Genomic DNA, 115343 nt, shown 5'->3' on the forward strand with positions numbered 1-115343 from the left:
TTCGGGAGTGGACTTTCTGGTCAAAGCGGGAGTAATCGTTGAACAAATTGAAGTTTTAGAATAAATGAAATGAACATAATCGGAAATATAATGTAATTATCGTTCTGTGCATGAATTACATTTGACCGTTAAAAAAAAATGAAAATCTCCAAATGAAAATTAATTCGAAGTATTTTCCAATTTATATTTTCGCAGCCATTGCCTTTGGAATTCTTATTGGCGGATGGCTTAATTTTCCTAGTCAGAACCATTTTTTTGTTAAAAGTGTTTCGAAAAACAAACTCAACAAATTACTGGATTTTATAGACAATGAATATGTCGATAGCGTGAATACCGATACTATCATGAAGCACGCCATTGATAATATCCTTGGGCAACTCGACCCACATTCCATTTATATTCCGCCAAGCGAGCAAGTTGAAGTTGCCGAATCCATGAAAGGCGATTTCGTGGGAATTGGCGTGAATTTTTATATGTACAATGATTCTGTGGCGATTGTAAAGCCTATCGAAAACAGTCCTTCGGAAAAAGCGGGAATAAAAGCGGGAGACCGAATCCTGTATGCCGACAAAACAAAAATGTTTGGACGCAAATTGCCAAACGACAGCTTGTTTGCCAAACTAAAGGGGAAAGAAGGTTCTGAAATTGTGCTCACGATTTACAGAAAATCGGAAAACAGAAAACTCAAAATCAAAGTTAAACGAGGCGTTATTCCCATAAAAAGTGTCGATGCAGCTTTGCTTTTGGACGCTGCAACGGGCTATCTAAAAATAAATCGTTTTGCCGAAACCACCTACGACGAGTTCATGACCGGTTTGGATGATTTGAGAAAACAAGGTGCAAAATCCCTCGTGATCGATCTTCGGGACAATGGAGGTGGTTATATGGATGAAGCCATTTCCATTGCAGACGAATTTTTGAAAGACAAAGAACTCATCGTCTTCACGAAAAATAAAAAAGGGACCATAGAAAAAACATTCGCCACAAAAACGGGAAGTTTCGAAACTGGAAAAGTGGTTGTTTTAATCAACGAAAATAGTGCTTCGGCAAGCGAGATTTTGGCGGGAGCCATTCAAGACAATGATAGGGGAACCATTGTGGGTCGCCGTTCTTTTGGTAAAGGGTTGGTGCAACGCGAAATAGATTTCTCCGATGGATCGGCAGTGAGATTGACCATTGCCCGATATTACACGCCTACGGGACGTTCGATACAAAAACCTTATTCAAACGGACATGATAAAGATTATTCCAAAGAATCGGAATCTCGTTTTAAAAATGGCGAATTGTACTATAAAGACAGTATAAAAGCACCTAAAACCCTCAAATACAAAACTCCAAAAGGCAGAATTGTTTATGGCGGTGGCGGAATTGTTCCCGATATTTTCGTTCCGCTGGAGTTGGATCACGGAGACGATCCACACACGACTTATTTACTGCAATCGGGTTTTATGGGGCATTTTGTTTTCGAACAATTAGACCGAGACAGAAATGCTTTTAAAGACTTGTCTTTTGAAGAAAGTGTTGCTAAAATCAATGCCACGGATTTGTATTTCAAAGCGTTCCGAAAATATCTTTTAAAAAATGAAATAGATATAAAACTGGACAAGAACAAGTCCTTGGTCAAGCGCTATTTGTCTGCTGAATTTGCCCGACAATTATTCAATGAAGACAAGTATTATGAAATTGTGTTGAAAGACGATGCGATGATTAAGAGGATTTTGAAGAAAGTTTAGCAAAAGTTTTACTTCCTTATACTATCGTGAGCGTGAGTTTGAACGCCGTTATTCCATAAAGTAAGGATGTCGGTTGCAACGGCAGCGCCACTTCCGGCAGCAATTGCCACTTGGCTTCTCCAGCCTGCGAGAGTTCCTGTTGCATAAATGCCTTCGGCAACTTTGTGGTCAATATTTTTTAGCTGGATTCTTTGTTTTTCAGGTAGTGCTTTTTTGTGCGGTTCCACAAATTGGATCAATCCTTCAATCGCAAAAGTGTTGGCAGAACCAATTCCCACCACAATCGTTTTTGCTTTATAGGTGTTTTTGTTGGTGATGACTAAAAATTCGGGACACGAGGACGAAGGACGAACTGACGAAGTAAATTCACCTTCGATTTTCAGTACTTTCTCGTCAAAAATTTGGAAAATATGAGGATAAGTTTCAGATAAATGCTGGATGCTTTCAGACAATAAATCGGAACCTAATGTGCCAGGAGCAATCCCATAGCCATTGTTGATAAGGGCTTCCTGGAGGGAAGAATTTTTTTGATGGGCAATAATCCCGATTTTTTTGTCAGTGACAAAGGATTTGTTTTTGGCAGAACCCAAAACAAGAGCGCACGACATTCCAGAAACGCCACCGCCAATGATTAGAACGTCAAACATATTTATAGTTTGTCATTCATTTTTTCTTCAATATTTTTGGACATTTTAAAAATCAAAAGAATTAAGATGGCACAAACAGATGCTGCAATTCCAATGAAAGCTACCATACTATTCCCTTGAAGAGGATTTTTAAAATCCAACAGGCTAATGTTGAAAACAATTAGACCTAATGCCAAAAACACCAATATGTTAGTGAAGACTTTCATAAAATATTTTTTTGTATTGCAAAAAACAGGAAGATTTGACAACAACTCTTGTGTTAAAGAGTCGTTTTTAAAAATCAAAACTGCTTTTCAAAAATTATAACGGGTAAATGTATAAAAATTTATTTTAGACAAACAAACCTTTAACATTAGCGGCGAATAATTTAACAGCAATTGCCAAAAGAACCACTCCAAAAGCCTTTCGGATAACGCCCAAACCATTTTTTCCCAACATTTTTTCAATTTTTGCCGATGATTTCAAAACGATATAAACCACGATGAGGTTCAAGATGATGGCAATAACAATGTTCAGGGTTTGGTATTGTGCTTTCAAGGACAATAAAGTGGTCATTGTTCCAGTACCGGCAATAATGGGAAAAGCAATGGGAACAATTGAGGCAGAACCGGTATCTTCGTCACGATACAATCGGATGCCCAAGATCATTTCTAAAGCTATGAAAAACAACACAAAGGAACCTGCCACGGCAAAGGAATGGACGTCAATTCCTATGAGGTTTAAAAATTTTTCTCCAATGAAAAGGAAAACAATCATAATAAAACCCGCCACCAATGAGGCTTTTTCTGATTCGATATGACCGTGTTTGTTTCTCAAATCGACAATGATGGGAATCGTTCCCACTATATCAATTACGGCAAAAAGAACCATTCCCACAGTGGCTATTTCTTTAAAATCAAGTTCCATAACTTCGTGTTTTTGATGAGACAAAAGTATTGAATTTCAGGTGGGTAAAATAAAATTTAGAACATTTTTTCGGATAATTTGGAATAAGCAAACAGATTGTATTGATTTTACGGTTTTTTCGGTGCAATGAAAAAGACAAAGTTATTATAGTTGTTAAAGTCGTGAGAAACTCAAAATTTAACATTCAAAATTCAGAATTGAAAAGTATCTTTGCAAAATGTTTCAACTAGGAAAAACCATCGTATCGGAAGATATTCTTGAAAAAGAATTTGTTTGTAATTTATCGGCTTGCAAAGGCGCGTGTTGTGTCGATGGAGACGCTGGCGCACCGTTGAGTGAAGCCGAAACCAAAATCTTGGAATCAATTTATCCAAAAGTAAAACCATTTCTTCGCAAAGAAGGAATTGCGGCCATCGAAGCGCAGGGAACTTGGACAAAAGGCACCGATGGCGATCTTGAAACACCGTTAATTGACAATAAAGATTGTGCTTACGTCATCTTTGACGGGAAAACGGCACTGTGCGGAATCGAACAAGCCTACAATCAAGGAATAATCGATTGGAAAAAACCGGTTTCTTGTCATTTGTATCCTGTTCGCGTCAAAGATTTTACCGAATTTGCCGCAGTCAATTATGACAAATGGGACATTTGCGACGATGCCTGTTCTTTGGGCAAAGAACTGGAAGTTCCTGTTTATAAATTTGTCAAGGAAGCACTCATTCGAAGATTTGGCGAAGACTGGTATTTGGAACTCGAAAAAGTTGCCGAGGAATTAAAAAGTAATTCTTAAAACAATTTTAATTTTTTCTTTTCAAACCCTATGTTTTAGGGTGTTTTTTGGTTTTTATTATTTTAAACATTTGATTTACAGTAATTTATTATTTACTTAAAAAACATTCCAATTGTTAAAAACTCAACACGATTGTGAATAAGTTTGGCTTTTAATAACCACGATAATTCACAATCTTTGTAATCTTCGAAAAACATAATATTTCGTTAAAATTTCAAAAAAAACAAAAATAGCAATGTCACAAATAGAACCAATCTTACAAGAAAACAAGAATCGCTTCGTAATCTTTCCTATCAAGCACCAAGATATTTGGGAGTTTTATAAAAGTATGGAAGCCAGTTTCTGGACTGCAGAGGAAATAGATTTATCCCAGGATTTGAACGATTGGAACAATAAGTTGAGTGAAGACGAAAAATATTTCGTGAAGCATATTTTGGCATTTTTTGCAGCTTCTGACGGAATTGTTAACGAGAATCTGGCCGAAAACTTCGTGAATGAAGTGCAATATGCCGAAGCAAAATTCTTCTACGGTTTCCAAATCATGATGGAAAACATTCATAGCGAAACCTATTCGCTTTTGATTGACACTTACGTGAAAGATGAAGCGGAAAAAACACAATTGTTCACTGCAATAGATGTTTTTCCAGCCATCAAGAAAAAAGCGGAATGGGCTTTGAAATGGATCGAGTCGGATTCTTTTGCCGAAAGATTAATTGCTTTTGCTGCCGTGGAAGGAATCTTCTTTTCTGGAAGTTTTTGTTCTATTTTCTGGTTGAAAAAACGTGGCTTGATGCCAGGATTAACCTTTTCGAATGAATTAATTTCTCGTGACGAAGGTGTTCACTGTGACTTTGCCGTGCACTTGCACAACCACCATTTGAAACATAAAGTATCCAAAGCACGTATCAGGGAAATTATTGTCGATGCTTTGAATATCGAAAGAGAATTCATCACCGAGTCGATTCCAGTGAGTTTGATTGGAATGAACGCCACCTTGATGACGCAATATTTAGAGTTTGTTACCGACAGATTGTTGGTGGAATTAGGTTGCAAAAGAGAATACAACACCGCCAACCCTTTTGATTTTATGGACATGATTTCGCTTCAAGGAAAAACAAATTTCTTCGAAAAGAAAGTGGCCGAATACCAAAAATCAGGAGTTATGAATAATGATTCTGATGCCCAAAAAATTAGTTTCGACGCTGATTTTTAATTTTTTTGCCGCCAAGGCACCAAGCCACGAAGAAAATTATAAAATTAGATTTTACTTAGTATTTGTGTAAAGGCAAAACATTTAAACCATTAAGAAAATTAAGCGAATTAAGTTTTGCAGTATTCTTAATTTTCTTAATGGTTTAAAAAAAATGTTCACAACATTTTCGGTAGAACCTAAAATTAAGAACTAGTAATTTTAAGTACGAATTCCAAAGCCAAAAAACTTTGTGCCTTTGTGCCTTTGTGACTTCGTGGCAATAAACCACAAATTAATACCGGGATTAGTTTCCCAAAACAGTAATACAAATTCACCAAAACAGGAAAGGGATTTTCTGTTTTAAAAAACAACAAGATTATGTACGTAGTAAAAAGAGACGGCCACAAAGAGCCAGTAATGTTCGACAAAATCACGGATAGGATTAAAAAACTATGCTATGGTTTGAATGATTTAGTAGATGCCGTGAAAGTGGCAATGAGAGTAATTGAAGGACTTTACGATGGAGTTTCAACATCAGAATTAGATAATCTTGCGGCAGAAACTGCAGCTTCAATGACAATTGCGCATCCAGATTATGCACAATTGGCTGCCAGAATTGCCATTTCGAATTTGCATTCGAATACCAAAAAATCATTCTCGGAAACAATGAACGAAATGTATCATTACGTGAATCCGAGAACCAATTTGGAAGCACCTTTGCTTTCGGAAGAAGTGCATAAAGTAATCATGGAGAATTCCGAATTCCTGGATTCGCACATCATATACAATAGAGATTTCAACTACGATTATTTTGGTTTTAAAACCTTGGAACGTTCTTATTTGTTGAGAATAAACGGAAAAATAGTAGAACGTCCGCAACATATGTTGATGCGTGTTTCTGTTGGAATTCACTTGGACGATTTGAAATCGGTTATAGAAACTTACGACTTGATGTCGAAAAAATTCTTTACACACGCCACGCCAACATTGTTCAACTCGGGAACTCCAAAACCTCAAATGTCTTCTTGTTTCCTTTTGGCAATGAAAGATGACAGTATTGACGGAATTTACGATACATTGAAAAATACCGCTAAAATCTCGCAATCGGCGGGTGGAGTAGGACTTTCCATTCACAATGTTCGTGCAACGGGTTCTTACATTCGTGGCACCAACGGAACATCCAACGGAATTGTTCCAATGTTGAGAGTTTTCAACGATACGGCTCGTTACGTGGATCAAGGTGGTGGAAAACGTAAAGGAAGTTTTGCGATTTACATCGAAACTTGGCACGCCGATATTTTCGAATTTTTGGATTTGAAAAAGAACACGGGTAAAGAAGAAATGCGCGCCAGAGATTTGTTCTTTGCGATGTGGACTTCGGATTTGTTTATGAAACGTGTGCAGGAAGACGGCCCTTGGACATTGATGTGTCCAAATGAATGTCCAGGTTTGTATGACGTTCACGGTGAGGAATTCGAAAAATTGTACACCGATTACGAAAAAGCCGGGAAAGGTAGAAAAACCATCAAAGCGCACGAATTGTGGGAGAAAATTCTGGAATCGCAAATCGAAACCGGAACGCCATATATGTTGTACAAAGATGCAGCAAACCGTAAATCAAACCAGAAAAATCTTGGAACCATTCGTTCGTCGAATTTGTGTACCGAGATTATGGAATATACCTCAAGTGATGAAATTGCTGTTTGTAATTTGGCTTCACTTTCGTTGCCAATGTTTGTGGAAAACAAAAAATTCAATCACGAATTGTTGTTTACGGTTACCAAACGTGTAACCAGAAACCTGAATAAAGTTATCGACAGAAATTACTATCCTGTAATCGAGGCAGAAAATTCCAATATGCGTCATCGTCCAATTGGTCTTGGAGTGCAAGGTCTTGCCGATGCTTTTATTATGTTGCGTTTGCCTTTTACGAGTGATGAAGCCAAGAAATTAAACCAGGAAATTTTCGAAACCTTATACTTTGCAGCCGTAACCGCTTCGATGGAAATGGCAAAAGAAGAAGGACCTTATTCTACTTTTGAAGGGTCGCCAATTTCACAAGGAGAATTCCAGCACAACCTTTGGGGAATGAAAGACGAAGAACTTTCAGGACGTTGGGACTGGGCTTCTTTAAGAAAAGAAGTAATGGAACACGGGGTGAGAAACTCATTGTTGGTAGCGCCAATGCCAACGGCATCGACTTCACAAATTTTGGGCAACAACGAAGCATTCGAACCGTATACTTCCAATATTTACACCAGACGTGTGCTTTCGGGAGAATTTATCGTGGTGAACAAGCATTTACTAAATGATTTAGTGGAACGCGGACTTTGGAACGAAACTTTGAAACAAGAATTAATGCGTAACAATGGGTCTGTTCAGGACTTGGATATTCCGCAAGACTTGAAAGAATTGTACAAAACCGTTTGGGAAATGTCGATGAAAGATATTATCGATATGTCTCGTCAACGTGGTTATTTTGTGGATCAATCACAATCGTTGAACTTGTTTATGCAAAATGCCAATTACTCTAAATTGACTTCGATGCACTTCTACGCTTGGCAATCTGGATTGAAAACCGGAATGTATTATTTGAGAACAAAAGCAGCTGTAGACGCCATTAAATTTACTTTGAACAACGACAAAAAATCGGAACCAATTGAAGTTGCGGAACAAGTTGTTGAACAAAAACTACAACCTATTGCGGTTTTAAATGAGTCTGTTGAAATGACTCCAGAAGAATACAGGGCAATGATCGAACTGGCCAAAAATGCAGGTCCGGAAGATTGCGAAATGTGTGGGTCGTAATTTTTAGAAAATAGAATAAAGAGGAACAGCTATCGTAATGGTAGCTGTTTTTTTTTGCGGCAATTTTTACTTTATTGGGGCTAGTTTTCTCAGTTCTAAAATCATTTTTTTTGAAAATAATTCACTATATTTGAGTGAGTTATCTTTATAAAACGTTTTTCATGGGAATTAAAAATCTTCAAAATGGAAAATATGAAATTTACGATTACAGATGATTTATTGGCAACGCGAGGACAACGTTTTTTCAATTGCATTCTCGATTTATTGATTGTTCATACTATTTTGGTCAGTATTGGAACAACCGTTGCTATCATTGGGGATGTTTCCAATAGTTATGATTTAACCAATTGGGCTGAATCGACAACAATTATGGAAAGATTGTTTTTTTGGGTCGTGATGCTGTTTTTATACTATTTTTTATCCGAAGCTTATTTTTCCAGAACCTTTGCCAAGTATTTTACCAAAACAATTGTGGTAACAAAAGAAGGATTGAAGCCGGGTTATAAAGTTATTCTGCTGCGAACGCTGTGTCGTTTTATTCCGCTTGAAGCACTAACTTTTATGGGAAGTGACGTCAGGGGATTACATGACTTTTTTTCAGATACTTATGTGGTGCGAAAACACGAATTCAATCATAAAAAAGGAGTGGTCGCCTTTCCTTAGAAAAACAAACAAACAAATATAGAACCCTGTTAAATTGAAAACCTATCAGGGTTTTATATGCAAATCAGTTACTTTCTCTCCCCAATTTGTTGCCTCCACATCGCATAATACAAGCCTTTTTCATCCAACAAATCTTGGTGTTTGCCTTGTTCGATGATTTGTCCTTGTTCCAAAACGAATATCTTGTCAGCGTGCATAATTGTCGATAAACGGTGGGCAATCAATACCGTGATTTGATCTTGCTTGGAAGATATGCTGCGAATAGTTTTGGTGATTTCTTCTTCGGTAATCGAGTCCAATGCCGAGGTTGCTTCATCAAAAAGCAACAAGTGCGGATTTCTAAGCAAAGCTCTGGCAATGGACAAACGCTGTTTTTCGCCTCCTGATACTTTGATACCGCCTTCACCAATAGTGGTGTTTATTCCGTTTTCGGCACGCTTCAATAAATTTTGACAAGCCGATTTTCTCAAAACATCATTGATTTCTTCGTCGGTGGCATTTGGTTTTACAAACAGTAAATTGTCTTTTATCGTTCCAGAAAACAATTGTGCATCCTGGGTTACAAAACCTAATTGTTGTCTTAATTCGGTTAGGTCAATGTCTTTTGCATTTTTTTCATTGTAAAAAATTGCTCCCTCTGCGGGATTGTACAAACCGACCAGCATTTTGACCAAAGTGGTTTTACCACTTCCAGATGGTCCAACAAAAGCGATAGTTTCGCCAGCTTTTGCATCAAAAGAAATATTTTTTACGGCGTAAGAATTTGCAGTTTGGTGTTTGAATGAAATATTTTCAAAACGCAAATGATTGATGGCTCCAATAGTTTTAGGATTTACAGGCGTTTCTTCGCTTTTGGAATTCATTAAATCGGCAAAATTATCCATTGAAGCTTTCGTCTCGTTATAAGTTGCAATCACATTCCCCAATTCCTGTAGCGGATTGAACAAAAAGAAAGAAAAGAACAATAAGGTAATCAAATCTCCCGGTTTGATGATGTCATTAAAAATGAACATATAAAGTGCAAAAACCAAAGTAGTTCGCATAAAGTGGACAGTTGTGCCTTGTATGAAACTCAACGAACGAATGAACCGCACTTTTTTGAGTTCCAAGCCAAGTATTCTAATGGTTGTGGCGTTCAATCGATTGACTTCTTGTTCGGTTAATCCCAAGCTTTTTACGAGTTCAATATTTCGTAGGGATTCGGTCGTGGCTCCAGCCAAAGCGGTAGTCTCTCCTAAAATTTCTCTGGAAACTTTCTTGATTCTTTTGCCTAAAAACGAACTGATGAAAGCGATTACCGGAACGGTTGCCAGAAATATGGGTCCCAATAACCAATGAATGCTTATGGCATAAACCACGACAAATACGATACCGACTATTGATTGAAAAATTAATGAAATAGACAAGGTAATAAATCTTTCACAGTCGATTTTTACTTTTTGGAGCTTTCCCAGGGTTTCGCCACTTCGTTGGTCTTCAAAATCCTGAAAAGGCAGTTGTAATGCTTTTTGAATCCCGTCCGTGTACATATGCGCACCTGTTCGCTGAATGATGATGTTGGTAAAATAATCCTGGAAGTTTTTGGCGATCCTGGAAACCATTGCAGCACCCAACGATAAAGCAAGCCAGCCCAAAACAGCTTTGGTAAAGTTGAGTTGATTGTGATTGAAGTTGGCTACGCCAACACCGCATTCGTTAAGGAGTTTACCAATAATTATGGAATCAAACAAGGAAAAGCATTGATTTATTGTGGCCAAAAACAGCGCAATGTATAAAAGCGTTTTATGGTTTTTGATGTAGGTATATAAAATTTTCATGGAGAATGTTTTAAAGGGAATAATTCAAACTCAGTTTAGTAACTGAAGTCGAATTGGTGCAAATTTAGAAAATATATCGAAATATTTCGATATATTAAAAATATATTTTTATCTTTGCCCTATGAATACGAGTTTAAGCATAAAACAAGTCGAAAAAATCTCAAAAGCTTTGGGAGATCCTTATCGTTTGAAGATTATGAAAATTGTCAGCAATAGCGAAAGCTGTGTGCAATGCTGCGATGTTTCGGCGGAGTTTAATCTGGCGCAATCTACTATGTCGCATCATATAAAACAACTGATAGATGCCGATTTATTGATAGCGGATAAAGAGGGGCGTAACCTGAAATTTGTTGTCAACAAAGAAGTTTGTACTGCTTATGCCGACTATATCAACAGTTTAGTGCTTTAGCTTTTTTTTAATTAAAAATATCGAAATATTTAGATATTTAAATACTTAAAACAATCAAATTATAAATAAAAAACATGAAATGAGCATAACCAAAATTGGTCGCAAATGCCAATAATCATATGCGAATTACATATGACTGATAAAAAAACAATAAATATAAACATATGAAAAAATTACACAACAAAGTAGCCGTAATTACAGGAGGTAACAGCGGAATAGGATTGGCAACGGCAAAATTATTTGCAGAACAAGGCGCAAAAGTGGCAATAACGGGTCGTAACAAAAAGACCATTGACGAAGCGGTTTTCGAAATTGGGAATGCTTCGATTGGTTTGGTAAGCGATGTTTCGGATATTAATAATATTGACACCACCTACGGAACTATAAAAGATACTTTCGGGAAAATAGACGTATTGGTAGTGAATGCCGGTGTATTTATTGCCGCACCTTTAGCTGATTATACCGAAGAAATGTTCGACCAAACCAGTGATATCAACTTCAAAGGCGTTTTCTTCACGATTCAAAAATCTATACCACATCTAAATGACGGTGCTTCAATCATCATTACGGCATCTACGGTAGCCCACAAAGGGTTTGCAACCACGGCGGCTTATTCTGCATCCAAAGCGGCGGTTCGTTCGTTGGCAAGAACGTTGTCTGCGGAATTATTGGATAGAAATATTCGTGTGAATGTACTTTCTCCCGGTCCTATCGATACGCCAATATTTGAAAGAGGCGGTGCTTCCGAAGAAGAGGCCAACCAAACCAAAGCTTATTTTGCTTCTACGATACCCGCCAAACGTGTAGGAACTTCTGAAGAAATGGCTGCAGGATTCCTTTACCTGGCCTCAGATGATTCCAAGTTTATGATAGGTGGCGAGTTGTTGCTTGATGGTGGAGCAGCGACGCTATAAATTTGTTAGTTATTATTTAATTTTAAAAGGAGAAAACCCTAGTTGAATCAATCGACTAGGGTTTTTTAGTTATAAATTGTTGTCGTTAAACAGTTGCAATATTCTCAACGCTAACTCGCATTTGTTGTGCTGCAGCGACCATTTCGATTAAAGCTTTTTTGGTTTCGTCCCAATGTCTGGTTTTTAAACCGCAATCTGGATTAACCCATAATTGATTGACTGGAATCACAGACGCTGCTTTTTCAAGTAAGTGAACCATTTCTTCATTGGATGGAACACGTGGCGAATGAATGTCATAAACGCCGGGGCCTATTTCATTCGGGTATTTAAAATCGGCAAAAACATCCAATAATTCCATTTGTGAACGCGAACATTCAATCGTGATTACATCGGCGTCCATATCGGCAATATTTTGAATAATGTCGTTGAATTCGCTGTAACACATGTGTGTGTGGATTTGGGTATCGTCTTTTACCCCAGAAGCGGAAATTCTGAACGCTTTTATCGCCCAATCCAAATAGTTTGCCCATTCTTCTTTACGTAAAGGCAATCCTTCACGAATGGCAGGCTCATCAATTTGAATGATTTTGATTCCGGCTTTTTCTAAATCCACCACTTCATCACGAATCGCCAAAGCAATTTGAGTACAGGTTTCAGAACGGGGCTGATCGTTACGAACAAACGACCATTGCAGGATGGTTACAGGTCCGGTAAGCATTCCTTTTACCCATTTTGGTGTAAGCGATTGTGCAAATTCAGCCCATCTTACAGTCATTGGATTTGGACGGGAAACATCACCATAAATAACTGGAGGTTTCACGCAACGGCTGCCATAACTTTGAACCCAGCCATTTTTGGTGAAGGTAAATCCGTCTAATTGTTCGCCAAAATATTCCACCATATCATTACGTTCAAATTCTCCGTGAACCAAAACATCGATTCCGGTTTCTTCCTGAAAACGGATGGTTTCTTCGGTTTCTTTTTGAAGCAAATCATCATATTGTTTTTGACTCAATTCTCCTTTTTTGAATTTTGCTCTCCAGCTACGAACTTCTGTCGTTTGTGGAAAAGAACCAATTGTTGTCGTTGGAAACAAAGGCAACTTTAAAGCTTCAATTTGTTTGAATCTTCGAATTGCAAATAAATTTCGTCTTTTGTCATCACCATTTGTAATGCTGGCTACACGATTTTTAACTCCTTCATTATGAATTAATTTTGAAGTTTTACGGTTTTCATTTGCAATAGTGTTTTGTTCAAATGAAACAGAATCAACCAGGCTTACTTCGTCTAAAGCAAAATTTTGAAGCAATACGATTTCTTCTATTTTTTGTTTGGCAAAAGCCAACCATTGCTTGATTTCAGGAGTCAATGTGGCATCATTGGTTTCCAAATCTAAATCGCACGGACTGTGAATAAGGGAACAAGACGGAGCAATCAAGATTCGGTCTTTACCTAAAGCATCAGTCGCTTTTTTGATAGTTGCCAATGATTTTTTGAAATCATTTTTCCAGATGTTTCTACCGTCAACAACGCCAAGAGAAAGATTTACATTGTTAGCCAGTTTTCCTGAATCTAAAATATCGTCCAATTGAGAAGAACAACGTACTAAATCCAAGTGCAAAGTATGAACCGGTAAAGCCAAAACAGTTTCCAAATTCTCTCCAAAACAGTCAAAATAATTGGCTAAAATTATTTTTAATGAAGGGAAATTTTTGCTGATTTCATTGTAAACGTAAGTAATGGCATCGCGTTCTTTGTCGGTTAAATTCAATGCTAAAAACGGTTCGTCCAGTTGAATGTGTTCTGCTCCTTCGTTTTGTAATGCGTTAAGAATTTCAAAATATACAGGCAATAATTTTTCGATCAGATCAATTCTGTGGAAGCCTTCTTCTTTTTCTTTTCCAAGTAACAAATAAGTTACAGGTCCTATAAGAACTGGTTTTGTAGTGATTCCTAATTTTTTGGATTCCACAAATTCGTTGATTATTTTGGTCGAAAACAATTCGAATTTTTGGTTTTTTGTAAACTCGGGAACGATGTAATGGTAATTGGTATCGAACCATTTGGTCATTTCCATTGCCACTACATCTTGTCCTTCTTTTTGCGAACCTCTCGCCATGGCAAAATACAAATCCAAAGCGGAGTTGGTTTTGGCAATTTCGCTGTAACGATTCGGAATTGCTCCCAAAGTAAGCGTTAAATCCAACACCTGATCGTAGAAAGAAAAATCGTTGGACGGGATTAAATCGATTCCTGATTTTGCTTGTAATTGCCAGTTTTCCTTACGGATGTTTTTTCCAACTTCCAGCAATTCATCGGCAGAAATTTTTCCGGCCCAGTATAATTCGCTGGCTTTTTTAAGTTCTCTATTGCTGCCAATTCTTGGGTAACCCAAATTATTTGTTTTCATATATTTTTTGGTATTTATTACTGTACAAAGGTATTGTAATGGTTTTTTAAACTTTAATTTATCTTATAACTAAGTAAAATGATGTATATTTTGTAAATTTTACAGTAATTTGTATGGAATAAAGATTCTCAATTGAATTCAAACAGTAAAAAAAACTATGGAAAACTTGGACAACATCGATTTACAGATATTAAAACAACTGCAGGAGAACTCGAATATCAACACAAAAGAGCTGGCGAGCAAATTATTCCTGACGGTTACACCAGTTTATGAACGCATCAAAAGACTGGAACGGGACGGTTATATTATGAAATATGTGGCCTTATTGGACAAGAAAAAATTGAATTTGGGAATGACAGTCTTTTGTAACGTCAGACTCAAAGAACACGCCAAAAATGTGGGAAGTAATTTTGTAAAAGATATCGTGGCGCTGCCGGAAATCATCGAATGCTACAACATTGCCGGCGATTATGATTTTATGCTGAAAATTTTGGTCGAAGATATGTCGAGTTACCAGGATTTTGTAATGAATAAATTATCCACCATCGAGAATATCGGAAATACCCAAAGTATTTTTGTGATGGGTGAAATTAAGCATAGTACAGCATTGGCGATTTGATAAGTTTTAATGTGTTGATTTTCATCCAACTACTTTTTTGCCTAAAAATATTTGGGTTTGTGATTTTTTTCTAGCTTTCTATTTCATATTTTTGAGAATATATTTTGCTGATTTACTGTGATTTACATAACAGAATACATAACAGAACAGAATATAATTAAAGCCATAAAGCTTAAAAACTAACTACCAAAATTAATAAAAAATGCACCCAAAAAAGTTAAGATTCCTATCTGCAATTTTGCTTATTGTTTTAACAACCACAACTTCATTTGCCCAACAACGTATTGTGCAAGATATATCCAACAACAACTGGCAACTCTGGTTGGATCCAATAGCTCAATGGCAAAATGATGTCTTGTTCACTCCTCCAGTTGACCTTAAAAAATTGCCAGTAAATCTGCCTACAGGCGGATGGCAAGCACTGGAAAAAGGAGAAAGCAAAACAGTGCAACTTCCGGCAACGGTCGAAGAATTTCATTGGGGTTTGAACAAGAATTCTTTTGGAGTTTCAGGCAACTATTTAGGGATTTCGTGGTTTACGACCCAAGTGGATGTGCCGGCAGCAATGAAAGGGAAAAGAATTGTTTTGCATTTTGAAAGTGTTCGTTTCCGAGCCGAAGTATTTGTAAACAAAGAATTGGCGGGTTATGATTTAATCAACGGAACTCCTTTTGATGTTGATATTACCGATTATGTAACATTAGGAAAATTGAATTCCATAGCAGTTCGAATTACTGATCCAAACGGGAATTTTGATTGGAGAGACAGTTCGAATTATATGTGGGGCGATTATCGCACTAACCCAACACACGGTTTTGGAGGAATTACCGGGAAAGTTAGCATTGTTGCAACTGAAAAGGTTTTTGTGAATGATGTTTTTATTAAAAATAAACCAAGCTTGAACGAAATTGATGCGGAGATTTCATTGACCAACAATACATCGGCCACTTTTAAAGGGAATGTTCTATTGGAAGTCAACGAAAGAAAAACAGGTGTGTCAGTTTGGTCAAAAACCTATCCAATTGAAGCTGTTAGTGGAAATAATGCTTCGCAATCTTTTACCGTTAAAGTCGATAATGCAAAGCTTTGGGACGTGGACAATCCCAATTTATACGTGCTGAAAACCACGATTAAAAAAGACAATGTTGTAAAGGATATTGTGGAGAAAAAGTTTGGTTTCCGTTGGTTCGAAGTCAAAGACATTGAAGGCGACAAGCAATTTTACCTGAACAACAAACGAATTGTGGTAAGAACGGCAATATCTTGGGGTTTTTGGCCAGTAAACGGAATTGCTCCAAGCGATGAATTGGCCAAAAAACAAATTGCCGATGCCAAAGCCATTGGTTTAAACATGCTAAATTTTCACCGTACCATTGGCCAAACCAATGTCTTGGATTATGCAGACGAAATGGGTTTACTTTATTATCAAGAGCCGGGAGGAAATCAATTTCCGGCCAATCAATTCAATCCCAAGAATGAGTTGGAAAAGAAACAAGCCGATTTTTATTTTGCAGCTCGTGACGAGAAATTCTTTAGGATGATAAAACGTGACCGAAGCCATCCTTCATTGGTTATTTATAACATGCACAATGAAAGAGGAGCGGAGCCACAACAAAAAGACAGTTTGCAAATGCAGGCAGGACATAAACTCGACCCAACCCGAATAATGACTTACAACTCCAGCAATGGGGCAATAAAAATAGGGCCGGATACCCGTTTTAAATTGCATCTTTTACCTTATGACAATCAATTTTATAAATACGGTTGGTTTGACCAGCACCACGCTGGCGGTCCAGGCGTATATCATGATAATTTATACAACAACCCTAAAAGCTATGGAAAGTTTACGGATCATAAAGATGAGATTATTTATTATGGAGAAGAAGGTGCAATAGGAACGCCTCCAAGATTGCAATTAATTCGAGATGAAATTCTTAAAAGAGGCAAAAATATTGGTTGGGAAAGCGATGATTATCTAAAATGGTATGATGCTTATGACAATTTCTTGAAGAAAAATGATTTCGAGAAGTCATTTCCAAACGTTGACAGTTTGACCAGACAAATGGGAAATGTCGCTTTCTATTACCAAGGAAGGACTATTGAAAACATACGAATCAACAACACTATTGATGGTTATGCAGTAAACGGTTGGGAAAGCATGAAGCTCGAAAACCATTCGGGAATTGTGGACAATTACCGGAATCTTAAAGGCGATGCCGATGTAATTGCCCGTTACAATAAACCTTTGTATGTTGCCGTGAAATTAAACCACAAAGTCTTGTCTGTTAAAGATACGACTACGGTCGACTTTTTTATTGTGAACGAAAAAGACGTAAAAGGAGCATACGATTTAAAGGTAAAAGCAACAAATAACAAGAAAGAAACGGTTTGGACGAAAACAATTCCTGTTACAGTTAGTGGAGGCATCAAATATGGAGAATTATTGTCTTCCGGAAATAAATTCGCCCCAGAAACGGAAGGTTATACAAAGATAACTGCCGAATTGGTATCGAAAGACAATAGTGTTATTGCAATGGGAAGCGATGAATTATTTGCCGTAAAATTAAACAAGGAAAAAATGGCTTCCAATATTATGGTTGCCGATACTACGGGAGTTATTGGAAAATATTTTGATTCCGAAAAAATAAATTTCAAAAATTATAAAAGTGGTAATCCTTCCGGAAATTGTTTGGTAATTGGAGCTTTCAAGCCGCTTCAAACCGGAAATCCATTGGTGACGGATCTTTTGGAATGGGTAAACAACGGAAATACGATCGTGGTTGTGAATGACATCGATACTTGGGCAACACATTTTGCCAAAAAAGAAGCTGCCGATTACCGAGGTTTCAAAACATTGGGAACGTCTTGGTACGGTGGAAATTACTTTGTAAAGGACAGCAAATGGTTCGAGGGATTGCCGCAATCTTGTGTGTTCAACTGGGAATACCAATGTTTTGCCGCATACAACAGAAACAGGATCGGGCTTCGGATGTTTAACGGCGAAACCATAGTGGGTTGCGTTTCCGATCACAAACAAGAGGTGTATTCTGCATTAAGCGTAATTCCACACGGAAGAGGGAAAATTATCCTTTGTGCATTGGATATTTTTGCCTGTATCAAAGAAAATGCAGTAGTCAAAAAAGCGGAAGGCGACGGAGAAAATGCAGCAATGAATACTTTTAACGTGTCGGCCAAGAATAAAGCGAATATTGTTGGACAACAACTTTTGCTGAATCTGTTGAAATAATTTTAAAGCCAGTTTTTTATAAAACAAGGATGTTTCTTTTATCTTTGAAACAAAATAAAATATCCAATCCGATGAACTGGGAACAACTATTGTCTTTAAAACGTCAAGGCGACACGAGCAAACGATTACGAATTGAACAAGACGACACTCGTTTGGGGTTCGAAGTCGATTACGATCGAATTATATTCTCGTCGGCATTTCGAAGTTTGCAAGACAAGACCCAAGTTATTCCACTTTCGAAAACTGATTTTGTGCACACTAGATTGACGCACAGTTTGGAAGTTTCCGTTGTGGGACGTTCGATCGGGAGATTGGTTGGCAAGAAAATCATCGAAAAATACCCGCATCTGAAGGAAGTTCACGGTTTTCAAGCCAATGATTTTGGAGCCATTGTAGCCGCAGCTTCCTTGGCGCACGACATCGGGAATCCACCTTTTGGACATTCCGGAGAAAAAGCCATTGGAGAGTATTTTTCCATTGGAAAAGGACAACAATACAAAGACCAACTTTCGGCCAAGGAATGGCAGGATTTAATCGATTTTGAAGGCAATGCCAATGGTTTTTCGGTGCTTACCGCGAGTCGTCCCGGAATTGAGGGAGGTTTGAGAATTTCCTATGCCACTCTTGGTGCTTTCATGAAATACCCAAAGGAAAGTTTGCCGAAAAAACCAACACAAAATATTGCCGACAAGAAATATGGTTTCTTTCAGTCGGACGCGGCATTTTTTCAGGATGTAGCCTCAGAATTGGGGATGATTCCAAACAAAGAGGGCAACGACATTGGTTTCGAAAGACATCCTTTGGCTTATTTGGTCGAAGCTGCCGACGATATCTGTTACACGATCATTGACTTTGAAGACGGAATCAATTTAGGTTTGGTTTCGGAAGATTTTGCCTTGGAATATTTAATCAAATTGGTCAAAGACAGTATTGATTCCTCCAAATACAACAGCTTAACGACCAAAGAAGATCGAATCAGTTACTTGAGGGCTTTGGCGATTGGGAGTTTAATCAATGATGCCGTGAAAGTTTTTGTCGAAAATGAAGAAGCAATTTTACAAGGGAAATTCCCTTTTGCCTTGACCGATAAAAGCAAATACAAAGTACAAATGGACGACATCATCAAATTGAGTGTCAAAAACATCTATCAAAGTCGCGAGGTAATCGAAAAAGAGATTGTGGGCTACCAAATTATTCAAACCTTGTTGGATAAATTTATCACGGCTTTCAACAATAAATTCGACGGAAATTCGTCCAATTACGACAAATTATTGCTGAAGATGTTGCCTGAAAAATTCTGGGAAGAAAAAGACGACTTGTATAAAAGGCTCTTGCATATTTGCCATTATGTTTCGCTTTTGACCGATGGAAATGCATTGGAATTGTACGAAACCATCAACGGCAGGAAAACAAACTAAGTTCTAAAAAGCATAAACCATTCCTATTCCGAGGGATTGTTTTAGCTGTAATACGGGGCCTTTGGCAACTTTTTCTCCGTCAATTATTTCGGTAGTTTTTACATCGTCGTCATAAATGGCGTGTGTTCCAATGTTGGCGCTTACATATTGGTTCACGACCAAATCAAATTGTAATTTCCATTCCACGTCGATGTTTCCGAAGTTGTTGGCATAATCAGAATACAAACTCAGTCGGTTTTCCATCGTGATATTTTTCCAAACTTCTTTTTTGTAGTAGTTGGTTACCAAAAAGCCGAATTCGGTTTTGGATTGTTTTCCTTTTGTAAGCATGTTTCCTGCCGAGTCATAAGTTGCCTTGGTTACTCCAAAAGCTCCTTTGTTGGCCAAGGTTTGGTCTAAAACCAGGGTGCTTTTCAATGTTACTGGCGAAATATAGACATCGAATTTCTTTGCTTTGTCGAAATAATCGGCACCGGCTCCAAGGAAAGTATAGGCTGGCGCAAATGGTTTTGAAATGGGATGTTCGGTGTCTGGATACTTATAACCGTTGGTAAATTGGGTATTGAAATTGAACTTGGCCGAATGATACCAATTTGAAGCTTCGTTTTTTCTGTAGCCAAAGGTGGAATTAATTCGAAATTCATCATCCGACTTTCTTATGGTTTGGCCGTCTTGCTTGTTAATGCCGTATTTAACGATTAATTCGTTGACCCATTTGCTTTTTTGTGTCGCATATATTCGGGTGAAATTCCCTTTAAACAAACCTGAAATGGAGCTTGTTCCCCCTGCATTCCAGTTGACAAAAGCAATTTCGGTCAAGTCAAGACCAACCGTATTTTTTTTTGCCCAAGCCGACACAGGGAATAAAGGGGGGTTGACGCGTGGTTTTATGACTCTTGTTGCCGTTATGGGAGTTGCAGTTGTTGTAATCGGGATGATTTCGACCACTATTGGAGTTAGGAGTTCGGTTTCCTCTTGGGAATAACTATTTATGGAAATTGTTAATAAAAAAAGCAGGAAGAACTTATGTAGTAATTTCATTATTAAGTATTTAATTTTAAAATGCGAAAATAATTCATTTCAATAGCCAGAAAAAATTGTTGACAGACTTTTAACGTCAATTTTGCAATATTGTTGTAATTCTCCAATAGTTCCTTGTTCAATGAATTCGTCAGGAATTCCAAGGATTTTTATTTTTGAAGTATAATTGTTTTTCGATGCGAACTCCGCAATAGTCGTGCCAAAACCTCCCTTGACAACACCGTCTTCAATGGTGATTATGTTCTCAAATGTCGCAAAAATAGAATGTAATAAATTTTCGTCCAGTGGTTTAACAAAGGCGAAATCGTAATGCGCGATGGTTTCTGGATTATCCATTTCGGCTAATGCCAAAGTCACGTTGTTGCCAATGGTGCCGTTGGACAAGACGGCCACTTTCGTTCCTTCTTTGAGACAATTTGCCTTGCCGATTTCAATTTTTTCATATGGTTTTTGCCAATCCAAAATTTGACCACGACCTCTGGGATAACGAATCGCAATGGGATGATTCAACCCCAATTGTGCAGTATATAAAATGTTTCGCAAAGCGATTTCATTTAAGGGAGAATATACAATGATGTTGGGAATACATCGTAAATAAGCCAAGTCGAAAACGCCGTGATGCGTTGCGCCGTCTTCGCCAACCAATCCCGCCCTGTCCAAACAAAAAATAACGGGCAAATTCTGTAAAGCCACGTCGTGGATGACTTGGTCGTAGGCGCGTTGTAAAAAAGAGGAGTAAATATTGCAAAAAACGACCATTCCCTGTGTCGCCATTCCAGCAGATAATGTGACTGCATGTTGCTCGGCGATACCCACGTCGAAAGCACGTTTTGGAAAAGCGTCCATCATAAATTTCAACGAACTTCCCGATGGCATGGCAGGAGTGATTCCCACAATTTTTTCATTTTTTTTGGCTAAATCCAATACCGTCAACCCAAAAACATCCTGATATTTTGGAGGAAGGTTTTCTTCTGATTTGGGGTGAATTTCTCCGGTTGAAGCATCAAATTTTCCTGGAGCATGGTATTTTACCTGGTCTTCTTCGGCTTGTTGCAGGCCTTTTCCTTTTGTGGTAATAAGGTGCAGGAATTTTGGGCCTTTTATTTTTTGTAATCGTTTTAATTCTTGGAGAACGGCAAAAATATCGTTGCCATCAATAGGACCTGAATAATCAAAATTCAGGGATTTGATCATGTTGTTTTTCTTTGGATTTTTTCCTTCTTTTACGGCAGTGAGATACTTTTTCAAGGCACCAACGCTGGGGTCAATCCCGATGGCATTGTCGTTGAGGATTACCAATAAATTAGCATCGGTAACTCCAGCGTGATTCAATCCTTCAAAAGCCATTCCCGATGCGATGGAAGCATCTCCAATAACTGCAATATGGTGTTTTTCGAAATCGCCTTTTAAATTGGAGGCAATCGCCATTCCCAAAGCTGCCGAAATGGAAGTGGAAGAGTGACCAACGCCAAACGCATCATAAACACTTTCGCTTCTTTTTGGAAATCCCGAAATCCCGTTGAGTTGGCGATTGGTATGGAAATTTTCTCTTCTTTCCGTCAATATTTTATGTCCATAAGCTTGATGTCCCACATCCCAAATCAATAAATCTTCGGGTGTGTTGAAAACGTAATGTAGGGCAATCGTAAGTTCAACAACGCCAAGACTGGCGCCTAAATGTCCTTCTTTTACAGCAACAACACCAATGATAAAATCACGTAATTCCTGTGCCACCTGAGGAAGTTGGGCTTCATCGAGTTGGCGTAAATCGGTGGGGTTATTGATGTGTTGAAGTAAATTCTTGGTCATAGGGCAAATGTACGAATTGAATTCCTATTTTTGTAATTATGGAAAACCCTTTCACCGACGAATATTTTATGAAGAAAGCCTTGCAGGAGGCGGAGATGGCTTTTGAAAAGGATGAAATTCCTGTTGGTGCTCTAATTGTAATCGACAATAAAGTAATTGCCCGAGGTCATAACCTTACCGAAATGCTCAATGATGTTACTGCCCACGCCGAAATGCAGGCGATAACAGCTGCTGCTAATTTCTTGGGTGGAAAATATTTGGTTGGTTGCACACTTTATGTCACATTGGAACCTTGCCAAATGTGTGCCGGTGCTTTGTATTGGAGCCAGATTTCTAAAATTGTTTTTGGAGCCAGTGACGAACATCGTGGTTTTATTACAATGGGAACAAAACTACATCCCAAAACAACAGTTGTTTCTGGAGTTATGGCAAATGAAGCTTCGGAATTGATGAAGCGGTTTTTTACGAAGAAAAGGAAATAGGATTTAGAAAAAAGACACAAAAAAACCGCCAATCTCACGAAAGGCGGTTTTTGTTTTTACTCAATAATAACATTCTTCTTTTTATCGTAGAAATGGTATTGTAAATACGTGTAAGCGTCACGCGGTATGATTTTTACCCATTTTTTATGTTCAAAAAACCATTTTGAACGTATTGATGGAAAACCTTTGGTAAGGTATGCGGCCACAAATGGATGTACATTAAGCACAACGTCATTGTGTGTTTTTAAAATGCTTTCTAAATCCAGGGCGATTTTGTCAATGATTTGAATTGGCGCTTCAATTTCGCCGCTTCCATTGTTTGGATCTTCTTCTCTGGTTTTGATATTGACTTCCGGTCTTACTCTTTGTCTGGTAATCTGGACTAATCCAAATTTACTCGGAGGCAAGATTTTGTGTTTCGCTTTATCATCGCTCATTTCTTCCCTCAGGAAGTCGAACAGGACTTTACGATTTTCGGGATTTGACAAATCGATAAAATCAATCACGATTATTCCGCCCATATCACGAAGACGCAATTGTCTGGCGATTTCAGCGGCCGCAATCATATTGACTTCCATGGCAGTGTCTTCCTGATTGGATGCTTTATTGGAACGGTTTCCACTGTTGACGTCTATAACGTGCAAAGCTTCGGTGTGCTCAATAATAAGATAAGCACCTTTACTCATGGAAACTGTTTTTCCAAAGGAGGTCTTGATTTGTCTCTCTATATTGTATTTCTCGAAAATTGGAGTGTCTTTTGATTGATAAAACTTGACAATCGATGTTTTCGAAGGGGCTATTTCTTGTAAATAGTCCTTCGTTTGGTTGTACAACTCTTCATCATCTATTTGGATACCGCTAAAGGTATCGTTGAAGACGTCCCTTAATATTGATGAAGCTCTATTGAGCTCTCCTAATACCTTGGACGGATGATGGGCGGTTGGTAATTTTTTACACATTGCAGTCCATCTCTCTATGAGGTTCTGCAAATCTTTTTCTAATTCTACTGTGCTTTTGCCTTCGGCTACTGTGCGAACAATAACACCAAATCCTTTTGGTTTGATGGATTGTACCAGTCGTTTCAAACGTTCTTTTTCCTTTTTGTCTTCTATTTTTTGTGAAATAGAAACACGGTCAGAAAACGGAACTAAAACAATAAATCTTCCGGCAAGTGAAAGCTCTGCGCTAATTCTTGGTCCTTTGGTAGATATTGGTTCTTTGACGACTTGTACTAAGATAGATTGATTGGCATTTATGATTTCTGTAATCGAGCCATCTTTGTCTATCTCTTTTTCAAACTGAAAGTTTTTTAGGGAGAAATCTTTTATTTTACCTGCGCTTACAAGTTTTATGAATTTCAGTTGGGAAGCAAGATTAGGACCCAGATCGTGATAATGTAAAAAAGCATCTTTTTCGAAGCCCACGTTTACAAAAGCAGCGTTTAGTCCGGCAACTGGTTTTCTTATTTTGGCAATAAAAATATCGCCAACCTGGAAGTTGCTCGTTTCTTGTTCTTTGTGTAATTCAATTAGTTTTCCATCTTTTAATAAGGCAAAATCTACGGCTTCGGAACTAGATCTAATGATTAATTCTTTATTCACTCTGTAAATTTTTATCTGTATTTTTAGAGAAAAGAAAACAGAATAAAGAAATTAGATTTTTAAAAAATCTGAAATCTGAAATCTGAAATCTGAAATCTTATTTACAGATGGATTAAACAATAATTTTAACAGGTATTGAACCCGGGAGGAAATTCAGTCGGCAGTGGGCAGTTTTCAGGCTGCAGTTAAAACTGCAATCTGTAATCTCTCATCTGCATTCTTTTTTCCAAATTTCAATGAACGTTTAAAAAGAAAAAAGTAGTTATAAACTACTTTTTCTTTTTGTGACGGTTAGCTCTCGCTCTTTTTTTGCGTTTGTGCGTTGCTACCTTATGTCTCTTTCTTTTTTTACCACTTGGCATAGTAGGGTGATTTTATGATTAATAAATTATTTTTATTTTGCTTCGTTATTAACTTTTACCCCTTCAACAAAAACTTTTGCTGGTTTAAATGCCGGGATGTTGTGAGCTGGAATTTTAATTGTGGTGTTTTTAGAAATATTTCTTCCAGTTTTTTCAGCTCTTGTTTTCACAATGAAACTTCCAAATCCTCTTAAATAAACATTGTCTCCTTCTTCTAATGAGCTTTTTACTTCAGTCATAAAGGTCTCTACTGTTGCTTGAACATCTCCTTTTTCAAGACCTAATTTTTCTGCGATCTTTGCAACGATATCTGCTTTCGTCATTTTCTTTCGTATTTATAAATGATATACTAATTTTTGGGTCTGCAAATATATGAATTAAAAAAACAATTATTCAAGCTAATTCATTAAATTTTAATCATATAAACTTTTACTTTTGTTAACTAATATTTAATGATGAATTTTTCCAATGTATTGATAAGATGGTATTTACAAAACAAACGTGATTTGCCTTGGCGAAAAACTGACAATCCATACCTGATTTGGCTCTCCGAAATAATGCTTCAACAGACCCGAGTGGCGCAAGGAACGCCATATTTTTTGTCTTTCGTGAGCGCTTTTCCAACGGTTTTTGATTTGGCCAATGCCGATGAAGAACAAGTTTTGAAACTTTGGCAGGGTTTGGGCTATTATTCCCGTGCTCGAAATTTGCACAAAACCGCTCAATATGTAGCCAATGAATTGTCGGGGAAATTTCCAGACAATTATAATGACTTGTTGAAATTGAAAGGTGTTGGCGAATACACGGCCGCCGCCATTGCTTCCTTTTCTTATAATGAAGCTGTTCCTGTTGTTGATGGAAATGTTTTTCGGGTTTTGTCCCGTTATTTTGACGTGGAAACCGATATTGCTGCGGCTTCCGCCAAAAAAGAATTCGCTGCTTTGGCTTCCGAATTGATGCCAAAAGATAACCCGGCGATTTTTAATCAAGCCATTATGGAGTTTGGTGCTTTGCAATGCGTTCCCAAAAGTCCCAATTGCGGCATTTGTGTTTTCAATACCAGTTGTGCTGCTTTGCAAAAAAAGAAAGTCGATCAATTGCCCGTGAAATCAAAGAAGTTGAAGGTCAGGAATCGGTTCTTTAATTATTTGGTGGTTGCTGATGACAATGAAAACACGATAATACAGAAACGAACAGCAAAAGGGATTTGGCACAATCTCTACGAATTTCCATTGATTGAAACGGATGCGCTGGAAGATTTTGATTTTATTTCTGCCAATATCCAAGAGGAATTTTTCAAAAACAACGCCGTAATAAGTATAGAAGATTGCAACGATAAAAGTATTGTCCATAAATTATCGCACCAACATTTGCACATCAAGTTTTGGAAAATAAAGGTTGATGGAACTATTGAGAACGGCGTTGATGCCGAAACCTTGAAAACATTTCCTTTCCCGATAGTGATTTATAATTTCATCGAAACGAATTAAATAATTTCTAAAATGTGTATCTTTGATATCAATCCCAACACCATATAATGAACGGAACATTAAATAAGGTTATGCTGATCGGTCATCTTGGAGATGAAGTCAAGATGCATTATTTTGATGGAGGAAATTGCATTGGAAGATTTTCTTTGGCAACAAATGAAGTCTATATCAATAAAACAACCAATGAAAGGATAACTTCCACTGAATGGCATAATTTGGTTGTGCGCAATAAAGCCGCCGAGATTTGTGAAAAATATTTGTCAAAAGGAGATAAAATTTATGTTGAAGGGCGAATAAAATCGCGCCAATGGCAGGCTGAAGACGGTTCTACAAAACACACCGTTGAGATTCAGGTTACCGAGTTCACTTTTTTGACCACCAAAAAAGGAAATGAAGACAACAAGTCAGTTCAAAGTCCCGAGATTGAAAAAAACACTAACTTTGACTCGCAAAATAACGGTTTGCCCATAAATGACTTGCCGTTTTGATTGTTTAACTAATCTATTTTAATTTGGACCCAGAGCCCAGTTTTCTTTTAGCATCTACTTTAGATACTAATTTGGTATTCGGATTTATCGCAATTTTTGCGTTGTTGTTTTGTTCTGCACTGGTTTCTGGTGCCGAAGTGGCGCTGTTCTCCTTGTCGCAAAAAGACATCGACGACACTTTGCAAGAGCATCCTTCAAAAGGGAAAATCATTTCGGAACTGCTGGAAAAACCCAAAAAATTGTTAGCCACGCTTCTTGTAGCCAACAATTTTATCAATATTGGAGTGGTAATCTTGTTTTCCTTTATTGGTCAAAATTTATTCTCGGCAATCACTTTGCCTATCTTGAAATTTATTGTCGAAGTTATTTTGGTTACTTTTTTAATCTTGTTGTTCGGCGAGGTTTTACCAAAAGTGTATGCCAGCAGAAACAATATCAAGTTTGCCAAATGGGTGGCTTATCCAGTTGTGGTTCTCGATAAATTGCTTTCGCCAATAAGTTTGCCAATGCGCAAAGTCACCATATATTTGCACAATAAATTGGGAAAGCAAAAGACAAATTTCTCTGTCGATCAATTGTCGCAAGCATTGGAACTCACGGACACGGAAGACACATCATCCGAAGAACAAAAAATATTGGAAGGAATCGTGACTTTCGGAAACACCGATGCCAAGCAGGTAATGAGTCCGAGAATGGATATTTTTGCATTGGAAATAGAAGAATCTTTCCAGTCGATTTATTCGAAAATAATAGAAAAAGGGTTTTCCAGAATTCCCGTGTACAGGGACAATATAGACCAGATAGAAGGCGTTTTGTTTGTGAAAGATTTGCTTCGACACATTGACAAGGACGAATTTGATTGGAAAACATTGATTAGAGAACCGTTTTTTATTCCCGAAAACAAAAAAATCGACAATTTGCTCAAGGATTTTCAAAACATGAAAAGTCATTTGGCCATCGTGGTGGATGAATACGGAGGAACATCAGGTATAGTTTCTCTTGAAGATATTATTGAAGAAATTGTGGGCGATATCAGCGATGAATTTGACGGAGACAACTCCAATTGTTCTAAAATAGACGACAAGAATTATCTTTTTGAAGGAAAAACAAACCTCAAGGATTTCTATAGAATTATCGATGTCGATGAAGAATTATTCGAATCGACAAAAGGAGAAGCCGAAACACTGGCTGGCTTTATTCTTGAAATTTTGGGAAATTTTCCCCAAAAAGACCAGAAAATCACATTCGAAAATTGCACGTTTACCATTGAAGCCGTGGATAAAAAACGCGTTAAACAAATAAAAGTCACCATTGAATAAACATAAAATGCCCAAAAAACAACTTGCTATTTTCGCGCTATTGGTCGTGCTGTTTTCAGTTTTTAGCTGTAAGGACGAAGTTTTGCCTAAGCCTTCGAGCTATTTACGATTGGATTATCCCGTGGCGGAATACGTGAATTTTGAAAATAAATGTCCGTTCACTTTCGAAATGAATTCCGAAGCGGTTATAAAAGGGGAGAAGGACTGTGGATTTACGATTACGTATCCAAAAATGAAAGCCACGATTTATTTGACTTACAAGCCGGTAAATAGCAATATAGACAAATTGCTTCGCGACGCCCAAAAACTAACTTATGAACACGTGATAAAAGCGGATGACATCTTGGAACAACCCTATTTGAATCCATCCAAAAAAGTATATGGCATGTTTTATCGGGTTGATGGCAATGCCGCCACGAATTCACAGTTTTACGTGACGGACAGTACCAAACATTTTGTGACGGGTTCCGTTTATTTCTACGCAAAACCCAATTACGATTCTATTATGCCGGCTGCAAGCTACGTTCGAAACGATATGCAAAGGTTGATGGAAACTTTGAAATGGAAATAAAAAAAAGCACTCTGAAAAGAGTGTTTTTTTATTGATTATTTAGATTCGGTTATCCATTTGTCGATTTTCTTTTCCAACAAGGCCAATGGCATTACGCCAGATTCCAAAACTTTTTCGTGGAATTTTTTGATGTCAAATTTGGCTCCCATTTTGGTTTCCGCATTTTTGCGTAATTCCTTAATTTTCAATTGGCCAATTTTATAGGATAGTGCTTGACCTGGACGTGCCATATAACGTTCGATTTCGGAAATAATACCCGCTTTGTTCATGGCTTCATTGTCCAATGAGTATTGAATGGCTTGTTCTCTTGTCCAGCCTTTGCTGTGGATTCCGGTATCAACGACTAATCGAATGGCTCTGTGCATTTCGCTGCTGAGCATCCCGAAATATTGATATGGGTCTTGATACATTCCTAGTTCTTTACCCAAACTTTCGGTGTACAAAGCCCAACCTTCGCCATAAGCACCAAACCAATTGAATTTTCTGAAATCCGGCAATCTGGCATTTTCTTGTTGCAATGAAATCTGGAAATGATGTCCTGGAATGGCTTCGTGCAGAAACAAATCCTCGTCGCGATAAATGTTGTAATCAGTAATGTCGGGGATTGGCACATAAAAAATTCCTGGACGGGAACCATCTGCGGCTCCTTGCGAATATTGTGCTGCGGCAGATTTTTCGCGGAAGGCTTCAGTTCTTCTGACTTCAAATTTTGTTTTGGGTTGAAGCGAGAACAGTTTGTCCACATTAGGTTTTACCTTGGCGTAAATTTTGTAGAAATTGGCAATAACTTCTTCAGGAGTTTTGAAAGGTTTTAACTCTGGTTTGTTGCGAACATCGTCAAAAAATTCTTTTAATGTTCCCTTGAAACCCACTTGGTTTTTGACTTTTTCCATTTCGGCATTCAATCGAGTTACTTCTTTTAATCCCAAGTTATGGATTTCATCGGGAGTCATTTCAGTCGTTGTCCACTGCTTTACATATATGGCATATAAATCCTTGCCAAACGGAAAACTTCCAAATCCGCTTGTCGTCCTAGATGCTGGAAGGTATTCTTTTTTCAAGAAATCAGTCATTTTTTGGTACTGGGGAATCAGTTTATCGTTGATGATAGCCGTGTATTTTGCTGTCAAATCTTTCTTTGTTTCATCAGAAAATGTCGCGGGCATCAATTTTATGGATGAATAAAAAAGGTTGTCTTCTATTTTTGGAGTGGGCATTCCTTCAAATTGCGGAATTAGTTTCTCCGTTAATTCTTTTGGTAAAACGATTCCTTTTGCCATTCCTTTTTTCATGTACACCACCGCCGAATCAATCCAAACGGAATATATGTCCAACCTTTTCAAGAAATTGGCATAATCTTTTTCAGTTTTAAATGGTTGTGCACTCGTTCCTCCGGCAAATTGTCCCATGGTTAAATGTGTCCCGTCAAACTGGGTGATTGGGAGTAGGTTCGTGGGTTGTTTCAATAATTTTTTTCCGACTACAACCTCCCATTTTATGATTTCGTAGCTGTTTTTATCTTCTTCGGATAATTGCGTTTCGTCGATTGTTTCCAATGCGGCTTCGTATTTGTCAAAAAAAGATGCTTGTGCCTTTCTATAACCATCAGTCATTTCGAACGGTAATTGATCGTTGTATTCGTTTTGACCGTATTGAGTGGCGTCAAGTGGGTTTAGTGCATTTTTATCGTCAAAATAGTTGTCCATAATTGACTTGAAATCTTGTGATTTCATTTCAGGTTTACAGTTTACAAAAAGCAGAGATAATAAAAAGATGGAGAAAAAAGTAAGTGTTTTTTTCATGATTTATTTGGATTGGTTAGGTAAAGCTAACTATTTATGGTTGATGTAACAAGTAAATTATCCGTGATATACTCTGGAGAAAACAATTTTAGCTTCCTTTATCTCCAAGACTTCGGCAACAAGCATGTCACTTTCGCCTTGAACGGTTCTTGTATATTCCATAAAAACCCGATTTTCGTTTGCCGTGAGCGAAGTAACTTTGTAATGCAAACTTGGTAGCTCTTCAAAAGATTTTTCCCACCAATCGTGCAGTGATTGTTTCCCTTTTACCAAACCATTTGTTTCCGGTTTTTTGATTTTCAGTTTTGGGCTAAAATGTTCCGCATCGTCATCATATAAAGATAAAAGCTGGTCTAGATTATGATTGTTGAAAGCTTCAAACCATTTATGGGCAATTGATAAATTCTTTGTAGATGTCATTTTTGTTTTTTTAAAATAAAATTCCCGCTTGAAAGGAGCGGGAATTTAAATTATTAATGAATTTATAAAACTTATACGTTTTTCAAATTGATGATTTCTTGTTCGGTAAGCAATCTCCAGTTTCCTCTTGGCAAATTCTTTTTGGTCAAACCTGCAAAAGCTACCCTGTCAATTCTCAAAACATCATAACTGAAATGTTCGAAAATAGAACGAACTACTTTGACGTTGGCCGATCTTAATTTCAGGCCAATTTCGCTTTTGGCTTCTCCTTCAATATAACTTACATCTTCCACAAAAACACGGTGTCCATCAAGAACCAATCCTTTTTGTATTTTTTCCAAGTCCTCGAATTTTAGGTTTTTGTCCAAAGAAACTTGGTAGATTTTTGATGATTTGTTGGTTGGTAAAGTAAACTTGCGAATCATGTCCGTATCGTTTGTAAACAACAAAAGACCAGTTGTGTTCTTGTCCATTCTTCCAACAGCTCCAATTTTTGCTGTGGTTGAACCTTTTACCAATTCCAGAACATTGCGATATTCCTGACCTTCGTCAAGTGCTGTCGTGAAGTTTTTTGGTTTGTTCAGCAAGATGTACACTTTTTTCTCAGGAGTCAAAGTTGCTCCGTCAAAATTCACTACATCTCCCGGTTTTACCATATATCCCATTTCGGTTACTGGAATTCCGTTTACCTTAACATTTCCAGATTGGATATAAATATCTGCGTCACGACGCGAACATACTCCAGAATTGGAGATGTATTTATTCAAACGAATTTCGTCTTTTACTTTAGGTCTCTTTGGTGCCTGATTTGGTTTTTTTTCTACTTTATCAGTAGTCGCTTCAGGAACTTTGTTTGTTGGTTTTACTTTTTTAGGACCTTGTGCCCTTTTTTGCATCGCAGGTTTTGGCTTGTTGGAGCTTGGTCTAGAACTGTTTGCCCTGCCGCCGCTTTTTTTATTATTGCCTTCCTTGTTATTCATATTTTTATTTTATTTATTTTTTATAGGTAATATGTAATTCGCAAATGCTCATTTCATAATATTCTATAATTTATGCAAAGATAGTTTTTTATTGCTTAATAGTTGATTGTTTTTGGATTAGGGTTTTGTAGCCCTGATGTTCAATTGCTTTCGCAATTGCCTCTTGTGGCGGGGTTCGCCACAAGAGATAAAGTGTACAGCAGGAAATGGCTCCTGAAAAACTAAATCGAACGCAACAATTTTTCGCCGTGCCACAACACGCTCGGATTGATGAGAATAATACAGAAAACACCCGCCACAATCAGGAATTTCAGGACATTGTGGAGCAATACATATTGTTCTTTAGTGTTGTGTTTCCACAAATGAATCAAGAAAAATATTAAAATTATCAGGCAGGAATAAAAATAAATGTCCATATAACCCACGTCGAAAATTTCGATTAAAACATAGATGGGAATTATGGTCGAAATGGTTAAAAACGTGATTATTTTCTTTGAAATCTCTTCGCCATAAATAATGGGAATGGTTTTGTAATCGTTGGCCAAATCGCCTTTGATGTTTTCCAAATCTTTGATCATTTCGCGAATCAAAAGCAATAAAAACAAGAAAGTGGCGTGACCAATGATGACTTCATACAGGTTTTTGTAATACAAAAGAATGGCGAAAAAAGGCAAAATTGCCAAGAGTGCCGCCGTTAAATTTCCAATTATGGGGTATTTTTTGATTCGGTGCGAATAATACCAAATCAAGAAAATGTAGGCCGAAAAATATAAAAAAGCACGCCAAGAAACGATAATGGCCAATAATGCCACGATGAAATTCAGCGTGAAATAGACATACAGCTTTGTTTTCTGGCTGACCAAACGGTCGAGCATCGATTTGTTGGGACGATTGATTAAATCTTTCTTGCTGTCGTAAAAATTGTTGATGATGTAACCTGATGCAATGGTCAACGAGGAGACAAAAACGATGATGAACAGGTCGAAATCGAGTAGGATGGACAAAGCTCTTTTTTCGGGAGCGAGGATAAAAATCGCCGAAAGATATTGGGCCAGAACGATTATCGGAATGTTGTAGCCCCTAACCACGGAGAACAAACTGACAAATTTCATCACTAAAAGTTTGTTCTTTCTGCTCAGCATTTTTTATTAATGGTTAGTCGTCAAGTTTCACAATGTCGTAATTATAAACTTGCTAATTTATTTTCAAATTTAGGATATTGTTTTTAAAATCAACTTGATTTTCCACAAAAAAACATTTGCAAATTCTTCTGGGAAGATATTGTTGAAAAATCCCTAAAAAACAGGAGTGTTTTCACTTGCCAATGGACAAGAATTCTGGTTTCATCTGATTGAAGATGTTTTTTGAAGGTGAATCAGGATAAATTATTTCTCGGAATGATAGAATTAGGAATCATGATTCTTTGGGTATGGTAACTGTAAATGTTGTCCCAATATTCATTTTAGAATCTACTGTTATGTTCCCATTAAGATTTTTAACAGCTTCTTTTGCCAAGTAAAGACCTAATCCCGAACTTTTGGTGTTGTTTTTGGTCATGAAAAATTTTTCAAAAATTTTGACTTGGTTTTCTTCATTAATTCCTATGCCATTATCTTCAATTTCCATTTTGTAAAATTCTCCCAGGTTGTACGTTTTAATTGAAATATACGTTTTTTCCTTTTTTTCGTCAGAATATTTGATGGCATTTGACAATAAATTAGTTAAAATAATTTTTAATTTCAGGCCGTCACTGTACCATTCGTCAACTGATAATTCTTTTTTGATGACGATTTTACGGGTGTCTTTAATATACTGTTGCTGGGCAATGATTTCATCTATAATTTTATTTAAATTGACCGGAGCAATGGCTGTTTTTTTTCTTTTATTTCTAGAAGAATCTATTATTTCTTTGATAAATTCGTCTTGTTTGTCAAGGCTTTCGTGCATCAGGTCTAAATAAGATTTAATTTGGTCCAAATCCTCCTCCTCTTTTACGATTTCTATTAATCCTTTTAGGGAAGCGATGGGAGCACGTAAATCGTGTGAAGCACTGTAAATAAATTTATCAAGTTCCCTGTTGGCCATAATTAAATTCCTGTTTTTATCATCTGTTTCGTCTTTCGAACGTCTTAACCTGTTAATCATTAGGAAGTAGTAAATACCGGTGCTGCCAATGATCATCAACGTAAAAAATATATTTGTTAGAAGAAGATATGTTTTAATCAAACGCGTGCCTTCACCAAGTGTATCGGAGAAATTTTGTTCAATTTTCGTTAATTTATTGGTGATGATGGTTGTCTGTTGAAGAATCTTTTGCTTGTCTTCCGGATTTAAATTATCGGCACTTATTTTTTTGTGGGCTTCATTTCCAACCGATGCCAATTGGACTATGAAATAATCTGCATTTTCCCATTCGTTGATGGCCTTTGCCAAGAAAGGCACGGAGTGGAAATACTTGAACAGCCATATCATGTCATCCAGGTCTTTCTCATTATTTCTACCGGCTCTAAATCCATTTTTGATGGTTTCTGTCGCATCGTTATTTATCAAGCCGATTCGTGCAATTTTATCTCCCTTCGGGACACTTAATTCTTTGTTGAATAATTCCCACTGAACTGGGTCTTTAGTAAAAAGGTAGGTGATAAGGTGTCTGGTTGCATCTTTTTGTCCTTTTGAATAATGGGATTCCCCATTTACATATGCTCTTGATGCCGACAAGATTTTAATGGTTAGATAGTTGATGACAATCAACGAGGAACAAGACAAAACAACTATAATCAAAGGAATGAAAATATTGCGAAGCTTACTATTCTTAAAGATATTTTTAGGCATATAGTTTTACGGGTATAAAAACAAGGAAAAAACTGACTAAAGATGGGGTTTTTTATTGATGCCGAAAATAGTTTAAGGTTTTTTTATTTTCATGATGCTGTTGTTTCTAATATTATGCTTAATGGGGATTTAACAAGAAATCAAATCGCGGTGCTTGATTCTGATAAATAACAAAACGAACAAACTTCATTGCAAGAAGTTGGTACTATTTGCCTAACATTAGAGAGGTTTCTGATTTAAGGGTGTGTGTTTAAAACTGATAAACCACTTCTAGTTTATAGTCTTTTAAAGCCAATCTTGCTTTTTCCAAGTCTTGGGTAAAACCTAGAATGTAGCCACCACCACCTGAACCGCAAAGTTTTAGGTAGTAATCATTCGAGTCAATTCCTTCTTGCCAAATGCCGTGAAATTGTTCGGGTATCATGGGCTTGAAGTTGTTTAAAACGACTTTCGACAATTTCTTGGTATTTTCAAATAAAGATTTCATGTCGCCACCCAAGAAACTTTCGACACAAGCATCGGTATGTTTTATGAATTGGGATTTCAACATCTTTCTGAAACCTTGGTCTTTCAGGTTTTCCATGAAAATATTGACCATCGGGGCGGTTTCGCCCACAATTCCTGAATCCAACAAAAATACGGCACCGTTTCCTTCCAAGCTTTGGGTTGGAATTCCGGTTGCCTCGATATTGTCTTTGGAATTGATTAAAATAGGAATGCTCAAATAACTGTTCAAAGGATCCAAACCAGAACTTTTTCCGTGGAAAAAAGACTCCATTTGGGAGAAAATCGTTTTTAGTCGCAATAGTTTTTCACGAGTCAAATTTTCCAGAACCGTGATTTTATGTTGGGCATATTTGTCGTAAATGGCAGCAACCAATGCACCGCTGCTTCCCACTCCGTACCCTTGTGGAATACTGGAATCGAAGTACATTCCGGTTTCGACATCATTTTTTAGGGTAACCAAATCGAAAGTGACCAATTCAGGTTGCTCGCTTTGCAAGTTTTCCAAATAAGAAACAAAACGTTTCAAATGGCCATTGGAATTTATGGCTTCGGCTGATGGATTTTCTTCTCTCTTCAGCGCGCCATTGTAAAAATTGTAAGGAATAGACAATCCTTTTGAGTCACGAATAATTCCGTATTCTCCAAAGAGTAATATTTTTGAGTAAAATAAAGGTCCTTTCATATTTAATTATCAATTAATAATTGACTTCCATCTCCAATTTCGTCACAAAGGTACTGACCATTTTGACAATAGCCAACTAATTCGTTCTTAATAAATTGAAGAACGCTTTCTTTAACATTTTCTGGATATAAAACATGAACGTTGGCACCGGCATCAAGGGTAAAACAAACCGGGGTTTTGGTTTCGTTTCTATATTTCCAAATCGCATTGATTATTTCCAGCGTGTTGGGTTTCATCAAAATAAAATACGGAATCGAAGTCATCATCATCGAGTGCAATGTCAAGGCTTCGCTTTCGACTATGGTGATGAATTCCTCCAAATTTCCGCTTTCGAAAACGTTGATTAATTTGTCCAGGTTTTCGTGTGCTTGTTCGAATCGTCTTTCGGCAAAAGGATGTCCGTTCATTAAATTATGGCCCACGGAACTCGATACTTGTTTTTCGCCTTTGTCCACCAACAAAATCGTGTCCTGAAAATTCTTGAAATTCTCGTGAACGACATTCGGAAATTCCACTCCAAACAAATCGGAGCTTCCTTGAATATTGTCGTGATTTCCCCAAACGACCATTTTTCCTTTCACGCTTCGGCAGGCACTTCCTGAACCCAAACGCGCCAAGAAAGAGGCTTTGTGATAAAAGTAATCTTCGGTCATTTCCGGGTTTAAAGCTTTTTCCAAACTCATCAAGTTCATTGCCAAAGCCGCCATTCCCGAAGCCGACGAGGCAATTCCGGAACTGTGTGGAAAAGTATTTTGGGTATCAATGGTAAAATGGTAATCTTTCAAGAAAGGCAAATAAACCAAAACTCTTTCGAAAAATTGCTGGATTTTTGGTTTGAAATCTTCTTTGGGTTTTCCTTCAAATAGCAAGTCAAAAGAAAAAGTGTCTGTCACACTGAGCGCAGACGAAGTGTGTTTTTTGGCGAAAGCCAATTTGGTTATCGTCTTGCAATTGTTCAGGGTAAAACTCACCGAAGGATTGGCTGGAATTTGACTGTCTTTTTTTCCCCAATATTTCACCAAGGCAATGTTGCTTGGAGAACTCCACTGGAATTTTCCAGTTTCAATGGAATGAGAATAGGGAGACGGAATAAAATCGTTTGCTGAAAACATCAATTAAAAATTTGGGCAAAGATACTGATTTCAGGGCATTCGGTTTAAAAAAAGTTTGACACGAATTACACCAATTGTCACTAATTTTTTCAAATTTAAAATGAATCACACGAATTTTATCTGCTTTTAAGAATTCGTGTAATTAAAACTGGTTGTAATTCGTGTTTGTTTAGTGTAATTCGTGGCTGAAATAAAATAAAGGCTTTGTGTATCGTTCAAAGTTTTGATTAATTTTGAAAAAAAAATTAAAAGATGAACAAGATTTCCAAAATTCTGGTTGTGGTGGTTACGTGTTTGGTTGTTGGGTATTTCTCCGGAATGGTTACCCGTTCGGCCATCACGACTTGGTATCCCACATTGACAAAACCGAGTTTTAATCCGCCCAATTGGATTTTTGCGCCAGTCTGGAGTACTCTTTATGTAATGATGGGAGTTGCGGCAGGATTGGTTTGGAATCGAATGGAGCAAGAAAAAGAAGTGGTGAAAAATGCCTTGGTTTTCTTTGCCGTTCAATTGGCGTTGAATGCCTTGTGGTCGTTTTTGTTTTTCGGTTTGAAAAACCCAATGCTGGCCGGGCTGGAAATTGTTATACTATGGTTGATGATTTATGAAACTTATTTAAAGTTTTCAAAAATCAACAAGATTGCGGGTTATTTATTTATTCCGTACTTGCTTTGGGTGAGTTTTGCCACGGTCTTGAATGCCAGTATTTGGTGGTTGAATAAGTAGTAGTTTTTAGCAATAAGTCATTCTTTAATAATCGGACTTTTTGCAATTTTTCAGTAACAAACCCCTTTGTTATTCAATAGAAAAAATCCAATCGACTTCATGTTTAATAATTTTTTCTGGGGAGAGTTTTTCGATTATAAAAACCCTGGAATTATAATGATTAAAAGGGAATGGAATTTTTAAACCGTTTTCTTTGGATTTTTTTACGTGTTCTGCATATTCATCCTTGATTAATTGGCCAGTTGAAATAGTCTTGATTTTTTTCAATGCAGAGGAGGAACAAGTGTCTGTTTTATGGATTTTTTTATTGTATTTAAATCTTTGTTTGTCGATATTAAAAAACAAGGTGTTTGAATCATAAATGATTTTTTTTCCTTCATTTAATAGTATATATCTAATTATTTTGGGGTATTTTTTTCCATTTTTTTCTAATGAATAATAATTGGTTTCTTGTGCTAAAGCAAGATTTGATATCAGCAAGGTTAAAAAAAGTATTTTTTTCATTTCCATTCAATTGTTTTCTGTTTTTTCAGGGTTTTAAATTCTGAAAGTATTATTTACTAAAAATTACTCGCCACAATAAACCCACTCGTCCAGGCATTCTGAAAGTTAAATCCACCCGTAATCGCATCTATATTTACAATTTCTCCAGCAAAATAAAGGTTCTCGTGCAGTTTACTTTCCATGTTTTTGAAGTTGATTTCCTTTAAATCGATGCCGCCGGCAGTCACGAATTCTTCCTTGAAAGTGCTTTTTCCGTTCACTTGAAAACTGGAATTGGTCAATTGGCTGACCAAGTTTTGCAGTTGTATTTTGGATAAATCAGCCCATTTGGTTTCTTCAGAAATATTCGAAGCCAGAACCAAACTTTCCCAAAGACGATTCGGAAAGTCGAAAGGGGATTTCTTTGAAACCGCTTTTTTGGCGTGTTCCTGTTTCAAATCTTTTAATATTTTTTCTACATCTTCGGCGTCAAGGTCATTCAGCCAATTGACGAAAATGGTAAACTGGTAATTCTTTTCGAACAAAATTCGTGCACCCCAAGCCGATAATTTCAAAATCGCCGGGCCGCTCATCCCCCAATGCGTGATTAGCAAAGGGCCGGTCGAGGTCAGTTTGGTGTCTTTTACTTTTACCGAAACTATGGCTGAAACGCCCGGTAGTTCTTTTATTCTCGAATCTTTGATGTTGAAAGTAAACAAGGATGGAACGGGATTCACGATGGCGTGACCAAAAGTTTGCAACATTTCCCATATTTTCGGGTTGCTTCCCGTGGCAAGAACTAGTTTTTCGGCAATGTAATTTTCTTTTTGGGTTTCAATTTTCCAACAGTTGTCTTTTTTGAAAATGGATTGAACACTTTGTCCGGTCAAGACTGCAATTCCGAGTTTTTGGGTTGTTTGGAGAAAACAATCGATGATGGTTTGCGAAGAATTAGAAACTGGAAACATTCGGCCGTCTTCCTCGATTTTGAGTTCCACTCCGTGATTGCTGAACCATTCCACGGTGTCTCCCGAGCAAAATTGGTGGAAAGGACCTCGCAATTCTTTTTCGCCACGCGGATAAAATTTTACCAATTCGTTGGGTTCAAAACAGGCGTGGGTCACGTTGCATCTTCCGCCTCCAGAAACACGAACCTTGGACAAGACTTCGCTGCCACGTTCAAGAATGGCTACTTTAAGTTTTGGATTTTTCTCCACGATATTGATTGCCGTAAAAAAACCCGCTGCGCCGCCGCCTACAATTATAATGTCAAAATTCTGGTTCATATTCTTTTTTTAAACCATTAAGGTCATTAAGATTTATTAAGTTTAGTCATCCGCCAATCTAGCAAAATATTCATTTACTAACGGTTTTGTAGATTTTGTTATATTAGTTGTATTGAAATTAATTAGTAATCCTTGTGGAATACTCAATAGCTTCATATAGGTCAATAATTTTGCCTCGTCAATTGGATGGAATTTTTCAACTGTTTTTAACTCGACTATAACACAATCATTTACTAATAAATCCAATCGCAATGGATTTGATAACTCTAGATCATAATAATCGATTTCGATATTAATTTGTTGTTGAACTTTGTATCCGTTTGTTTCAAGTTCATATTTTAAACATTCCTCATATATTTTTTCTAATAGACCAGGACCTAATTTTTTATGAACTTTTATTGCATAACCGATTATTGCATAAGACAATTGAGTTATTTCTTTTTTTGTCATAATTCAATTATTTAGGGGATTACTTAATTGCCTTAATTTTCTTAATGGTTTATAAAATCATATTCTATTTTTTCAAACCATTAAGTTCATTAAGAAGGTTAAGAACAATGCAAAACTTAATTTTCTTAATGAACTTAATGGTTCAAATGTTTTTTTTCTTGCTAGACAAAACAATCTTATTTTAATAAAATTATATTCTATCCGGGAAATCGGAAATAATTCCGTTTACGCTGAATGATTTTATTTTCTGGATGTCTTCCGGTTCATTGACTGTCCATGCAAATACTTGAAAGCCTTCTTCCTGCATTTGCACCGTCATTTTTTCGGACAATAAATGATAATAGGCATGCACTGATTTTGCATCAATGAATTTGGCGAAAGCAAAAGCAAGCTCCAAATCATATTCCGTCAAAACTCCCAAAGGGATTTCAGGATTCAGCAAATGGATGTCCAACAATGCTATCCAATCGAAACTTGAAATCAAAAATTGGTCGCGTTTCCAGTTTTTATTTTCCACATACGATTCAATCAACTTCACTACAGGTTTTGCCATTCCTTTTCCCTTGATTTCGACATTGATCAAACATTGCCGGTTTATCAAATCAAAAACTTCTGTCAGTGTTGGGATTTGCTGCGCCAGTTCGGCTAAAAGCCTCTGGTCATGTCCATTTTCTATCCGGAATGCTTTCAATTCCTGCAAAGATAGTTTATTTACAAACCCTTTGCCATCGGTAGTTCTGTCAATCGTTTCATCGTGAATCACTATTATTTCTCCATCGGAACTCAAATGTATGTCTAGTTCGATACCGTCAACTTTCAAATCAAGGGCTTTTTGGAAAGCAATCAAGGTGTTTTCGGGTTGATAGCCTTTTGCTCCGCGATGGGCAATTTTTAGAATGCTGCTCATTTATTTCAATTCTAACAGTAAAACTGATTTTGGTTCCAAAGTGATTTCCTTGGTGACATCTATTGTTTTGTCGGTCAAGACCTCTTTTCCGGTTTGAATTTTTCCCAGGTTTTCTTGGAAACGGCTCGTGTCTATAGTTTTTGGCTCGTCATTGTTGTTGATTAAAATCATTACACTTTCGGTGTCATTATGTCTAAAATAAACATAAGTATTGTTTTCTGGAATGTAATGCGTCATTTTTCCGAAATGAATTACTGGCTTTGTTTTTCTCCAATTGAAGAGCTTGGAAGTGAAATCGAAATACTCGTTTTGCCCCGGCGTTCTTCCTTCTTTGGTAAAAGCATTGATGGGATCGCCTTCCCATCCTCCGGGAAAATCTTGGCGAATAGCGGCATCGCCATCGTCCTTGTTTCCTGCCATTCCCACTTCGGAACCGTAATACAATTGGGGAATTCCTCTTACTGTGGCCAGCAATGTCATAGCCATTTTGTATTTTCGAATATCGTTGAGGTAAACGTGATTCAATCGATGGGTGTCGTGATTTTCGGCAAAAATCAATAAATTGTTTACGTTGGGATATAGAAAATCATTCGCAAAATTGTTGTAAATTCTAGTCATTCCGGTTTCCCAGTTGCCGTCTTCATTGAAAATGGTCAAAAGGGCGTCCGACAAAATAAAATCCATCACGCTGGGCAAATGCGAATTGAAATTTTGGATTTTCCCAATCGGACTGTCTTTTTGCCAATACGAAAGTTGGGCTTGATCCCGCATCGAAATTTCCCCGACGATGTTGAAATTTGGATATTCATCGGTGATGGCTTTGGTCCATTTTGTGATGGCTTCTGGATCGGCATAATTATAAGTATCTACCCTGAAACCGTCCAAATCGGCATATTCAATCCACCAAATGGCATTTTGTGTGAGATAGTTTAACACCAATGGATTTCGTTGGTTCAAGTCCGGCATCGTTGGCACGAACCAGCCGTCAAAACAGATTTTGGTGTCTATTTTAGAAGCATTAATATCGTGAACAAGAGTTCTTCTGTGATTGGTTTGGGTGTAATTTTCGAACTGGTTAATCCAGTCTTTGGTAGGCAAATCCTTGATCATCCAATGTTGCAATCCCCAGTGGTTGGTCACGTAATCCATTACCAATTTCATTTTTCGTTTGTGAATTTCCGAAGACAATCGCACATAATCTTCATTGGTTCCATAACGAGGGTCAATTTTATAGACATCGGATTGGGCATAGGTATGATAGGAGTAAGCAGTGTCGTTGTCTTCACAAAGTGGCGTGTTCCAGATGGTTGTCGCACCCAGTTCCTGGATGTAGTCCAGATGGTTGATGATGCCCTGAATGTCACCGCCATGTCTGCCTTCGGGCAAATCACGATTGTATTTTTCGTGGGTTAAATCGTTGGAATCATTGTCTTTTCTGCCATTCGAAAATCGATCCGGCATTATCAAATACATCATGTCCGAGGCGTCAAAACTTTTGCGTTGTGCCGAGTTTTCCCTGTGCTTTTTCAAGGAATAGTTTTGGGTAAAAGCCGCCGAATTGTTGCTTTTGAAAGTAAAAACAAAGTCGGATGCGGGACAATTTTTGGTGTCGATGCTAACGAAAATGTAGTTTGGATTTTCCGTTCTTTTCACATTAGTTATGACAATGGAATTGGAAACCGAAACCTGGTACTTTGCCACGTTCTTGCCATAGAACATAATTTGTAATTCCGGATTGTGCATTCCGGCATACCAAAATGGAGGTTCTATTCGTTCGATTGTCAAAAGAGAGTTGGGCTTCATAAATTTCGTTAAAAATCAAAAATACAAATATAAAAGTAGATTTTTCTTTGCAACCATTTTATTTTCACACAATAAACAAACAAAAACCCCATTCTTGCGAACAGGGTTAATTGTTAAAATAGAATTACAATTTTCCTTTTTTTATTCTTTAACCAAAATATAATACTGCCAAGGTTTTAAACTGATTTTTTGATCTTTTACAAAAGTCATTTTTTTGCCACTCATGTAATCCAGATAATTTCCTTGGATATCGGCTTTTGCCAATTGAAGTGCATTTGTCATATTGGCTAAATAAATGACTTTGTTGTTTTCGTTGCTTCTTTCGAAAGCCAGGATTTTTGCATCATCCGAAGTTGCAATTCGAGTGTAAGCTGCTTTCTTCTTTCCACCGTTAAGTGCTGGATTTTCATTTTTAAGTTTACCCAATTTTGCTCGCCATTCCCAATGTTTTCCTTTGGTTTTCGGAATGGAATCTTTTTCGAAGAATTTCAAACTGTGATTTAATCCATATTCGTCACCGCTGTAAATTAACGGCATTCCCGGTATTAAATAAGACAAGGCAGTCATTGTTTCTTCGGCATTTCCCAAGCGACTTTTCATAGTTCCGTTCCAGGAATTTTCATCGTGGGTATCTACAAAATTCATTAAAATATCATCGGTTGCATATTTTTTGGAAATCGCAACGATAAGTTTATCCCAATCGGCAACATTTTTTTTGCCTTGGGCAATGTCATTCATCGTGTGGTGAGCATCCCAAGAATAACACATGTCAAAAAGATTTCCTTTCATTAATTCTGGCTGCCAAGCTTCGGCAAGCATAAAAATATTTTTTTGTTTACGCAATTGTGAAACAGCATCTTGCCAAAAATCGTTTGGCACATTGCTTGCCACATCACAACGGAAACCGTCAATGTTTTCGTCTTTAATCCAATACATCATATCGGCTGTCATTTCAGCACGAAGTCCCTTGTTGTCATAATTCAAATCGGCTACATCATCCCAGCCCCAAGCTTTACCTGTTTCTGGATTTATAGGGTCAATAATCTCGCCTTTGTCATTATGGGTGTAATATTCAGGATGTTGTTTGATCCAAACATGATCCCAACCCGTGTGATTCGGAACCCAATCAAGGATTACATAAATGCCGTTTTCATGAGCTGTTTTTACCATTTTTCTGAAATCTTCTATCTTTCCAAACTCGGGATTTACTTTTGTGAAATCGGAAACAGCGTAGTAACTTCCTAAATATTTCGATTGTTCTGCTGCTGGCATTTCCGAAGCAAATTTGCTGTCATCACCACCAGTTGCTTTTCTTTTGGTTTGTGAAATGGGAAAAACAGGCATCACCCAAAGAATTTTTACGCCTAATTCTTTCAATTGAGGAATGTCTTTTGTAAACGCATTAAAGGTTCCTTCGGGAGAATATTGGCGGATGTTTACTTCATAAATAACGGCGCTTTCCTCCATTTCAGGTTGGAAAGCGGCAATTTGTCCTGTTTTTTCGGAAGAAGAAGTTGCTTTTTCTCCACTTTCTTTCTTGCAGCCAAACAGGGTTGTTAGGAGCAATGCTGATAAAAGTATTTTTTTCATGGTCTTAGTTTTTTAATTCTAAAATAAGAGCTGACTTTCCTTCTATTTCAATTTCATCTTTTAAATCAAATGATTTATCCGTCAAAACCTCTTTTCCGGATTTGAAATTTTGAATATTTTCTTTGAATCGACTGGTTTTAATGGTTTGTTTTCCAGGATTATTGTTGATGACAACCATTACGGTTTGCAATTCGTTATCGCTCGGGTCGTTGTGTCTAAAATAGACATAGACATTGTTTTCCGGAATATAATGCGTTGTTTTTCCGGAATGGATTACTGCTGCCGATTTTCTCCAAGTGAATAATTTGGAACTGAAATCGAAGAATTTTTGTTGTTCGGCGGTTCTTCCTTGTTTGGTAAAAGCATTGTTGGAATCGCCATCCCAACCACCAGGAAAATCTTTTCTAATATCGGCGTCGCCTTTTCCTTTGTCGCCATTCATTCCAATTTCGGAGCCATAATACAGTTGCGGAATTCCACGAACGGTTGCTATCAACGTCATTGCCATTTGGTGTTTTTTGAAATCGTTTTTATAAATTTCGTTAAAACGACCCGTATCGTGATTTTCGGCAAATACTAATAAGTTATTTGGATTTGGATATAGAAAATCGTTTACAAAATTGTCATAAACCTGAATCATTCCTTTGTCCCAAGAGGCATTATTTTCGTTAAAAACATTTCCGATGGCATCATGTAAAGTAAAATCCATTACACTTGGCAAATTAGAATTAAAACTTTCAATAGCACCAATTTTACTGTCTTTTTGCCAATACGACATTTGGGCTTGGTCGTGCATCCAAACTTCGCCAACAATATTAAAATTGGGATATTCGTCGGTTATTGCTTTCGTCCATTTAGAAATTCCAACTTTGTCATTATAGGAATATGTATCCACGCGGAAACCATCCAAATCGGCATATTCAATCCACCAAACGGCATTTTGTGTCAAATAATTCAGAACCAATGGATTCGATTGATTCAAGTCGGGCATCGAAGGCACAAACCAACCGTCCATACAATTTTTTGTGTCAATTTTGGAAGCATTTTTGTCAAATTGAGTCGTCATTCTGTAATTGGATTGCGAATAACCCGGAAATTGATGAATCCAATCATAAGTTGGCAAATCGTTGTACATCCAGTGTTTCCAACCCCAATGGTTGGTAACATAATCCATGATGTTTTTCATCCCGCGTTTGTGCAATTCGGACGACAGTTGAAGGTATTCTTCATTCGTTCCGTAACGAGGGTCAATTTTATACACATCCGATTGGCCGTAACCGTGATAGGAATGGTTTTCATCGTTGTCTTCACAAAGGGGAGTTGGCCAAAGCGCTGTTGCACCCAATTCTTTGATGTAATCCAGGTTTTTGATAATCCCTGCAATGTCACCGCCATGTCTTCCGCCGGGAATGGAACGATTTGCCTTTTCGTTGGTGTCTTTTGAACTGTCGTTTTTTGGATTTCCGTTGGCAAAACGATCGGGTATGATGAGATAAATCACGTCCGAAGCATCGAAGCTTTTGCGGAATTTAGAATTTTCTCTTCTGGATTTTAGGGCATAATTTTGAGTAAATGATTTTTTGCCATTTTTAAAAGTAAAGACAAAATCTTGAGCCGCCACATTTTTAGTGTCGATGGTTACAAAAACATAATTTGGATTCTCGGTTTTTTGAATGTTTTTGATAACCAATCCGTTTGAAACCGTTATTTGATTTTGTGCAATATTCTTCCCGTAGAATATGATTTGAACTTCCGAAAGATGCATGTCGCTCCACCAAAAGGGTGGTTCAACACGATCAATTTGGGCATTCGAAGCAAAATTGATGAAGAGTGAAAGGAGTAAAACGTATTTTTTCATTTTCTTGAATTTATAAAAAAGTCAGCATACGGTTGTAAACTGACTTTTGTAATTTATTTGCTTTCAACAATACTAATAGCATAACCACCACCAGCTGCAGAAGTAATGGAAAGTTTTGTTTTATTGGTTACTTTTTGCTTGGTGATTTTATAAGCTTGAGGATTTGTTTTGTAATCGGCATCTTTTGCATCGGCATAAATAGTTGCATCATATTTTTTTCCTTTTTCAAGAAAATCCAAACTTATTGTTGAAGTTCTGGGTTTAACACCATTATTGTTTCCAACAAACCAATTATTTGAGTTCTTGTCTTTTCTGGCAATGGTGAGGTAATATCCTGGCTCGGCTTCAAGATATTTAGATTCTGTCCATGCAACTGGAACATTCTTGATAAATTGAAAAGCATCCAAAAAACGATTGTAATTTTCAGGTAAATCGGCAGCCATTTGAAGCGGACTGTACATCACGACATACAATCCCAATTGGTTGGCCAAAGTGGTATTGACATGCGAGTTGTTGGCAGGATTTAATTTTGAGATGTCCATTTCAAAAATTCCTGGTGTGTAATCCATTGGTCCGCCCATTAATCTTGTAAAAGGCAAAATGGTGGTGTGATTTGGTTTAGAACCGCCAAAAGCTTGAAATTCTGTTCCACGGGCCGCTTCGTTGCCAATCATGTTGGGATAGGTTCTGCAAATCCCGGTTGGACGAACCGATTCGTGGGCATTCAACATTATTTTATATTCCGCAGCTTTTTCAACACAATATTGGTAGTGATTGATGATGGATTGAGAATAATGATGTTCGCCTAACGGTATAATGTTACCAACATATCCTGTTTTCACGGCATCATAACCGTGATTATTCATGAATTGAAATGCCTTGTCTATATGTCTTTCATAATTTCTAGTTGCTCCAGAAGTTTCATGGTGCATAATCATTTTTATTCCTTTAGATTTTGCATAATTTTTAATTTCAACGACATCAAAGTCTGGATAAGGCGTCACAAAATCGAAAACATAATCTTTTTCATGACCAAACCAATCTTCCCAGCCTACATTCCAACCTTCTACTAAAACGCCATCAAATCCGTGTAAAGCGGCAAAATCAATTGACTCTTTTACATGTTTTGTGTTGGCTCCATGTGTTCCGTTTGGTTTTGCTTTGGAATAATCCGTAACCCCTAATTGAATGGATGGAAAATCATTGGTATAGGACCAAGAGCTTTTTCCCGTAATCATTTCCCACCAAACGCCAACATATTTTACAGGCTTAATCCAGGAAGTGTCCTCAATTTTACAAGGGTCGTTCAAGTTTAATGTCATTCTTGAAGCCAAAACGTCGCGGGCATCATAACTGGCAATGATAGTTCTCCAAGGCGAAACGCTAGGTGCCTGGATATGTCCTTTGTTTCCTTGTGCATCAGGTGTTAAATGCGATTGGAAAACAAAAGTTTTATCCTCTAAATCAAGGTTCATGCATGAATAATTAATCAAGGCAGCTTCGTGAATATTGATGTACAATCCGTCATTTGCTTTCATCATCAGTGAGGTTTGAACGCCAGTATCTGAAAATTGCTTTTGTGAAGCATTGGAACTTACTGCACTTTTAAAAAGTTTTCTGATTTCGGATAATTTACTTTCAGTGTAATCGTATTCTTGGGTGTCATAATCGCCAGGAATCCAAAAAGCGGTATGGTCGCCAGTCATGGCAAACTCGGTTCTTTCTTCTTTGATGACAAAATAAATCAAGTCTTTTTGTTCTGGAAATTCATAACGGAATCCTAGACCCTCATCAAATAATCTAAAGCGTATAATGATTTTTCTGTTGGTTTCTTTTTGGTTAATGGTTACCGCAAGTTCATTATAATGATTTCTGATGGCGGTTTCTTCGCCCCAAACCGTTTTCCAAGTTTCGTCAAAAGTTGCCGATTTTGTATCAGATACGGTAAAATGATTCAATAATGAATTTTTATCATCTTTCAGTTCAAATCCTAATTTGCTTGGTTTTATTACCGCTTTGTTTTTATAAGTCAACGCATAGGTTGGCGTTCCATCGTTTAAAAGCGAAAAAGTCATGGTGAAATTTCCGTTGGGAGATTTTAATTCTTGGGCATTACATAATTGAAATACCAATAGAATAAAAAAACTGGGCAATAAATATTTTTTCATTTACAATTTATTTTAGGGTTACTAAAGTTTTTGGTTTTACGGAAACAGGTTCTCCATTGACAAAAACAGTCAGGTTTTTGGTTCCTTCCAGCTCAAAAAGTGTTTCTTCATGATTAACAGAAACCTTGAGAATTTGATTCCTGAAATTGATTTTAAAGGAATAACCAGTCCATTCTTTCGGGATTTTTGGCGAAAAATGAAGCGTATTGTCTTTTACCCGCATTCCGCCAAAACCTTCCACGATACTCATCCAGGTTCCCGCCATCGAGGTGATGTGGCAACCTTCTTCCACTTCCTTGTTGTAATCGTCCAAATCCAGTCTTGAAGTTCTTAGATAGAAAGTGTAGGCCATGTCCATTTTGTCCAACTTGGCCGCTTGAATCGAATGTACGCAAGGAGAAAGGGAACTTTCGTGAACGGTAAAGGCTTCGTAAAACTCGAAATTGCGTTTTAATTCTTCTGTCGAAAAGTGGTCTTCAAAGAAGTAGAATCCTTGCAAAACATCGGCTTGCTTGATGTATGGTGAACGCAGGATTCTGTCCCAAGACCATTTCTGGTTGATGGGTCTTTGGCTTTTGTCCAAGTCTTTTACCAAGACCAATTCCTTGTCCAAGAATCCGTCTTGTTGCAAATAAATTCCCAGTTCTTCAGATTTTGGGAAGTACATGTTGCCAGATACTTTTTTCCAATCTTGCAATTCGGCATCGGATAATTTTACTTTTTCGATGATTCTTTTATGGTCTGATGGGTATTCCAGCAAGACTTTCTGAATTTGGTCATGCGTATAATCGATGCACCATTTGGCAATATAATTGGTGTAAAAATTATTGTTTACGTTGTTTTCATATTCGTTTGGTCCGGTAACTCCAAGAATAACGAATTGGTTTTTGTCTTTCGAAAAATTGGCTCTTTGATGCCAAAAACGGGCAATTCCAATCAAAACTTCCAATCCTTTTTCGGGAATGTAACTGTAATCTCCGGTAAAACGGTGGTAGTTGAAAATAGCAAAAGCAATCGCGCCATTTCTATGAATTTCCTCATGGGTAATTTCCCATTCGTTGTGGCATTCTTCACCGTTCATGGTCACCATTGGATACAAAGCCGCACCATTTTTGAAACCCAAATTGATTTCTGCATTTTCAATGGCTTTGTCCAATTGATTGTAGCGATACGTCAACAAATTTCTAGCCACTTGCTGGTCTTTGGTCGCCATGTAAAACGGGATGCAATAGGCTTCGGTGTCCCAATAGGTGGAACCTCCGTATTTTTCTCCGGTGAAACCTTTTGGACCAATATTCAAACGAGAATCTTTGCCTGAATAGGTTTGGTTCAACTGAAAAATATTGAAACGGATACCTTGTTGCGCTTTTACGTCGCCGTCAATGGTAATGTCCGACATTTCCCAAATTTTGGCCCAAGCCTTAATTTGTTCTTCCAGTAAATTGTCATAGCCTTTTTCCAAAGCATTTTTTATTGCATTTTCAGCTCCAGAAAGCGTGTTTTCGTGATTCAAGGAAACGGTATAACCGCCTATTTTTTGGATGGAAGATTTTTGCCCTTTTGCAATAATGACATCGTATGAAAATTGAATTTTGTCGGTGCCGGTTTTGATGTTTGAAGGCGAAATGTTGCCATTTTTGCCATTCACCAAAATGGTGTTTTGCATAAAGGTCGTCACCTTAAAATGAGTTTTGAACGTTTGAGCCGTTACAAAAGCTTCATTTCCGGTTCTTTTTACATCGAGTATTTCCCAGAATTTTTCTTCCCAGTTGGTGTCTTCATTGGTTACTCCAGCGTCAACGTAAGGCTTGAAAACTATTTTGGTGTCCTTGTTTATGGCGGTGATTTCGTAGTTGATGACACCCACTTCGTCCAAATTCATGGACAGAAAGCGACGCACGTTTACGGCGATTTCGGTTCCGTTTTTTAATGTGGCTTCAAAAGAACGGTTGTACCAACCTTCTTTCATATTCAGTTCTCGGCGAAAGTTTTTAACTGCCGTACACATATTCAAATCCAGGTTTTCATCATTGATTTCGATGTCGATTCCTATCCAGTTTGGAGCGTTCAAGACTTTGGCGAAATATTTTGGATAACCGTTTTTCCACCAGCCCACTTTGGTTTTATCGGGATAATAAATTCCTGCGATATAACTTCCTTGAAAGGTTTCTCCAGTGTAACTTTCTTCAAAATTGGCTCTTTGTCCCATGGCACCGTTGCCAATGCTGAAAAGACTTTCGGAAGATTTTACACTTTCGGCATCAAATCCTTCTTCTATGATGGACCAATTGTCTGCTTTTATATAATCTTGGTTCATTTTTCTTTTGTTTAAAAGTTTCAAGTTTCAGGTTCTTTAAACTGAATCTTGAAACAAAATTTAATTTATCAAAGCGTCTATAAAGCTTTTATCCATTTGGGTAAAGTCTTTGAATAGATGTTTTGCTTCGTGCAATGTTTCTGCATCCCCAATTCCAATGCTAACCATTCCGCCGATATTGGCTGCCTGTATTCCCGCTACCGAATCTTCGAAAACTATCGAATCTTCTGGTTTGATGTTCAATAATTTGGCGGCAAGCAAGAAAACTTCGGGATCGGGTTTTGCATTCGAAACATCATTTCCGTCCACAATCGCATCAAAAAAGGGTAGTGTTCCCGTTTTTTCGAGAATGGGTCTGGCGTTTTTGCTGGCCGAACCCAATGCGATTAATTGATTTTGTTCTTTCAAATAGTTTAAAATCGGCATCACTCCCGGCAGGATTTCGCTTTCGTCCATATCGACTAAATAGGACAAATAATCTTCGTTTTTCTGAAGGAGCCATTTGTTTTTGTCTTCTTGCGAAGCTTCCACTTTTCCCAATCCTAAAATAATGTCCAAAGAACGCACGCGACTCACGCCTTTCAACAATTCGTTGTGTTCGTGCGTGAATTCAATTCCCAATTGATTGGCGATTTTTAGCCAAGCCAAATAATGGTATTTTGCCGTATCGACGATGACACCGTCAAGGTCGAATATAAATGCTTTTGTATTCATTGAAATGATTGTAATAATTTATTTAACTGTCGGAATGCTTTCCCTGACAAAAAACACTGCCAGACCTGCAATCAACATGGAGACTCCCGCGATTACTATGATTGCCATTGGAAAACCTCCAAACAAGGCAATAATGGTACTGCCTAACAATCCTGCGGCGATTTGTGGAATGGTGATCGTTGCGTTGAACAATCCCATGTAAACACCCATTTTGTCGGCAGGCAAAGATCCTGATAACATGGCGTAAGGCATTGCCAATATGGCCGCCCAAGCCAACCCCACTCCCGAAATGGATAGCAACAAAATGGTTTTGTCGTGGACAAAATACATCGAAGCCAACCCAATTCCTCCCATAAAAAGAGAAAAACTATAGGTTTTTTTTCTGCCGATTGATTTTGCAATTGACGGGATGAGTAATGAGTATAGTGCTGCAACGGCGCTGTAAAAAGCAAACAATACACCAGTCCAATCTCCGGCTTCGTTGAAACCAATTGATTTTGGGTCTAAAGCTTCTGCACCCCAAACTTGATTGGCGATGGCCCTGGTGGTGTAAACCCACATTAGAAATAAAGCAAACCAGGAAAAGAATTGCACGATTCCCAATTGCCAAAAAATCTTCGGAGCATTTGCAATCAATTTGAAGATGCTTGTTTTTTCTGTCACGGTTTCGGCTTCTAAATCGATGTCATTGTATTGTGCGTGTTCTTTTGGAGCATATTCCTTGGTTCTAAAAACAGTCCAAAGAACGGTTGCCAATAAAATTGCACCACCAATGTAGAAAGACCATATTACGGATGCAGCCACTTTTTCGCCGGCAGCAGGAACGTTTGCCACTCCGGCTTTGGCAAGAATCCAAGGCAACAAGGAACCGAAAACAGCTCCAAAATTGATCAAGGCACTTTGCAGCGAATAACCCAAATTTTTCTGTTCGTCGTTTACCATGTCGCCGACAAGGGCTCTAAAAGGTTGCATTGTAACATTAAATGAAGTGTCCATTAAAAGAAGCATCACGGCACCAAAAATTAATGGCGGCAGCAAATAGGTAAAGTATTCGGCATTGGGCATAAAAAACATGGCCAAAGCTGAAACAATTGCACCGAAAAATATAAATGGAATTCTGCGTCCAAGACGGGTCCAGGTTTTGTCGCTGGAAAGACCAATTATGGGTTGGACTATTAAACCCGCCAAAGGGGCTGCCAGCCAAAAATAACCAATGCTGTGAACATCGGCACCCAAGGCTTCCAATATTCTGCTGGTATTCCCATTTTGTAGTGAATACCCAATCTGCACTCCCAGAAATCCAAAACTTAGATTCCAGATTTGCCAAAAACTTAATTCAGGTTTTTTCATTATCGTATATTAAATGAATGTACGATAAGCGCCTTGCTTATCAAAACTTAACTTATTTTCGAAGTAAAGGTAAAAGTTTTGAATGCCGTAAATGTATAAAAGAATTTGGAATTTAGATTTTCAGATTTTTGAATATATTGACTTACACCCTACTACAACGAAATAGTTTGATAAGTTATTGTTTTTAAAGGCTAATTTGTTGATTCTCTTTCGATGAGGTGTGTTTCGATTACTATGGTTTTGTAGATTTCCTCCTCTTCGTCTTCCTCATTTTCGTCCTCTTCCGACTCCAATCTTTCGATAAGAGTTTTGGCGGCCATGTTTCCCATTTCTATCCCGTTTTGAGTCACGGTAGTGATGGATGGTGTTGAATATTTCGAAATAATTCCATCCGTAAAAGCAATTACGGCTATGTCTTCAGGAACTTTTATTCCCATTTTATTGGCTGTTTTAATAATCGTCACGGCAAATAGTTCGTTTACGGCAAAAACGGCGTCGATGGTTTTGTCTTCCAATAATTTTGCAATGGTAATTTCGCAATTGTCCACGTTTTCGATTTTTATGATCAAGTCTTGATCAAATGGCAATCCGTTTTCCAGTAATGCTTTGGTGTAACCGTCGGTTCTTAGTTTGCCAACACTCACGTAATCGACGGTGGTTACAAGGGCGATTTTCTTTCTTCCCTTGTCAATTAAACTCTGGACGGCTTCATAGGCGGCCAATTCATCGTCGATGATTACTTTGTCGCACTGAATATCGTCAGTCACCCTGTCAAACATAACCACGGGCATACCTTGATTGATTACTTCGGTAATATGGTGGAAATCTTTTTTCTGTTGGGTTTCCTTGGAGAGTGACATGATAAATCCATCGATGCTTCCATTGGCCAACATTTCCATATTCAGGACTTCTTTGTCAAAGGAATCATCCGATAAACATATGATGACGCTATATCCGTTTTCGTTGGCTATATGCTCGATTCCGTTGATAACGGTCGAAAAGAAATGATGCACGATTTCCGGAATAATGATTCCGATGGTTTTTGTCTTTCTGTTCTTTAGACTAAGCGCAATATTATTGGGTTTGTAGTGGTAGAATTTGGCAAAAGCCTGCACTTTTAGTCTCGTTTCTTCACCTATTTCCAAACTGTTTCTCAAGGATTTTGAAACTGTTGAGATGGAGACATCGAGTTCTCTTGCAATTTGTTTGAGCGTAACCTTCTTTTTCATATTGGGGATGTAATAAAAATCATTTTCGTAAAAAAGTTTCAAATAAATTTATATTATCGTAATTTTATGTCTAAAAACAGCAATAAAACAGAAAGTTTTCAACACTACCACGTTTTCGTAACCCATTTGGATTTTGCTTTTGTCGAGCGCTTATAAATTTATCTAATTTTGATACTCGAAGTAAAGGTAAATTAAATAAAAAACCTAATTAACTTAAACAAAAAGTATGAAAACAATTTACAAAAAGTTGTTATTTTTAATGTTGCTTCTGCCTTTTTGTGTTCTGGCCCAGAATACATTTAGCGGAAAAGTTCTTGATAAAATATCAGGACAACCTCTTCCGGGAGTAAACGTTAATGTACAAGGAAGCACAACTGGTGCTTCGACAGATTTTGAGGGAAAATTTAAATTATCAAATGTTAAGAAAGGCGATATAATCGTTTTTTCGTTCATTGGATATAAAAACGAAACTCTAGAATTCAACAACCAAACATCAGTAACAGTATCTCTAGAAGAAGATGCAAGTCAATTAAAAGAAGTTGTTGTTCAAGTGGGTTACGGTTCCGTTAAGAAAAAAGACGCTACTGGCGCAGTTGAAATTGTTTCTTCCAAAGACTTCAATAAAGGAGCCATGGTGTCTGTAGATCAGCTTTTGGCCGGAAAAGCGGCTGGAGTTCGTATTACCAATAATGGCGGACAACCAGATGCAGCACCAAATATCAGAATTAGGGGCGGTGCTTCTTTGAGCGCATCAAATGATCCATTGATTATCATTGATGGTGTTCCAATCAGTAATGAAAATCCTGCTGGTGTCAGTAACCCTTTGTCTTTGGTTAATCCAAATGATGTAGAAAGTTTTTCTATCTTGAAAGATGCATCTGCAACGGCTATTTATGGTGTAAGAGCTTCTAATGGAGTGATTATCATTACAACCAAAAAAGGAACATCTGGAGCTCCACAATTCAATTATTCGGCTACTGTGTCTGCAGGTAAAGTTGATGAAAACATCAATGTGATGAATGCTCAAGACTTTGTCAAGTTTATTCAGGAATATCATCCAACAAGAACAAACGGTTTGGGAATTGACGATTCTTCCAATACTTTGGTTGATGATTTGTCAACTCCGCAAATTGAAGGACGAATCATTGGCGACACCAACTGGCAAGACGAAATTTACAGAACGTCTATTTCTACTGACCATAATTTTAGCGCAAGAGCCAATTTGTTTAAAAAAATACCTTTCAGGGCTTCTTTTGGTTACAACAATACTCAAGGTCTTGTTAAAACCAACGATTATGAAAGATACAGTTATTCTCTAAAAATGACTCCAAAATTTTTGGACGACAATTTGAAAGTAGATTTTAATGCAAAAGGTACTTATGTCGACAAAAATTCAATCGATGAAGGAAGCGTTATTTACGGAGCAGTGGCCATGGATCCCACTAAACCCGTTTATGACTCAAACAGTATTTTTGGCGGATATTACCAAGAAACTTTGCTTAATGGAGGAAGAAACCAACTGGAAGGTGCTTCAAATCCATTGGCGTTATTGGAGCAAAGAGCAAGACCGGAAAGAGCACTTCGTTTTTTAGGAAACGTTGAATTTGATTATAAACTTCCATTTCTTACAGATTTAAGAGCAGTTGTCAATTTAGGTTTAGATGCTTCAGAAGCTAAAATTAGAGAACTTTATACAGACAATTCGATTGCTACTTACAGATTTAATCAAGGCACTGATCCTGCAACAAATTATGTGTTCAATCCCGGTGAAAATTACGAAGAAAATCAAACTTCTACCAATCAAACTATGGATGCTTATTTGGCATACAGCAAAAGTTTGACGGGTTTTGTGACCAAAGTAGATGGACAAGCCGGATATACTTATCAAAATTTTAAAACAGATGGTAATAAAGAAATTTACAGATACAATGACACAACGGGATTGAGAGAACTTGTAATTAATCCTAATAATCCAAACAACAGATATTATAGCCCTTTGAATTTGCAAGCTTATTTTGCCAGGGGAAATGTGGATTTGTTGGATAAATATTTGTTTACTGCAACTTTTAGGGCCGATGGATCATCCTTGTTTCAAAAAGACCAAAGATGGGGCTATTTCCCTGCTGTGGGTGCTGCTTGGAAAATCAAGGAAGAATCATTCTTGAAAGAATCCAATTTTGTGCAAAACCTTAAATTACGTTTAGGTTGGGGTAAAACGGGGCAACAAAACATTACGGGTTCTGCAGGATATTTCCCTTCAAGACCATTGTTCCAAGTAGGAAATGTCAATAGTCAATATTTACCGGGAATCAATACTTATTCAGCATTGGCTTTTAACCCAGATATTACATGGGAAAAAACCGCTAATTATAATTTGGGATTGGATTTCGAATTCTTTAACAAAAGCATTGTGACAGGTAGTTTTGATGTCTATAAACGTGATACAAATGATTTATTGGCAGTAGTTCCGGTTGCTCCGGGGCAAGGGCTTTCGAGTACATTTATAGACAATATCGGTTCTATTGAAAGTGAAGGTTTTGAAGTTAATCTTAATGTAAAACTAGTTCAACAAGAGAACTTCGATATGTCCATAGGAGGAAACATTGCATATAACCGCAGTGAAGTTACCGATTTGGAAGGAATTTCAGCAGTTCAGGCTACCGAAAGCGGATTGCCTACAGGAACAGGTCTCTTTTTGGGTTATCATGCGGTAGGTCATCAGCCTTATTCAGCATGGGTATTCCAACAGATTTATGATACTGACGGGCAACCCATTCCAAATGCTTTTAGAGATTTGAATGGAGACAATAAAATCGACAATGAAGACAGGTATTACAAAGCATTACGTCCGAACTGGACTTTTGGTTTCAATACTGCCATAAACTATAAAAATTGGGATTTAACCGCAAACTTTAGGGGTCAAATAGGAGGACAAGTATACAACTCCAGAATCACAACTATAGGTTTTACCGATAGGGCCATTCAAGGAACTTCAAGTGCATTGAATAATGTTCTTAATTTTTATGACGGTACAGCCAATCCATTGTTTAAAGATTTTAATGGAAACAGCACATTCTCGGATTATTTATTGGAAGATGCCACTTTCCTAAGGTTGGACAATATTACGTTAGGTTACAAATTTGGCAAGTTCATCAACAGTTCTTCTTTGAAAGTGTATGGCTCTGTCAATAACGCTTTTATTGTTACAAAATATTCAGGTCAAGATCCTGAAAATTTTAATGCAATTGACAATAATTTTTATCCAAGACCAAGAACATTTACGTTTGGTTTAAGTCTTGATTTCTAATTTCATTATAAAAATATCATGAAAAAATTTAAAATAAGTATAGTAGGAGTGAGTTTATTCCTGCTGTTGTTTAATAGCTGTTCGAATGATTTAGAAACCGAACCTAAAGTGGAGTTGGGGATTGATCAATTATTGCAGAAAGACCCAAATGCAATAAAAGGGTTGGTGTCTAAAATTTATGGTGCGTTTGCTTTATCCAGTTCAGAAGGTCCTGATAAATCTGACCTTGGTGCTGGTGATAATGCTGGTGAATCACCTTTTTTGAGAGGTATTGTCAATCTCCAGGATTTCACTGCCGATGGCATGAAAAACCGTTGGGGAGACAATGGATTGGATCAATTAACGACTACAACTAATTGGGATGAAAACAACAAGTTTTTCAGATATCTCTATAACAGGGTTTATTTCGTGGTTCCGCAGGCCAACAACTTGATTAATATAATGAATGATGTTAGTGTTCCCGATAAAGAACTTTACACTAGTGAATTGCGCTTTTTGCGCTCGTTGGCTTATTATTACATGATTGATTGTTTTGGAAAAGGTGTTATCGTGACGGAACAAGATTTAGGCAGTCCTGTCCCTGTTAAAGAATCATCAAGAGTAGAAATGTTCGAATATGTGGAAAAAGAACTGTTGGACATTGAAGCCAAAATTCCAATGACCAATGAATACGGTAGAGTAAACAAGTCAGGTGTGAGAATGTTGTTGGCAAAATTATACCTAAATGCCGAAGTATACACAGGGACTGCCAGATACAATGATGCCCTTATCTATACGGATAAAATAATTAAAGAAGGAGGTTATACATTGGCACCAAGTTTCAAAAGTTTATTTTCTGCGGACAATGACAAAACAGCTGCCAAAAACGAAATTATTTATGTCTTGATAGCTGATCCAATTGTAAGTCAAAGTTATGGTAACGGAACTTATATTGTGAACGGCAGCATGAGTGATGCAACTATGCAACCAACAGATTTTGGTAATCCTGGAGGTGCTGCAAATGCTTGGCAAGGACACAGGGCAACAAAAGCCTGGTATGGTTTATTTGGAAGTTCAGCCGCTGCTTTGGCTTCGTCTCCAGATGATAGAGGCAAGTTGTTTTGGACAAGTGGCCATAATTACGAAATGACAGATTACAAAGCCTGGGTTGATGGTTTTCCAAGCGTGAAATTTACCAACAAGAATTTCCAAGGCTCTTCTTCTCCAACCGCTTTTGCCAACACTGATTTTCCTTTATACCGATTGGCAGATGTGTATTTAATGTATGCAGAATGTGTGCTTAGAGGAGCAACAGCAGGGAATGCTAGCCAAGCATTGACATATGTAAATGCTGTCAGAAATCGCTCTAAAGCTTCTTCAATAAATGCAACGGATTTAACATTAAATTTCATCTTGGACGAAAGAGCAAGAGAACTTAATCTTGAGGGACACAGGAGAACCGATTTAATTCGATTTGGCAAGTTTACGGGAGGTTCTTATAACTGGCCATGGAAAGGCGGAGTTAAAGACGGAACAGCAATTCCTGACAGCTACAAATTATTCCCAATTCCTTTGACCGCTCTACAAGCAAACCCTAACTTAAAACAAAACCCAGGTTACTAACCTCTAATAAAATAAAACAATGAAAAATATTTTAAAAACAACAATTTTTGCCTTTTTGCTAATCGCATTAGGTTCATGTGAAAATGATATAGAAGCGGTGGCCACTCCTCAATCAGGAGCAAAACTATTGAGCCCGGCATCAGGAACCGAATTGGTTTTGATGCAATCAAGAGAGAATGAAGTCGTAACGACTTTAGTATGGGATTACAGTGATTTTGGAGTTGAAACAGCAGCAACCTACACTGTGGAAATTGCAAAAGCAGGTACTGAATTTGCAGCTCCTATTGCTGCTGGTACAACCACCGACAGGTTTTTGTCTTGGACTCATAAAGAACTTAACGGTTTGTTGTCTGCCAATGGATTTCCTCCTTTTGTGCAATCTTCCGTTGATGTTAGAATTAAAGCAGCATTGGGTACTGCCGCAAATGCAATCGTTCAATATTCTAATGTAATAATTTTGAAAGTGACTCCTTATACTAGCGAATTGCCTCAATTGGCAGTACCAGGAAATCATCAAGGTTGGAATCCTGTAACGGCTCCAAGAATTGCATCATCCGCTTTTGGAAAAACAGATTACGAAGGATATATTTGGTTAGATGGAGAGCATAAATTCGTTGCTCCAGATGCAGCCGGTGTATATGATTGGAACAAAGGACCAGATTATGGAGATGACGGAACATTTACAGGTAAGTTGGTTGAAAAAGACGAGAAAAACCTAACCGTTACAGCCGGATATTATTTTATAAATGCCGATACTAAAGCATTAACATACAAAGAAACCCGTACTGTATGGGGAATCATAGGCGATGCAACTCCTGGAGGATGGGATAATAGCACCCCAATGACTTATAACAGCACCACTAAAGTTTGGACTGTTACAGTTAACCTTACAGATAAACAAATCAAATTTAGAGCCAACAATGCATGGGATATCAACTACGGGGATACTGGAGCTGATGGAAAATTAGAATTTAATTCTCCAGACAACATAAAAGTAGCTGCAGCAGGTAATTATACTGTCACTCTTGATTTGAGTACACCTAGAAGCTACAAATACACTCTTACTAAAAACTAATTTTAGTTTCATTTAAAAAAAGGGCTGTTCAAAAAGACAGCCCTTTTTTTCTTAATACCAGTAATCATGAAAAAAATAACACTTTTATTCCTGTTTTTTTTGTCAATAAAAGCTTTTGCCCAACAGCAAACGGTTACTTACACCGTAAGCCCGGCTTCATTTGAGGAAACAACTGCCATAACTATTACCATCAACGGGAATAGTGTAAACGAGGCCACTTGGGGAGTTGTCGGCAATGCATTGTATATGTGGGCTTGGGCTTTCGACTTGAATGATACGACCCAAAAAGGAACACCGCTAAATGGAACTTGGAATGCTTCCGACGAAGCAAGTCGTTTTACCTACAATTCCATATCTGATACTTACACCAAAACAATAACTCCCACAACGTATTACAACACGACAGGAATTGGGAAAATTGGATTCCTGATAAAAGCAAAAGACGGTACAGGTGACAAAAAATCGCAAGACATCCTTGTTGAGGTAGGGTTGTTGAGCGTAAACTTGACTACTCCATTGCAAAATAGTACCAACATAGTTGCTTCAGGAGGGAGTTTGAACATCGCTGCAAACAACACGAATGGCGTTGCCAGCTATAATTTAAAAGCCAATGGGGTTTCCATCAACACAAATCCAAGCACTTCAAGCTATGCTTATTCTCACACGAATATCACGACGAATCAAAATTACGAGTTGGAAGTCACGCAAGGGCCTACAACAATAATAAAAAAATTCTCGGCAATTGTAAATCCTGGAACTGTGTCTCAAGCAATGCCTGCGGGTTTGGTTGACGGAATCAATTACAATTCGGGCGATGCCACAAAGGCGACTTTGGTGCTGGACGCTCCATTAAAAGATTTTGTATACGTGGCTGGTAGTTTCAATAATTGGCTGCCAACTACAACTTATGCCATGAAAAAAGACAATGTTTCGGGCAAGTTTTGGCTGGAATTGACGGGTTTGGTTTCAGGAACTAATTACACGTATCAATATTGGGTAGTCGACGAAACTCCCATCGCCAATACGCCCTCCGTGGTAAAAACGGCCGATCCTTATTCTACCTTGGTTTTGAACGAGGAAGACACATCGATTCCGGTTGGTAATTATCCCAATCTTCCTGCTTATCCCGCCGGACAAGAACGTGAAGTCACTGTTTTGCTGACCGGGCAAACACCTTATGCTTGGAGCACGTCAACAACCAATTTTGTAAAACCAGAAAAAGACAAACTAGTGGTTTACGAAGTTTTGGTCAGGGATTTTGATGCCAACAGAAGTTATCAAAACCTTATTGACAGAATCGATTATTTCAAAAACTTGAAAATAAATGCCATCGAATTAATGCCCGTAATGGAATTTGACGGCAACGAAAGTTGGGGTTACAACACCTCTTTTCATATGGCTTTGGACAAGGCTTATGGTACAAGTGCCAAACTAAAAGAGTTCGTGGATTTATGTCATCAAAACGGAATTGCGGTAATTCTAGACGTGGCATTGAATCACGCTTTTGGAAGAAACCCGATGGATAGAATGTGGATGGACGATCCCGACGGCGACGGCTGGGGAGGCCCATCTTCCGAGAATCCTTATTTTAATATGTCTGCCAGACATAGTTACAGCGTTGGAAATGATTTTAATCACCAACAACCCAGAACAAAAAATTATGTAAAAAGGGTAATCAAGCAATGGATAGAAGAATACAAAATTGACGGTTTCCGTTGGGATTTGACCAAGGGTTTTACCCAAAACTGCCCTTATACGGGAAGTTCAAGTGTTCAGGACAATTGTACCAATATTTACCAACAAGACAGGGTGGATGTCCTTAAAGAGTATGCCGATTATTCTTGGAGTTTGGATCCGACGCATTATGCTATTTTCGAACATTTGGGAAATGACAACGAAGAACAACAATGGGCCAATTACAGAATCGCCGAAACGCCAAGCAAAGGAGTGATGATGTGGGGCAAAATGACCGATAGATACAATGAATTGTCAATGGGTCAAAGCGGAGATAAAAACATCGAAAGAATGGGCTACGACAGCAGGGGATTTACCGGAAAAAGATTGATGGGATATGCCGAAAGCCACGACGAAGAACGATTGATGTATAAAAACCTGCAATATGGTCAAAGTTCCAATCCTGCCCATGATGTTAAGAATTTGAATGTGGCTTTGTCTAGAATGTCTGCCATTGGAGCGGTGTCGCTTCTGGTTCCTGGTCCAAAAATGATTTGGCATTTTGGTGAATTGGGTTGGGAAAAGTCTATTTGGACTTGTAATAATGGAACAGTAAATACGGATTATGATGGAGGCGTGCCAAGTGGTGATTGTAAATTGGACACAAAACCGCAACCACAATGGACGAACAATTGGCTTGGAGATGTAAATAGAAATAAAATCTATTTTGATTGGGCAAAAATGATTGCCTTAAAAACAACGGAGCCCATCTTTAATGCTACTATCACTGCTAACAGTGGTTTCGATATTCAGTCGGGAACTTACACGCCAAGATTGTTTATTTGGGACAATTCATTGCCTTCCACGCAATTGAAAAACATCGTGGTGCTTACAAATTTAGACGTGACAACCCAAAATGTCGTTCCAGATTTTCCTTATACGGGAACTTGGTACAACTTGATGGATAATGCTCCTGTTCAGGTGACGAGCACAACGGCAACAATTGCCATAGAAGCAGGTGGATTCAGGATTTATGGCAACAAATCCTCTTCATTGGGAACAGACAAGTTTGAAGTGAACGGTGAAATTTATTTATATCCAAATCCAACTTCGGATTATTTTAAGTTAAACACAAATAGTTCTAAAGTTGAAATTTATTCGATCACGGGACAATTGGTAAAAAGCTTTAATGCTAAACAGTCCAAAGAAAATCAGTTTTCTATTAGTGATTTGAATAAAGGAATCTATGTTGTAAAAGCACTCAACGAAAACAGTGAAGTTAAAGTGATGAAGCTGTTAAAGCAATAAAAAAATGCTGTAAACATAAAAAGGGCTGTCTAAATTTTTAGACAGCCCTTTCCTTTTTTATTATAATTTATTTCGTTTTACAATTTTCCATCTTTTATCTCTTCCACAATTTCTGGATTCAATAAAGTGGAGGTGTCTCCGAAGTTTGAGAAATCACCTTCGGCTATTTTGCGAAGAATACGACGCATAATTTTGCCGGAACGTGTTTTTGGCAAACCGGAAACGAATTGAATTTTATCCAACTTGGCAATTGGTCCAATATGGTCGGCAACGTGTTGGTTTATCTCTTTCATAAGATTTTCCCTGTCGCGATATTCTCCAGATTCTTTAAGGATTACAAAACCATATAAAGCATTTCCTTTGATGTCGTGCGGGAATCCTACAATGGCACTTTCGGCAACTGCTGGATGTTCGTTTATTGCATCCTCTATAGGGGCAGTTCCAAGATTATGACCTGAAACAATGATGACATCATCTACACGACCCGTGATTCTGTAGTAACCCACTTCATCACGCAAAGCTCCGTCACCCGTAAAATATTTTCCAGGGAAAGCACTGAAATAAGTGTCTTTATAACGTTGATGATCGCCCCAAATGGTTCTTGCAATTCCCGGCCAAGGAAATTTGATGCAAAGACTTCCCGTAACTTGATTGTCTTCTATTTCGTTGCGTTTTTCATCCATCAAAACGGCTTGAATACCAGGTAATGGCAAGGAAGCGTAGGTTGGTTTTGTTGGAGTTATAAAAGCAAGTGCCGAAATCAAGATACCACCGGTTTCTGTTTGCCACCAAGTGTCAACCAAAGGACAACGTTTTCCACCAACGTGGTCATTGTACCAGTGCCATGCTTCCTCATTGATAGGTTCTCCAACGGAGCCAATCACTTTCAAGGATTTTAATGGGTATTTTTGTATGTAGGACAGGTTTTCTTTTGCCAAGGCACGAATGGCTGTCGGCGCAGTATAAAATTGGGTAATTTTGTGTTTTTCGATGATTTCCCAAAAACGACTAAAGTCAGGGTAGGATGGTACGCCTTCATAAATTACGGTTGTGGCACCGTTCAATAATGGGCCGTACAATATATAGGAATGTCCGGTAATCCAACCAATGTCGGCAGTACACCAGAAAATATCATTTTCTTCATAGCTGAACACATTCTTGAAAGAATAAGCCGTGTAAACCATGTATCCAGCAGTTGTATGCACCATTCCTTTTGGTTTTCCGGTCGAACCAGAAGTATAAAGGATGAACAATGGATCTTCTGCGTCCATGATTTCGGCAACGTTATTGTCTGATGCTTCGTCTAAAAGGGGCTGCAACCATTGGTCACGACCTTCTTTCATGGTGATTGAAGCATTGGTTCTTTTAGCAACCAAAACTTTTTCAACACAAGGACAATTGTTTAGGGCATCGTCAATGATTCCTTTTAAATCGATAGTTTTTTCTCCCCTAAATCCACCATCAGACGTGATGACCATTTTGCTTTCGCAGTCGTTAATTCTTGCTGCCACTGCCGAAGCAGAAAATCCTGCAAAAACAACCGAATGGATGGCACCAATTCTGGCACAAGCCAATACAGAAACCGCCAATTCAGGTATCATTGGCAAATAAATACAAACTCTATCCCCTTTCTCTACACCTTGTTCGCGAAGAACATTGGCCATTTTGGAAACTCTCGCATACAAATCGTTATACGTAATATGTTGCGCCGCTTCACCTGGATTGTTTGGTTCGAAAATAATGGCTGTTTTGTCTCCTCTTTTTGAAAGATGTCTGTCAAGACAATTCTTCACGATATTTACCTTGGCATCCACAAACCATTGGATTTTGGCCTCGGCCATGTCAAATTCCATTATTTTTTCGGATTCTTGGTACCAAGTAAAGTTTTCTGAAGCGATTTTGCTCCAAAATTTTCTGGGTTCACGAATGGATTTATTGTAGTGTTTGAAGTATTGTTCTAGATTTTCTATTTTATAGTAACTCATAGTTGTTTTTTTCTAGTTTAAATGTCTTAATGTGTTGAGTCAACAAATTTAAAAACCTATCGCTATCGAATAGCAGATAGGTTGTATGGTAAAAAGAAGAAGTTTGCTTTATGTTTATAGAGGCAATACTTGTCTTCCTAATTTTTCATTGATGATTAAGGCAGCTGCTTCATAAAAAGCAAAAGAGCCACACAAAATACCTTCATATCCGGCAAAGGTATGAATGTTTTCGTTTCCAGTAAAACTAGCTATGGATAATAATGCAAAAAGAATTACCAAAGAGCCAAAAATAAGTTTTCCAATGGTGTTCCCCTTCAATGTTCCAATGAAAAAGGCCAATGTGAACAAGCCCCATAATCCTAAATAGAATCCCATTGAGGCACCGTCAGGTTTTGTCACTCCCGCCAAAGGCAATAGCCACAAGGCAACAAGCGATATCCAGAAGAATCCATAAGAAGTAAACGCAGACATAGCAAAAATATTACCTTTTTTCCATTCCATTATTCCTGCAATAACTTGTTGCAGACCGCCAAAAAATATTCCCATCCCCATAATCATGGCATTGAGTTCGAAGAATCCAGCGTTATGGATGTTCAATAAAATTGTTGTCATTCCGAAGCCAAAAAGGCCTAATGGTGCCGGGTTGGCTGTCGTGTCTTTGATAATTTGTTCCATAAATAGTTAAAAAATTAAAATTGGTTTTTTGGTTATAGTTAATATTTTTTTGGATTTTTTAAGCAAAAAACTACATTCGATTTGCAGTTAGTTCACAAATATATCAAACCTACTCGATTTTTTGAATAATTTTTTTTCTTTTTTGTAACTCTTGGTTCCGATGCTTGTTTTTAATGAATCAATACCTGTTTTTAATTCTTTTAAACTTAAAATTATAGTTAAAATAGCTAATGTTTGGTTGTTGTAGTGGTTAATGATTTTTTTGTCCTGATTTATTAAAATGATAGAAGCCTTGAAATTCATTTTTCAAGGCTTCTATTTTGAGAACAACTTCTGTTTTTATTTATTTAAATGCTGGAAAGTTGCCATCACACCGTCAATTTGTGCCAAAGCAAACATTCGACCGTGAAACGAATAGCCCGGATTGTATCCTTTGTCTTCGTCGCCCAACATCATTCGACCATGATCGACGCGCATCGGTAATTTTGAATTTTCAGTGTCAAATATTTTAACCAATTCTATTAAATGTCCACGTCCTTCAAGATGGGAAGCCTCGATGAAATTGCCTCCTTCCAAGGTTTCGGTGCTTCTTAGATGCACAAAATGGGTGCGGGAAGCAAATTTTCGGGCCAACTCGGGAACATTATTCTGTAAACCAGTACTCAATGAACCAGCGCAAAATGTCAAGCCATTGTGTGGATTGTCAACGGCATCCAAAATCCATCGAATATCTTCTTCGTTGGTTACAATTCTTGGTAAACCCAGCATTTGAAACGGTGGGTCGTCAGGATGAATGCACATGTTGATGCCGTATTTTTCGCAAACCGGCATAATGCGGTTCAAGAAATAACGCAAGTTTTCACGCAATTCATTCTTGTCGATGTTGTCGTAAACGGCAAGCAATCTGTTGAATATGGCCACCGGATTTTGATCTCCCGCTTTTATGTTTCCATTGATGAAGCCTTGCGTTTTTACAATGATGGTGTCTATCAATTGCTCTTTTTCGGCTTCGGTAATGGTTTTGTCCAGTTCGTAAACTTTGGCTAATTCTTCGCTGGTGTATTCCTTGTCGGCATCTTTTCTGTTAAGAATCAAGATGTCAAAATAGGCAAATTTGATTTTGTCGAAAAACAGGGTCGAAGTACCGTCTTCCAATTTGTATTCCAAGTCGGTTCGAATCCAGTCGATAACCGGCATAAAATTATAACAAATTGTTTTTAAACCACATTTTCCCAAATTTTCAAGACTGACAATATAGTTGTCAATCAGTTGGTCCCGATTGGGTGCGTTGTTTTTGATACCTTCGCTTACGGGAAGACTTTCAATAACCGACCAACGCAATCCTGCGGCTTCGATATAATTTTTGAGGTCAAGAATTGCTTCTTCTGTCCATATTTCGCCATTTGGAATATCGTGCAAAGCCGAAACGATGCCTTCCACGCCAATTTCCCTAAGCATGGATAAAGCTATTTTATCCTTTTTGCCAAACCATCTCCATGTTTTTTCCATAACTATACTCCGCTAAATGCACTAAAACCACCATCAACAGGCAATACAACTCCGGTAATAAAACTGGCTGCATCACTGCACAAAAATTGTACGGTTCCGTTCAATTCCGCAATGTCACCGAAACGTCCCATTGGGGTTTTGGCTAACACTTTTATACTTCTTTCAGTAAGAGAACCATCTTCATTAATCAAAACTCTACGGTTTTGGTCACCGATAAAAAATCCCGGTGCCAATGCATTAACGCGAATTCCGTCGCCATATTTCATCGCCATTTCCGTGGCCAACCATTGGGTGAAATTGCTGATTCCCGTTTTGGCAACCGAGTAACCCGGCACGCGAGTTATCGCTGAATAAGCCGCCATGGATGACATGTTGATGATGCTTCCGCTTTTTTGTTTCGACATTACTCTTCCAAAAACCATGCTTGGAAAAACGGTTCCGTTCAAGTTTAGGTTGGTAACTTTGTCCCAATCGCTAATTTTCATGTCGAAAAATTCTTGGTCTGGCATAAGTGTTGCTCCAGGAAGATTTCCTCCTGCGATATTCAACAAGATGTCAATTCGACCCCATTTGGCCAATACTTCCTTGGCCACGTTTTCTAGGCTTTCCATATCAAGCACATTGCCCACAACTCCAATTACGTCACTTCCAAATTCGGAAAGTTCGGCTACTCTTTTATTTAGGTTTTCTTCGTGAATATCAATGGCTACTACTTTTGCTCCTGCTTGCAAAAAACTTTTTGCGATGCTTCCGCCCAAAACTCCACCAGCTCCGGTTATTATGGCTGTTTTTCCTTGAATACTAAATGCTTCATTCATATCTTGTTTATTTTTAGATTGCTACATACAAATTTAAGAACAAACTAAACTAATTTTATTTCCTAAATTTGCACATACTGATTCTATTTTTGCAAATTAAAAAGTGATACAATGAAAAAAATTATGAACGAAAGGCTTCCCATTTCGAAGTCTTCTCCCCTGAAAGCACGTTTTTTTGATTACGAACATTTTACATATCCCTTGCATTTTCATACGGAATATGAGATTATTTATATCAAGGAAGGAACGGGAACCCGGTTTTTGGGCAACAGCATCTCCCAATTCAAGGCAGGTGACATCTTGCTCATTGGGTCTAATTTGCCGCATTTCATGAAGAGTGACGAGGCCTATCATTTGGGCAATGCCGACTTGAGGGTAAAAGGCACCATAATCCAGTTTGAAAAAGAATTCATGTATTATGCCATAAATCATTATCCGCATTTTTTAAAAATAAAGAATTTGTTTCAGGAATCTCAAAGAGGAATTTATTTTGCCGCAGGCAGTTTCCCAAAATTACAGGATTTAATTGAAAAAATACCATTGGAAAACGGTTTGAAACAACTGATGCTTTTTTTGGAAATTCTCAAGGAAATGTCGGAAACCGAGAACAGGCAAATTATTTCCACTACCGACTTTGTCAATGAAACGATTTATGATACGGCGAGGATAGATAAAATAATGTCTTATCTCAACAAGAATTATACACGCAATGTGAGTCTTGATGAAATTGCCTCTTTTGCCGCGATGAACGCTTCCGCTTTTTGCCGTTATTTTAAAAGCAAAACAGGCAAATCCTTTAAAAACTACATCTTGGATATGCGGATTGGTTATGCCTGCAAATTATTGTTGATGGAAGATATCAGTATTTCCCAGTTGAGCGGGCAATGTGGTTTTGAGACCATTTCCCATTTCAATAAAACGTTTAAAAAAAATACGGGTTATGTTCCTTCCCAATATAGAAAGACGATGTTGAGCAAATGATTGTCTTGGATATTTTTTGCTATACGAATTACATCCAGTATTCACTTATTTAACAGAAAACTTGAAAGTTGTTTTCGTTTTATAATTTTCTCCAGGGCTTAACACTGTAGAAGGAAAATCTTTCTGGTTTGGAGAATCTGAATAGTGTTGTGTTTCAAGACACAAACCAGTTCTGAGAATATAAGTACCGATGAAAGAATAACCAAATAAGGAATTTTGCAAACAAATTAAAAGTCTATTTACCATATTGTACTAAAAGTATTACCTATATTTACAAGGTTAAAATAAGTTAAAACAAATAATAAAAAAACATGAACTTCAGATTACTTACTTTATTTGTTTTTTTTAGCCTCGGTTTTAACTCTTATGCCCAAATAAATGCTGTTGAAATTACATATACTCATAATACTGACAACACCTGCGATTTTTATTATAAAAAAAGTACACCTGGAACCTATCACCTTATCATAAAATTTAAATCAATTAGAAACACTGAAGAATATTTCTACGAGGGAAATGTCAAAGAGTATTCAGGGTTCTTATTCCAGCTAAAACCCATAAAACCAGAGAAGAAAATTAAATTTATTTGCGAACCTTATTATGTCAAAGGCAATCCAAAACCGGATATTGACAAAGATTTTAAATACTTATTACCATTTAAAAAAGGTAAAAAAATTGCTGTTTCAACAATTATGACTCTTATGGGTAATTTAACTGAAGGCAATAATAATTTTGGCAGTTACGTCACCTATTCTTCATCTCCACAATCTGAAACCATTCATGCTATGAGAAAAGGTGTTGTGATTGATGTAGTCAATAGCTACGATTTTGACCAAAAAAGTTTTGATGTTTTATACGAAAAAAGAAATTCCATTATCATAGAACACGAAGACGGGACATTAGCCAGCTATGCAGGATTTAAAAAAGATGCTATCTTGGTAAAAATTGGACAAACCGTATTGCCAACAGATTGTTTAGGCAATTTAGAAAAAAGTGTAGATAATTGGTATCATCTTTTTTTTGAAGTTTACTATAATGCTTATATGAAAGATGTTTTTCCAGATAAAAAGGAAGATTTAAACAAACGAATGGCAAAAAAATTAAATCCTTTTTTTTATACTAATAAAGGTTTGGTCGCATTGGATGATAAATTGTACGATTCACAAGATTACACCGTAGAAACACCAGAAACGATTATCTGTCAGGAATTCACTAAAGAAGAATTAAATGAAAAGGGCAAATTATTAAACAATCAAACTTTAAAATCTAAATAAGAAATTTTACAAAATACAAATTCAGTTTAGAATATAAAAAAAGTCCAGAAGCAATACCTCTGGACTTTTTTGAAATTATTTGATTCTCTTATTATTTTACAGAGAATTTGAAAGTTGTTTTTGTCTTGTAATTTTCTCCAGGGCTTAACACTGTAGAAGGAAAATCTTTCTGGTTTGGAGAATCTGGATAATGTTGTGTTTCCAGACACAAACCAGTTCTGTGAGCGTAAGTTCCTCCGTTTCTCATTGGCAAAGTTCCGTCCAAGAAGTTTCCTGTGTAAAGTTGGATTCCCGGTTGGTCAGTGTACACTTCCAATAATCTTCCGCTTGTTGGATCATAAGCCGAAGCTGCAAAACGATCTCCTTTGTCTTGGTTGTTCAAAACCCAGCAGTGGTCATATCCTTTTCCTTTGATTAACTGGTCGTCTTTGGCTTCAATGTCTTTTCCAATCACTCTAGGTTTTCTGAAGTCAAAAGGCGTATTGGTTACATCCGTTAATTTTCCTGTTGGAATTAAATCGGCATCCACTGGAACCAATTTGTCGGCATCAATTACCACTTCATCATCCAAGATGGTTTTTGTGAAATCTCCTGACAAGTTGAAATAAGAATGTTGGGTCAAGTTGACAATCGTTTTCTTGTCGGTTGTGGCTTCGTAAAGCACGTCCAATGAATTGTCGTTGTTCAAGGTGTAAGTCACAAAAACGGTCAAGTTACCAGGATAACCTTCTTCCAAGTCTTTGCTCACGTATTTTAGTTTTAAAGTTGCATTGGCGCCGCTTTTTGCTTCTTCAACAGTCCAAACTTTTCTGTGGAAACCTTCCGGTCCACCGTGTAAAGCATTTTTGCCATTGTTGGCAGCCAAGGTGTATTCTTTTCCGTCAAGGGTAAATTTACCTTTTGCAATTCGGTTTCCGTATCTTCCGATAAGGGCACCAAAATAAGGATTGTCTTTGGTATATTGTTCCAAATTACTGAAACCGATTACCACTTCTTCCGAAACACCTGCTTTGTTGGGTACTTTCAAAGAGGTAATGATTCCACCATAAGTCATGATGTTTACTTCCATTCCTTTTTGGTTTTTCAGGGTATAAAGATCTACTTGTTCCCCTTTGGCTGTTTTGCCAAACTCTGATTTTGCTATCGATACAGAATCTGTAGCCGTAGCTTCTAATTTAGTTTCTTCCACTTTTTTATCACCTTTACATTGAATATTCATACTGGCCAAACTTACTATGGAAATTCCATAAATGCAACGTTTTAATACATTCATAATTATTTTTGGTTTTTTGGGTTACTTATTAATAGAGAAAAAGTTTGAAAGTTTCCAAACATGTTGTTTTTAGACTTTCAAACTTTTGATTTTTCAATTATTTACAAACCGTGTTGAAATAAATGGTAGTAAGCTTCATTCGCGTTCAAAGTATCTTTGAAAGCACGGATTTTGGTATCGTTGTCAATTACAACCAATTCGATTCCTGCAATATCGGCAAAATCTTCCATAAACTCGGTAGTTACCGCTTGGCTATACACCGTGTGGTGTGCTCCACCGGCAAGAATCCAGGCTGTTGCTGCGATGTCAAGGTTTGGTTTACAATCCCACAATACACGAGCTACTGGTAATTTTGGCAAATCAGCCATTGGTTTAACCGCTGTAACTTCGTTTACAATTAAACGGAAACGAGTTCCCATATCTACCAATGACACATTGATTGCATCACCAGCTGGCGAATTGAATACCAAACGAACCGGGTCTTCTTTTCCTCCAATTCCCAATGGGTGAATTTCGCAAGAAGGTTTTCCGTCCGTGATAGATGGACAAATTTCCAACATGTGTGAACCTAAAACGTATGATTTCTCAGGTGTAAAGTGGTAAGTGTAATCTTCCATGAAAGAAGTTCCTCCTTCAAGACCGATGTTCATTACTTTCAAGACACGAACCATGGCAGCTGTTTTCCAGTCACCTTCTCCACCAAAACCGTAACCATCCGCCATCAAACGTTGGGTTGCAATTCCCGGTAATTGTTTTAATTCTCCCAAGTTTTCGAAAGTATCTGTAAATGCACCAAAACCACCTTCTTCCAAGAATGCTCTCAAACCTAATTCGATTTTGGCAGCATCCAATAATGATTGTCTTTGCTCTCCACCTTTTTGCAATTTAGGAGCCAAATTGTATGATTCTTCATAAACTGCTACCAAAGCATCCACTTGGGCGTCAGTAACCAGTTTCATTTTATTGACGATATCAGAAGAGTCGTATCCGTTTACGGCCATTCCAAAACGAATTTGGGCTTCCACTTTATCTCCACAAGTAACGGCAACTTCACGCATGTTGTCTCCAAAACGCGCCACTTTCAGGTTTTGCATTTCGTCCCAACCCAAAGCTACTCTAGACCAGTTTCCTAATTTAGTTTGTACTCTTTTGTCTTCCCAGTGTCCAACAACAACTTTGCGTTTTTTGCGCATTCTAGACATGATGTAACCAAACTCCCTGTCTCCGTGAGCCGATTGGTTCAAGTTCATGAAATCCATATCGATGGTTGCCCAAGGAATTTCAGCATTGTATTGGGTGTGTAAATGGCACAATGGTTTTTTAAGAATGCTTAAACCGTTAATCCACATTTTGGCTGGAGAAAAAGTGTGCATCCAAGCGATGATACCAATACAGTTTTTGTTGGTATTGGCTTCCAAGCAAATATCGGTAATTTCACTAGGTGATTTTGCTACCGATTTGTAAATCACTTTTACGGGAACAGAAGAAGAAGCATCGATTCCTTTTGCAATTTCTTGGGAATGTACGGCAACTTGTTTTAAAGTTTCTTCACCGTATAAGTTTTGGCTTCCTACTACAAACCAAATTTCTTTTTTAGAAATATCTATCATTTTATTATACTATTTATTCGTTTAACTGTTTATTTATGTAATCTGCAATCTGAAATTTACTGTCCGTAATAGGAATTTTTTCCGTGTTTGCGTTCGTAATGTTTTTTAATCAAGGAATCTTTCAATCTTGGCGCATTTGGGTTTATCAATTCGGTTAGGTGCGCCATTTCGGCAACAACTTCCAAAACCTTGCTGTTGTAAACGGCTTTTGCGGCATTTTTTCCCCAAGCAAATGGTCCGTGGTTTCCAATAAGAATCATTTCCACTTCTTCATAAGAAAGGTTTTTTTCCTTGAAACAATCCAAAATCTGGATTCCGGTATTGTGTTCGTAATTCCCTTCGATAAGTGCGTCAGCCATTGGCGGAGCACAAGGAATATCGGCGGTTAAATGGTCGGCGTGAGTGGTTCCAAAAATTGGAATGTCTCTTTGTGCTTGTGCCCAAGCCACGGAATAAGTGGCGTGCGTATGGGCAACTCCACCAATATTTGGCCAGTTTTTGTATAAATAAGCGTGCGTTTTCGTGTCAGATGACGGACGCATGGAACCTTCGATAATGTTGTTGTCGAAATCAACAATCACAATATCTTCCGGTTTCAATTCTTCGTAGGCAACACCGCTAGGTTTGATGGCAAAAACACCATTTTCCCTGTCCACGGCACTTACGTTTCCAAAAGTATAGACTACTAATTTTAAGGCGTTCAATTGCATATTGGCCTCGTAGCATTCTTGTTTTAAAGCTGCGTATTTTGACATTCTAACTATTTTATTTTGTTATACTTTCGATAAACTGGGCTAAATCAGAATAAGAATCCATCAATTCTTGATAAGCTTCTATTTTGTCTGATTCCGGGAAATATTCGCTTTCGAAATCGCTTCCCATTTTTTTGCTGGCTTCAATCACGTTTGGATAAATTCCGGCGGCAACTGCTGCGTAAATCGCTGCTCCCAATGCTGGTGCTTGATCCGAAGCGGCAACTTTGATGGGTTTGTTCAAAACATTCGCCAAAGTTTGCATAATAAATGGCGATTTTCTGGCCACGCCTCCAATTCCGATTACGCTGTCGATGCGAACACCTTCTTCTTCAAAACGGTCCACGATTTTTTTGGAGCCAAAACAAATTGAATTGATTAAAGCCTTGAAAAGATGAGGTGCTTTTGTTCCCAATGAAATGTTGGAAATGGCACTTTTCAATTCTTGGTTGGCATCTGGAGTTCGTCGCCCGTTTACCCAATCCAAGGCAGTAGGAATACTTTCCGACAACGGAATAGCTTCTGCTTGTTGAGTTAAAGTCTTGATGAAATTAGATTCCACTTCCGCTTTTAATTGTGTTTTTTGTTCATCAGATAATAGGGTGGAAGTGTAAACCAAATTGTCCAATGGCCAAGATAGCGTGTCCTTGAACCAAGCCAAAACATCGCCAAAAGCGGATTGTCCTGCTTCCAAACCAATGTAACCTGGAATAACCGAACCATCTACTTGTCCACAAATTCCTTTCACGGTTTTGCTTCCCACAATATCTTTGTCAGAAACCAAAATATCGCAAGTTGAAGTTCCCATAACGCGAACCAAAGTGTTTTCGTCAATTTTGGCTCCAACTGCTCCAGAGTGAGCGTCGAATGTTCCAACGGCAATGATGGTATCTGTTGTAAGTCCTAATTTGGTTGCCCATTCTTGGTTTAATGTTCCTGCAACAAGATCTGAAGTATAAGTTTCATCGTATAATTTTCCGCGAAGTGTCGCCAAATACGGGTCTAATTTTTCCAAGAATTCCACTGGTGGTAAACCGTTCCAGTCTTCGTGCCACATTGCTTTGTGTCCTGCTGCGCAACGGCTTCTTTTGAATGATTTCAAATCTTTGTCGTCAATCAACAAATAAGTCATTAAATCACAGTGTTCCATCCAAGTGTGGGTGGCATTTTTAACGGCTTCGTCTTCACGAGCCACGTGCAAAATTTTTGCCCAAAACCATTCCGATGAATAAATTCCACCTTCGTATTTAGTGAAATCTTCTCCACCCCAAGTAACTGCCAATTCATTGATTTCGTTGGCTTCGTTTATGGCGGTATGGTCTTTCCACAATACCATCATCGCATTTGGATTGTGTTCAAAACCTTTTGTCAAAGCCAAAGGGGTACCGTCTTCGGTAACTGGAATTGGCGATGAACCTGTTGTATCGATACAGATACTTTTTATTTGGGAAGGAGCTACATTTCCGGCTGCAACCACTGCTTTTATGGTAGATTCCAAGCCTTCGATATGATCCAAAGGATGTTGACGAAATTGATTTATGGAGGCGTTGCAATATTCTTTGTTTGCCCATCTTTTGTAATGGCAAACATCCGAGGCCAACTCTTGACCATTCTCGGTGTCTATCAAAACGGCACGAACGGAGTCTGATCCGTAGTCTAATCCTATAACGTAATTTTTCATTCTAAAATCTTTAAATTGGAAGAACAAAGATACTATAAATAGTTTATAAGTGTGTAAAAAACACTTAATTTAATTTAGCCTTTAAATTTTTGCAAATTCGTTAATAAAACATCCATTTTCAGCAATAACAGAATATAAAATTTTGTCTTATGAGTGTTTTGTTACGATTATAGTATCTTTATTTTCAAAACTATAACGGAATAGGCTGGTGAACTAGTTAACCTTTTTTCATTTTTTAGGTTAAAAATTTGGTTTATTTCATCGGTTCAACTACAGGCCAAAGTGTGTCGTCCCATTTCAGTTGTTTTATTTGTAATACGGGTCTTCCTTTTTGCTTCGCATCATAAGCGTGAAAAATGATGTAGTCTTTCCCGTCAAAAGTATAAGTGCTGTTGTGTCCTGCCCCAAACCAATTTTGGTCACCTTGAATCAATAAAGTTCCGCCGCCTTCGGTCAATGGTTTTCCGTCTTTGTCAAGATAAGGGCCAGTGATGGTTTTTGATCTTCCCATAACCACTTTATAGGTGCTTTTTTCGCCTCGGCAACACAAATCCCAAGAAAGGAATTGGTAATAATAGCCGTTCTTTTTGAAAATAAAAGGAGCTTCGAGTGCGCCATCTCCGGGATTGGAATCTGCTAATTCGAAAGTTCTTTTGCGTTTGGCAATCGTGTACCATTCTTGGGGTTGTGCAATCGATTTTAAATCGGAATTCAATTTGACCATTTTCAATCCTTCCCAAAAAGAGCCGAAAGCCAGCCAAGGCGTGTTGTTTTCGTCGAATGTCAAATTGGGATCAATGGCGTTCCAAAGGTCGCGGTTGGGTATGGATTGAATGACAATTCCTTGATCGACCCATTTGTAAGCGGGGTCTTTTGGGTCTAAAGTCGTATTGGTTGTCACTCCAATCGCCGAAGTATTTTTGGCGAAAGCCGAAACGGAATAATACAAATAATACCTATTGTTGTGAAACGAAATATCCGGTGCCCAAATATGATTGTCGAAATTAGGAACTACTTTGTCTACCCAAACTGGTTTTTCCTGAAATATGGCAGGTTCTTTAGTCCAGGTTTTCAAGTCTTTAGAACTGAAAACGCTGATGCCTCTTCCGGTGCAATACAAATAATAGGTATCTTTTTGCTTGATCATGACGGGATCGTGAACGGTAATGTCCTGAGCCGAAGAAAAACACGTCATCAATAGTGCCAGAAAAAAGAATGGGTTAGAAAACTTCATGTCTATCTTTTTATTTTTGGATGCCTTCCGAAGTCATCACGACTCTTTTCATGGTGCCATCAGGATTGTAATATAGTTTATCAACACAAACCGATCTTCTGAAACTGCCTCCATGTGTTGGAATGCTGCCATTGTGGTAAATAAAATAAGGAACTCCCTTGAATTCTATTATGGATTGGTGATTTGTGTTTGAATTTCCTGCCACTTCATTCAAAATGCCTTTGTATTCCCATGGACCGTTGATGGATTTGCTCATGGCGTAGGCAATTTTTTCTGGAAATTGATACGCATACGATAAATAATACCAATCCTTGCGTTTGTGAATCCAAGGAGCTTCAGTGAAATTAGGCAAGTCAATGGTTTGAATTGGACCATCAAATTCAATCATGTTTTCTTTTAGTTTCACGTAATTACAAACCGTGTTTCCCCAAAATAAATAGGCTTGACCATCATCGTCAATCATGACGGTTGGATCGATATCGTCCCAACTGATTTTGGTTTTCGTGGTCATGTCGTTGGTGATAAGTGCTTTTCCCAGAGCATCTTTAAAAGGTCCTGTTGGACTGTCGGAAACAGCAATTCCTATTGATTTTCCGTGGATGGTTCCGTGTGAAACCGTAACATACCAATAGAATTTTCCGTTGCGTTCTATCACTTGAGAGGCCCAAGCATCTCCTTTTGCCCAAGTAAAATCAGCTGGTTTCAAGGGAGCTGGGTGTTCTTTCCAATGCACCATATCCGAAGTGGAGTAGAGCAACCATTCATTCATTCTATAGGAATTGACATCGTCTGGAGCTTGATCGTGGCCCACATAGAGATAGACTTTGTCTTTGTAAACCAGGGCCGCCGGATCTGCAGTGTATTTGTCTTTGATGATCGGATTGTTGAATACGAGTGGCGTGTTTTTTTTGCCTTCGGCAACAGTTGACGCATTATTTGGTTGGGCTGTTTTACAAGCCGATAAAACCGTCAAAACTGTTAGCGTTAGAATTATTTTTTTTACCATAATTTTTTATTTGCCTTCTAATGTTATTACCGAAAAAGGAGGAATATTGACCGTTAATTTTCCTTTTTTAACTTCGAATCCTTTAAAAGCAATTGGTTGAATTTTTGTTGGATTGTCAAATGTATTGTGATCTTGCAATTTGGATGAGCTTAGGATACTTCCTGAAACTGTTTTGATTCCAAGTGCATTGAGGTCTATTTCTATTTTGTTTTCTTTTTTGGAGTCAATATTTACCAATGAAATATGAGTCAATCCTTTAGCGTCTTTTGAAGCCGAAACATTTATGGCCGGTAAATTTTTGTCATTGAGTGTGTACAATGGCGACTCGAATGTTAGAGGAATTAATGTTGCGTCTTGGTGCACGTTATACATTTTCATTACGTGATAAGTTGGTGTCAACAACATTTTTGTTTTGTCGGTAAGAATTACGGCTTGTAGCACATTGACGCATTGAGCCAAATTGGCCATGCGAACCCTATCGGCATGATTATTGAAAATATTAAGGGTAGTTCCTGCTAAAACGGCATCTCTCATCGTGTTTTGTTGGAATAAAAAGCCAGGATTGCTGCCTTTTTCAACTTCATACCAACCACCCCATTCGTCTACAACCAAGGCTATTTTTTTCTTTGGATCATATTTGTCCATAATGGCGGAATGCTTGGTAACGAGTTCCTCCATTTTTAATGCTTCGGTCATGGTTCTGAAATAAATGTCTTCTGCAAAATCGACCGCATCTCCTTTTTTCTTCCAATCAATTACGGAATAATGATGTAAAGCCACTCCACCTAGCATATTGCTCGGGATGTTTTTCATCAAGGTTTCCGTCCAGTTGTAATCGCCACTGTTCGCTCCAGACGCTACGCGCATCAAGCCGCCTGTATTGGTCCAGTCCGACATAAAGGTGGCGTATTTGCGGTATTCACCAGCATAATAATCGGCTGTCATATTGCCGCCACATCCCCAAGCCTCGTTGCCAACTCCCCATATTTTTACTTTCCAAGGTTCTTTCCTGCCATTTTTAACACGCAAATCGCTCATTGGGCTTTTGCCTGCAAAATTAACGTATTGTACCCAATCGGCTAATTCTTGGACTGTGCCACTGCCCACGTTTCCAGCTAAATAAGGTTCGGTTCCGAGTAATTCACACATGTTTAAAAAATCGTGTGTTCCAAAACTGTTGTCTTCGGTCACTCCGCCCCACCATTGATTTACAATCGTTGGTCGTTGTTCTTTTGGTCCAATTCCATCTTTCCAGTGGTAGGTGTCTGCAAAACAACCGCCAGGCCAACGCAAGTTTGGTATTTTCAAGTCTTTTAAAGCGGTCACGACGTCATTTCTAACTCCGGCTGTATTGGGTATTTTTGAGGTATCGCCCACAAAAAATCCGCCATATACGCACCTGCCTAGATGTTCGGCAAAATGTCCGTAGATGTTTTTGTTGATTGTGGTGGCGTTTTCAGTATTTTTTAGGGTAATTACTGTGGTTTCTTTTTGCGCAACCATAAATTGGCTGCAAAAAGTTAGAAGGAGCAATAAGAAAGTGGTTTTTTTCATTTGGAATAAGTTATAAGTGTGTAATATACATTTGTAAATGTAACAAAAAAATGCACATAAAGAAATTAATGTTTCAAAAAACAAGAGGCAAAATAAATAAAGTGTATTTTTTAAGGTTTTAAGTGTCGAATTTTTTTTTGGAGCAACTTTATAAATATATGAAAACCTGTTTTTAAGGCGAATATAATTGCAGCTTTAAAAGTATGAAATTCCCTTTTTGAGCAATCAATTTTCGAAAAGTGTAAAATCTACATTAATAAATTATGAAACCTATGTGGAAGTTGTTATATTTACCCTGAAAAAATAAATTTAAAATGTTAAATAGTTATAGTACAGCGGACAAAGTGTTGTTGGCTGTGGATTGTATTATTTTCGGTTTTGATCACGAAGGATTAAAAATACTTTTAATCAAGAGGGATTTTGAACCTGAAAAAGGAAAGTGGTCCTTGATAGGTGGTTTCCTTAAAAAGGAAGAAGTTTTGGATAGCGCAGCACTCAGGATTCTGGAAAGTTATACCGGTCTTCAGGATATTTACATGGAACAATTGCACGCTTATAGCGACATAGACCGTGATCCCGTTGAAAGAACCATATCGGTAGCTTATTATGCCCTGATTAATATTGAAAATCATAATGCCGAAATGATACAAAATTATGATCCACAATGGTTTAAAGTTGCCGATGCACCAAAATTAATTTTTGACCACGACAGTATGTTGAGGCACGCCATTAGACGATTGCGTTATAGAACTTCGATAAAACCCGTTGGTTTTGAACTCTTGCCGGAGAAATTCACGATGCGTCAATTATTGGAATTGTATGAGTCTATTTTAGATAAAGAATTGGACAAGAGAAATTTTATCAGCAAAATAAATTCGCTAGACATTCTCGTAAAATTGGACGAAAAAGACATGCAGTCCTCCAGAAAAGGCTCTTATCTTTACACGTTCGACAAAGAGAAATATGATGCCAAGTTGTTGAATGACTTTGTTTTGAATTTGTAAATGATTGGTGGTTTGTAGCTTTACAAGCTAAAATATTTAATCAAAAACATAAAAAAAGCCGCAGTAAATATTTACTGCGGCTTTTTCGTTTTCTATTTTCAGGAAGTAATCTTATTTGCTTTCTTCGATATATTTCAGGATTTCTTTTGAAACGCTTTCAGGGTTGAATCCAAATTTTTGATCCAATACACTTGCTGGTGCCGAATATCCAAAATGATCCAATCCAATCACTTTTCCACTGTCACCAATCAATCCTTCCAAGTTCACGGGAAGTCCTGCAGTTAGACCGAAAACTAATTTTCCTTTTGGAATGATGCTTACCTGGTATTCTTTGGATTGTTGTTTGAACAATCCTTCAGAGATGATGGAAGCCACGTTTACTTTTAGATTGTTTTCTTTTTCCAAAATTTCGGCAGCACCGATAAGGGTTGAAACTTCTGAACCGTTTGCGAATAAAGTAATGTCGGCGTTTGGAGTCGATTTTACTAAATAACCACCTTTTTTGGCTTCAGTTGCTTCTTGGTATCTTGAAGATGCAGCAGGAATATCTTTGATGTTTTGTCTGGAAAGAATCAACGCAGTTGGAGTAGTGGTGTTTTTCAACGCCATATCCCAAGCCACTGAAGTTTCGATGGCATCAGCAGGACGAAGCGCCAACAAACTTTGGTGTCCAGAGTGATTTTTTACTTTTTCCATCAAACGCATTTGGGCTTCTTGCTCAATTGGTTGGTGGGTTGGTCCGTCTTCACCAACTCTAAATGAATCGTGCGTCAAGACATATTTCACGGGTAATTCTTGAATGGCTGCCAATCTAATTGCTGGTTTCATGTAATCTGAGAATACAAAGAAAGTTGCAACTACAGGAACAACACCTCCGTGAAGAGCGATTCCGTTTGCAATGGCTGTCATTGTCAACTCGGCAACTCCAGCTTGCAAGAATGCACCACTGAAATCATTTTTTTGTAGAATAGAAGATTTTTTCAAGAAACCGTCTGTTTTATCACTGTTGGATAAATCGGCAGAAGAAACGATTACGTTTTCCAAGTTTTCAGCCAAATACCCCAATACTGCAGAAGAAGCTTCTCTTGTTGCAACATTAGCTTTTTGAACAACTTGACTCAAATCCAAGTCAGGAAGTACTCCAGACAAGAAGGAATCCATTTTTTGTGCCAACGCTGGGTTTGCAGTTTTCCAAGCGGCAACTTTCGCTTTTTGTTTAGCGGCAGCTTCTGTTTTTTGAGCCAATACAGTTGCATAATGCGCTTGAACTTCTTCGAAAATGTCAAAAGAACTTTCTGGATTTGCGCCCAAATTGATCAAGGTTTTCGTGAAATCCGCTTTGGTGTCACCAATTGGTTTTCCGTGCAATTCACATTCTCCTTCATACATGTCGCCATTGGCCAAAACGCAACCTTTACCCATAATGGTTTTACCAATAATCAAGGTTGGTTTTTCTGTTTCAGCATTCGCGTCATTCAAAGCTTTTCTGATTTGGTCGTGGTCGTGTCCATCAATAGTGATTACTTTCCATCCCCAAGCTTCATATTTCATGGCAGTGTCTTCAGATGTAACTTCATCCGTCATCGAAGAAAGTTGCACATCATTCGAATCATAAAACATGATAAAATTGTTCAACCCTAAATGTCCTGCAATACGACCAACTCCTTGTGAAATTTCTTCTTGAACTCCACCGTCAGTTATGAAACCGTATATTTTGTGTTCGAAAAGACCAGTGAATCTTGCGTCCAAGAATTTGGCGGCAATTGCAGCTCCAACTCCCATCGCGTGTCCTTGTCCCAATGGTCCAGAAGTGTTTTCGATACCTCTTAGAACATCCACTTCAGGGTGTCCTGGAGTGATAGAACCCCATTGTCTGAAATTTTGCAAGTCTTCTTTTTTGTAATTTCCCAACAAATTGTATTGTGCATACATTAATGCGGACAAGTGTCCGGCATCCATGAAGAAACGATCCCTGAAAGACCAGTCCATTTCAGTTGGATCAAAATTTAAATATTCTGTATATAGAATGTGTAAAAAATCAGCACCTCCCATGGCGCCTCCAGGGTGTCCTGAATTTGCTTTTTCCACCATCGAAATGGCTAACGCTCTTATATTGTCTGCGGCTAAATTGTCAATTTTTTTATTCATGTTTAAAGTGTAAAAATTAAGTATGCTTGTAAGTTGTGTATATATTCTTATTGTTTTATTAACTGGCAATAGTTTACGGAAATTCCATGTATTTTTATGTTTACCCAATTGGTACATAAAAATTTAGCTTGACTAATCACCGTCATTAATTGGTTGGATTAAAAGGTGTTCTTACGTTTGAATTGGTATTTGTTTTTCTAATTGATTGTTGTTTGTGGTTACGAGTGTTACAACAATAATTAGTTTTTAAAAAACAGTGCCAAAATTAAACATTTTTTTCAAAACAAATGATTTAGTTTCTTAGTTTATTGTTATAAAATTGCACAGTGTATGATTTCATAAAGAATTGCGAATAATCAAGTTGCTTTTGTTTTCTATTTGTTCTTTTTTTCCTTTGAGTATCATTTGGGCCAGAATTTTTCCCATATCCTCAAAATTCGTCGAAATGGTGGTTATGCCATTTTCCACAATTTTTTTCAATGGCGTTTCATTATAGGAGATAATGCCAAAATCAGTGCCCAGTTTTAAGTCTTGAAGTTTGGCTTTTTCGATTACTTGAACCAAGTCTCGGTCGGTTGGAATAATATAGACTTCGCCTTTTTTGATTTCCCTGTTTTTAAATTCGGTAATGATTTCGTGGTCGAATGCAAAGTCTGTGCAGAATTTTTCGAAACCCATTTTCATTCCCAAGGGTTCCCGGAAACCCGGAAAAATCATGATTAATTTTTGGTATTTGTTTAATCTGGATTTTCCTTTTATTAAACCATTGTAAATGTCGGTAAGGTGATTTTGATAAACTGCAGGAAAAGACTTTAGTTCTGGGTTAGTTTGGTCCAAGATGTAAACTTCGTTTACTGGTAGGGTTTTTATAATGGCCGCCGCTCCAACCAAATTGGTGGGCATTATGACATATTTGGTGTAATTTCCGTTGCTGTCATTAATCAGTTTTTGAAAAACTTGGAGATTGAAATGATGAAAGAATATGTCGATCTCAACACCTTTTCCAATGTTTTCCATAAAGGAATTGTAGAGGTCTTCCTTGAAAATATTGAGTTCTTCGAAAAGCAAAAATATCCGTTGTTTAATGTAGACTTCAGTGCTTTTTATGTAGTATCCTTTGCCTAGAATGGCATAAATTATCCCTCTTTTTTTTAATTCTTCGTAAGCTTGTAAAACGGTATCACGGGACAATGAAAATTCCAGACAGACTTTATTTATGGAGGGCAGTTTTTCATCCTTTTTTAAGAGACCATCTTCTATGGTTTTTTCAATCGAGGAAATAATTTGCTTGTATTTGGGTACGCCTTGATTATTTTGAATGCTTATAATTTTCATAAAAAAATGAATTTTATGCAAGTTAACAAAAAACTGGTAGGTACTGGTGTGTTTTTAATGATAATTGCCATAATTTTGGATTCCTATTTCAAAAAATATAAAAAGCCACTTTAAAACAGTAACAATGAACGATATTTTAATAAATAAAACGATTTCTTTCTTTGAAAAAAGTTTTGGGTCAACTCCCCAAAAAACAGTTCTTTCTCCAGGAAGAATCAACATTATCGGGGAGCATATTGACTACAACGACGGTTATGTTTTACCGGCCGCGATTGACAAAATTATTTGTTTTGCATTTGAAAAGAACAATACCAATACTTCAAAAATTATCGCCATCGATCTTGATGATGAATTCGAAATCGATTTAGATGATGAAATTCAACTTACGGACAAAGTTTGGACGAATTATCTTCGTGGCGTTATCAACCAATTGAAAATAAAAGGGTTTAAATTTGAAGGATTCAATTGTGTTTTTAGCAGCAATATTCCCGTAGGTTCCGGTTTGTCTTCTTCGGCAGCCTTGGAATGCGGATTTTTGTTTGGAATCAGGGAACTTTTCGACTTGAACATAAAACCGGTTGATGTTGCATTGATGGGGCAAAGCGCCGAACATTGGGTAGGTATCAATTGCGGTATCATGGACCAGTTTTCGAGTGTGATGGGAAAAGAAAATAAAGTGATTAAAATTGATTGCAGGACTTTGGAATACGAATATCACGATGCCAATTTTATTGATTATTCCTTGATTTTATTCGATTCAAACGTGAAGCATTCCTTGATGACATCGGCTTATAATGAAAGAAGGCAGCAATGTGACGAAGGAATCGCCACGATTAAAAAGAATTATCCAAAAATAACTAGTTTCAGGGATTGCACCGAAAATCAAGTGATTAGTTTGAAAGACAAGATGAGTAAGGAAGTGTTCAAGCGAAGCCTTTTTGCGGTAAAAGAAATTAAGCGCGTGATATTGGCCTGCGAAGCTTTGGACAAAGGAGATATTCCAGCGTTGGGTAAACTAATGTTCGAAACGCACAAAGGTTTGTCGGAAGATTACGAAGTGAGTTGCGACGAATTGGACATGATTGTAGACACACTTAAACAAGAAGAAGCTGTAATAGGTTCTCGAATGATGGGTGGCGGTTTTGGTGGCTGTACCATCAACCTGATCAAAAAAGGGCAAGAAGAGCGAATCAAAAAGCAGCTTTCGGCACTTTACATGGAAACTTTTGGAATAGAATTAAAAATATATGATGTTAAAATCTCTAACGGAACATCACTTTATACCGCTTAATAAATGAAAAATTTTGACATCAACGAAGATCCTCACAGACGTTTCAATCCGTTAATCAACGAATGGGTGTTGGTTTCACCACACCGTTCCAAACGTCCTTGGCAAGGACAAAATGAGGCCGAGACTTCGGATTCATTGCCGGAATATGACCCAACCTGTTATTTGTGTGCGGGAAATGTTCGAATCAATGGCGAGGTAAATCCAGCTTATGAAAATGCTTTTGTTTTCGAAAATGACTTTGCCGCTTTGAAACAGGAAGAAATAGCTTATGAAGATGATATAAAAGACACTTTTTTCAAGGCAAAACCGGAAAGAGGAATTTCTAGGGTAGTTTGCTTTTCGCCAAGACACGATTTGACTTTGCCGCAAATGGAAGTTCCAGGAATTGAAAATATTGTCCATACTTGGCAAAAAGAATATATCGATTTGGGTGCCGTGGATTATATCAACCACGTACAGATTTTTGAAAATAAAGGAAGTGTCATGGGGTGCAGCAATCCGCATCCACATGGGCAAATCTGGGCGCAATCGTCTTTGCCAACCCAAGTGGAAAAAACACAAACCAACTTGAAAGCCTATTTCAACAAGCACAATAGAACGCTTTTGGAAGATTATGTGAAGGAAGAATTAAAACTTGGAGTGCGTGTCGTTGTCGAGAACGAACATTTTGTGGCATTGGTTCCTTTTTGGGCTATTTGGCCGTTTGAAACGATGATTGTCAGCAAAAGGAACGTGAATAAAATAACCGATTTCACGGAAGACGAGGTAAGTGATTTTGCCTTGACCTTAAAACAATTGACTACCAAATACGACAACGTTTTTGAAACCTCGTTTCCTTATTCTTCTGGAATCCATCAATCGCCAACAGACGGGGAATCGCATCCAGAATGGCATTTCCACATGCATTTTTATCCGCCATTGTTGCGTTCGGCTACCGTGAAAAAATTTATGGTGGGTTACGAAATGATGGGAGAATCCCAAAGAGACATCACGCCCGAGAAAAGTGCCGAAGTTTTGAGAGCGCAATCAGACATTCATTATAAAAACAAGTAGTAAAATAGTGGGTTTTGGTTCTTTTTTTACTTTTTGACAGTTAATGTCAATTATAAATGTAAAAAACACATTTGTGAGTGATGTTAATAAATATTTTTATTTTACATTTGGCTTTCAAAAATTCATAAAAAAAGAATTAAAATAAAACACATATCATATTTTAAGATAGGTTCTTCGAAGAAATTACTTAGTTTTACGCCAATGATTTCTTTAATAATCGAAAAACAACACAATAACAAATACCTTATTCATTTATATTAATTTCTAAAAAACCAAATTACTTATGAACCAACACCTTGCTTTTGCAGATTATGCAGTATTCATAATCTATTTTATAGTGGTATCCGTTTATGGATATACTATTTATAGAAAACGTGAAAAAAATGAACACGACGCCAAAGCGTATTTTTTGGCAGAAGGAACCCTGACTTGGTGGGCTATTGGAGCCTCTTTGATTGCTTCTAATATTTCGGCAGAGCAATTTATCGGAATGAGTGGTGAGGGATTCTTTTTAGGAATTGCAGTTGCCGCTTACGAGTGGATTGCAGCCATTGCCTTGATTATTATCGCCATTTGGTTTATTCCTGTTTACTTGAAAAACAAGATTTACACAATGCCCCAGTTTTTGAAAACAAGGTATAATGAATCTACGGCTTTGATTATGGCTGTTTTTTGGTTGTTTTTGTATGTTTTTGTAAACCTGACTTCTATTTTATATTTGGGAGCTGTAGCCATTAACGGTTTGGCCGGTGGTGAATATCTTCACGTTATCATGGTTGGATTGGCTGTTTTTGCCTTGCTTATCTCTTTGGGAGGTATGAAAGTGGTGGCTTACACCGACGTAATTCAGGTAGCGGTTTTAATTATTGGTGGTTTGGTTACCACTTATATCGCTTTGACAACTGTTGGACAATATTTTGGCGTAGGCCAGGATGCCATTGCTGGTTTCAAAGTATTGATGGAAAAAGCACCTGAGCATTTCAAAATGATTATTCCAAGACCAACAGAGACTTCTACTCAATTGGAGATTAACAAATACCTTACTTTTCCAGGGATGTTGTCTTATTTGGCAGGTATTTGGATTATCAATTTGAACTATTGGGGTTGTAACCAATATATCACTCAAAGAGCTTTGGGTGCTGATTTACAAACTGCCAGAACAGGTATTTTGTTTGCAGGATTCTTGAAATTATTAATGCCGGTTATTGTAATGTTGCCTGGTATTGCTGCTTTTGTTTTGTATGAAAACGGCCATTTGCCTCAATTGGTTGGTGGAAAAGACGGAGCTTATTCAGCGGTATTGACTTTCTTGCCAACAGGTTTAAAAGGACTATCTGTTGCGGCTTTGACTGCAGCCATTGTAGCTTCATTGGCAGGTAAAGTAAACAGTATCTCCACGATCTATACATTGGACGTACACAAAAAATACATTCAAAAAGAGGCTACGGATAGAGCTCAGGTAAATATTGGAAGATATGCTGTTTTTGCAGCGATGCTTCTTGCAGTTTTATTTACTTGGAATGATGTTCTTGGAATTGGTGGTGTAGGTGGATTTACATACATTCAAAAATATACCGGATTTATTAGTCCAGGGGTATTTGCCATGTTTATTTTGGGTATGTTCTGGAAAAGAACTACCGGAACTGCTGCCATAGTTGGGGTAATTGCCGGTTTTGTATTATCGGTTTTATTCAATGAATTTGCACCGGCTTTATTCGGTAACGAAACCTTGTTGTATACAGCTTGGCCTAATGGAAATGGCGGTTACGAAATACCATTCCATATTTGTATGGGATTGTCATTTTTCTTCACCATGTTGTTGATGATTGCAGTGAGTTTTGCAGGACCAAAAGTAAATCCAAAAGCATTCGAATTGGATACAGAAATGTTCAAGGTTAAACCTCAAACTACTGTATTGATTGTAATCACGTTGTTGATCATTTTTGCTTTGTACGCCAAGTTCTGGTAAAAACAAGTATTTAACAATCGTTCCATGTTAAAAAAGGGTGAAACTAAAATTTTAGTTTCACCCTTTTTTAATGTTTATTTCGAAGAAAAAGAAAAGGAATTAATGGGATTGTTTGGTTTGAATGTATTTGCCCAAGTTCACCATGGTGGTAACCCAAATGTCCTTTTCCCTGTTTTTCAAGTAAAGCAATAGTTTTTGGTGTTCTTCAAAGTCCACGTTTAACGGATGTTCCCCACCAACACCATGAAAGAGGAAAACGATAAACGATCCTGCCTTTTCGGCTGCTTCAATTTGGGCAATCATTTGTTTTGCCGTCGATCCATTTTCAACAAATGAATTCACATTTGACAAATCCACCGATTTTGCCGGAAGCAATCCTTCATTCACGCCTCTTGCGGCCACAAAATCATTTTTCAAATAATCATGGAAAAGCGTATCCTTAATTTTTAAGTCACCGCAAGGATAGGCAAATGTTCTTTCCGATTTGCCGTCGATGTTTTTTAAAACCTGGTTGGCTTCCCTTATTTCTTTTATTGCCCTGGCAATCGTATAGTTGGAAAGATTATTTTGTTCGGTTACAAATTCACGTCCCGGCAAGCTGCCGTCACAGGGATGGTATAAGGTGTGATTTCCCAATTCATGTCCTTTTTGGGAAGCCGTGCGCCATTCTTCCGTTCTGCCTGTAACCACGGGTGATGAGGCAATAAGATAAAAAGTTCCGCTGAACTGAAATGAATTGAGGGCCGGAATTACTTTGTCGAGATGAATGTTTAGGGCGTCGTCATAGGTAAGCACCACGGCACATTTTTTTCCATTCCAGTTTTTGGAATCTTTTTGTGCATAAAATAAATTGCTGGCCAACAAAAATGAGGAAAGAACAAGGAGTGTTTTTTTCATATAGATAAATCGTTGATAATGGTTCAAGTTGCTTTTGCACTGTTTCGAAGCAGGCTTTGCTTTGTAAACGTACCCACAATTTTTTATAAAACAAAGTTAATAATGAGCTTTTGTATTGACTGTGAGTTGTTTGTGTTTTTGTGTAATTTGCGATGAAGAAACGGCAAAGAATTGCGTGTCTTGCGTTTTTTTGTGAACGTTGCAGTTGATTAATTAGCAGAAATCCTTTTGTTTTAAAGTCCAGCCATTGTTAGGGTTGGTGCTTTCATTTAGGCGTCAAATGGTCCAAAAAAAATATACCAAAAAACCGGGAGTAACCACTCTCCCGATTTTCTGGTATAAAAAACTAACTACTAATTCAAAATTGGTATGGTAAAGTTTTGAATATTGATGATTCAAAGAGCTTCCGACTTGCCAATGTTTTTTGTCTTGCTACTATTGGGCAACCATCGTGATATTGTCAACAATATAAGTAACCGCTTTTGCTCCCATATCCAAGGAGATTCTTGTTTGGGGTGATTTACCTGTAAAGGTAAATGTTACTTGTTGCCATGTAGTTCCAATATTTTGATCGCCACCGTACTGGGCACCTCCTGATTCATTAGTTGAGAAACGCATGCTTCCACCAGCAGTGGTTCCTTTAATCCACATATAAACAAAATATTTAGTGCCTATGGTAGTTGTTACAAGGTCGCTTACAAATTGTGTCTTCCATTGATTTGTGGCTTCTCCAAATCCAGTGACTTTCAATGCTCTTCCTGAATAGGCTTCTCCTACAACTGATGTTGCAAACATGGCAGATCCACCATTGTATTTACCCCAATTGTCAAAGTTGTCGCCAGTTCCAAGTTCTAATTCACTGTTCAACAACAAGTTTTTAGAAGCATAGAAAGTAGATGTCGTAGAAACTGTGCCAAATGTGGTGGTAAGTGCTACAGTAGACGAAATGGTGTTGTTTGTAACCGTAGGAACTGTAAATACAAGTTTAGTTGCAGTTGCAGAAACCACAGTCGCATTAACGCCAGCAACTTTAATGACTGGATTATTATTAAGATTTGTTCCATTAATGGTTACATTTTGTCCAGCTGCCGCAGCACTTGGAGTAATTGTGGAAATTGTTGGAATAGGTTTTACCAATACATCTATTGAAGAAGTAACACGATAATTGTTGTCTACCACCAAGGTGATGTTGTTTGTGCCTGGAGTTACCCCTGCAGGAATTGTAAAAGAAATGACACCTTCACTTACCGTGAAAGGGGCGTCAAAATTTCCGACGAATACATACTTTACTTGATCTAAACCAGTGCCTTCCAAAGTGGCAGTACTTTGAATATATTGTACTGCTGGATTTACTTTGGTAATCGTAACACTAGGTGATGAGTCGTCATTCTCGCAACTTAATGCCATAAAAAAGGCAATAACCGCGAACAACTTTGATAGTCTTTTTATATTGTTTTTCATAATCTAAATATTTAATGATTAATTATCCCATCCGGTATTTTGTTTCACTTTTGCCAAATCTACGAATGACTGTGGCAATGGCCAGCTTACGTGTTTTGGTAGAATATTTGTTGAGGCAACAGCGTTATGGGCTTTTACTCTTTCGACCAATAATCCCATACGTTTGAGCAATGCCCAACGATGTCCTTCAAAACCTAATTCACGAGCGTTTTCGTCCAATATGATGTCTTGGGTTAAAGCAGTGTAATTACGTGAGGTATTTCCAAAAGCTCTTTCTCTAATTTTATTGATAAGTTGTAGTGCTCTTGAAGAATTTCCGTTTCTCCAATGTGCTTCAGCAGCAATTAGATATGCTTGTGCAAGTCTGTAAACAATCACGTTTCTAAAACCTTCGGCATCATCTCTTAATCTTCCATAAGTTCCATCTTCCCACAACTTTGTACAAGCACGTTCAATAATTCTAGCTCCTTTGTTAGGTTCTATTGAAGCCCCTGAAAGAGCTACATAAGCAGGAGTTACAACATCACCAATTTTAAATCCTGAACCAGGCACAATGGCATCACCTGAGATATCCACGTCAAATTTCCAAGTTAGTTTGTGCCAAGCGTTCACCCTAAGGTCGGTTGATTCGAAAAGAGAGAAATAATAATCGTTTGGAGATAATCTCGCATAAGGTCTTCCTCCGCTGTTCAAATCTCTTGCAACACCATTTACCCTGTCGTACAATGGCACCATCATCATTATCATGCGGTTTTTTCTGTTCACTACCGATTTGTCAAACCCAAATGAGAAGATAAGTTCATTGTTGTTTTCAGCCACTTTATCAGCGCTTAAAGCAAATATTTTATCCAATGGTTGTAATGTGTATCCTCCTTGAGAAATTACATTTTCTGCAGCCACTGCCGCTTCAGCCCATTTGCCTAAATCCATATAGGCCAATGATAGAATATGATAGGCCAATCCTTTGGAAGGAGCCGTTACGCCCGTAGTTCCTCCTCTTGCTTGTAGCAATGGAATTGCTGCATTACAATCGTCAATGATTTGCTTGTATATTACTGATTTGTCTTCCAATGGAGCTTCTCTTTGAGGTTCTTGTCCAGCCGGCAATAATTTGGCCAACGGAATATTTTCAAAACGCTCTACCAATTCTAGATACAAATAAGCTCTCATGGCATGGGCTTCACCAACGAATCTGCTAATTTTTGCAGTTTCAGTTGCATCTTTTGGAACTATGGTGTTGGCAATTACCCTGTTGCAATTTGCCAATGAGTTATACATACTGTTCCAGATGTTGTAAACATTGATACTTGATGGCGAAAAACCTGAGGCATACGAATTCATTCCCTGTATTCCACCAATTGGGGAATCCGGCATATTGGTTCCTTGAATACTCAAATCATCTCCACATATTTTGTAGATGGAAATATCTGCATCTTCATGTATGGATCTGGTTCTTTCATACACTTGAAACATAGTGGCTTCAAGTCCTCCAATATTCAAAATCTGGTTTTCTGCCAGAGCATCTCTTTCTTCGGTATTTATGATGTTGTCATCACAACTCCCAAACAGTGCAACCACTGATAAGGCTAGTAAATATTTTTTTATTATTCTCATGATACTTATTTTTAGTTATAGTTGCTTAAAAAGTTAATTTAGTTCCAAAAGTCCAAGTTTTTGTTATTGGATAAGAACCCGATCCTGATTCTGGAGAAAAAGCATCGTTGTAATCTGTAAAATACTTCAAGTTATTTCCACGTACTGAAAAAGATAAATCTTTAATAAAAGTTCTTTTCAAGAAATCTTTTGGAATTGAATAAGTCAAAGAAACGTTACGCAAACAAACAAAAGAGGCATCTTGTACTTTTATGGCATTGGCATATTGTCCCATCATGCCTCCATTAACACCTATTCTAGGGAAGGCGTTGGTTGGATTGTCCGGTGTCCAGTAATCGATATTGATTACATTTGACAGTTGGGAAGCAGGATAATAAGAGCCATAATAGCTGTTGATTCTTGTCACACCTTCCACTGCTTCAAAAAGCACGGATAGTTCAAGACCTTTATAGTTAAAAGTATTGGTGATACCGCCATACCAGTCTGGAGTTGGATTTCCTAAAAAGGTACGGTCTTTGTCATTGATAACTTTGTCTCCGTTAATATCTGCAATTTTTGGATCTCCAGGTTTTGCATTAAAAACGTTGGCATTGTTGGCGTTCAAATCAGCTACTTCCGTTGTTTGCCATACTCCAATATATTTATAATCATAAATTTCCCTGATGTCTTGTCCGATGAACCATCCATTGGCCACGTTGTCAATAGGTTTGCCGTTGGCATCCGTGTCACCTGCGCTCAACTTAACCAATTCGTTTTTGTCTTGTGACCAGTTGGCACTAACAACCCAACTAAAATCTTGTGTTTTTACGGCTGTTCCTTTAAGGGTCAACTCTAAACCTCTTGTTTTAGTTTCTCCAATGTTGGATGGGTATCTGTCAAAACCACTATTTACAACTGGATTAATTTGTTCGAACAACAATAAATCAACATTGTTTGTTTGGTAGTAATCAACGGAACCGCTTAGTCTATTGTTGAAAAGACCAAAATCAAGACCTATGTTGAACTGGCGACTTTCTTCCCATTTCAAGTTAGGATTTGCAGCTGTTGTACCTACACCATAACCGTTGAATATGGTAGTTCCTCCCATCGGGATTTGAACACTATTCGTGCTCGCTCTATAATAATAGGTAGGAAAATTGTCGCTACCAGTTACACCAAAACTTGCCCTGAATTTCAAATCGTTTATGGTTTTGTTTTCTTTCAAGAAACTCTCGTTGTGCGCATTCCAAGCAAATGATCCTGCTGGAAATGTACCGTATTTGTGATTAGGACCAAATTTTGAAGACCCGTCTCTACGTACAGAAAGAGAAGCGATGTAACGATTGTCAAAACTATAACCCACACGACCCACAAGATACGCTTTTCCGCTTTCGTCCGTGTTCCAGCTTACTTCATCGTCGCTAGGCAAAGCATCATCCAATGCGTGGTAACCTAATAAATCTGTAGGTAATCTTTTGGAGAAGCCTTGTAATTGCTCATATTTAAATTGTTGAACTCCATAAACAAAAGTGGCTGTTACATTGTGTTTTCCAAAATCTTTTTTGTAATTAATGATGTTGTCTACCAAGTAGCTTAAACTAGTAGCTTTGCTAATTGTTCCCTCATTTGGATCACCATCTTTGTAATAAGAAGATAAAAATTTACCATAAAATTCATCCCTGTTTTCTATACTGGCATTAAGAGTATAAGTAAATCCGCCTCCTAATCTTACGTCAAAATAAGGATTGATGATTGTACGCGTTACTTCTCTGTCTATCTGGGACTCATTATATCGATATAGTGGATTGATTTGAAATTGGTCAGGACGGATGAATTTGGTATAACTGCCATCAGGATTGTAAACGGTTCCAAGAGGCGTGTTGTTTGAAATTGGAATAAATGGTGCAAAACCTCCGTTTTGGTTGAATTCACTAATTACGTTACTGGTTTCATCGGCAAAACTTTTAGAAAGTTGTACTCTAGATCCTATTTTTAGCCATTCTCTAGGAGAATAATCTGCATTTAAACGATAAGAATATCTTTTGTAATCTGAACTTACAGAAATCCCTTCTTCACTGTATGCATCAGCATTCATGTAATAATGAAAGGTGTCTGTTCCTCCAGATGCTGCTATGTTTGCATTGGTGGTAAGACCTTGTCTTAGCAATAAATCTTGCCAATCAACATCTGTTCCGGCAAGAAAATTAGCCAATTCGGTAGTTCCTATCAAAGTATTCACGGGTGGTACAACTATTGGTTGTCCATTCGAAATTTGTCCACCAACTGTAGCGTCTTGCAAATATTTAACGTATTGAATTCCATTGGCAAAATCAATTTTGTTGGCTAAATTAGCCACCCCAGTGGATAAATTTACCGTGATTTCAGATTTGCCAACTTTACCTTTTTTAGTGGTAATAAGGACAACACCGTTGGAAGAACTTGCTCCATAGATTGCGGCAGAAGCAGCATCTTTCAACACTGTCATGGTTTCGATGTCATCTGGATTGATTTCTGATAAATTCCCTCCCAATATCGGAGTTCCATCAACTACGATAACTGCTTGGTTGGCAGCGTCAACGTTGCTGTTTTGGGTTCCGCCCAATGATTTTGTACCACGAATTTTGATGGACACATTTGAACCAGGTTGTCCGCTAGATCGGGTTACTTGAACCCCTGCTATTTGTCCTCTTAAAGCTTCTGCGGCATTTGGCAAAGGAACGCGTTCAAGTTCTGTTGCACCTATGGAAGAGATGGCTCCAGTCACATTGGAACGACTAGTGGAGCCATACCCAATAACCACTACTTCTTTCAAGGTGCTTGATTCGTCAACAAGGGATACATTAATTTGGGATTGGCCTTTCACACTTACTTCTTGGGTTTTATACCCTACAAAGCTAAAAACCAATATTGCGCCGGAAGGCACATTGTTGATGGTATATTTTCCGTCAATGTTTGTTGATACTCCAGTTTTGCCCCCTTTTAGAGAAATATTTACCCCAGGGATTGGGCCCGACGGATCGGAAACAATTCCAGAAACTGTTGTTTGGGCATTCACCCCTACGGAAAACATAAACAACAGGAGTAAAAACCCCAAATGTTTAAAATGTTTTGATTTGCTTTTAATAAATAAAAAGTTAGTCATAAATAAATGATTTAATTGGTTAATTAGTTTAGTATTAAATTATGTGTAATATTTTAATTCTTTTTTTATGGAGAATATAATTTATATGCCGTTTAATTTAACATAGCAAATATATTAAAAAATATATAACACACAATCGGTTGCGTATTTTTTTTTCGAAATCTTGAAAAAAAATAAAATAAATTCCATTATCCCATATTTAAAGTGTTTTACAAGAAATGTTTTTTTATAAAATCTACAATTGCAAATAGAGGTAAATATTAGTTTATCCCAATGGTGATAAGGGTTTTTTAATTTCTGGAATGTGTAATTTCTGGCTTGTTATTTATATGTTTTTCCGTAATTGGTAAATGTGGAATTTTATTTGATTTTAGGAATTTAATAAACAAAATAGCTCAAAATTGGGTGTTGGCTTTTGGTGTGGATTTATTTTCGCATTACAGTTTGTATTCTTGATGAACCAGAAGTAAAAAACCCGCTTTGAAAATATTTTCCAAAGCGGGGTTTTTGATTTATTTTATGCGTATGGATTGAAATTTAAGCAACGTGACAAAAAAAATTGAATCAATTATTTTTAATTTTTAGGACTGTTTTTTCCAGTCCATCGGAGGTTGCCACTAATGTAATTGTACCTTTACTTCTTTTATTGGAACGAACAATTACCAATGCCATCCCATTGTATGCTTCTCGTTCGTGCGATGTAAAAGATACTAAATTGGCTGGGTCGCCATTGTCGGTCGCCACTATTTCGCCTGAACCTTCTATGCTGAACCTGATTTTGCTGTTGGCATTCGGCACCATTAATCCGTTCTTGTCCGTGATTTTTACGGTGATGAAAGCCAGGTCTTCTCCATCTGATTTTATTTCTGGACGGTCAACCATGACCACTAATTTTGTTGCTTTATCGGTAGTTTTTACTGTTTCTTCAGCCCAAATTTTACTGTTTTTATACGCTACTACTTTTAGTTCTCCAGCTTGGTATTTTACATCATCCCAGCGAATTCGGGATTCCAATTCTACTTTCTTTTTTCGGCCAAGCGATTGTCCGTTCAAGAACAATTCGGCTTCATCGCCAGAAGTGAATACGTGAACCGGGGTAATTTCACCAACACGATTTGGCCAGTTCCAGTGTGGTAAAATATGGGCTATCGGCAAATTGGGTCTCCAACGAGATTGATACAAATAGAACCTGTCTTTTTTGAATCCGGCCAAGTCGATGATTCCGGAATAGGAACTGCGAGCCGAATAATAAGGAGTTGGTTCTCCTAGATAATCCCAGCCAGTCCAAACAAATTCACCTGCAACATAAGGATGGCGGTCTTGGGTGGCAAAAACTTTATCGGGTGATGCACCAAATTGAGCGGTGTACAATTCATAGGCACTTACTTCCTTGGTCAGGGGATTGGCTCCCACGCCATCACTTACCGGAGCTGAATTTTCCGCTGTCACGGGAAAAATATAAGAACCGCGAGTACTTAATGCCGATGCTGTTTCACTGCTAACAATCATTTTATCCGGGAAAGCTTTTTGGAAAGCAGGATAAAGGGGAGAAGTACGTATTCCTCCTTTTAGATGCAAATAAGCCGGTGCGTCCCTGATGCCTTCACCTTGGTAATTCAAACTCATAAAATCCATTACTTTGGAAAAAGGCATGTCTGGTTTTGCATAATTTTGTGATGCCGAAGCCAATCGTGTTGGATCTTCTTCATGCACAATATCATGAAGTTTTTGTGCTATTGTTGCTCCAGCAGCATCGGTATATTGTTCGCCAACTTCATTGCCAAAACTCCAAGCTATAACTGAAGGATGGTTTCGATCTCGACGAATAAAAGAGCGAGTGTCCGGTTCGTGCCAATCGGGAAAAATTAAATGAAAATCGTGTGGCGTTTTTTTGCGTTCCCAACTGTCGAATATTTCATCGATTACCAAAAAACCCATTCGGTCGGTTAAATCAAGCAGTTCCGGTGCCGGCGGATTATGCGACAAACGGATGGCGTTGCAACCCAATTCGCGAAGCATTTCCAGCTGGCGCTGGGCTGCCCTTACATTAAAAGCTGCTCCCAATGCTCCTAAATCATGGTGTTGGTTTACGCCTTGTATTTTTATTTTTGCATCATTTACCAATAATCCTTGTATTGGATGAAATTCAATTTTGCGAATGCCAAAAGGGGTGTCGTATTCATCTATTTGCTTTCCATCTATGTAAAGACGGGTTCGTGCTAAGTATAGATTTTGTTTTTGCGATGGATAGGCTCCCCAGAGTTTTGGTTTTTTTAGTTTTATTTTACTTTCCTTGACTTGTTTTTCGTCTGGATTCAAATTAATGGTTTCAGAAGGGAAATCAGCTATTGCTTTTCCTTTGGCTTTGCCAAAATCATCCAATGCATAGATTTGTGTTCTGGCTTGAACTGTCTGTGTCGAAGTTGTTTTGTTTTCTAGTTTTAAAGAAAGATTGATGGAAGCTTCATTTACGGAAATTTCAGGTGTGGTTATAAACGTTCCCCATTGTGCTACGTGTACCGGTGCTGTTTTGGTCAGCCAAACATTGCGATAAATTCCTCCTCCAGGATACCATCTTGCCGAATGGTTTGGGTTGTCAATCCTGATGGACAATTGATTTGGTCCTCCGTAATTTAGAAATGGAGTCAGGTCTAATCGAAAAGAATTATAACCATAAGGCCAGCCACCTACGAGATGACCATTGAGCCAAACTATGGCATAAGACATGGCACCGTCAACATCCAAATAGATGATTTTACCTTTGTCGGTTGTTGCAATGTCCAATTTTTTGCGATACCAAGCAACGCCTTGACTAGGAAGGCGTCCCATTCCACCACCCACTTCAGGATTGTCGCCCACATAAAAAGGTTTAGTGATGGCCCAATCGTGAGGCAAGGTCACTTTTTCCCAAGCATCATCTTTGAAATCTGCTTTTACAAATGGGAAATCAGCACCGGGATTTCCTTCGGGACGAATGTGTTTGTTGGATGGGTCTTTTATGAAGTCATTGGCAGAGGGAAGAATCCAATTTTTCAGGACATCTTCTTTTGTTTCTACTTTTACCGCTTCGGTGGGTTTGGAGTCGGCAACCTTGCTGTCGTTTTCTGCCTCTATTTTAGGACGAACATCATATATAAGGTTATCCGGGTTGGCGTCATAAAGCATAAAATGCCATCCTTCGTTGAGTTTAATGCGTTCTCTTTTGTAGTTGGATTTTAGATTTTGGCCACATACATTTAACCCACTGAATGTGAATAAAACAACTATAATCAAGAAACCAAGATTTTTTATTTTAAAAAAAATACTGTTTAATAGCTTTGTATTCATTGTAATTGTTTTGGTAATTTTTCAGATGAGTTCTGTTTATGTCGCTAAAATCCTAAATAATAAATAGATACAAAAAGTTAAGTTGCGCTTTATTCTTAACTTTTTGTGGCAGTCTTACACCCAATAGAGAATTCACGACTTCATTAATTGCTCACAAAAGTGGTAACGCTTTTAGCAGGTAATGAATATGAAAAAGCGCCTATGGATGCGTTTACATTTACATTTGCTTGTTTTACCAAATTCAAGGTTTGAGAAGTTACATAAGGAGTCACTGATGTCACGGTTGTGTTTTTAAAAGCAAATTGTTGGTTTGTAATATCATTTCCGGTATTAATGGCAACAATAATAGTTTTTCCATCTCCTTTATAAGCACTCACAAAAACACTTGATTTAGGGTTTTTAGTTGCTCCAACCCTGATGTAACCAGGTCTAATGAATTTGGTATAGTTGGACATGACATAACCTCTTTTCGTAACAATTCCATCGTCGCCTACCGGCCCATAATAACGTTTTCCATACCACCAAATGTAGGCATTGAAGTTAGCGGTCGCCATACAATCATGTATTTCTTTTGCTGTTCCCAAAACGGCATCCCAAGTAGTTTCGAGCACCAAATGTTCCGTCATCCATACTTCTTTTCCTTTGCTTTTGGCCAAAGGATAATCATCCAAACCACTGCCATAAATGTGGCCTCCAACAATAGATACATTTGCTGCGGCTGCTGCATCATTAAGGAAAGGATCCGAGATGTTTCGATTAAAATTGAAAGACTCGGCGGCAATTAATTTTGTATCGTTAATGGTAGCGGCATTATTTTTTAAAAAATCCATGATTTGTGCAGCTGTCCAGTCGCAAGACTCATAATCTACTACGATGTCGGGCTCATTTTGCATGGAAATAGCATATAAAGGCGCATTATTGGCCTTCATGTATTTGGAAAAATCATTCAAGTAGGTGGCATATTCTGCATAAGAACTTGTTTTTAATGATCCTTTTATAAGGCTGTTGTTGGTCTTCATTCTTGCAGGTGGACTCCAAGGGGATGCAACAATAATGGCTCCTCTCGCTTTTGCTGCCAAGGCATGATTCAATTCTACGGCTCTTTCGGCCGGAACGTCATCACTGGCAACTCTAATCCTTAGAATGGAAAGCCCAATTTGACCTTGATTATTTCCAAAAAGCAGATCCATATCGGAGTTGTTCAATGGTGATTCAAGGCGAAATGCTGTCGCTGCACCAAATCCTCTAATGGTTTGTTGCTCATTTGAAAAATCAATGGTAGAAGCATCAGCGGCAATAACATCTACTGGTGGCGGTGTTGGAGCAGGATCGTCAGAGCCACCACAACTAATAATTGTAAAACCGCTCATTGCCAGTGTTAAAACTGTTTTTGTAATCCTGGTTGAAAAACTGTGTTTTGTTTTTTGAAGTTTCATGGATTCTAAGTTTTTTTGAGTTAAATTTCTCTGTATGGGTTTATGGTCACTATTGAACCGTCTTCATTATACTTGATTTCGGTTACTTTAATGGATCTTAAATGGGTCACCCCTTTTGATAGACTGGAATCGTGGTAAAACAGATACCATTTTTCATCCACTTTGCAAATGGAATGATGCGAAGTCCATCCAATAACAGGATTTAGTATTATTCCTTGATAGGTAAATGGCCCATAAGGATTGTCTCCAGTGGCATAACAAATGAGATGGGTATCCCCGGTTGAATAGGAAAAATAATATTTTCCGTTGTATTTATGCAACCAAGATGCTTCAAAGAATCTGCGGTTGTTGTCTCCTGCCAATATTACTTTGCCATTTTCATCCAGAATTTCGATTTCTTTCGGTTCTTCGGCAAATTGTAACATATCGTCTGAAAGTTGAGCTACAATAGGGCCTAAAGCGGGTTCTTTTTCTAACGGTTCTTCATTTGTTTCTGCATATTTGTTGTTTCGGTATTTTTGAAGTTGACCTCCCCAAATTCCGCCAAAATACATAAAGAATTTCCCGTCTTCATCTTCAAAAACTGCCGGATCTATGCTGTAACTTCCTTCAATGGCTTCTGGCTCCGGAATAAATGGGCCTACTGGAGAATCACTTATTGCCACTCCAATTTGGAAAATACCATTGACACGTTTGGCAGGGAAATACAAATAATATTTACCGTTTTTGCAGGCAGCATCCGGAGCCCACATTTGTCTTTCGGCCCAGACAACATCTTTTACGTGCAAGGCAACTCCATTGTCTACAGTTGCTGCATCTACATTATCCATCGAAAGGACATGATAATCTTCCATTCCAAAATGGTCTCCATTGTCGTTAAACGGAATTCCGGCATCAATGTCATGTGAAGGATAAATGTATATTTTGCCATCGAATACATGAGCAGATGGATCGGCGGTGTATATGTGTGATACCAAGGGTTGCGAAATGGCTTTTTCATTGATTGCGTCAAAATCAATATGCTCAATGCTTTCTTCAGACATAGTCGTATTTTTATATTTTAATGTAATATTTAAGCTCTTCTTTCTTTTAAATCAGATTCAATTTGCACTTCCATTTTCTTGTTGATTTCATAGAAAAACAATAATCCAGCTCCAATTAAAAAGGGTATAGCAGGAAATATGCTTACCAATAATTTAATTCCGTTAATGGCACTTTCGGGTTGAACCAATGAATTGGGAACATAGTCAAAATGACCCAATATCGATGTCGTCAATGCTCCTCCAATACTCAATCCTGCTTTTAGTCCAACCATCATGGCCGAAAAAATAATGGCTGTGGCTCTGCGATTGTTTTTCCATTCCGAGTAATCGGCAACATCGGCAATCATGGCCCAAAGAAGCGGGATGGTAATGCCGTAGAAAAAGCCGTGAAGAATTTGGGAAACAAACATTAAACTTACCGATGCAGGAGGAAAGAAGTAAAACGCGATTATAAATAGTGTTGAAAGGAACAGGAAAAAACCAAATACATTTCTTTTGCCATATTTATCGGCGAAACTTTTAGACAACGTAATACCAACAATCATGAAAATAATTCCACCGGCGTTGAACAATCCAAATCCCGCTGAAATGGGATCATCACCAAAAGTATTCAAACCTATCGTGGAAAGAAAATCTAAAATGGGCTGAATGAAAATGGCTAATTGCGCCTTGTCCACATAGTTTTCGAAATAATATACATAAGATCCGCCTTTCATTGCCAATGTTATGAATACCAATAGGGTAAGAGTCAGCATAATTAGCCAAGGCTTGTTTTTGACCAAATCGCCTAAATCTTCTTTAATACTGGATTTTTGTTCCGGTTTAGGTATGATTCTTTCTTTGGTCGTCAAAAAGGTAATCAACAACATAATGGTTCCGACGATGGCCAAAACAGTCATCACTTTTTCAATCCCGATGGCTTTGTCCCCGTTTCCGGCACTTTTGATGATGCCAAGCATGAATACTTGTACAAAGAATTGCGCAAACATCACGGCAACGAATCGATAGGACGAAAGACTGTTTCTCTCCGACATATCACCCGTAATTACACCGCTCAATGCAGAATAAGGCAAGTTGTTGCTGGCATAAAACAGCAGCAACAGCGAATAAGTCACCACGGCATAAATTACTTTTCCCTGATAGGAGAAATTGGGAGTCGTGAAAGCCAATAATGCTATAACTCCCAACGGCACTGCCGTCCACAAAATCCATGGCCGAAATTTTCCCCATTTGGAGTTGGTCCTGTCGGCAATGGCTCCAATAATTGGGTTGAAAATAAAAGCGGCAATTAACCCCACGACCAACATTATTATGGAGGAATGCGTTGGCGTCAATCCGTATATATCCGTGTAAAAATAGGCAAGATAGGTCATCAATGTCTGGAATACCAAGTTGGCGGCAAGGTCACCTAGACTGTAACCAATTTTTTCTTTTACGGATAGTTTTTGGGAAGTAGAATTCATTTTTTGGGTTATGTTAGTTAATTTGAAATCTTGATGAATCAAGTTTTATTTGAGTTTTTTGGTTTTGGAAATGAATGATTAAAATAGTCTTATGAACCTATTTGCCATGACTACATTTTAAACAATCGGTTGTGTAAATGTATGCAAAACTTTGTAAAAAACAAATTTGTCATTAATTAATAGGTTTTTTTATTGATGTTTTATTTTTAAACAGTCAAATTAAAGAAGATGACTGTTTTTTAACCTTCTGTCTATTTATTTTTTGGTTTCTTTCAGACTCATCACGCTGTTATAGGCACTTTTGGGTTTGAATTCACGATTAAAGAGCAAGGGATAGTTGGTTCTTCCTTTTATTGGCCAATCATTCAGCCAGGATTGACCGTCATTCACTCCCCAAAGGGTAACCCTGTCAATTTTGTCTTGGTGTTTTGTAAACAGCTTGAAAATAGCTTCATAGCGTGCTGCCAATTGAATTTGAACAGCATCCGGAAGACCATTGGGATAAGGATTCATTTTTTCGCTGGCTTCAGACTTTTGATTTACGTCGGCTCCAACCACATCCCAAGGATTGGGCAATACACTAATGTCCAATTCCGTAAAAGACACTTTTAGTCCAAGAGCAGAAAAATCAAGAATGGTTTTTTCAATTTCATCCAGCGATGGAGAGGTCAGGTTCCAATGCCCTTGTTCTCCGACACCGTCAATTTTGGCTCCATTTTTTTGAAGGTTTTTAACCAAGGCAACAGCTCCTTTTCTCTTTGTTGGTTGACACAAGTTATAATCATTATAGTACAAGTCGGTTTTCGGATCCGCTTTGGCGGCCAATTTGAAAGCCAAAGTCAAATATTCTTTTCCATAAGTATCCAAAAAAACTGTTTTTCGCAACGTTCCGTCTTCGTTCAAAGCCTCGTTGACCACGTCCCAAGAATTTATTCTTCCCTTGTATTTCCCGACAATTGTTGAAATATGATTGGTCATTGCGTTGGTCATTGCGGCACTGTCTTTTATTTGTGCTATCCAAGGAGCCAATTGACTGTGCCATAGAAGGGTATGTCCGTGAATGAACATCTTGTGTTTTTCTCCAAAAGCAACAAAATTATCGGTCATTTTGAAATCAAATTTGTCTTTTTCGGGATGAATAAACATTGATTTCATGCAGTTTTCGGCGGTGATACTGTTGAATTCCTTTGCAATCAAACTAGAAACCCCAGCGTCTTTTTCCTTGATTTGATTGGTGTCTAATGCTGATCCAATATAGAAATCTTTTTGGTAAGCATTTTTAAGAGAAATGACCTTCTCTTGGTTTTTTGGAATCGAATTGCAACTGCTGATTAGAAGCATTGTCGCCAATACTAAAAATGGTTTTGTAAATTTCATCGTTTTGTTTTTTTATTGTTGGTTTAATCCTTCAAGGAAACCGTTGTATGCAGGTTTGTATCCGTAATTGGCATCAAACAATAGAGGCCATTCGTTTGAGTTGTTGTGAAAACTCAATAACCAACTCTCGCTGTCTCTCATTCCCCAAAAGGTTATTCCAAATCTTTGTGCCGCAGGAATTGTTTTGTACAAAACGGCAATTTCTTTGTATTTTGCTTTCTGGGCATTGGATCTTTCGGTAGTTAAAGTAGTTAAATCTTTATAAATATTCACCGTCATGTCCAATTCAGAAAAGTGAATTAAAAGTCCCGTGTTTTTTATGGTAGTTAAATTAGCTGCCAAAGTCGACATGCTTGTTGTCACGTAATCGACGTGCATTTGCAAGCCAATTCCATCGATAGGGGTCGAATTTGCTTTGAAAGAATTGACCATATTTACTACTTCGGTTACTTTAGAACCTTGACTTTCCAGATTGTAGTCATTGTAAAACAACTTTACGGTTGGATCTGCTTCTCTGGCCCAAGTGAAACATTTTACGAGATAATTAGGGATTCTTTTGTAAAAAGCGGCTGCATAAGCACCATCGGTAAAAGCTTCGTTAACGACATCCCAACTTTCGACAACAGGTTTTCCGGCTGCTGTTTTAGCCAATGCAAAGTGTGCCACCGTTGCTTTAACATATCCTTTTACTTGTGCTTCAAATTCAGCATCAGTTCCAGCGTAGTTTTTCAGCCAATTTGGTATTGAACTATGCCAAACCAAGGCATGTCCATGCACTCGTATTCCATTTGCTTTCGCATAAGCAACTATTGCGTCGCCTTTACTGAAATCATAAGTGTTTGGGGCGGTAAACATTGATGCCATTTTCATGTCGTTTTCAGCAGTAACACTATTGAATTCTTTATTCAATACTGTCGTGAAATTATTGTCGTTACCAGACAGCCTGTCTGCAGAAACAATCATTCCTATGGGGAAAGTAACGGCTGCTTTCAATGTTGTGGCTGCTGGAGTAGGTGTTGGCGTTGGTGTCGGAGTTGGAGTGGCAACAGGGTCGCTTTCTGATCCACCACCACAACTCACTAGAGTGGCAGCTATGATTATCGCTAAATTTTTGATTATTTTCATAATTCGTATTTTATTTAATGTTGTTTTAATTTTCTGCTTTTTTTGTTTTATGTATAAATCCCCGGATTGTGATGCATATTAATTATTTCCTGGTGCAAACGGAAATTTCAAGGACTCAAAATATTCCAAAGTTTGTGTTGGTTTTTCGACTCTTTTCGGCAATTCCTTTCCAGAAAATTGTTGAAAATACAATAGGCAAGCATCACGCCACCATTTCGCTTCTTTGTGCTGTATGTTGAGCAACATTTGAACTTCCTTGAATCGGTGTTCATCCACGTAGTTGCCCATTTTGTTCCAAGTTGATTGCATTGCAGCAACTTCGTCAACCCCTTCCTGGTATTTCAATGCCATTCCATTCCAAAGGGTTTGACCATTTTTCAGTTTGTAATCCCAAGACAAATGATGAAACCACAACAAGTCTTTTTCGGGACAAGTTTTTACATCGTCGAATATTTTGGCCGCTTCTGGTGCATATTGTGTCGTGGCCTTGCTTCCTGTTTTGGAGCGGTCAAAACCGATACCGTTTTTGTCTGCTTTGTGATAGTAAACCGGATTCCATTCCGGCCTGGAGAGGTTGCTCACCCAAGGCCCCGGACCATAATGATGGCCGGTGTCCATAATATGGTGCAAGCCTAGTGGCGTCATATAATTCACCACCGCTTCCCTGGATTTCAGCAACATTTCTTTCACGGGATTCACAAAATTTTCATCATTGGAAAAAGTCATTCGCAACCATTCATCGGCGATAGCTTCTGAATCAAGATTAGGATTCCAAGCCAATCGCCCAAAACCGTACCAATTCGCTTGCGCAAATGGATGACCCGTCCAGTTGATGTCGTTGCCGATATTGGCAACACCCGCAATTCCGGTAATTTTGTGATTGTCCAATGAACCATCGATTACTTTGGCGACCGTGGAGCCTTTCCCTTTTCGATAAGTATCGGATTTCAAAACTTCTTGGAATAATTTCGGTAAATAAACCAAGTGGGTGCTGAAACCCAAATATTCCTGCGTGATTTGAAATTCCATCATCAAGGGCGTTTTTGGCATGGCGCCAAACATGGGATGAAAAGGTTCCCTGGGTTGAAAATCAATAGCGCCATTTTTTACCTGGACAATCACGTTATTCCTGAATTGACCATCATAAGGAACAAATTCGCTGTAGGCTTGTTTAGCTCTATCATCGACATCGTGCTCCGAATATACAAAGGCTCGCCACATCACTATTCCGCCAAAAGGAGCCACGGCATCGGCCAACATATTGGCTCCGTCAACGTGGTTTCGACCATAATTTTGTGGGCCAGGTTGTCCTTCAGAATTGGCTTTTACCAAGAATCCGCCAAAATCTGGAATCCTTTTATAAATTTCCTTGGTTTTTTCTTTCCACCAATTTTTCACTTCGGCATCATAAGGATCGGCAGTTTTCAATCCTCCAATTTCTATTGGAGCCGAAAATCTCGCTGTTAAATATACTTTTATTCCATAAGGTCTAAATGTATTTGCCAAAGCTTCCACTTTTTCTAAATATTGGGGAGTCAGGATTAAGGCATTGGCGTTTACATTGTTCAAAACCGTTCCATTGATACCTATTGAAGCATTCGCACGTGCATAATCGATGTAACGTTGGTCAATAAAATCAGGTAATTTTTGCCAATTCCAAAGTGAAAAACCGGCATAACCACGTTCAACAGTTCGGTTTAAATTATCCCAATGATTCAGTATTCGAACGTTAATTTTTGGAGCATCCGCGATGTTTACATTTTCGATGGATGTTTTGGTTTGGAGCAGTCTCAAAAAATGGAATACGCCATAAAATACGCCGACATCGGTTTTGCCCGTAATAAGAATGTGATTTTTGCTTTTTACTTGTATGGTTTTAATGATGTAGCCTTCGTCATTAATTTGGTCAAATTCTTTTTTCAGGTTTTTCAGAATATCTTCATCAAGAGAAGATTTAGAACCAAAAATCAATGCATTTTCGCTGTCAATATTTTGTTGAACTTCAATTTTGGTATCTAATAAACCAGAAAGTCCCAATTGCAACTCTTTTGAAGCCACTTGAATTGTTTCGGAATTCTCCAAAGCAACAATTCCATTGATTTTGGATTTATATTCCGTGGCCAATTTCGAATCTTGGACTTTTGCATATTGCAACCATAATTTATAATCCTCTTGCGCAGATACGTTAAGAGAAATCATCAGCATGGGTAATAGAAACAGGATGTATATATATGGTAAACGATTCATGGTTGTTCTTTATTTTTTATGACATTAAAACTCTTCTTTAAAGAAAGAGGAAATATATGGAATCATAAGTTTTTAAGTTATATTTTTTTCTGGTTTTAATAATTATATCGTTTTTTATTTATATTTGCAATCGGTTGCGTAAAAGTAAAACATTGAGGCATATAAAAAAAATTTTCCAGTATTTTTTTTATATTCGTAAAAAAATAGATAAAATTTTAAGAAATATCCCAAATATGAAAATAATTTCAAAAAACACTGTACTTGCTTTATTGTTGATGGTGATACTTCCTTGCAAAGGGCAAGTCATTGATAAAAAAAAACAGGATTTACCTTTTTACAATACTTCATTGTCAATTGATGCAAGGATTCAAGACCTGATTTCCAGATTGACATTGGAAGAAAAGGCAGATCAAATGATGAACAATACATCGGCAATCGAGCGTTTGGGAATTCTTCCTTATAGTTATTGGAATGAAGCGCTTCACGGCGTGGGTCGTTCCGGAATTGCAACCGTTTTTCCTCAAGCGATTGGGCTCGGAGCCACTTTCGACAGTGATTTGGCTTACAGGGTTTCTTCCGCAATTTCCGATGAAGCTCGGGCGATGCACAATGCGGCAAAAGCCAAAGGCTTCAACAAACAATACGGTGGATTGACTTTTTGGACGCCCAATATCAATATTTTCAGGGATCCTCGTTGGGGTCGTGGCCAGGAAACCTATGGTGAAGACCCTTTCTTGACCGCCACCATTGGAACTGCATTTGTAAAAGGTTTGCAAGGGGATGATCCCAATTATTTAAAGACTGCGGCTTGTGCCAAACACTTTGCCGTACATAGTGGTCCAGAAAAATTGCGACACGAATTTAATGCCGAAGTGACGAAAAAAGACCTTTGGGAAACCTATTTGCCGGCTTTTCAAGCATTGGTGGAAGCTAAAGTGGAGTCCGTTATGTGTGCTTACAACAGTACTGACGGAGAACCTTGTTGTGCGAACAAATACTTGATTACGGATGTTTTAAGGAAACAATGGCATTTTAAAGGACACGTGGTAACCGATTGTGGAGCGATAGACGATTTTTATACCCCAAAAGACAAAGGCGGACACGGGACCGTAAAAACACAAGCCGAAGCTGCGGTATTGGTATTAAAAAGCGGGGTAAGCCTGAATTGTGGAAGTTCATACAAAGCCTTGCCAGAAGCAGTTAAAGAAGGATTGATTACGGAAAAAGAAATTGACAATCAATTGGCAGTTTTATTGAGAACCAGATTTAAACTCGGTTTGTTTGATCCAATGGGAAGTAATCCTTATGATGCTATTTCTGCTGATGTAGTGAACAGTAAAGCGCATCGAGAATTGGCAAAAGAAGTGGCGCAAAAGGGAATTGTTTTGTTGAAAAACAATGGCATTTTGCCCTTAAAAAATGACCTTTCCAAATATTTTGTCACAGGACCTAATGCAACAAATACTGATGTTTTATTGGGAAATTATTATGGTGTAAACCCAAATTTAGTTACCATTCTAGAAGGAGTGGCTGGGGCAATTGACAAAGCCAGCCAACTGAACTACACTTTGGGAACAATGCTGAATCAAGCTCCCGTGAACCCAATAGATTGGTCAACCGGGAATGCGGCAAACAGTGATGCGACCATTGTGGCTTTAGGAATTTCAGGACTGATAGAAGGAGAAGAAGGAGAATCAATCGCATCACCAACTGCCGGAGATCGATTGGATTATAATTTGCCTCAAAATCAAATTGAATACCTCAAAAAATTAAGAAAAGCTGCCGACAAAAATCCGGAAAACAAAAAACCAATAATTGCCGTTATTACAGGAGGAAGTCCAATGAATCTTGCCGAAGTGCAGGAATTGGCCGATGCTGTTTTATTGGTTTGGTATCCAGGCGAAGAAGGGGGAACTGCAGTTGCGAATGTTATTTTCGGAAAAATAGCGCCTTCCGGAAAATTGCCAATTACATTTCCTAAATCTTTGGGACAATTGCCTCCTTATGAAAATTATGCAATGAAAGGGCGGACTTATAAATACATGAATGTAGATCCATTATATCCGTTTGGATTTGGATTGAGTTACACCAACTTTACGTATGGAGAAGCCAAAGTCTCTTCAACAAAAATTTCCAAAAAAGACAATCTCAGAGTTGCTGTAAAAGTGACCAATTCAGGAAAAGTAAAATCGGATGAAGTGGTACAGTTGTATGTTTCCGATTTGGTGGCTTCGGTTGAAGTGCCTAATTTTCAATTGACTAACATCAAACGAATCACTTTGGAGCCTGGAGAATCGACTGAAGTTTCGTTCCAGTTGACGCCAAAAGCATTCGAAATGGTGAAAAATGATGGTTCAAGAGTTATAGAATCAGGAGAATTCAAAATATATGTGGGCGGTTCCAGCCCGATGAAGAGAAGTTTTGAATTGGGAGCACCTAAGATGGCTGAGGCCGTAATTGCAATAAAATAGCATAAAAATATCTAAAATGAATAAATTAAAAATTGCATTAATTGTTCTTCTTTTCATTCCATCGAATGAACTTTTTTCCCAAATTAAATTGCCTAGATTAATAAGTAATGGGATTGTTTTGCAAAGAAACGTGAAAGTGAAAATTTGGGGTTGGGCTTCGCCAAAGGAAAAAATCAAATTGGAATTCAAAACCAAAACCTATTCAACCGAAGCCGATCAAGAAGGTAATTGGACTATAATGTTGCCTTCTCAAAAGGCTGGTGGGCCTTATGAAATGGTTTTGAAAGCGAGCAATGAAATAAAAATTCAAGACATATTATTTGGTGATGTTTGGATTTGTTCCGGGCAATCGAATATGGAACTTCCGATGGAACGCGTAAAAGAAAAGTATGGGGAAGTCATCAAAAATTCTAAAAATACCAATATTCGACAGTTTTTAGTGCCCGACAAATATGATTTCAAAAATCCAAAAACCGATTTAGACTCCGGAAATTGGTTATCTGCCAATCCTGAAAACGTGCTCGAATTTTCTGCCGTGGCTTACTTGTTTGCCAAGGAAATCTATGAAAAACAACATGTTCCCATTGGTTTAATCAATTCGGCTTTAGGTGGTTCTCCGGTGGAATCCTGGATGAGTGAAGAGGCTTTGGTTGCGTTTCCAAAAGCACATGAAGAGGCGCAGAAATTCAAAAACGACGAAAGAATCAAGCAAATAGAAACCAGCGACAAAAAAAGAAATGAAGATTGGTATGCGCTTATAAATGCGAATGACAAAGGACTTTCGGACAAAAACGCACAATGGGGTCAAACCAATATCAATGATAATGATTGGTCGAAAATGCAAATTCCGGGTTATTGGGCAGACCAATCCATCGGGAAAGTAAACGGGGCGGTTTGGTTTCGAAAAGAAATTGAAGTGCCAAAAGCAATGGTCGGCAAACCTGCCAAATTGTTTATGGGTCGAATTGTCGATCAAGATTTCGTGTATGTAAATGGCGAATTCGTTGGAACTACAGGCTATCAATATCCTCCACGTCGTTATGAAGTAAAACCGACAATTTTGAAGGAAGGAAAAAACACCATAGCCATTCGAGTAATCAACAGTATTGGCAACGGTGGATTTGTTTTGGATAAACCATATTATTTGGCCGTGGGAAAAGACACGATTGATTTAAAAGGAGAATGGAAAAGCAAATTAGGCACGGAAATGAAGCCGTTGCAAGGGCCAACATTCATTCGTTGGAAACCAGTAGGATTGTACAATGCGATGATTGCACCATTGTTGAATTTAAAAATCAAGGGTGTTTTGTGGTATCAAGGCGAAGCCAATACTTTTAATGCCAAAGAATATGCGCAAACATTCCCTGCCATGATTAGTGATTGGAGAGCGAAATGGGGACAAGGCAATTTTCCTTTTCTATTCGTGCAATTGGCCAATTTCATGGAAGATTATCCAGAACCTAGGGAAAGCAATTGGGCGGCTTTAAGACAATCGCAACTGGAAACGCTAAAGGTTAAAAATACCGGAATGGCCGTCACGATAGATGTTGGCGAATGGAATGACATTCATCCCTTGAACAAAGATGCAGTGGGACATCGTTTGGCTTTATTGGCAAGCAAAATGATTTATGGAGAAAACAAAATTACTGCTTCAAGTCCAATGCCTAATGATTCTAAATTCGAAAAGGATAAAGTAATTATTAGGTTTGCCAATGTTGGAGGCGGATTGACCATAAAAAAAGGAACGGAATTAAAGTCGTTCGCCATTTCCAATGACGGAGTCAATTTTGTTTGGGCAAATGCCAAAATAACAGGAAATAAAGTCGAAGTTTGGAATGATAAAATCAGTAATCCAACGGTGGTTCGATACGCTTGGGATAACAATCCAGCTGCGGCCAATTTATTTTCAAAAGAAGGATTGCCGTCAACACCATTTGAAGTGAAAAAGAAATAATTGAAAAAACTCCTTGAACTTTGAAATAAGCGCAAGGAGTTTTTTCATGATTTACTGTGAAAAATGGGTTTATATTTTCTTTGAAGATTCGCGAACCAATACTTCGGTGTTCAAAAAAGTAATCTCTTTCACTTCGTCCTTTTTGGGGAATTTAATACTCTTTAAAATAATTTCAGCCGACATTTGTCCCATTTTTTCCGCAGGATGGGTAATTGTGGATAAATTGGGGTCTATGATTTGGGAAATAGGGTCGTTGTTAAAACCTATAACCGCTAATTCTTCAGGAACTTTAATGCCTCTTTTTTTGGCGCATTGTATGGCACTTACCGCCATGATATCTCCCGACGCGAATATTCCGTCAGGACGATTTTTTAAATCCAATAATTTATTGCTTGATTTTACGCCTTCTTCGTAGGTTACGGTTTTCAAATCGGCTATAAGTTCTTCTTCCACGGGCAAGCCGTGTTTTTTCAAAGCATCCATATAGCCCCTCATTCTTTCGGTATATAGATTGCCGAACTTGGAACCGGCAGTTAGGTGTCCGATGCGAGTGCAGCCTTGTTCGATGAGATGTGTCGTGGCTTTGTAGCCGGCGGCGTAGTTGTCTATTATTACACGAAAGGTGTTGAAATCTTTGGGAACTCTGTCCACGAAAACCAATGGAATGTTGTTGCTGACAAACTGTTGAAAATGAGAAGTGTCAATTGTTTTCATTGCCAAGGAACAAATAATGCCGCTTACCCTGCTTCCGTACAATGATTTTGCCATGCTCACTTCCTCTTCATACGAGTCATGGGATTGCATGATAATTACGTTGTATCCTGATTTTCGAGCCGTTATTTCTATCCCGCTAATCAATGAAGAAAGGAAGGGCTGGGTAACGGTCGGGATTAAAACGCCTATGGTGTTGGTTTTGTTGCCTCTCAATCCCGCTGCCAAAGTATTGGGGACATAGCCCATTTCCTCGGCGGTTTTTTTTACTTTTTTAATCGTTTTACTACTGATTGTCGGATGGTCTTTTAACGCTCTTGAAATGGTTGAGGTCGCAAGATTTAATTTTTCGGCAATGTCGTAGATGGTAACATCTTTATTTTCTTCCATATAATTAAAAAAAATGAATAACAAATATACTGTTTTTTGACTAACGGTATTCTCTAACTAATCTTGTGAACTAATCAAATTGTAATAAAATAAATAACACTCCGTTTTTGATTTATTATCGGGAATATTAGTGGTAATGAAGTATATTCGCAATATAATAAGTTTTTAGAAAAAAAAGAGGCTTTAATGCTTTTTATATTAAAAAAAACAATTACTTTAGCGTACCGGAACAGAACAGTACGCAAATTATGAACGAAAAGAGCTTTGTCTTCAATATTAATCACGAAAGTGATATTCCCAAGTACCAGCAATTGGTAAATTCCATCAATAATGCGGTTGCTGAAAATTTCTTGAACAAGGGCGATTTGTTGCCTTCAGTAAATAATATTTGCAAAGATAACAAACTCTCCAGGGATACTGTTTTCAAGGCGTATTCAATTTTGAAAGAGCAAAACGTTATAGAATCGGTACCCAATAAAGGTTATTATGTAGCTGGTGAAACCCGAAAAGTGCTTTTGGTTTTGGATACTTTCAAGGCGTATAAAGAGGTTTTATATCACTCCTTCGTGAATAATTTGCCCGACAATATCATTACCGACGTACAATTTCACCATTACAACATCGACAATTTTAAAACCATCATCAACAACAGTGTTGGCAAGTATTACAAATATGTCGTGATGAATTTTGACCATAAAGACGTGGCTTCGGTATTGAATAATATTTCCAATGAAAAATTATTGTTGATTGACTGGAACATTCATTCCAAACCAAAGAACAATTATGTTTTCCAGGATTTCGGAAAAGCTTTTTATGAATCGTTGACAGAGGCCGTGGACTTGTTCAGGAAATACAAATCAATAGATTTCGTGTATCCCAATTTTACCAATCATCCAATCGAGACGGTTACTTTTTTCAAGAAATTTTGCAAGGAATTTGGATTTGATTACAATGTTATTACCAATCCGAAGGAATTCGACATAGAGAAAAACAAGGCTTATGTAGGAGTGAGTGACAGGATGCTTGGCGTATTCTTGGAGCAATGTCGAGAAAAAGATTTTGAACCTGGTGTTGATGTTGGTTTCTTGTCCTACAATGAAACGCCAATGAAAAAATTCATCTATAAAGGAATTTCGGTGGTTTCAACAGATTTCAAGGAATTGGGAACCAAAGGAGCCGAATTTATTACGAAAGACGAACCGATGCAGTGTTACGTACCGACAAAATTAGTAATTAGAGAATCATTATAAGTTATGTATTACATTGGATTTGATATAGGCAGCTCTTCGGTGAAAGTGGCTATCGTGGAAATTGCAACCGGAAAAAGCATTGGCGTAGTCCAAGAGCCAGAAACCGAAATGAGCATGCTTGCCCTGAAAAATGGTTGGGCAGAACAAAAACCGGAAGATTGGTGGCAACATTCCTGCAATGCAGTTGCCAAATTGAAGAAGAAATTCAACATTTCCAGAACCCAAATAAAAGGAATAGGGATTTCGTATCAAATGCACGGATTGGTTTTGGTCGATGCAGCAGGTCAGCCCTTGCGAAAATCGATAATTTGGTGCGACAGTCGTGCTGTTGAAATAGGAAATGAAGCTTTTGCAGGTATCGGCGAAAAAAAATGCAATGAACACTTGCTGAATTCTCCCGGAAATTTCACGGCTTCAAAGTTGAAATGGGTCAAAGAAAACGAGCCGGAAGTTTACAATCAGATTCATAAATTTATGCTGCCGGGTGATTACATCGCCTATAAATTATCCAATGTCATTAATACCACCATCTCGGGATTGTCTGAAGGAATTATGTGGGATTTTAAAAACGATACTTTCGCCAATTTCTTGTTTGAACATTATGGTATTTCGACTGAACTTGTTCCAGACATTGTTGATACTTTTTGCATCCAATCTAACGTAGATAAAAAAGGAGCAGAAGAAAGCGGCTTGGCCGAAGGAACTCCCATTTTTTACAGGGCAGGAGATCAGCCCAACAATGCACTTTCGTTGAACGTTTTTAATCCAGGCGAAGTGGCTGCAACAGGCGGAACATCGGGTGTAGTTTATGCAATGACCAATAGTTTGTCCGTAAAAGAAAGTTCAAGAGTCAATAATTTTGCCCACGTCAACTACAAAAAAGGGAATGACCCAAGAATTGGAAAATTGTTGTGCATCAATGGAGCCGGAATTCAATACCGTTGGTTGCTGAATAATCTTTCGGTCTCCTCTTATGAAGAAATGAATAATCTTGCTTCGGACATTCCGGTAGGTTCTGATGGGGTTTGCATGATTCCTTTTGGGAACGGAGCCGAACGAATGCTCAACAGCAAAGACATCGGAACCAGATTGGTAAACGTCAATCTGAACAATCACGGTAAAGCACATATTTGTCGTGCAGCCTTGGAAGGAATTGCCTTTTCATTTGTGTATGGTATGGAAATCATGAAATCTGATGGAATTGAAGTAAACATAATGCGTGCAGGAAACGATAATTTATTCCGTTCCGAGATTTTCTCCAATACCGTGGCAACACTTATCGGACACGAAATAGAAATATACAATACTACTGGAGCCATTGGCGCGGCAAGAGCATCGGGTCTTCACGAAGGCGATTTTGAAACTTTCGGAAAATACATCACG

At 37.9% G+C, this 115343-nt stretch carries 84 protein-coding genes and 1 pseudogene (2 of these 85 cut by a window edge); 31 read left to right on the forward strand and 54 right to left on the reverse strand.

What is annotated here, in order from left to right; translation table 11 throughout:
• On the forward strand, nt 1-64 hold the final stretch of the coding sequence (locus BUC16_RS04240) for a deoxycytidylate deaminase (protein WP_073368174.1). Its footprint begins 365 nt before the window's first position; the window shows 64 of its 429 coding nt (coding positions 366-429); its start codon lies beyond the left edge, outside the window; the stop codon is at nt 62-64.
• A gap of 88 nt (nt 65-152) precedes the next feature.
• On the forward strand, nt 153-1733 hold the full coding sequence (locus BUC16_RS04245) for a S41 family peptidase (RefSeq protein ID WP_073368175.1): 1581 nt from the start codon (nt 153-155) through the stop codon (nt 1731-1733).
• Between the two features lie 8 nt (nt 1734-1741).
• Here BUC16_RS04245 and BUC16_RS04250 read toward each other — a convergent pair whose 3' ends face one another.
• From BUC16_RS04250 to BUC16_RS04260, 3 genes are all read right to left on the reverse strand, one after another.
• Nucleotides 1742-2380: an FAD-dependent oxidoreductase gene (locus tag BUC16_RS04250; protein WP_073368177.1), complete on the reverse strand. Its 639-nt coding sequence runs from the start codon at nt 2378-2380 to the stop codon at nt 1742-1744.
• Between the two features lie 2 nt (nt 2381-2382).
• The gene (locus BUC16_RS04255; RefSeq protein WP_073368724.1) at nt 2383-2586 is read right to left on the reverse strand and encodes a hypothetical protein; all 204 of its coding nucleotides are present in this window, start codon (nt 2584-2586) and stop codon (nt 2383-2385) included.
• Between the two features lie 124 nt (nt 2587-2710).
• The gene (locus tag BUC16_RS04260; protein ID WP_073368178.1) at nt 2711-3286 is read right to left on the reverse strand and encodes a MarC family protein; all 576 of its coding nucleotides are present in this window, start codon (nt 3284-3286) and stop codon (nt 2711-2713) included.
• A 217-nt stretch (nt 3287-3503) separates the two neighbouring features.
• Between BUC16_RS04260 and BUC16_RS04270 the strand changes: the two genes are divergently transcribed.
• From BUC16_RS04270 to BUC16_RS04285, 4 genes are all read left to right on the forward strand, one after another.
• Complete coding sequence (locus tag BUC16_RS04270) at nt 3504-4076, forward strand: DUF3109 family protein (protein ID WP_073368181.1); 573 nt, start codon at nt 3504-3506, stop codon at nt 4074-4076.
• Between the two features lie 235 nt (nt 4077-4311).
• Entirely contained in the window at nt 4312-5289 is a 978-nt protein-coding gene (locus BUC16_RS04275; RefSeq protein ID WP_073368183.1) for a ribonucleotide-diphosphate reductase subunit beta, read from the forward strand.
• 357 nt (nt 5290-5646) lie between these two features.
• Nucleotides 5647-8076: a ribonucleoside-diphosphate reductase subunit alpha gene (locus BUC16_RS04280; protein WP_073368184.1), complete on the forward strand. Its 2430-nt coding sequence runs from the start codon at nt 5647-5649 to the stop codon at nt 8074-8076.
• Between the two features lie 183 nt (nt 8077-8259).
• Nucleotides 8260-8739 (forward strand): RDD family protein, encoded by a 480-nt coding sequence (locus BUC16_RS04285; protein WP_073368186.1) that lies wholly within the window; start codon nt 8260-8262, stop codon nt 8737-8739.
• Nucleotides 8740-8807: 68 nt separating this feature from the next.
• Here the strand turns inward: BUC16_RS04285 and BUC16_RS04290 are convergent, their stop codons facing one another.
• Entirely contained in the window at nt 8808-10556 is a 1749-nt protein-coding gene (locus tag BUC16_RS04290; protein ID WP_073368188.1) for an ABC transporter ATP-binding protein, read from the reverse strand.
• 121 nt (nt 10557-10677) lie between these two features.
• Between BUC16_RS04290 and BUC16_RS04295 the strand changes: the two genes are divergently transcribed.
• Both BUC16_RS04295 and BUC16_RS04300 read left to right on the forward strand, forming a co-directional pair.
• Nucleotides 10678-10965, forward strand: coding sequence for an ArsR/SmtB family transcription factor (locus BUC16_RS04295; protein ID WP_073368190.1), 288 nt, complete (start codon nt 10678-10680; stop codon nt 10963-10965).
• A gap of 164 nt (nt 10966-11129) precedes the next feature.
• The gene (locus BUC16_RS04300; protein ID WP_073368191.1) at nt 11130-11879 is read left to right on the forward strand and encodes an SDR family oxidoreductase; all 750 of its coding nucleotides are present in this window, start codon (nt 11130-11132) and stop codon (nt 11877-11879) included.
• 85 nt (nt 11880-11964) lie between these two features.
• On the opposite strand, the gene metE is transcribed toward BUC16_RS04300, so the two are convergent.
• Nucleotides 11965-14289 (reverse strand): 5-methyltetrahydropteroyltriglutamate--homocysteine S-methyltransferase, encoded by a 2325-nt coding sequence (gene metE, locus BUC16_RS04305; RefSeq protein ID WP_073368193.1) that lies wholly within the window; start codon nt 14287-14289, stop codon nt 11965-11967.
• Nucleotides 14290-14446: 157 nt separating this feature from the next.
• On the opposite strand from metE, the gene BUC16_RS04310 reads away from it, so the two are divergent.
• From BUC16_RS04310 to BUC16_RS04320, 3 genes are all read left to right on the forward strand, one after another.
• Nucleotides 14447-14908, forward strand: coding sequence for an Lrp/AsnC family transcriptional regulator (locus tag BUC16_RS04310; RefSeq protein ID WP_073368194.1), 462 nt, complete (start codon nt 14447-14449; stop codon nt 14906-14908).
• Between the two features lie 202 nt (nt 14909-15110).
• On the forward strand, nt 15111-18155 hold the full coding sequence (locus BUC16_RS04315; protein WP_073368195.1) for a glycoside hydrolase family 2 protein: 3045 nt from the start codon (nt 15111-15113) through the stop codon (nt 18153-18155).
• Nucleotides 18156-18226: 71 nt separating this feature from the next.
• Nucleotides 18227-19573: a deoxyguanosinetriphosphate triphosphohydrolase gene (locus BUC16_RS04320; protein WP_073368726.1), complete on the forward strand. Its 1347-nt coding sequence runs from the start codon at nt 18227-18229 to the stop codon at nt 19571-19573.
• Nucleotides 19574-19576: 3 nt separating this feature from the next.
• Here the strand turns inward: BUC16_RS04320 and BUC16_RS04325 are convergent, their stop codons facing one another.
• Nucleotides 19577-20614 carry a DUF3078 domain-containing protein gene (locus tag BUC16_RS04325; protein WP_073368197.1) on the reverse strand — a complete coding sequence of 346 codons (1038 nt, stop codon included), beginning with the start codon at nt 20612-20614 and terminating at the stop codon, nt 19577-19579.
• 39 nt (nt 20615-20653) lie between these two features.
• Nucleotides 20654-22423 carry a 1-deoxy-D-xylulose-5-phosphate synthase gene (locus BUC16_RS04330; RefSeq protein ID WP_073368198.1) on the reverse strand — a complete coding sequence of 590 codons (1770 nt, stop codon included), beginning with the start codon at nt 22421-22423 and terminating at the stop codon, nt 20654-20656.
• Between the two features lie 38 nt (nt 22424-22461).
• On the opposite strand from BUC16_RS04330, the gene BUC16_RS04335 reads away from it, so the two are divergent.
• On the forward strand, nt 22462-22905 hold the full coding sequence (locus tag BUC16_RS04335; protein ID WP_073368200.1) for a nucleoside deaminase: 444 nt from the start codon (nt 22462-22464) through the stop codon (nt 22903-22905).
• A 56-nt stretch (nt 22906-22961) separates the two neighbouring features.
• On the opposite strand, the gene BUC16_RS04340 is transcribed toward BUC16_RS04335, so the two are convergent.
• Both BUC16_RS04340 and BUC16_RS04345 read right to left on the reverse strand, forming a co-directional pair.
• Nucleotides 22962-24506, reverse strand: a complete 1545-nt coding sequence (locus tag BUC16_RS04340; protein WP_073368201.1) for an Rne/Rng family ribonuclease — start codon at nt 24504-24506, stop codon at nt 22962-22964.
• A 394-nt stretch (nt 24507-24900) separates the two neighbouring features.
• Complete coding sequence (locus BUC16_RS04345) at nt 24901-25191, reverse strand: HU family DNA-binding protein (protein WP_073368203.1); 291 nt, start codon at nt 25189-25191, stop codon at nt 24901-24903.
• A gap of 132 nt (nt 25192-25323) precedes the next feature.
• On the opposite strand from BUC16_RS04345, the gene mutY reads away from it, so the two are divergent.
• From mutY to gldD, 4 genes are read left to right on the forward strand one after another with little or no spacing between them, the layout of a single operon-like run.
• Entirely contained in the window at nt 25324-26358 is a 1035-nt protein-coding gene (gene mutY / locus BUC16_RS04350; protein ID WP_073368204.1) for an A/G-specific adenine glycosylase, read from the forward strand.
• A gap of 47 nt (nt 26359-26405) precedes the next feature.
• Nucleotides 26406-26846 carry a single-stranded DNA-binding protein gene (locus BUC16_RS04355; protein ID WP_073368206.1) on the forward strand — a complete coding sequence of 147 codons (441 nt, stop codon included), beginning with the start codon at nt 26406-26408 and terminating at the stop codon, nt 26844-26846.
• 23 nt (nt 26847-26869) lie between these two features.
• Nucleotides 26870-28165, forward strand: coding sequence for a gliding motility-associated protein GldE (locus BUC16_RS04360; protein WP_073368207.1), 1296 nt, complete (start codon nt 26870-26872; stop codon nt 28163-28165).
• 7 nt (nt 28166-28172) lie between these two features.
• Complete coding sequence (gene gldD, locus BUC16_RS04365) at nt 28173-28736, forward strand: gliding motility lipoprotein GldD (RefSeq protein WP_073368209.1); 564 nt, start codon at nt 28173-28175, stop codon at nt 28734-28736.
• 35 nt (nt 28737-28771) lie between these two features.
• Here the strand turns inward: gldD and BUC16_RS04370 are convergent, their stop codons facing one another.
• From BUC16_RS04370 to BUC16_RS04400, 7 genes are all read right to left on the reverse strand, one after another.
• Nucleotides 28772-30538 carry a DUF885 domain-containing protein gene (locus BUC16_RS04370; protein WP_073368210.1) on the reverse strand — a complete coding sequence of 589 codons (1767 nt, stop codon included), beginning with the start codon at nt 30536-30538 and terminating at the stop codon, nt 28772-28774.
• A gap of 57 nt (nt 30539-30595) precedes the next feature.
• Nucleotides 30596-30958, reverse strand: a complete 363-nt coding sequence (locus BUC16_RS04375) for a nuclear transport factor 2 family protein (protein WP_073368212.1) — start codon at nt 30956-30958, stop codon at nt 30596-30598.
• A gap of 71 nt (nt 30959-31029) precedes the next feature.
• The gene (locus BUC16_RS04380) at nt 31030-31938 is read right to left on the reverse strand and encodes a pseudouridine synthase (RefSeq protein ID WP_073368213.1); all 909 of its coding nucleotides are present in this window, start codon (nt 31936-31938) and stop codon (nt 31030-31032) included.
• A gap of 221 nt (nt 31939-32159) precedes the next feature.
• Entirely contained in the window at nt 32160-33080 is a 921-nt protein-coding gene (locus BUC16_RS04385) for a geranylgeranylglycerol-phosphate geranylgeranyltransferase (RefSeq protein ID WP_073368215.1), read from the reverse strand.
• A gap of 271 nt (nt 33081-33351) precedes the next feature.
• Entirely contained in the window at nt 33352-34770 is a 1419-nt protein-coding gene (locus BUC16_RS04390; RefSeq protein ID WP_073368216.1) for a sensor histidine kinase, read from the reverse strand.
• A gap of 250 nt (nt 34771-35020) precedes the next feature.
• Nucleotides 35021-35959, reverse strand: a complete 939-nt coding sequence (locus tag BUC16_RS04395) for a mevalonate kinase family protein (RefSeq protein ID WP_073368218.1) — start codon at nt 35957-35959, stop codon at nt 35021-35023.
• Between the two features lie 2 nt (nt 35960-35961).
• The gene (locus BUC16_RS04400) at nt 35962-37071 is read right to left on the reverse strand and encodes a diphosphomevalonate decarboxylase (RefSeq protein WP_073368219.1); all 1110 of its coding nucleotides are present in this window, start codon (nt 37069-37071) and stop codon (nt 35962-35964) included.
• 252 nt (nt 37072-37323) lie between these two features.
• Between BUC16_RS04400 and BUC16_RS04405 the strand changes: the two genes are divergently transcribed.
• Nucleotides 37324-37800 carry a TspO/MBR family protein gene (locus BUC16_RS04405; RefSeq protein WP_073368221.1) on the forward strand — a complete coding sequence of 159 codons (477 nt, stop codon included), beginning with the start codon at nt 37324-37326 and terminating at the stop codon, nt 37798-37800.
• Nucleotides 37801-37869: 69 nt separating this feature from the next.
• Here BUC16_RS04405 and BUC16_RS04410 read toward each other — a convergent pair whose 3' ends face one another.
• From BUC16_RS04410 to BUC16_RS04465, 12 genes are all read right to left on the reverse strand, one after another.
• Nucleotides 37870-38304, reverse strand: coding sequence for a hypothetical protein (locus BUC16_RS04410; RefSeq protein WP_141226079.1), 435 nt, complete (start codon nt 38302-38304; stop codon nt 37870-37872).
• 56 nt (nt 38305-38360) lie between these two features.
• Nucleotides 38361-39569 carry a BaiN/RdsA family NAD(P)/FAD-dependent oxidoreductase gene (locus BUC16_RS04415; RefSeq protein WP_073368224.1) on the reverse strand — a complete coding sequence of 403 codons (1209 nt, stop codon included), beginning with the start codon at nt 39567-39569 and terminating at the stop codon, nt 38361-38363.
• A 42-nt stretch (nt 39570-39611) separates the two neighbouring features.
• Entirely contained in the window at nt 39612-40019 is a 408-nt protein-coding gene (locus BUC16_RS04420; RefSeq protein WP_073368225.1) for a GxxExxY protein, read from the reverse strand.
• A gap of 190 nt (nt 40020-40209) precedes the next feature.
• Nucleotides 40210-40926 carry a glycerophosphodiester phosphodiesterase gene (locus BUC16_RS04425; protein WP_073368227.1) on the reverse strand — a complete coding sequence of 239 codons (717 nt, stop codon included), beginning with the start codon at nt 40924-40926 and terminating at the stop codon, nt 40210-40212.
• Nucleotides 40927-42729 (reverse strand): glycoside hydrolase family 13 protein, encoded by a 1803-nt coding sequence (locus BUC16_RS04430; protein WP_073368228.1) that lies wholly within the window; start codon nt 42727-42729, stop codon nt 40927-40929.
• 141 nt (nt 42730-42870) lie between these two features.
• Nucleotides 42871-44319 carry an alpha-amylase family glycosyl hydrolase gene (locus tag BUC16_RS04435; protein WP_073368230.1) on the reverse strand — a complete coding sequence of 483 codons (1449 nt, stop codon included), beginning with the start codon at nt 44317-44319 and terminating at the stop codon, nt 42871-42873.
• A gap of 4 nt (nt 44320-44323) precedes the next feature.
• Nucleotides 44324-46177 (reverse strand): glycoside hydrolase family 13 protein, encoded by a 1854-nt coding sequence (locus BUC16_RS04440; RefSeq protein ID WP_073368232.1) that lies wholly within the window; start codon nt 46175-46177, stop codon nt 44324-44326.
• 53 nt (nt 46178-46230) lie between these two features.
• On the reverse strand, nt 46231-48345 hold the full coding sequence (locus tag BUC16_RS04445) for a glycoside hydrolase family 97 protein (RefSeq protein ID WP_073368233.1): 2115 nt from the start codon (nt 48343-48345) through the stop codon (nt 46231-46233).
• A 7-nt stretch (nt 48346-48352) separates the two neighbouring features.
• On the reverse strand, nt 48353-50662 hold the full coding sequence (gene mdxK, locus BUC16_RS04450; RefSeq protein ID WP_073368728.1) for a maltose phosphorylase MdxK: 2310 nt from the start codon (nt 50660-50662) through the stop codon (nt 48353-48355).
• A 60-nt stretch (nt 50663-50722) separates the two neighbouring features.
• Nucleotides 50723-51376, reverse strand: coding sequence for a beta-phosphoglucomutase (gene pgmB, locus BUC16_RS04455; protein WP_073368235.1), 654 nt, complete (start codon nt 51374-51376; stop codon nt 50723-50725).
• Between the two features lie 18 nt (nt 51377-51394).
• Nucleotides 51395-52726, reverse strand: coding sequence for an MFS transporter (locus BUC16_RS04460; RefSeq protein WP_170860848.1), 1332 nt, complete (start codon nt 52724-52726; stop codon nt 51395-51397).
• A gap of 191 nt (nt 52727-52917) precedes the next feature.
• Complete coding sequence (locus BUC16_RS04465) at nt 52918-53955, reverse strand: LacI family DNA-binding transcriptional regulator (RefSeq protein ID WP_073368730.1); 1038 nt, start codon at nt 53953-53955, stop codon at nt 52918-52920.
• Between the two features lie 226 nt (nt 53956-54181).
• Here BUC16_RS04465 and BUC16_RS04470 point away from each other — a divergent pair, with 226 nt between their 5' ends.
• The 4 genes from BUC16_RS04470 (at nt 54182) to BUC16_RS04485 (ending at nt 62921) form a co-directional block, all read left to right on the forward strand.
• On the forward strand, nt 54182-57262 hold the full coding sequence (locus BUC16_RS04470) for a SusC/RagA family TonB-linked outer membrane protein (RefSeq protein WP_073368238.1): 3081 nt from the start codon (nt 54182-54184) through the stop codon (nt 57260-57262).
• Between the two features lie 18 nt (nt 57263-57280).
• A complete protein-coding gene (locus tag BUC16_RS04475) occupies nt 57281-58864 on the forward strand; it encodes a RagB/SusD family nutrient uptake outer membrane protein (RefSeq protein WP_073368240.1) in 1584 nt (527 codons plus the stop codon).
• 19 nt (nt 58865-58883) lie between these two features.
• A complete protein-coding gene (locus BUC16_RS04480) occupies nt 58884-59939 on the forward strand; it encodes a SusE domain-containing protein (RefSeq protein ID WP_073368242.1) in 1056 nt (351 codons plus the stop codon).
• A 66-nt stretch (nt 59940-60005) separates the two neighbouring features.
• Entirely contained in the window at nt 60006-62921 is a 2916-nt protein-coding gene (locus BUC16_RS04485) for an alpha-amylase family glycosyl hydrolase (protein WP_073368243.1), read from the forward strand.
• Nucleotides 62922-62998: 77 nt separating this feature from the next.
• On the opposite strand, the gene acs is transcribed toward BUC16_RS04485, so the two are convergent.
• The 4 genes from acs to BUC16_RS04510 form a co-directional block, all read right to left on the reverse strand.
• A complete protein-coding gene (acs, locus tag BUC16_RS04490; protein ID WP_073368245.1) occupies nt 62999-64906 on the reverse strand; it encodes an acetate--CoA ligase in 1908 nt (635 codons plus the stop codon).
• Nucleotides 64907-65020: 114 nt separating this feature from the next.
• A complete protein-coding gene (locus BUC16_RS04495) occupies nt 65021-65581 on the reverse strand; it encodes an acetate uptake transporter (protein ID WP_073368247.1) in 561 nt (186 codons plus the stop codon).
• Between the two features lie 339 nt (nt 65582-65920).
• On the reverse strand, nt 65921-67090 hold the full coding sequence (uxuA, locus tag BUC16_RS04505) for a mannonate dehydratase (protein WP_073368249.1): 1170 nt from the start codon (nt 67088-67090) through the stop codon (nt 65921-65923).
• A gap of 2 nt (nt 67091-67092) precedes the next feature.
• On the reverse strand, nt 67093-67908 hold the full coding sequence (locus tag BUC16_RS04510) for an SDR family oxidoreductase (RefSeq protein ID WP_073368250.1): 816 nt from the start codon (nt 67906-67908) through the stop codon (nt 67093-67095).
• Between the two features lie 111 nt (nt 67909-68019).
• On the opposite strand from BUC16_RS04510, the gene BUC16_RS04515 reads away from it, so the two are divergent.
• The gene (locus BUC16_RS04515; RefSeq protein WP_073368251.1) at nt 68020-68889 is read left to right on the forward strand and encodes an AraC family transcriptional regulator; all 870 of its coding nucleotides are present in this window, start codon (nt 68020-68022) and stop codon (nt 68887-68889) included.
• A 45-nt stretch (nt 68890-68934) separates the two neighbouring features.
• Here BUC16_RS04515 and BUC16_RS17455 read toward each other — a convergent pair.
• Nucleotides 68935-69078, reverse strand: a pseudogene (locus BUC16_RS17455) (aldose epimerase family protein); the annotation flags it as partial.
• A gap of 122 nt (nt 69079-69200) precedes the next feature.
• Between BUC16_RS17455 and BUC16_RS04525 the strand changes: the two are divergent.
• A complete protein-coding gene (locus tag BUC16_RS04525) occupies nt 69201-70163 on the forward strand; it encodes a M23 family metallopeptidase (protein WP_073368253.1) in 963 nt (320 codons plus the stop codon).
• Between the two features lie 91 nt (nt 70164-70254).
• On the opposite strand, the gene BUC16_RS04530 is transcribed toward BUC16_RS04525, so the two are convergent.
• The 7 genes from BUC16_RS04530 to BUC16_RS04560 form a co-directional block, all read right to left on the reverse strand.
• Nucleotides 70255-71436 (reverse strand): aldose epimerase family protein, encoded by a 1182-nt coding sequence (locus BUC16_RS04530; protein WP_073368254.1) that lies wholly within the window; start codon nt 71434-71436, stop codon nt 70255-70257.
• A gap of 101 nt (nt 71437-71537) precedes the next feature.
• Nucleotides 71538-73046, reverse strand: a complete 1509-nt coding sequence (araA, locus tag BUC16_RS04535) for an L-arabinose isomerase (protein ID WP_073368256.1) — start codon at nt 73044-73046, stop codon at nt 71538-71540.
• A gap of 56 nt (nt 73047-73102) precedes the next feature.
• Nucleotides 73103-73801: an L-ribulose-5-phosphate 4-epimerase gene (locus BUC16_RS04540; RefSeq protein ID WP_073368257.1), complete on the reverse strand. Its 699-nt coding sequence runs from the start codon at nt 73799-73801 to the stop codon at nt 73103-73105.
• Between the two features lie 10 nt (nt 73802-73811).
• Complete coding sequence (locus BUC16_RS04545) at nt 73812-75479, reverse strand: ribulokinase (protein ID WP_073368259.1); 1668 nt, start codon at nt 75477-75479, stop codon at nt 73812-73814.
• Between the two features lie 253 nt (nt 75480-75732).
• On the reverse strand, nt 75733-76713 hold the full coding sequence (locus tag BUC16_RS04550) for an arabinan endo-1,5-alpha-L-arabinosidase (protein WP_073368260.1): 981 nt from the start codon (nt 76711-76713) through the stop codon (nt 75733-75735).
• A gap of 10 nt (nt 76714-76723) precedes the next feature.
• Nucleotides 76724-77719, reverse strand: coding sequence for a glycoside hydrolase family 43 protein (locus BUC16_RS04555; RefSeq protein ID WP_084546091.1), 996 nt, complete (start codon nt 77717-77719; stop codon nt 76724-76726).
• A gap of 6 nt (nt 77720-77725) precedes the next feature.
• Nucleotides 77726-79273 (reverse strand): alpha-N-arabinofuranosidase, encoded by a 1548-nt coding sequence (locus tag BUC16_RS04560; protein WP_073368262.1) that lies wholly within the window; start codon nt 79271-79273, stop codon nt 77726-77728.
• Nucleotides 79274-79587: 314 nt separating this feature from the next.
• Between BUC16_RS04560 and BUC16_RS04565 the strand changes: the two genes are divergently transcribed.
• On the forward strand, nt 79588-80277 hold the full coding sequence (locus tag BUC16_RS04565) for an NUDIX hydrolase (protein WP_073368263.1): 690 nt from the start codon (nt 79588-79590) through the stop codon (nt 80275-80277).
• Nucleotides 80278-80388: 111 nt separating this feature from the next.
• Here the strand turns inward: BUC16_RS04565 and BUC16_RS04570 are convergent, their stop codons facing one another.
• Nucleotides 80389-82425 (reverse strand): transketolase family protein, encoded by a 2037-nt coding sequence (locus BUC16_RS04570; protein WP_073368265.1) that lies wholly within the window; start codon nt 82423-82425, stop codon nt 80389-80391.
• Between the two features lie 336 nt (nt 82426-82761).
• Nucleotides 82762-83760: a GntR family transcriptional regulator gene (locus tag BUC16_RS04575; protein WP_073368266.1), complete on the reverse strand. Its 999-nt coding sequence runs from the start codon at nt 83758-83760 to the stop codon at nt 82762-82764.
• Nucleotides 83761-83884: 124 nt separating this feature from the next.
• Here BUC16_RS04575 and galK point away from each other — a divergent pair, with 124 nt between their 5' ends.
• The 3 genes from galK to BUC16_RS04590 all read left to right on the forward strand — a co-directional run bounded on the left by galK (nt 83885) and on the right by BUC16_RS04590 (nt 88073).
• On the forward strand, nt 83885-85051 hold the full coding sequence (gene galK / locus BUC16_RS04580; RefSeq protein ID WP_073368268.1) for a galactokinase: 1167 nt from the start codon (nt 83885-83887) through the stop codon (nt 85049-85051).
• A gap of 3 nt (nt 85052-85054) precedes the next feature.
• Entirely contained in the window at nt 85055-86104 is a 1050-nt protein-coding gene (locus BUC16_RS04585) for a UDP-glucose--hexose-1-phosphate uridylyltransferase (RefSeq protein ID WP_073368269.1), read from the forward strand.
• 283 nt (nt 86105-86387) lie between these two features.
• Nucleotides 86388-88073, forward strand: coding sequence for a sodium/sugar symporter (locus BUC16_RS04590; RefSeq protein WP_073368271.1), 1686 nt, complete (start codon nt 86388-86390; stop codon nt 88071-88073).
• 99 nt (nt 88074-88172) lie between these two features.
• Here the strand turns inward: BUC16_RS04590 and BUC16_RS04595 are convergent, their stop codons facing one another.
• From BUC16_RS04595 to BUC16_RS04645, 11 genes are all read right to left on the reverse strand, one after another.
• Nucleotides 88173-88970, reverse strand: a complete 798-nt coding sequence (locus tag BUC16_RS04595) for a polysaccharide deacetylase family protein (protein ID WP_073368272.1) — start codon at nt 88968-88970, stop codon at nt 88173-88175.
• Nucleotides 88971-89405: 435 nt separating this feature from the next.
• A complete protein-coding gene (locus BUC16_RS04600; RefSeq protein ID WP_073368274.1) occupies nt 89406-90431 on the reverse strand; it encodes an IPT/TIG domain-containing protein in 1026 nt (341 codons plus the stop codon).
• An 18-nt stretch (nt 90432-90449) separates the two neighbouring features.
• Nucleotides 90450-92045, reverse strand: coding sequence for a RagB/SusD family nutrient uptake outer membrane protein (locus BUC16_RS04605; protein WP_073368276.1), 1596 nt, complete (start codon nt 92043-92045; stop codon nt 90450-90452).
• A gap of 25 nt (nt 92046-92070) precedes the next feature.
• A complete protein-coding gene (locus tag BUC16_RS04610) occupies nt 92071-95166 on the reverse strand; it encodes a SusC/RagA family TonB-linked outer membrane protein (RefSeq protein WP_084546092.1) in 3096 nt (1031 codons plus the stop codon).
• A 564-nt stretch (nt 95167-95730) separates the two neighbouring features.
• Nucleotides 95731-98493: a beta-galactosidase GalB gene (gene galB, locus BUC16_RS04615; RefSeq protein WP_084546093.1), complete on the reverse strand. Its 2763-nt coding sequence runs from the start codon at nt 98491-98493 to the stop codon at nt 95731-95733.
• 143 nt (nt 98494-98636) lie between these two features.
• Entirely contained in the window at nt 98637-99929 is a 1293-nt protein-coding gene (locus BUC16_RS04620) for a glycoside hydrolase family 30 protein (protein ID WP_073368279.1), read from the reverse strand.
• Between the two features lie 20 nt (nt 99930-99949).
• Nucleotides 99950-100972 carry a glycoside hydrolase family 43 protein gene (locus BUC16_RS04625; protein WP_073368280.1) on the reverse strand — a complete coding sequence of 341 codons (1023 nt, stop codon included), beginning with the start codon at nt 100970-100972 and terminating at the stop codon, nt 99950-99952.
• A 29-nt stretch (nt 100973-101001) separates the two neighbouring features.
• Nucleotides 101002-102435: an MFS transporter gene (locus tag BUC16_RS04630; protein ID WP_073368282.1), complete on the reverse strand. Its 1434-nt coding sequence runs from the start codon at nt 102433-102435 to the stop codon at nt 101002-101004.
• A 255-nt stretch (nt 102436-102690) separates the two neighbouring features.
• Nucleotides 102691-103812 carry an endo-1,4-beta-xylanase gene (locus BUC16_RS04635; RefSeq protein WP_073368283.1) on the reverse strand — a complete coding sequence of 374 codons (1122 nt, stop codon included), beginning with the start codon at nt 103810-103812 and terminating at the stop codon, nt 102691-102693.
• A 12-nt stretch (nt 103813-103824) separates the two neighbouring features.
• Nucleotides 103825-104937: an endo-1,4-beta-xylanase gene (locus BUC16_RS04640; RefSeq protein WP_073368285.1), complete on the reverse strand. Its 1113-nt coding sequence runs from the start codon at nt 104935-104937 to the stop codon at nt 103825-103827.
• Nucleotides 104938-105015: 78 nt separating this feature from the next.
• Complete coding sequence (locus BUC16_RS04645) at nt 105016-107184, reverse strand: alpha-glucuronidase family glycosyl hydrolase (RefSeq protein WP_073368286.1); 2169 nt, start codon at nt 107182-107184, stop codon at nt 105016-105018.
• Between the two features lie 233 nt (nt 107185-107417).
• Here BUC16_RS04645 and BUC16_RS04650 point away from each other — a divergent pair, with 233 nt between their 5' ends.
• Nucleotides 107418-109655 carry a glycoside hydrolase family 3 N-terminal domain-containing protein gene (locus BUC16_RS04650; protein WP_170860849.1) on the forward strand — a complete coding sequence of 746 codons (2238 nt, stop codon included), beginning with the start codon at nt 107418-107420 and terminating at the stop codon, nt 109653-109655.
• Nucleotides 109656-109671: 16 nt separating this feature from the next.
• Nucleotides 109672-111609, forward strand: a complete 1938-nt coding sequence (locus BUC16_RS04655; protein ID WP_084546094.1) for a sialate O-acetylesterase — start codon at nt 109672-109674, stop codon at nt 111607-111609.
• A 69-nt stretch (nt 111610-111678) separates the two neighbouring features.
• On the opposite strand, the gene BUC16_RS04660 is transcribed toward BUC16_RS04655, so the two are convergent.
• Nucleotides 111679-112710 carry a LacI family DNA-binding transcriptional regulator gene (locus BUC16_RS04660; RefSeq protein ID WP_073368288.1) on the reverse strand — a complete coding sequence of 344 codons (1032 nt, stop codon included), beginning with the start codon at nt 112708-112710 and terminating at the stop codon, nt 111679-111681.
• A 248-nt stretch (nt 112711-112958) separates the two neighbouring features.
• On the opposite strand from BUC16_RS04660, the gene BUC16_RS04665 reads away from it, so the two are divergent.
• Both BUC16_RS04665 and BUC16_RS04670 read left to right on the forward strand, forming a co-directional pair.
• A complete protein-coding gene (locus BUC16_RS04665) occupies nt 112959-113960 on the forward strand; it encodes a GntR family transcriptional regulator (protein WP_073368290.1) in 1002 nt (333 codons plus the stop codon).
• 3 nt (nt 113961-113963) lie between these two features.
• On the forward strand, nt 113964-115343 hold the 5' portion of the coding sequence (locus tag BUC16_RS04670) for a xylulokinase (protein WP_073368291.1). 105 nt of this gene lie beyond the right edge of the window; the window shows 1380 of its 1485 coding nt (coding positions 1-1380); it begins with the start codon at nt 113964-113966; its stop codon lies beyond the right edge, outside the window.

This window comes from Flavobacterium fluvii (genome assembly GCF_900129545.1).
GTDB classification, from domain to species: domain Bacteria; phylum Bacteroidota; class Bacteroidia; order Flavobacteriales; family Flavobacteriaceae; genus Flavobacterium; species Flavobacterium fluvii.

What these genes read in the sequence shown, in the direction of transcription:
- BUC16_RS04290 (WP_073368188.1), bottom strand. Translation starts at nt 10,556, where the DNA reads ATGAAAATTTTATATACCTACATCAAAAACCATAAAACGCTTTTATAC.
- BUC16_RS04285 (WP_073368186.1), top strand. Translation starts at nt 8,260, where the DNA reads ATGGAAAATATGAAATTTACGATTACAGATGATTTATTGGCAACGCGA.
- BUC16_RS04605 (WP_073368276.1), bottom strand. Translation starts at nt 92,045, where the DNA reads ATGAGAATAATAAAAAAATATTTACTAGCCTTATCAGTGGTTGCACTG.
- BUC16_RS04570 (WP_073368265.1), bottom strand. Translation starts at nt 82,425, where the DNA reads ATGAATAAAAAAATTGACAATTTAGCCGCAGACAATATAAGAGCGTTA.
- BUC16_RS04495 (WP_073368247.1), bottom strand. Translation starts at nt 65,581, where the DNA reads ATGGAACAAATTATCAAAGACACGACAGCCAACCCGGCACCATTAGGC.
- BUC16_RS04540 (WP_073368257.1), bottom strand. Translation starts at nt 73,801, where the DNA reads ATGTCAAAATACGCAGCTTTAAAACAAGAATGCTACGAGGCCAATATG.
- BUC16_RS04610 (WP_084546092.1), bottom strand. Translation starts at nt 95,166, where the DNA reads ATGACTAACTTTTTATTTATTAAAAGCAAATCAAAACATTTTAAACAT.
- BUC16_RS04405 (WP_073368221.1), top strand. Translation starts at nt 37,324, where the DNA reads ATGAACAAGATTTCCAAAATTCTGGTTGTGGTGGTTACGTGTTTGGTT.
- BUC16_RS04600 (WP_073368274.1), bottom strand. Translation starts at nt 90,431, where the DNA reads ATGAAAAACAATATAAAAAGACTATCAAAGTTGTTCGCGGTTATTGCC.
- BUC16_RS04575 (WP_073368266.1), bottom strand. Translation starts at nt 83,760, where the DNA reads ATGAAAATTATAAGCATTCAAAATAATCAAGGCGTACCCAAATACAAG.
- uxuA (WP_073368249.1), bottom strand. Translation starts at nt 67,090, where the DNA reads ATGGAAAAAACATGGAGATGGTTTGGCAAAAAGGATAAAATAGCTTTA.
- BUC16_RS04550 (WP_073368260.1), bottom strand. Translation starts at nt 76,713, where the DNA reads ATGAAGTTTTCTAACCCATTCTTTTTTCTGGCACTATTGATGACGTGT.
- BUC16_RS04655 (WP_084546094.1), top strand. Translation starts at nt 109,672, where the DNA reads ATGAATAAATTAAAAATTGCATTAATTGTTCTTCTTTTCATTCCATCG.
- BUC16_RS04470 (WP_073368238.1), top strand. Translation starts at nt 54,182, where the DNA reads ATGAAAACAATTTACAAAAAGTTGTTATTTTTAATGTTGCTTCTGCCT.
- BUC16_RS04595 (WP_073368272.1), bottom strand. Translation starts at nt 88,970, where the DNA reads ATGAAAAAAACACTCCTTGTTCTTTCCTCATTTTTGTTGGCCAGCAAT.
- BUC16_RS04645 (WP_073368286.1), bottom strand. Translation starts at nt 107,184, where the DNA reads ATGAATCGTTTACCATATATATACATCCTGTTTCTATTACCCATGCTG.
- BUC16_RS04665 (WP_073368290.1), top strand. Translation starts at nt 112,959, where the DNA reads ATGAACGAAAAGAGCTTTGTCTTCAATATTAATCACGAAAGTGATATT.
- BUC16_RS04355 (WP_073368206.1), top strand. Translation starts at nt 26,406, where the DNA reads ATGAACGGAACATTAAATAAGGTTATGCTGATCGGTCATCTTGGAGAT.
- pgmB (WP_073368235.1), bottom strand. Translation starts at nt 51,376, where the DNA reads ATGAATACAAAAGCATTTATATTCGACCTTGACGGTGTCATCGTCGAT.
- BUC16_RS04435 (WP_073368230.1), bottom strand. Translation starts at nt 44,319, where the DNA reads ATGAAAAAAATACTTTTATCAGCATTGCTCCTAACAACCCTGTTTGGC.
- BUC16_RS04545 (WP_073368259.1), bottom strand. Translation starts at nt 75,479, where the DNA reads ATGAAAAATTACGTTATAGGATTAGACTACGGATCAGACTCCGTTCGT.
- BUC16_RS04510 (WP_073368250.1), bottom strand. Translation starts at nt 67,908, where the DNA reads ATGAATGAAGCATTTAGTATTCAAGGAAAAACAGCCATAATAACCGGA.
- BUC16_RS04585 (WP_073368269.1), top strand. Translation starts at nt 85,055, where the DNA reads ATGAAAAATTTTGACATCAACGAAGATCCTCACAGACGTTTCAATCCG.
- BUC16_RS04380 (WP_073368213.1), bottom strand. Translation starts at nt 31,938, where the DNA reads ATGAATAACAAGGAAGGCAATAATAAAAAAAGCGGCGGCAGGGCAAAC.
- BUC16_RS04400 (WP_073368219.1), bottom strand. Translation starts at nt 37,071, where the DNA reads ATGTTTTCAGCAAACGATTTTATTCCGTCTCCCTATTCTCATTCCATT.
- BUC16_RS04275 (WP_073368183.1), top strand. Translation starts at nt 4,312, where the DNA reads ATGTCACAAATAGAACCAATCTTACAAGAAAACAAGAATCGCTTCGTA.
- BUC16_RS04270 (WP_073368181.1), top strand. Translation starts at nt 3,504, where the DNA reads ATGTTTCAACTAGGAAAAACCATCGTATCGGAAGATATTCTTGAAAAA.
- BUC16_RS04315 (WP_073368195.1), top strand. Translation starts at nt 15,111, where the DNA reads ATGCACCCAAAAAAGTTAAGATTCCTATCTGCAATTTTGCTTATTGTT.
- BUC16_RS04640 (WP_073368285.1), bottom strand. Translation starts at nt 104,937, where the DNA reads ATGAAAATAATCAAAAATTTAGCGATAATCATAGCTGCCACTCTAGTG.
- BUC16_RS04420 (WP_073368225.1), bottom strand. Translation starts at nt 40,019, where the DNA reads ATGACAAAAAAAGAAATAACTCAATTGTCTTATGCAATAATCGGTTAT.
- BUC16_RS04440 (WP_073368232.1), bottom strand. Translation starts at nt 46,177, where the DNA reads ATGAAAAAATACGTTTTACTCCTTTCACTCTTCATCAATTTTGCTTCG.
- BUC16_RS04250 (WP_073368177.1), bottom strand. Translation starts at nt 2,380, where the DNA reads ATGTTTGACGTTCTAATCATTGGCGGTGGCGTTTCTGGAATGTCGTGC.
- BUC16_RS04625 (WP_073368280.1), bottom strand. Translation starts at nt 100,972, where the DNA reads ATGTCTGAAGAAAGCATTGAGCATATTGATTTTGACGCAATCAATGAA.
- BUC16_RS04560 (WP_073368262.1), bottom strand. Translation starts at nt 79,273, where the DNA reads ATGAAAAAAACCACTTTCTTATTGCTCCTTCTAACTTTTTGCAGCCAA.
- BUC16_RS04515 (WP_073368251.1), top strand. Translation starts at nt 68,020, where the DNA reads ATGAAAAAAATTATGAACGAAAGGCTTCCCATTTCGAAGTCTTCTCCC.
- metE (WP_073368193.1), bottom strand. Translation starts at nt 14,289, where the DNA reads ATGAAAACAAATAATTTGGGTTACCCAAGAATTGGCAGCAATAGAGAA.
- araA (WP_073368256.1), bottom strand. Translation starts at nt 73,046, where the DNA reads ATGATAGATATTTCTAAAAAAGAAATTTGGTTTGTAGTAGGAAGCCAA.
- BUC16_RS04395 (WP_073368218.1), bottom strand. Translation starts at nt 35,959, where the DNA reads ATGAAAGGACCTTTATTTTACTCAAAAATATTACTCTTTGGAGAATAC.
- BUC16_RS04480 (WP_073368242.1), top strand. Translation starts at nt 58,884, where the DNA reads ATGAAAAATATTTTAAAAACAACAATTTTTGCCTTTTTGCTAATCGCA.
- BUC16_RS04445 (WP_073368233.1), bottom strand. Translation starts at nt 48,345, where the DNA reads ATGAAAAAATATTTATTGCCCAGTTTTTTTATTCTATTGGTATTTCAA.
- BUC16_RS04590 (WP_073368271.1), top strand. Translation starts at nt 86,388, where the DNA reads ATGAACCAACACCTTGCTTTTGCAGATTATGCAGTATTCATAATCTAT.
- BUC16_RS04530 (WP_073368254.1), bottom strand. Translation starts at nt 71,436, where the DNA reads ATGAATGTATTAAAACGTTGCATTTATGGAATTTCCATAGTAAGTTTG.
- BUC16_RS04370 (WP_073368210.1), bottom strand. Translation starts at nt 30,538, where the DNA reads ATGAAAAAAACACTTACTTTTTTCTCCATCTTTTTATTATCTCTGCTT.
- BUC16_RS04255 (WP_073368724.1), bottom strand. Translation starts at nt 2,586, where the DNA reads ATGAAAGTCTTCACTAACATATTGGTGTTTTTGGCATTAGGTCTAATT.
- BUC16_RS04385 (WP_073368215.1), bottom strand. Translation starts at nt 33,080, where the DNA reads ATGCTGAGCAGAAAGAACAAACTTTTAGTGATGAAATTTGTCAGTTTG.
- mutY (WP_073368204.1), top strand. Translation starts at nt 25,324, where the DNA reads ATGAATTTTTCCAATGTATTGATAAGATGGTATTTACAAAACAAACGT.
- BUC16_RS04375 (WP_073368212.1), bottom strand. Translation starts at nt 30,958, where the DNA reads ATGACATCTACAAAGAATTTATCAATTGCCCATAAATGGTTTGAAGCT.
- BUC16_RS04465 (WP_073368730.1), bottom strand. Translation starts at nt 53,955, where the DNA reads ATGAAAAAGAAGGTTACGCTCAAACAAATTGCAAGAGAACTCGATGTC.
- gldD (WP_073368209.1), top strand. Translation starts at nt 28,173, where the DNA reads ATGCCCAAAAAACAACTTGCTATTTTCGCGCTATTGGTCGTGCTGTTT.
- BUC16_RS04565 (WP_073368263.1), top strand. Translation starts at nt 79,588, where the DNA reads ATGTTAAATAGTTATAGTACAGCGGACAAAGTGTTGTTGGCTGTGGAT.
- BUC16_RS04260 (WP_073368178.1), bottom strand. Translation starts at nt 3,286, where the DNA reads ATGGAACTTGATTTTAAAGAAATAGCCACTGTGGGAATGGTTCTTTTT.
- BUC16_RS04280 (WP_073368184.1), top strand. Translation starts at nt 5,647, where the DNA reads ATGTACGTAGTAAAAAGAGACGGCCACAAAGAGCCAGTAATGTTCGAC.
- BUC16_RS04390 (WP_073368216.1), bottom strand. Translation starts at nt 34,770, where the DNA reads ATGCCTAAAAATATCTTTAAGAATAGTAAGCTTCGCAATATTTTCATT.
- BUC16_RS04630 (WP_073368282.1), bottom strand. Translation starts at nt 102,435, where the DNA reads ATGAATTCTACTTCCCAAAAACTATCCGTAAAAGAAAAAATTGGTTAC.
- BUC16_RS04430 (WP_073368228.1), bottom strand. Translation starts at nt 42,729, where the DNA reads ATGAAGCCCAACTCTCTTTTGACAATCGAACGAATAGAACCTCCATTT.
- BUC16_RS04460 (WP_170860848.1), bottom strand. Translation starts at nt 52,726, where the DNA reads ATGAAAAAACCTGAATTAAGTTTTTGGCAAATCTGGAATCTAAGTTTT.
- BUC16_RS04660 (WP_073368288.1), bottom strand. Translation starts at nt 112,710, where the DNA reads ATGGAAGAAAATAAAGATGTTACCATCTACGACATTGCCGAAAAATTA.
- acs (WP_073368245.1), bottom strand. Translation starts at nt 64,906, where the DNA reads ATGAGTTACTATAAAATAGAAAATCTAGAACAATACTTCAAACACTAC.
- BUC16_RS04485 (WP_073368243.1), top strand. Translation starts at nt 60,006, where the DNA reads ATGAAAAAAATAACACTTTTATTCCTGTTTTTTTTGTCAATAAAAGCT.
- BUC16_RS04555 (WP_084546091.1), bottom strand. Translation starts at nt 77,719, where the DNA reads ATGGTAAAAAAAATAATTCTAACGCTAACAGTTTTGACGGTTTTATCG.
- BUC16_RS04410 (WP_141226079.1), bottom strand. Translation starts at nt 38,304, where the DNA reads ATGAAAAAAATACTTTTTTTAACCTTGCTGATATCAAATCTTGCTTTA.
- BUC16_RS04650 (WP_170860849.1), top strand. Translation starts at nt 107,418, where the DNA reads ATGAAAATAATTTCAAAAAACACTGTACTTGCTTTATTGTTGATGGTG.
- BUC16_RS04415 (WP_073368224.1), bottom strand. Translation starts at nt 39,569, where the DNA reads ATGAACCAGAATTTTGACATTATAATTGTAGGCGGCGGCGCAGCGGGT.
- BUC16_RS04635 (WP_073368283.1), bottom strand. Translation starts at nt 103,812, where the DNA reads ATGAAATTTACAAAACCATTTTTAGTATTGGCGACAATGCTTCTAATC.
- BUC16_RS04525 (WP_073368253.1), top strand. Translation starts at nt 69,201, where the DNA reads ATGAACTTCAGATTACTTACTTTATTTGTTTTTTTTAGCCTCGGTTTT.
- BUC16_RS04325 (WP_073368197.1), bottom strand. Translation starts at nt 20,614, where the DNA reads ATGAAATTACTACATAAGTTCTTCCTGCTTTTTTTATTAACAATTTCC.
- galK (WP_073368268.1), top strand. Translation starts at nt 83,885, where the DNA reads ATGAACGATATTTTAATAAATAAAACGATTTCTTTCTTTGAAAAAAGT.
- BUC16_RS04295 (WP_073368190.1), top strand. Translation starts at nt 10,678, where the DNA reads ATGAATACGAGTTTAAGCATAAAACAAGTCGAAAAAATCTCAAAAGCT.
- BUC16_RS04320 (WP_073368726.1), top strand. Translation starts at nt 18,227, where the DNA reads ATGAACTGGGAACAACTATTGTCTTTAAAACGTCAAGGCGACACGAGC.
- BUC16_RS04330 (WP_073368198.1), bottom strand. Translation starts at nt 22,423, where the DNA reads ATGACCAAGAATTTACTTCAACACATCAATAACCCCACCGATTTACGC.
- BUC16_RS04335 (WP_073368200.1), top strand. Translation starts at nt 22,462, where the DNA reads ATGGAAAACCCTTTCACCGACGAATATTTTATGAAGAAAGCCTTGCAG.
- BUC16_RS04345 (WP_073368203.1), bottom strand. Translation starts at nt 25,191, where the DNA reads ATGACGAAAGCAGATATCGTTGCAAAGATCGCAGAAAAATTAGGTCTT.
- galB (WP_084546093.1), bottom strand. Translation starts at nt 98,493, where the DNA reads ATGAATACAAAGCTATTAAACAGTATTTTTTTTAAAATAAAAAATCTT.
- mdxK (WP_073368728.1), bottom strand. Translation starts at nt 50,662, where the DNA reads ATGAACCAAGATTATATAAAAGCAGACAATTGGTCCATCATAGAAGAA.
- BUC16_RS04300 (WP_073368191.1), top strand. Translation starts at nt 11,130, where the DNA reads ATGAAAAAATTACACAACAAAGTAGCCGTAATTACAGGAGGTAACAGC.
- BUC16_RS04425 (WP_073368227.1), bottom strand. Translation starts at nt 40,926, where the DNA reads ATGAGCAGCATTCTAAAAATTGCCCATCGCGGAGCAAAAGGCTATCAA.
- BUC16_RS04310 (WP_073368194.1), top strand. Translation starts at nt 14,447, where the DNA reads ATGGAAAACTTGGACAACATCGATTTACAGATATTAAAACAACTGCAG.
- BUC16_RS04245 (WP_073368175.1), top strand. Translation starts at nt 153, where the DNA reads ATGAAAATTAATTCGAAGTATTTTCCAATTTATATTTTCGCAGCCATT.
- BUC16_RS04475 (WP_073368240.1), top strand. Translation starts at nt 57,281, where the DNA reads ATGAAAAAATTTAAAATAAGTATAGTAGGAGTGAGTTTATTCCTGCTG.
- BUC16_RS04620 (WP_073368279.1), bottom strand. Translation starts at nt 99,929, where the DNA reads ATGAAACTTCAAAAAACAAAACACAGTTTTTCAACCAGGATTACAAAA.